A 115343-nucleotide genomic window follows, 5' to 3' on the forward strand; every position below is an offset into this window, starting at 1 on the left:
GTTGTTCAGGGTCAATTGCCGGCGCAATTGGCGATTGGTCCACCACTCTGGCAGCCAGCGGCGGATGGCCTCGGGCCAGAGCGGTTGGAGGCCATCGGCCAGATGCCCGAGCACCGCGCCACCGCCTGCGCCGCCACCGTCCATCACCGTGCCGTATACCGCGTAGTGGGTGTTCCACTGGCCGAATTCGTCGAGGGCGATCGGCTGTTTGTAGCCGCGCATCCACGTCCCGTACAAACGCCAGCCGCGTGGCTGTTCGCTGAGCTGGACGCGATAGACGCGGCCCAGCCGCAGGATGAAATCACCCTCGGCATGGCGGTAGACATTGCGGTAAACGCCCTCGGTCGCCGGGCTCAGGCCGGCCAGGGAAATGTCGTGTTCGTATTCGTAGCCCCTGAAACGGTCGAGCGAATGTCGGGACCATTGCCAGGACGTGCGCAGTGCGGCGGACCTGCCCAGTGTCGCCTGTTGCCGCTGCCGGGTTGCCAGGCGTGCGGCGGCGGGCGCGCTGACAGTGCCCGGCAGCACGTCCATAGCGGCGTCGATCAATGACAACAGAACCGCTTCCACTTCCGCCAGACCGTGGCCGAGTTCACCGCGCAAGAACGCCGCCACGGCGAGGTTGGCGCTGTGCCAGGCGTCGTACAGCGCCACCGCTGTGCCCACGAAGGGCAGCATGCCGATGGCCATTTTCAGATAGTTGAACAGGGCGCCGGACTTCAGTGCGCAATGTTCCAGATACAACGCATCGTTGGAGCGCGAACTGTCGCGATGAGCTTCCAGCAAGCGGCCCATGTGTACGTTCAGCAGATGACTGGCCAGCGAAGTGGTCGCCGGCCAGGCCATGCCGACGCCGATCAGGGCATCGAAGTTGCGCAGTTGTGCTTCATTGATCCGGCTGACATGGCTGGCGAAATCGCCGCTCAGGGCGCGCCCGGCGAGGTAGTTGACCATGTTGCGGTCAACGCAGCGCCGGAACAGATCCAGACGCGCCTGCTCGAGTGTTGCGTACTGCCGCAGGAAGATCGCGTCGCTGCTGTCGGGCAGGTACAGCAGGGTCAGGCCACTGACCTGCTCGACGATGAAGGTGACCCCGGCGAGTGTGCTCGGTCCCTGATGCGCGGTGTCGGTGCCGCCGACCGTCAGGTGCACCGGCAGCAACGCGATGCGCTTGCCGTCGACGGCATAGGCTTGAGCCGTTGTCGCGTCGATGGCGATTTTCAGCACGGCATGGCCGGTGCTGTCGATGTGCTGCTGCAGCAAGGCGAATTCTCCCTGCAGTTCGAGCATCAGGCGCCACGGTTCGCTCAGGCATTCGCGGCGCCAGGCCTGGGTGAACGCGGGTTCTGTCGGTGTGCCGAAAAACGCCTGGCGAATCAGGATTTCGTAGCGTCCGGCCAGATCCAGTTGCGTCACCAGCTGACGCAGATAGACCGGGTTGATGCCCGCCTCGACACGCTGCCGATCACCTTCGTCCTCGGCACTGACCTTGACTTGCATGAACGACAGTCGCCACCACATGTCCTGGTCGATGTTGTTCTGGGCCAGTTGTTCCAGGCTGAGATCACTGCGCCCGGCGCTGGCGGTGAGGACACTGCGTTGCGGAGTGCCGGGCGCGGCGCCCTCGATCAGGGTCTTTTGCCAGGAGGTGGAGTCGGGCAGATCAAGGCTCACACGCACGCTTTTCACCAGTGCAAAGTCGTGGCGCAAGCGCGCGTCGATGCGTTTATCGGCGAAGGTCTGACGCGGTGGCAGTTCTCGTTCGAGCAGCGCATGAGCGTGTCGCATTGCTGCGAGATAGCGATTGATCAGCGCCTTGAGCCGTGTACGCCTGTCGTCGTCGAGTGTGTTGAACCACGCGGGCAGGTTGCCGGCCAGCGCGGCACTCTGGTCTTGCTCCTGACGCTCGGCAAACGCCCGTGCGCGGGCTTGCGCCAGCGCGACGGTCAAGCGTGACAGATGCTGTTCACACAGCTGTTCCATCGCGGCTTTGCGCGTCTCGGCATGCGTGGGCAGCGGGTGATCGCGGATGATGGTCGCGGCCTGTTGTTCGCACTGATAGAGCTGCTGATCCAGGGACCAGGTCAGGGCATCGCCGGACAGTGGCGTCAGGTGCAGGGCCAGTTCGCGGTCGTACGGCGAGCGCTTGAACAGGTTTTGCTCCAGCGCCTGACGCGAGGTGAAACGTTGCAGTCCACCACACTGCCCGGGCCAGTAAAGCAGCAGACCGTCTGTTGAGTCCGGCGCCAGCGCCGAAGGCGCCGCGATGATCAGTACGCCGGGCAGGTCTTCGACCCGGGTGAGGCCCTGGTCTGTCGCCGACAACGACACGCGCGCGATCACCCCTTCGGATGCCGGCAGGTTGTGCCCCGGTGCGTCCAGCAGTGTGATGAGCTGCCGATGCTCCTGCGCCGTCAGTTGTTCCAGTGCCCGTTGCCATTCGACTTCGGCGCGCAGCCCCGCGATCCGGGCCTGCAGCAGGGCGGTGTAATGGACGTTCGCGTGGCGGCGCAGTTCGAGCATTGTCAGCGGATCCCGGCTGTCGAGCAGCGCCGACGCCGCATCGTGGCTGGCTTGCCGGGCCTGGCCAAAGGCATCGAAAGCACCGGCCAGTTGCTGACGCTGCGGAGCGTGCAGATCGGATTCGCCAAACAGACGATCAAGCGCCAGGTGTTCAACAGCCAGTGCCTGCCGCCGCAGGTCCAGAGGAATGTCGGCGACCAGCAAGCCGAACGGTGCAACCTCGTCGGCATTCTGCCCGGAGCTATCGGGCAGGGCTGGCGCCGCGGGGAAAAGCCTGCCCACCTCGATCCAGCTACCGACGTTGCTTGCCGGGCCGGCCATCAGCGGCTCAAGCCCGCGGGTGAACGGTTCGTGGCCGAATTCGATGAAGTCCAGCGAAGTGCCAAGCACCGGATGCGGGTACTGCTCAATCAGCCAGTGCTCAAGCCCGGCCTGATCTTCGAAGCGGAGCAGCGGTTGTGCCTGGGCAGGTATATAAAGCAGATACACCGCGTCCTCGAGACGGATCATCAGGGCACCGTGCAGGCGCACACGGTTGCCACCGACACGGTTGAGCACCGGTTGCGCGACCCGCAGATCCGCCGCGATTTTGTTCGATGGCGTCAGCAACTGCGCCAGCCGGGGGTGTTGTGAACGGCTGAGCCGGCCTTCGGCAATCGCCAGCTCACAGGCCGCTTCGAAATGCCGGCGGTACAGGCTCGCGGCATGATCGCGCCGTGACAGCGCAGTACCGCGCGCACGAGCGCTCCACCAGCCGCTGTCGGGCAACCCGTGACGCTGCGCCATGAGGTCGAGCCATTGCTGGTGACAGGCGTTCAAGCGCGTCGTCGCCAGAAGACAGAGGTTTTGGTCAGGGGTTGGCCGCAGTGGCGGATCAAGGCCGAAGTCGACCGTTACAGGGGAAAGGGCATCGAACATGCGCCGGGGCTCCAAAAGGCATGACCAGCGGGTGATTCCGCGGGTCATGCCCATTAGAGGCGAGCCGTCACAGGGCCTTGCGGTACATATTTATCGCTGGCGCGGGCATTCGTTTCAGAGGGTGTCCCGGTCAGGCGTTCAGCCACGCCCTCATGCGGTCAAGGTGAACAGGTTTGACCGACGTCCTGCTGCGTACCACCGACAGAAATGACAGGCGCGACGAACGTCGCGACTCGTGGCGCATGACCACTCGGCAAACTTCATCAAACTGTCACGCAACTGTGGCAGCGCGCTTGAACAAACTTCATCAGACTCGCGCTCTACTGGGGTTCTGCGTTTCGGTGTTTCTTCATGCGTTTATTTCTTTTGTTGGCCGCGCTGTTGTTCGGCCTGCCGTCGATGGCGGCTTCGCGTTGCGACGTCAATGTACCGACCCAACGGGTCGATCTGGCACAGGTGAGTCTGGCGTACCAGAGCATCGGCCGTGCCTCGGATCCGGCGCTGTTGCTGGTCATGGGCCTTGGCGGTCAGTTGATCCACTGGCCCGACGAAGTGGTGGTTGCGCTGTGTCAGCAGGGTTTTCAGGTGATCCGCTATGACAATCGCGACGTCGGTCTGTCGACCTGGCGTCAAGCGCCCGCCGAGGCCAACCTGACCTTTGAAGTGCTGCGCTACAAGCTCGGATTGCCGGTGTCGGCGCCTTATTCGCTGACCGATATGGCCGACGATGCACTGGGTTTGATGGACGCGTTGCACGTCGACCAGTTTCACGTACTGGGCGCGAGCATGGGCGGGATGATCGCCCAGCACCTGGCGGCGATGGCTCCGCAGCGGGTGGAGAGTCTGACGCTGATCATGACCAGTTCCGGCGCCGAAGGATTGCCGGCGCCGAGTGCGGCGCTGGTGCAACTGCTGGCGCGGCGCGGCGCACCGAATCGCGAAGTGGCGCTGGAGCAGCAGGCCGATCTGCTGGCGGCGCTCGGCAGCCCGTCAGTCACTGATGATCGGCAGGCGTTGCTGCATCAGGCTGCAGTGGCCTACGACCGGGCGTTCAACCCTGAAGGGGTGAAGCGCCAGATCATGGCGATCCTTGCCGAGCCGAGCCGGGTGACGTTGCTCAATCAACTGCGGGTGCCGACCCTGGTGGTGCACGGCACGGCCGATCCGTTGTTGCCGGTGATGCACGGCGTGCATCTGGCGGCGCACATTCGTGGCAGTCAGTTGAAGCTGATTCCGGGGTTGGCCCATCGTTTTCAAGAGGCGTTCAAGGCGCCGTTGCTGGCGGCGGTGTTGCCGTATCTGCAACAGCACCGTGAGGACACGTCGCACTGGGCACAGATCGAGCCGGTGGCAAGCGGCAACCTGCTGTAGGCGAGGTTTTGGCGGTGTTGATTCGGGCCTCTTCGCGAGCAAGCCCGCTCCCACAAGGGCAACCGTATTCCAAATGTGGGGCCGGGCTTGCTCAAAGGGGCCCGCTCCCACAAGGGCAACCGTATTCCAAATGTGGGGCCGGGCTTGCTCGAAGGGGCCCGCTCCCACAAGGGCAACCGTATTCCAAATGTGGGGCCGGGCTTGCTCGAAGGGGCCCGCTCCCACAAGGGCAACCGTATTCCGAATGTGGGAGCGGGCTTGCTCGCGAAGGGGCCATCACTGTCATCGCAAGAGCAGGCAGGTGTATCGTGCAAACTTTCCCGCACGATTTCCGCCTGCGAGGTGTGTGATGAGTTCCGCTTTGAAAATCGATTTTGTCAGCGACGTTTCCTGCCCGTGGTGCGTCGTCGGCCTCAATAGCCTGCTGCAAGCCCTGGAGGTTCTGCGCGATGAAGTGCAGGCCGAGATTCATTTCCAGCCGTTCGAACTGAACCCGAAGATGGGCCCGGACGGGCAGAACATCACCGAGCACATCGGCGAGAAATACGGCTCGACCCCGGAACAGTCACAGAAGAACCGCGAGGCGATTCGTGCCCGTGGCGCCGAGTTCGGATTTGCCTTTCGCACCGATGGCAACAGCCGCATCTACAACACCTTCGATGCTCATCGGCTGCTGCATTGGGCGGGTCTTGAAGGTTTGCAGTTGAAGTTGAAAGAGGCGCTGTTCAAGGCGTATTTCACGGATGGCGGTAATCCGTCCGATCACGCGCAACTGGCGCAGATTGCCGAAAGCGTGGGCCTGGATCGGCAGCGTGCGCAGGCGATTCTGGCCTCCGCCGAGTTTGCCGATGAGGTGCGTGCAGAAGAGCAGTTGTGGCTGCAACGCGGCGTGAGTTCGGTGCCGACCGTGGTGTTCAACGGTCAGTACGCGGTGACGGGCGGGCAACCGGTGGACACGTTTGTCGGGGCGATTCGGCAGATCATGAGTGAAACCAAAGGCGGCACGGTCAATTGAGCCAGAGCTCTTAACGCACGATCTTGTCGACGTGGATCCCGAGCTTCTTCAGGCGATACCAGAAGCTGCGTTCGGAGATGCCGATCAACTGCGCAGCGGCGGCCTGCACGCCGTTGCTCTGTTGCAGGGCCGCAAGAATGTAGGCCTTCTCGACTTCGGCGAGTGCTGCGTCCAGATCCGCCGGGACACCGTTGATTTCGCTTAGCGGGCCGCTGCTGTCCGAGGCTTGCGCGGCGAACAGGTAGGCCGGCAGATCCTGTTCCTCGATGATGTTGGCGGAGGCGACGATGGTCGCGCGCTCTACGCAGTTCTGCAGCTCGCGGATGTTGCCCGGCCATGAATAGCGGGTCATCGCCTGCAAGGCTTGCGCGCTGAAACCGCTGATGCGTTTGCCGGCCGCGGCGCCCAGGGTGTGGGCAAAATGCCGGGCCAGCGGGGCGATGTCCTCGACCCGATCGCGCAGCGCCGGCAGAGGGATCGGAAACACGTTGAGGCGGTAGTAGAGATCTTCGCGAAACTCCTTGTTGGCCACCGCTTGCAACAGGTCTTTGTTGGTGGCGGCGATCACCCGCACATCGACTTTGCGTTCCTTGGTATCGCCCACCGGCTCGATCACCCGCTCCTGCAGGGCGCGGAGGATCTTGGCCTGCAGTGCCAGCGGCATTTCACCGATTTCATCAAGAAACAATGTGCCTTTGTCGGCCTGCTGAAAGCGCCCGATGCGATCGGCCACGGCGCCGGTGAACGCGCCTTTGCGGTGGCCGAACATTTCGCTTTCCAGCAGCCCCTCGGGGATGGCCGCACAGTTCACCGCAACGAACGGTTTGTCGGCGCGGTTACCATGCTTGTGGATGGCCCGGGCGACCATCTCCTTGCCGGTACCGCTTTCGCCGCTGAGCAGCACCGTCGCGGCACTTTCACGCACCGAGTCCACCGCTTGCAGCACGTTGCGAAAACTCGGGCTGTCACCGATCAGGCTGTCGATCTGCCGATGTTCGTCGAGTTCGGCGCGCATGCGCTGATTGTCTTTGAGGATGTCGCGAAATTGCAGGGCCTTGCTGACGGTGATGTCCAGCTCGTCGATGTCGAACGGTTTGGCGATGTAATCAAATGCGCCATTGCGCATTGATTCCACCGCATTTTTCACCGTGCTGTAGGCGGTCATGACGATGACCGGCAACTGTGGATAGCGATTCTTCACCTCTGCCAGCAAATGCGGACCGTCCATGCCGGGCATGCGCCAGTCGCTGATCAGCAGATCGATGTCTTCGCTTTCCAGCACCTTGAGTGCGTGCAGGCCATTGCCGGCGGTGAACACGCTGATGCCGTTCTGCCCGAGGGCCGAGGCCAGCAGATCGCAGAGTTTCGGTTCGTCGTCCACCACCAGAATGTTATGCGTCATCGTCGCTCTCGTCGAAGTCCTCGCCATTGGCCGGAATGTACAGGCTGAAGGTCGCGCCGGCATCTTTTTCGCTGACACATTCTACGCGCCCGTTATGGTTTTCCATGACCGAAAACACTTTGGCCAGGCCCAGTCCGGTGCCCGAGGCCTTGGTGGTGACGAACGGGGTGAAGATGCGCTCCAGCATGTCGGCTTCGATCCCCTGACCGGTGTCCGCCACGCTGACGATGGTGTATTTGGCGTCGCTGGCGATGCTCAGGGTCAGTCGGCCGCCATCAGGCATCGCGTCGATGGCGTTGACGATCAGGTTCAGGCCGGCCTGTTTGAGTTGCTTGGCATCGGCGTAGATCGTCGCCCCCGGCGCCTGATCGTCGATGTGCAGATCAATGTTGTGGCTGGCCAGCTCCGGCTCGCAAAAACCGGCCAGTTCGTCGACCAGGGCGCGGGCTGACTGGGTGGCGCGGATCGGCGCGCTGGGTTTGGCGAAGTCGAGAAACTCGGTGATCAGATCGTTGATCCGGCTGACTTCCTTGACCACGTATTCCAGATGTCGCCTGTCGGTTTCCGGCAGGTCGGCACGGCGGTGCAGCAGTTGCGTGGCGGTTTTGATGATGCCCAGCGGATTGCGGATTTCATGGGCCAGACCCATGGCGACTTCGCCCAGCGCGTGCAGGCGATCACGGCGGCGCAGTTGCGACTCCAGATGCTGCAACTCTTCCAGACGTTCGCTCATGTGGTTGAACGTGCTGCTCAGTTCTGCCAGTTCGTCGCCGCCATTCACGCTCAGGCGCTGATGATAGTCGCCGGCAATCACCGCTTGTACGCCTCTGGCCAGACCGCGCAACGGCTTGGTCAGACGTTGCGAGACCAGCCAGCCAACCGCCAGCGACGCCGCCGAACTGAGCAGGAAAATCAGGATGAACAGGTTGCTCTGATTGACCAGGCCGACCAGGCTGGTGTGGCGCAGCAGACCACTGAAAATCACCCCTTGCAGCTGGCTGTTCTCGTTGAAGATCGGCCGGTAGATGCCGCTGTAGTTATTGGTGAACTGTTCGTACGGGCCTTTGGTTTTGCGCAGGATCTGCTCGATGTCTTCCGGCACTTGCAGGGGATGATCCTGGAAACGCTGGGTGGAGAAAATCTCCGAGAAATCATCGCCCTTGGCCAGGTAAAGGCGCAGATCAAGCGAATGCACGTCGGCAACACTGGTGAGGAAGCTGTCGTCCAGATAAGTGCCGATGATCAATTTGTATTCGATGCCGCTCTGTTCGGTCTCGAACGTCGAAATCACCGTGCCGGTGGCCACACCGCCCACTTGCAGGGTTTGCAGTACCGCTTTCGGGGCGGTGCTGATCTGGCTGACGATGTCGTCGGCGGCGGTGCTGTACACCACTTTGTGATCGCTGTTGCGTACCAGGGCCACGACGTCGATGCCCATGGAGTCGGCGACGTCGGCGGTCAGCTTGTTGTGCTTGGCCGATTGACGATCGGTGGGAGGGCGCGTGTAACGCAGAAACAGCTGAGCGGCGCGGGCGTTGTCGCGCAGGATTTCGCTGATTTCGTCCTCGACGATCTTCGACGATTCCTGCAGCCAGATGCGCACGTTGCTGTCGAAGATCTGCGACAGCGTGGTGGCCGCCAGTTCCGCAGCAATCATGGTCGGAATCACGCTGACCAGCCAGAAGGCCAACACCAGTTTGCGTTGCAGGCTCCAGCCGGAAAGGGCGAAAGGTCGGGGCGTGGCGCGTCGGTCATTGATCATTGGATTTCGCTTATTGCAGCTGCCAGGGCCGGATCGCTGCGATCCGGGCGGACGAATATTTTCACCAGACGCAACAGTTGGTCGAACAGTGGATTGCGATGGCGGAAGAACACGGTGTTACCGACAAACGAGCAGCCCAGACGCAGCTTACTGGCATAGCCGGCCTGCCCGCACACATAGATCGCCAGTTTGTGCTCAATACAGTAGTCGACATTTTCCAGCCAGCTACGGGTGTAAAGATTGTACTGCCGCGTGCGGGCCAGATCGTGGGCAAAAAACTTGTCGACCAACCGCTGCTCGTCGAGCAATACCAGATTGAACGCCACCAGTTCGTCGCCGACCCAATAGAGCACGCACGCCGATCGATTATCGAGGTGATTGAGGACTTCGCGAAAGTACGCCGCAGGCAGGCACTCGAAGGCCAGATCGCTGCGGGCGAGGGTGGCTTCGTAGAGTTCCATCATGCGCGGCAGCAAGTCGTGCACCGAGCGTCGCCATTCCGTACGCGGCCCCTGGTTGCGCAAGATTCGGCGCAGATCCTTGCGCGTGGATTTACCCAGGCTACCCAGATAAGCGTCCACCGAGGCGAAGTTGATCGGCAGTTCGGCACCGGGCAACCCGGGCATGCTTTGCAGGCCGGCCTGCTGACAGACTTCCAGCCACTGTGGATCGCGATGCGAGGCATCCTTCACCGCGAACAGGCCGATCCCGGCGTGTTCGGCATCCTGTCTTGCCAGCTCCAGCAACTGACGGAGCAGTGACGGGCGTTGCGTCGGCGCAATGTGCGAAGCCGTGCCGACATGGCACTGCTCCGCCACCGGCGAGCCGAGGGCGTACAGACGGATGTCGAACAGCCGTGGCAGATGTCGGCGCAGCCATTGACTGACGCGTTTGCCCGCGCCCTGCAGCGTGGTATCGAGTGAGTAGGCCGTGATGAACGCCACGGTGGCCGCGATCAGGCGGCCGTCCTCGTGCAGCGTCAGGTAGCGCCAGTGAAAGCCGTCAATGCCGGCGCGTTCAACGGCGCGGTAGTAATCCCAGTCCTCCAGCTCATCGACGAAGCAGTCATTCCAGGCGCAGCGGTCGATCGCTTCGATCGTTGAGAAGGCTTGAGCGGTGATCACGTCGTTTCCTTATGTCGGCGAGTCGTGGTGTTCGGCCTGTGTCGCAGGATGTCTGCCGGCAACTGCTCAAGCCAGTTGCCGGTACTCCAGCGGCGCAACGGGGCTGCTGATCTGCTGCATGAAACGTCGCTGTATGAAGTCGATGCTCAACTCCACGACACGGCGGTACTGCAGGTCGACCGTGATCATGTGATAGCAGTCGTCGAGCAACACTTTGGTCACCGGTCCGCCGAGCTTGCGTTCGACGTAATCGGCATTCCAGCGGCTGGTGATGTCGTCCTCGATAGAGTGCAGCACCAGCGCCGGCGTGGTGATCGACGGCATGCGTTTTTTCACCACAGCGTTGAGCCGGTGCAGTTCGCGCACCGTGACGCCTTCCATGGTCAGCAACCCGGCCTGACTGCTCTGACCTTCTTTCATCTGGCGTTCGACGATGGCCCGCAGGCGCTCGTTCTTGATGCCGTAAGGCGGCTTTTCTTCGAAACTGCACAGGTGCACGCCGAACGGGATTTTCATCAGCAACGGGGTGAGGAACGCCAGTTTGTTGATGCTCCAGCCGTCGTAGCGCAGGGTGGTCGAATACAGCAGCAAACCCTCGATCTGTCCCGGGTGTTCGGCGGCCAGGTACATCGACAACACCGCGCCCATGGACAAACCACCGACATACACCTTGTGGTGTTTGCGGCGTACACCGACGAAGGTGTTGCGTGCGCTTTCGTACCAGTCGCGCCAGCCGGTGGCTTGCAGGTCGGCATTGCCGCCGCAGTGCCCGGCCAGGGTCGGCACATAGACCGTGTGCCCGGCTTTCGCCAGGCCCACGGCCACCCGACGCAACTCCGTCGGGGTGCCGGTGAGGCCGTGGATCAACAGCACCGCGACCTCCCCGTCGCCGAGAACGAAACCGGCGTTGCCTTCGCCCATATCGATCTCTGCGTCGATCATCGTTTCATCGCCCGATGCAGCAGGCGGTCGAGCAGGGCCAGGCCCAGGTCGATTTCCGGATAGCTGATTTCCAGCGACGGTGCCAGGGTGATTACGTTCTTGTAGTAGCCGCCCACGTCGAGGATCAGACCGAGGCGACGACCGTCGATTTCGATGTCGCCCTTCATGCCTTCTTCGACCATGTAATCCAGAGTGGCCTTGTCCGGGGTGAAGCCGTCCTCGGTGCAGATCTCGCAACGCAGCGCCAGGCCCAGACCGTCGACATCGCCAATGATCGGGTAGCGTTTTTTCAGATCCTGCAGGCCTTCGAGGAAGTATTTGCCCTTGGCCATGACCATCGCGCCGTAATCGACTTCGCTGGTCATCTTGAACATTTCCAGACCCACGGCAGTGCCCAGCGGGTTGGAGGCGAAGGTGGAGTGGGTCGAGCCTGGCGGGAAGACTTTCGGGTTGATCAGCTCTTCGCGGGCCCAGATGCCGCCCAGCGGGTTGAGGCCGTTGGTCAGCGCCTTGCCGAAGACGATCACGTCGGGTTTGACGTCAAAGTGTTCGATCGACCACAGCTTGCCGGTGCGATAGAAACCCATCTGGATTTCGTCGACCACCATCAGGATGCCGTGCTGATCCAGCACGTGCTTGAGTTCGCTGTAGAAGTTCATCGGCGGGATCACGTAGCCGCCGGTGCCCTGGATCGGCTCGACGTAGAACGCGGCGTATTCGCTCTGCCCGACTTTCGGGTCCCAGACGCCGTTGTATTCGGTCTCGAACAACCGCGCGAATTGCTGCACGCAATGGCTGCCGTACTCTTCCTTGGTCATGCCTTTGGGGCCGCGGAAGTGATACGGGAACGGGATGAACTGCGCACGCTCACCGAAGTGACCGTAGCGGCGGCGATAGCGGTAGCTGGAGGTGATCGACGAAGCACCGAGGGTGCGCCCGTGGTAACCGCCCTCGAAGGCGAACATCAGGCTCTTGCCGTTGGTGGCGTTACGCACGACCTTCAGCGAGTCCTCGATCGACTGCGAACCGCCGACGTTGAAGTGCACCCGACCGTCGAGGCCGAACTTGTTCTTGGCATCGACCGCGATCATTTCCGAGAGCTCGATCTTGCCTTTGTGCAGGTATTGACTGGCGATCTGCGGCAGGGTGTCGATCTGTTGCTTGAGCGCATTATTCAGCCGCGGGTTGGCGTAACCGAAGTTGACCGCCGAGTACCACATTTGCAGGTCGAGGTAGGCCTGATCTTCGGTGTCCCAGACGTAGGAGCCTTCGCAGCGGCTGAAGATGCGCGGCGGTTCGATGTAGTGAACGGTGTCGCCGTAGGAGCAGTATTTGGCTTCTTTTTCCAGAAGGACTTTGTCTTCGGCTGTCGCAATGCGGATATCAGACATGGTGCAGGGTTTCCTGTGCTTCAGAAGTGGATTCGGTGCTGAAATTGACGGCGTTGGCGGCCGGGGCCAGAGGCAGGCGGGCCAGCAGTTGCGGCAGTTCGGCGAAGCTGTCGAAGCGCGCGTAGGCGATGCCGTTGCGCTCGCAGTGCTCGGCCAGGCGATCCTTGGCGAAGACGAAATCGGCGGTGGACGCCACGCACATGTCGGACTGGCCGTCACCGATCACCAGCACGCGTTTGCTGCTGGGGGTGGATTTGCATTTGCAGTTGCCGGAGGCCGCGCGGCAGGCGTCACTGGCGTAGGGAAAGTCGATGCGCCATTTGTCGTGATCGATCTGGCGCAGGCGGTTGGCGAGGATCGGCAGCAGCGTCACGTAGTTGCGCGCCAGAATCCGCGCGATGCCTTGTTCGATGCCGTCGCTGACCACTTCCAGCGAAGCGCCGAGGCCGATCACGTGGTCGACGAAGTCGGGGAAGTCCGGGTCGATGTCGATGCTGTCGAAGAATTCGAGCAGTTGCGCAGGCGTGGCCTTGATCAGCGCCAGCTGACGGCTGAGGCATTCACGGGAACCGATCTTGCCCTCCAGCCATTCGTTTTCGATGGCTTCCCAGCTCGGGTCGGCGAAGCGTTCAAGGATGCTGTCGATTACGTCGGTACGGGTGATCGTCCCGTCGAAATCACACACGATATGCCAGTCAATCATCTGCAGTACCTGTTGGGTCGAGGCAGTTGTCAGGGTGCGCGGTCTGCGCCTGGCAAGGGTGGGAGCAGGGACTGTGCCAAATCTGCAAAACCCCGTAATGGCGGGGCCTGTGCATGGTTTTCGTGAAGTGGAGCTACAATTTTTGTAGCTTGCTACAAACAACATGAGTGCTTGCGCCAAGGGCTCTATCCGGGGATTGATGCGCGCAAGTTCAGAAAAGGAATGGCCTCATGCAGAGGAATACACTGGCGTTAATGACCGCACTGGCCTGCTTTTCCGGGGCTGCGCTGGCGGATGGCATCACCGGCGAAGCCGGCCTGGGACTGAGTTACCAACCTCATGATCCCACCGGCAGCCGTTACGAAACCCGGCCGATACCGTATCTCGATCTGGACTGGGGCGATGTCAGCCTCGGCACCGACGACGGCCTGACCTGGAGCGCCTTGAAAAGCAACGGCTTCAGCGCCGGGCCGTACATCAATTACCTCTCCGGGCGCACCGCCAACGGCGAGTTGCGCGGCTTGCGTGATGTGCCCGACATGGCCGAGGCTGGCGGCTTCGTGCAATACGCCCCGGCCGATTTCTGGCGCGTGTTCGCCTTCGTCGGCCAGGCCGTCGGCGGTGGCAGCGGGCAGGGCGGCGTGTTTGGAAAGGTGGGCGGTGAAATCGGTTATCCACTGGGCGGCGGGGTGATCGGCAGCAGCAACCTGACCGCGCATTTTGCCGATGCGCAGGGCACGCAGACCTTCTTCGGTGTCAGCGACAGCGAGGCGCAGGCCTCGGGTATCCGCGCGTACAACGCCGGCGGCGGTTTGCAGAACGTGGCGCTGACCCAAAGCTTCGAGTTTCCCCTGGCGCAGCATTGGTCGCTGGTCACCAGCGCGAGCTGGATACACCTGACCCGCTCGGCGGCGGACAGCAGCATCGTCAAAGCGGTGGGTGATACCAATCAGGGCGAAGTGCAGGCGGCCATCGCCTACAAGTTCGACTGATTTCAGCCACGGGCGAATTGGTCTGCGGTTTGCAGACAGCCATGTCGAATCCATTCCTTCAGGATGTTCTTCATGGCTCGCCCTGCTTATCGTCTGCTGGCTCATTCGTTGTGGGATTTGATCCCCATCGCTCTGGGCCTGGCCCATTTCGCTTTCGTCCTGTGGCTGGTTGCGGCCTTCCACGACCTGTCCTGGTGGGCCTTTGTGCCGCTGGCGCTGGGCTATGCGATCAGCCTGTCGTGGAGCATCAACAGCATTTCCCACAACCAGATTCACAACGCCTACTTCACCCCGGCGTGGCTGAACCGGGCGTTCGATCTGCTGTTGTCAGTGACCATCGGTTTTTCGCAAACCCTCTATCGCGATATCCACAACCGCCATCACCGGGGCAATTCGGATCTGCCGGGGCCGGACGGCAAGACCATTGATCCGCTGTCGATCTATCTGCGCGGCAAGAACGGTCAGCCGGAGAATCCCTGGGCCTACACCTTCCTGAGTTTTTTCCGCGACGACCCCAAGCCGATCTACAACGAAATGCGCCGCAAACGCCCGAAGGATGCGCGTTGGGTTCAGGTCGAGATCTATGTGACGGTGGCGTTTTATCTGCTGCTGGCGGTGTATGACTGGCAGGCGGTGCTGGTGTTGTTGCCGTTCTGGTATCTGGGCCAGGCGCTGTCATCGCTCAACGGTTACTACGAGCATTTTGGCGGCAACCCGGACTTGCCGATTGCCTGGGGCGTGAGTGCCTACAGCCCGCTGTACAACCTGTTGTGGATGAACAACGGCTATCACGCCGAGCACCACTACCGGCCGAAAATGCACTGGACTCAGGTCAAGGCCTATCACCGGCAGATCGCCCGGCAACAGCAGGAGGCGGGGGTGAAGGATATTCCGCTGGCGCACGGTTTGGGCTTCCTGCTGAACCACCAAAAGCCTGACGCCTGACTGCTTTGTGCAGGAGCTGCGGCAGGCTGCGATCTTTTGATCTTGAAAAGCAAAGATCGTCCGATCACGGCCCGAGCCTGCGGCAGCTCCTACCGGGGAATTTCAGTGCTCTTCGCCCTCGGCGAGCAAGGCTATCCCGCCCATGATCACCGCCACACCGAGCCAGTGCAGCAGACTGATCTGCTCGCCCAGCCCCAGCCACGACCCCAGCAGCACGCCGACAAACACCAGCGAACTCAGGGGAAACGCCAGCGACAGACTGCTGCGTCGCAGAATCAGCATCCAGACAAAAAACGCGCCGATGTAGCAGCCAACCGCGACCCACACCCCGGGGGTCATGACGATGCCTTGCAGCCATTGCAGGCTGAAGTCCATCTGGCCCAACTGATCGCCACCGACCTTGCTCGCGATCTGCCCGCCACTTTCCAGAATGATCAACAGCGCCCAGAGCACGATGGTGCCCACGCGCCCGTGTAGCCAATGCATTGCGTCGTTCCTTTGCAGTTCCAGGTGCGCGTCAGACATGGCCGGCACACACGAGCATCACGCCCGCCGTAATCACCAGCGTGCCCAGCCAGCGCCGCCGACTGACGGTTTCACCGAGCACCAGTTTGCCCGCCAGCACCACGCCGCAATAGGCCAGCGCGGCTGCCGGAAACAACAGGCTCAGCGGCGCCCGCGACAGGGCGCCGAGCCAGACAAAAAACTCGATTGCATAAGCGCCGATCCCGGCCCACAGCAGCGGGGCGTTGAACACCTGGCCCCAGAACACCTGAAGCCGAAAACCACCCTCAAGCTCAGGTAATCGATCGAGGCCCAGTTTGAAACACAGCTGGCCGATCACATCCAGAACAATGGACAGGGCCACCAGCACGATCACGGTGAAAGTCATGGAAACAGTTCCTCGAACAGGTCGATCAAGGCTTGATTGGTGGTGGAGTTGCGCAGGATATCGGCCTCGCTCCAGCGCTCGGCTGGCGGCTGATCGGTCTTCGCCTCCCAGCGTTTGAATACGTTGCTGAAGGCCGGACGGGCGTATTCGCCGCAGATGTCGATGCCGATGATCCGCTTGCTCGCCGCCAGCGCGCGCAGGGCCTGAAGCATATGGCTCAGGCGCATGCCACCCTGATCCCAGTTGGTGGCGGCGTCTTCGCTGGCGAGCACGTCCTTGTCGATGGTGATCCACACCGTATCGGTCGGCAGGCTGGCGATCATTTTGTCGAGGAACAGGGTCCAGTCCACTTGCGACAGGTTGTGCCAGTGCAGCATGTTTTCCTGTTGCTCATGCCCGGCGCCGTCACCGATCCGCCCCCAGACTTTGGAGGGCGCGTGCTGCCACGGAAACAGCTGCAGAACCCCACGTTTGAGGGCCGCGAGGTTGCCGCCCTTCAGTTGTGGATTTTGCAGATCATCGCTGCACGGACCGAGGGTCACGATGCGGCGAATGTTCGGCAGTTTCAGCGCCTGATTGACCCAGGAACCGCAATGCCGACGCGGCGCAAACCGCACCCAGTCGGGGTGATTGTCGAAATGGATGAGGCTGACGGGGCTTGGCAGATCGGTAAGAAACGCCGGGGTCAGGTGGTGATAGTCACCGGAGCCGACGAAGAAGATTTCCGGCGCCGGGCCGGTGTGCCGCGGCCGCTGCTGCAGGCGTTCGGCGAAGCGTCGCCAGGTGCGTTCGCTGGACCAGAGCCGGAGTTTCGGGCCGAGGTCGAGCAGGTCCAGGCGTCTGGCGCGGCCACTGTCGAGCAGTCGCGCAATCGGCGCCTGAGCGGTCAGGCTGTGGTCGAGATCTAAAATATTCAAGGTCGCTATTTACCCTTGGCAGACCCTGCCAGACACCGGCCTCATCGAGCATGAGCACCAGCCGGGCAGGGCTTTTGCGGGTAAATGCAAGGGCCGGGCCAGCCATTGCCTCAGGCGTGCAGGCGCACCCACACCGAGACCAGCACGGTGGCGGCGATCAACCATGCGACCACGGCCACGGCGAGCGACGCCTCCAGGCGCATGCGGTCAACCATCACGTACAGGGTCGCCAGATAGATGAAGTACGGAATGATCGACCACATGCCGAACACGATGGTCGCCTTCAGGTCATCGATCGACCGGCTGTTGCCGACGATGTAGTGGGCGATCAGCGCGAAGGTCGGAAACAGCGGCACCAGTCCGGCGATGTAATAGTTTCGGGTCTTCGACAGCGCGGCGAGAATCACCACCACTGCCGCGCCAAGTGCCGCTTTGAGTATCAGATCCATCAGTGGCTCAACCCGTACTTTTTCACTTTATCGAACAGCGTGGTCTTGGCCATGCCCAGCTCGAGACTGGCCTGAGTCAGGTTGCCGCCGCTGCGTTGCAAGGCATCGTTGAGCAGGTTGCGCTCGAAGGCTTCGACTGCTTCGGCGAACGCCAGACCTTGACCGCCGCTGCTGGCGCCGGACTTCTTGAACGCCGGCAGGCCGAGGGCAAAGCGCTCGGCGACGTTGCGCAGTTCGCGCACGTTGCCCGGCCAGTCGTGGCTCATCAGGTTCGACAGGGTCTGGTTGTCCAGCTCCGGTAGGGCGCGGTCGAAACGCAGCGCCGACTGCTGGGTGAAGTGTTCGAACAGTTGCAGGATGTCTTCACGGCGTTCGCGCAGCGGCGGCAGTTCCAGGGTCACCACGTTGAGGCGGTAGTACAGGTCGCTGCGAAACTCGCCGGCCTTGCTCGCTTCGTCGAGGTCGGATTTGGTCGCGGCAATCACCCGGCAATCCACCGCCACGCTCTGGTTCGAACCGAGGCGTTCGAGGGTGCGTTCCTGCAACACGCGCAGCAATTTGATCTGCAACGGCAGGGGCATGCTTTCCACTTCATCGAGGAACAGCGTGCCGCCGTCGGCGTGTTCGATCTTGCCGATGCGCCGTTTGCCGGCACCGGTAAAGGCGTTGGCCTCGTGGCCGAAGATCTCGCTTTCGAAGAGGTTTTCCGGCAGGCCGCCGCAGTTCAGCGCGACGAACTGCTTGGCATGTCGACGACTGAAGTCGTGCAGGCAACGGGCGACCAGTTCCTTGCCGGTGCCGGTCTCGCCTTCGATCAATACGTTGGCCGAAGTGTCGGCGACGTTGGCGATCAGCTCGCGCAGGTTCTGCATGGCTGGCGAGCGCCCGATGATCCGGCCTTCGAGGGAGTCGCGTTCGGCCAGTTGCCGACGCAGCGAGGAGACTTCGCGGGCGAGGCTGCGTTGCTCCAGTGCGCGGCGGGCGACATCCACCAGACGTTCCGGCGAGAACGGTTTCTCCATGAAATCGTAGGCGCCTTTCTGCATCGCACCGACCGCCATGGAGATATCGCCATGACCGGTGATCAGCACCACCGGCAGACTGCGGTCGCGTGCCTTGAGGAGGGTCAGCAGTTCCAGGCCATCGATGCCGGGCAGGCGAATGTCGCTGATGACGATCCCGGCAAAGTTGTCGCCGACCCGCTCCAGCGCTTCTTCGGCACTGCCGACGCCAATGCAGGGAATGTCTTCCAGGGTCAGCGCCTGCTGGCAACCGAGCAGCACATGGGGGTCGTCTTCGACGATCAGCACACTAAGGTCGTGGTTCATATTGGCTCGGCAGGAGTAGGGCTTACCAACGGTAAACTGAGGACGAAGGTGGTGCCACCGCTGGCCGGGTGTTCGACACCCAGATGCCCGCCGGTGGCGGCAGCGAGGCTGGCGGAAAGGGTCAGGCCGAGGCCCAGCCCCTGTTCGCCGGGTTTGGTGGTGAAGAACGGCTCGAACAGATGCTTGCGCGCTTCGGCGTCGACCCCGTGGCCGTTGTCGCGCACCCGCAGGCGATATTTGCCGTTGAACTCTTCGCCTTCCAGCCATAGCTGCGGCGCGGGTTGCGCCTGCATGGCGTCGAGGGCGTTGCCGATCAGGTTGACCAGAATCTGTTCGAGGCGGGTCTGGTCGATCTGCACCTGCACGTCGCTGAACTGCCGGTGCAGTTGCAGCGCCATGCTCTCGACCCGCGCGCCGAGCAGTTGCAGGGCGGCGTCCACGGCTTTGCCGAGACTGGCCTGGCCTTCGTTGTCGCCGCGCCGGGCGAACGAGCGCAGGCTGGCGGTGATCCGGCCCATGCGGTCGATCAGGTCGTTGATGGTCTCGAGGTTGGTGCTGGCGACGTCGAGCTGGCCGCGTTCCAGAAAGCGAATGGTGTTGCCGGAGAGGGTGCGCATCGCCGCCAGCGGCTGGTTCAGTTCGTGGGCGATGCTGGTCGACATCTGGCCGATGGCCGCGAGTTTGCCGGCCTGCACCAGTTCGTCCTGGGCGCGGCGCAGGGTTTCCTCGGCCTGGCGCCGTTCGCGGATCTGGCTCTTCAGCCGTTCGTTGCTGGCGCGCAGATCGCCGGTGCGTTCGGTAATCCGACGCTCCAGTTGATTGTTGGCTTCCTGCAAGGCTTCGCGGGCGGCGAGGCGCGTGGCGATGACCTTGCGCCGCTCGTTCCAGGCGATTAGCAGGAACGCCACCAGGGCGAAGGCCACGGCCACCAGAATGCCTTGGTTGATCGCTTCACGGCGCAAGTCCTGCAACGGCGTGAGCAGGGTGAAATTCCAAGGTGTGTCGCTCAGCGGCCGGGTCTGCGCCAGATAGCTGATGCTGTCGTCATCGGCGCTCAGTTCGCTGTTGGCCGGGAAGGTCAGTTTCTCTACACCTTCGGCCAGGGTTTCGCGGGCCAGCGGTTGCAATTCGTTGAGCGGGAACCAGTAGTACTGCAGGCTGCGCGCGAGTTTTTCTTTGGTTTCATCACTCAGCGGTACTACGGACTTGAGGCGTCGCGCCGGATCACTGGAAAGAATGATGATGCCGTTCTCATCGCTGACGAAGGCTTCCAGGCGGGCGCGCTGCCAGCGTTCTTCCAGCGCTTCGAGGCGCACCTTGACCACGGCGACGCCGATGATCTTGCCGTGTTCCTCCAGGCCATGGGCGAGGTAGTAACCGGGCTCGCCGCTGGTGCTGCCGATCCCGTAGAAACGTCCGGGCTCGCCGCGCACGGCTTTCTGGAAATAGGCGCGGAAGGACAGGTCTTCACCGAGGTAACTGTCGACGTCGCGCCAGTTGCTGGTGGCCATCACGCGGCCGGTGGTGTCCATGACGTAGATGGCCCGACTACGGCTGCGCCGGTTCAGGCCTTCAAGGTAAGCATTGACTGTCTGCCGGTGTTCCGGGGTCGGGTCGGCCAGCAGTTGCGGGACACTGGTTTCCAGTTCCAGCAGGCTGGGCAGGTAGGTGTATTTGCTGATCTCGCTTTCGACGGTGCGCGCGTGCAGTTCGAGCTGACGCTGACCGTTTTCGCTGAGGCTGCGGATGCCGAAATGTTCACTGGTCCAGAAGCCGATGTAACCCAGTCCGATCATCAGGATGATGATCAGCGGCGGCAGGAACAGATGGCGAATCAGACGGGGCTTCACGGCAAGTGATGGCGGCGCTGCGCGATAGAGATTGGGGTCGCATTTCATCACAGTTGCCTTGGGTCAACCAGCATGGCTAACAGCATCCTGGTTTGTTCGAGCGCGGAACCTGTGGCGAGGGGATTTATCCCCGATCGGCTGCGAAGCAGTCGTCAAACCGGCAGATGCGGTTTGATTTTGAAATGCTGGGGTCGCTTCGCGGCCCATCGGGGATAAATCCCCTCGCCACAAAGCTCCCTCGCCACAGAGTTCGGTGTATTGCTTTTAGTGCTGCAGGATCTTCTCGAGGAAATGCTGCGCGCGTTCGGAGCGGGCGCTGATGTCGCCGAAGAACTCCTCTTTCGGGCAGTCTTCGATGATCTTGCCGGCGTCCATGAAGATCACGCGGTCAGCCACTTTGCGCGCGAAGCCCATCTCGTGGGTCACGCACATCATGGTCATGCCTTCCTGGGCCAGTTGCACCATCACGTCGAGCACTTCGTTGACCATTTCCGGGTCGAGCGCCGAGGTCGGTTCGTCGAACAGCATGACGATCGGGTCCATCGCCAGCGCGCGGGCAATCGCCACACGCTGCTGCTGACCGCCGGACAGTTGCCCCGGGTGCTTGTGGGCGTGCGCCGACAGACCGACGCGATCAAGCAGTTGCAGACCTTTCTTGGTCGCCTCTTCCTTGCTGCGGCCCAGCACCTTGATCTGCGCGATGGTCAGGTTCTCGGTGATGGTCAGGTGCGGGAACAGCTCGAAGTGCTGGAACACCATACCGACGCGCGAACGCAGTTTCGGCAGGTTGGTCTTGGAGTCGGCAATCGAGGTGCCGTCGACAACGATGTCGCCTTTCTGGAACGGCTCCAGCGCGTTGACGCACTTGATCAGGGTCGACTTGCCCGAGCCCGACGGGCCGCAGACCACGATCACTTCGCCTTTCTTGACCTCGGTGCTGCAATCAGTCAGCACCTGGAAGTCGCCATACCACTTGTTGATGTTCTTGATGGAGATCATACGGCAAACCTTTTTTGCAGACGCTTGACCAGCAGCGAGGCGGAAAAGCTGATGATGAAGTAGACGACACCGGCAAAGATCAGGAACTCGTTGGAACGACCGATGATGTCGCCGCTGGAGCGGGCGGAGTTGAGGAAGTCCACCAGGCCCACGGTGTAGACCAGCGAGGTGTCCTGGAACAGGATGATCGACTGTTGCAGCAGCAACGGGGTCATCTTGCGAAACGCCTGGGGCAGGATGATCAGACGCATGGTCTGGCCATAGGTCATGCCCATCGCCTGGGCCGCGGCCATCTGGCCTTTGGGGATCGACTGCACGCCGGCCCGGACGATCTCACAGAAGTACGCGGCTTCGAACATCATGAAGGCCACGACGCAGGAGGTGAACGCGCCGATCGGGGTGTCTTCGCCGGTGATCCAGCGCAGCACGAACGGCACCGCCAGGTAGAACCAGGTGATCACCAGCAGCAGCGGGATCGAGCGGAAGTAGTTCACGTAGGCGCCGGCGACGCGCGACAGCAGTTTGCTGGACGACAGGCGCATCAGCGCGAGGATGGTCCCCAGCACGATGCCGCCGACCACGCCCATGACCATCAACTGCAAGGTCATGACCATGCCGTTCCACAGGCCCGGGATCGCGGGGATGATGCCGCTGAAATCGAAGTCCATTATTTACCCCCCACGGAGATCAGGCCGGGCACCGCGACTTTCTTCTCGACCAGGCGCATCAGCAACATCAGGCTCATGTTCAGGGTGAAGTAGATCAGCGTGGCCAGGGTGAAGGCTTCAAACAGGTTGGCCGAGAATTCGGCGGTCTGCTTGGTTTGCGCCAGCAGTTCCATCAGGCCGATCAAGGACGCCACGGAGGAGTTCTTGAAGACGTTGAGGAATTCCGAGGTCAGCGGCGGAATGATGATGCGGTAGGCCTGGGGCAGCAGCACGTTCCAGTAGATCTGCGGCAGCTTGAAACCCATGGCGCGGGCGGCGGATTCCTGGCCGCGTGGCAGCGCCTGGATGCCGGTGCGTACTTGCTCGCAGACCCGGGCGGCGGTGAACAGGCCCAGGCACACGACGACGCTCAGGTAGGCCGAGGTGGTCGGGTTCAGATCCTGTTTGTACCAGTCCTGCAGGTTTTGCGGCAGCAGGTCGGGTACCAGGAAGTACCAGATGAACAGCTGAACCAGCAGCGGCACGTTGCGAAACAGTTCGACGTAGCAGGTCGCGATGCCCGATACGAGGCGGCTCGGTACGGTGCGCATGACCCCAAGAACGGAGCCCAGCAGCAAGGCGATAATCCATGCCACGACGGCGATGGCGATGGTCCAGCCCAGTCCGGAGATGAACCAGTCGAGATAAGTCTCGCTGCCAACGCCGGTGGACTTGAAGAACACGCCCCAGTCCCAGTTGTAATTCATTAGGGTCTCCCCTCGAAATCGATCGATGTACAAGCACCCGCTTGGGGAAGATCCTTTCCCGTCCGACGTTGAACGCCGGGCACACGCGATCGGCTCGAAAACCGCCAGGTCGAGTGTTCCACTGTAAAGCCAGCAGGTAGTAGCAGACGTCTGAGGGAGGTTGCTCCCTCAGACGACAGGTTAGTCAGGAATCAGATTTTTACGTCAGGCGCAGGCTTGTCGCTTGGGTTGGCGATCAGCTCTTTCACCTTGTCGCTCATCGGGAAGTTCAGGTTCAGGCCTTTCGGTGGGATCGGGCTCTCGAACCACTTGCTGTAGATCTTGTTGATCTCGCCGGACTTGTACAGGGCGACGATGGCGTCATCGACAGCCTTTTTGAAGGCCGGGTCGTCCTTGCGAACCATGCACGCGTAGGCTTCGAAGGATTGCGGAGTACCGGTGATGACCCAGTCGTCCGGCTTCTTGGCCTTGGCTTCTTCACCGGCCAGCAGGGCATCGTCCATCATGAAGGCAACGGCGCGGCCGCTTTCCAGCATGTTGAAGGATTCGCCGTGGTCTTTGGCGGAGATGATGTTCATGCCCATCTGCTTGTCGGCGTTCATCGCTTTGATGATGCGCTCGGACGTGGTGCCGGCGGTGGTCACGACGTTTTTGCCTTTCAGGTCGGCAAAGTCAGCGTAGGACGGCTTGCCATCCTTGTCTTTCTTGACCAGCAGACGGGTGCCGATTTCGAAGATGTTGACGGTGAAGTCGACTTGCTGGGCGCGTTCGGCGTTGTTGGTGGTGGAGCCGCACTCGATATCCGCGGTGCCGTTCTGGATCAGCGGGATACGGGTTTGCGAGGTCACCAGGTTGTACTTGACCTGCAGGTCTGGCTTGTTCAAGTCTTTTTTCAGGGCTTCAACGATGGCCACTTGAATGTCGTGGGAGTAGCCCACGGGTTTGCCGGAAGCATCCGCGATGTAGGAAAACGGGATGGAGCTGTCGCGGTGAGCGAGCGTGATGGTGCCGGAATCGTTGATTTTCTTCAGGGTGCCGGTGAGTTCGGCGGCGAAAACTGGTGTGCTGATCAGAGCGGCAGCAATGGCTGCACCCAGGATATGGGGAACGATGCGCATCAAATTTTCCTCGAATTGTTTTTTTTATGGAGCCAGTTCGTCGGCCCTTTTGTGCTTCGAATGCCTGACGGCTCCTGAAGTGTTGGCACGGCAGGCATTCGTCGAGAGAGTGTAGAGCATGAGTCGTGCCAGAGCAGTCTATGGCAGCTAATTGATTGATTTTTAAGGTGATTAAAGTTTTGTGTCGGTGTTTTTCGATGAAACTGATCCGGTTATCCGAATCGACCGGGAGGTCGCGTTCGGAAATCCGAACGATCTTTTAATCGCTGCCCTCATATTGATGATCGTTCGAGCCCACATTCCCTTGTGGCGAGGGGATTTATCCCCGATAGGTCGCGAAGCGGCCTTCTTTCAGCGCAAAGGCGAGGACCGCTTCGCAGTCCATCGGGGATAAATCCCCTCGCCACAGGGTTAGTGGCAGGCAAAGTAAGTCACGCAGCAAAAAGCCCCTGAATCTCTCAATTCAGGGGCTTTCGTTTAAGCGATGTTCAAATCACGCCGCTTCAATCTTGCGGTTCTGCTCGACCTTGCCCAGGTACGCCGCCAGTTTCTCTTGCTCGGCCGGGGTGGTGAACAGGCCCAGCTTGCTGCGGCGCCACAGGATGTCGTGCGCGGTGGTGGCCCATTCTTCGCTGCACAGGTAATCGACCTCGCGGGTGTAGAGACCGCCGCCGAGGTGTTCGCCCATGTCATTCAGCGACTCGACGCCTTCGAGCATGCGCCAGGTGCGGCTGCCGTAGGTGGTGGCCCAGCGGCGGGCGATCTCGGTCGGGACGAAGTCGAACTTGTCGCGGATCTGCGCGCTCAAGGCCTGCGGGGTGGTCATGTCTTCGCCACCGGGCAGGGTCGCGGTCGCAGTCCAGCTCGGACGCATCTGGGTGAAGTACGGCATCAACTGAGCCATCGCCGACTCGGCGAGTTTGCGGTAGGTGGTCAGCTTGCCGCCAAACACCGACAACAGCGGTGCTTCTTCGCCGCCGCCAGACAGCGCCAGGGTGTAATCGCGGGTCACGGCGGACGGGTTGTCGGATTCGTCGTTGCACAGCGGACGCACGCCCGAGTAGCTGTGCTGAATGTCGTCGCGGCTGATCTGCTTCTTGAAGTGAGCGTTGACCACTTTCAGCAGGTAATCGGTTTCGCCGTCGGTGATTGCCACTTTCGCCGGATCGCCGGTGTATTCGCGGTCGGTGGTGCCGATCAGGGTGAAGTGGTTCAGGTACGGAATGGTGAAGACGATGCGCTGATCTTCGTTTTGCAGGATGTGCGCGTGATCGCCTTCGTACAGTTTCGGCACGATGATGTGGCTGCCCTGAATCAGGCGGATGCCGTACGGCGATTCCATTTTCAGGTCGTCACGAATGAACTTGGCGACCCACGGGCCGGCGGCGTTCACCAAGGCTTTGGCAGTGATCGAAAACAGGCTGCCGTCGGCGCGTTCCAGATTCAGATGCCACAGGCCCTTGGCGCGGCGGGCGCTGACGCAACGGGTCTGGGTGTGTACGTGGGCACCTTTTTCCCGGGCGGCCATAGCGTTCAGAACGACGAGGCGGGCGTCATCGACCCAGCAATCGGAATATTCGAAGCCCTTGGTGATTTCGCTTTTCAGCGCGCTGTCGGCACCGAACTTCAGGCTCTTCGAACCCGGGAGCTTTTCGCGCTTGCCGAGATTGTCATAGAGGAACAGGCCGGCACGAATCATCCAGGCCGGACGCAGGTGCGGACGGTGCGGCAGCACAAAGCGCATCGGTTTGACGATGTGCGGCGCCTTGGCCAGCAGCACTTCGCGCTCGGCCAGCGCTTCACGCACCAGACGGAATTCGTAATGTTCGAGGTAGCGCAGGCCACCGTGGATCAGCTTGCTGCTGGCCGACGAGGTGTGGCTGGCCAGGTCATCCTTTTCGCAAAGGAACACCGAGAGACCGCGACCGGCGGCATCCGCTGCGATCCCCACGCCATTGATCCCGCCGCCAATAACGGCAACGTCGTAGATCTCGGCGATAGGGGGCGTACGCAAGGTAGAGGTGGACATCGGCTGGCCTCGGGCTCTTTTGATTTTCTGTCTTGGAAATCGAACATAAATGTTCATTTGCGAAAATGGTAGCCCATAAAGACGCGCACAGCCAGTCACGTTCGATTGAAAAAACTCATCGAAGGGCGGCTAAAAGAAAATTTTCGAACATTAGATGTGCGCAAGAGCGCTGGAGATGTGTTGTTTGTAACTGCCCCTTCGCGAGCAAGCCCGCTCCCACAGTGGGGTGAGGGGCCTCACAAATCTTGTGGCTGACTCAAATCCCTGTGGGAGCGGGCTTGCTCGCGAAGAGGCCCTTACGAACACTGAAGGGCAAAAGGTTTAAACGACTTCCAGACGAATCTTGTGCTGGCTCAGCAGTTGCGCCAGTGCCGGCACCGGCTGCTGATCGGTCACCAGGCAGTCGATCAGGCTGATCGGACCCAATCGAATCATCGCATTGCGCCCGAACTTGCTTGAGTCGGCCGCCAGAATCACCTGCCGCGCATTGGCGATGATCGCCTGCGATACGCGCACTTCCTGATAGTCGAAGTCGAGCAGGCTGCCGTCTTCGTCGATACCGCTGATGCCCACCAGCGCGAAATCAACCTTGAACTGGTTGATGAAATCCACACTCGCCTGACCCACCACACCGCCGTCACGGCGCACGTTGCCGCCGGTCAGCAGCACATCGAAATCATCCTTGGCACTGAGCATCGAGGCGACGTGCAGGTTGTTGGTGATGATCTTCAGATGGTTGTGATTGAGCAGGGCGCGGGCAATCGATTCGGTGGTGGTGCCGATGTTGATGAACAGCGAGGCGTGATCGGGGATCTGCGCGGCGATGGCTTCGCCGATGCGTTGTTTTTCATCGCGCATCTGGTCGGCGCGCATCGCATAGGCGGTGTTTTCGACGCTTGAATCATAGGCCGCGCCGCCATGGTAGCGACGCAACAGATTGGCTTCCGCGAGCTGATTGATATCGCGGCGGATGGTTTGCGGGGTAACAACGAACAGCGTAGCCATTTCCTCGATGCTCACATAGCCGCGTTCGCGGACCAGCTCGAGGATTTGCTGCTGACGGGGAGGCAGATTCATGGGGCTTCCTTTGGGCTGCCGTGCAAAATTTGCCCATGATGCCGCAGGAATCTCCTCCCGACCAGTTAGTTGCCTATCAGTCTCTGAAGGTTGGCTTATTCAGCGTCTTCACGCGCCCAGTCTCGGGTGCGGCTGACGGCTTTTTTCCAGCCTTTGTACAGTTTCTCTTTCTCGACTTCGTCCAGGCTTGGTTCGAACTCACGCTCGATGACAGCCTTGCCGCGCAGTTCGTCCAGGCTGCCCCAGAAACCGCACGCCAGACCGGCCAGATAGGCTGCGCCCAGCGCGGTGGTTTCGCGCATTTGCGGGCGCTCGACCTGGGTGCCGAGGATGTCGGCCTGGAACTGCATGAGGAAGTTGTTCGCGACCGCACCGCCGTCCACACGCAGGGCCTTGAGGCGTTCGCCGGAGTCCTGTTGCATGGCGTCGAGCACGTCGCGGGTCTGGTAGGCGATCGATTCCAGCGCGGCGCGGATGATGTGATCCACGCGCACGCCGCGCGTCAGGCCGAACAGTGCGCCACGGGCATACGGGTCCCAGTACGGAGCGCCCAGACCGGTGAAGGCCGGTACCAGGTACACGCCGTTGCTGTCCTTCACTTTATTGGCGAAGTATTCGGTGTCGTGAGCGTCGTTGACGATCTTCAGTTCATCGCGCAGCCACTGCACGGTCGAGCCACCGTTGAACACCGCGCCTTCCAGGGCGTAAGCCACTTCGCCGCGCGGGCCGCAAGCGATGGTGGTGAGCATGCCATGCTGCGATTTCACCGCTTTGTCGCCGGTGTTCATCAGCAGGAAGCAGCCGGTGCCGTAGGTGTTTTTTGCCTGGCCCGGCTCGACGCACATCTGGCCGAACAGTGCGGCTTGCTGGTCACCGGCGATACCGCCGATGGCGATGCCGCTTTTGGTGCGACCGTAGATTTCCGAAGAAGCCTTCACTTCCGGAAGCATCTCGCGCGGGATGTCGAGGATTTCCAGCATCTTCGAATCCCACTCCAGCGAATGGATGTTGAAGAGCATGGTGCGCGAGGCGTTGGTGTAGTCGGTGACGTGCACCTTGCCGCCGGTGAATTTCCAGATCAGCCAGCTATCGATGGTGCCGAACAGCAATTCGCCGTTGCGCGCACGCTCGCGGCTGCCTTCGACGTTGTCGAGGATCCACTTCAGCTTGGTGCCGGAGAAGTACGGGTCGGTGACCAGGCCGGTGTTGTCGCGAATGTATTCTTCGTGGCCATCGCGCTTGAGCTGCTGGCAGATCTCGGTGCTGCGGCGGCACTGCCAGACGATCGCGTTGTACACCGGACGGCCAGTGGTCTTGTCCCAGACTACGGTGGTTTCACGCTGGTTGGTGATACCGATGGCGGCCACCTGATCGTGATGCAGACCGGCCTGGGCCAGCGCTTCAACCATCACCGCGCTCTGGGTGGCGAAGATTTCCATCGGGTCGTGTTCAACCCAGCCGGCTTGCGGGTAATGCTGGGCGAATTCGCGTTGGGCGGTGCAGACCACGTTCGCGTCGCGGTCGAAAATGATCGCGCGGGAGCTGGTCGTACCCTGATCAAGGGCAATGATGTAGTTCTTATTCTGAATGTCGGTCATGTCGATTGCCTTGGACGAAATAAGGGAGAGTGGGCCGGGGCGCGGGCTCTAAAAGGGCAGGAACCCGCGCCGACTGTTTCAAGAAGTTCTTGGTTTGCCGTCAATGGCCGGTTCTGCATCCTTTGTAGCAGGTGTGGCGCCGGTCAGGTGACGGGCGATGAGCCCGCGATACCCGGCAGCGCCGAGGCAGGCACCGACAATCGGTGCAAAAATCGGAATCAGGAAGTACGGAATATCGCGGCCGCCAGTGAAGGAAATTTCACCCCAGCCGGCAAAGAAAGTCATCAGTTTCGGACCGAAGTCACGGGCCGGGTTCATCGCGAAACCAGTCAGTGGGCCCATCGAACTGCCGATCACAGCGATCAGCAAACCGATCAGCAGCGGTGCCATCGGGCCTTTCGGCAGACCGTTATTGTCATCGGTCAGGGCCATGATCACGCCCATCAGGATCGCGGTGATGATCATCTCGACCAGGAATGCCTGGGCAGTCGACAGCACAGGATTGGGGAAGGTGGAGAACACCGACGCCAACTCAAGGCTGGCAGCCGAACCACGAACCATTTGGTGAGTTTGTTCGTAATCGAAGAACAGGTTGCTGTACAGCGTGTAAACCAGCAGCGCGCCGCAGAACGCCCCGGCAATCTGCGACAGGATGTAGAACGGCAGTTTGCGCTTTTCGAAGTCAGCAAAAATGCTCAGGGCGATACTCACGGCGGGGTTCAGGTGCGCGCCGGAAACTCCGGCGGTCAAGTAGATCGCCATGCTCACACCGACGCCCCAGATGATGCTGATTTCCCACAGGCCGAAGCTGGCGCCCGCGACTTTGAGCGCAGCGACACAGCCGGTGCCGAAAAAGATCAGGAGTGCAGTCCCCAGAAATTCGGCCAGGCATTGGCCGGAAAGCGATGGTTGCTGAATAGCAGTTGTCATTGAAAACCTCGATTTTTGTTGTTGTCTGGCGCATTTGCCGTCAGGGCAAGGCGCGATTTTCGCCGAGGCAGGATCCCCATCCTGTTCCCGGTTTACTGCTGGGTGCTGCGGTGATGATAATTCTTACATTATTCAGATTCGAAAAAATATAGACAAGAAACAAACCTGTCAAAGGTCGAAAGTGAACCATTGGTCACAATTAAACTATCAGCCTGCTGAATGATCCTGCGGATGACCGCGGCGATCGCCCGGCGATTCGCCTGCAACGCCCGAAAAACGGGGCTTGCGCTAGAGCCTTTTGCGAGGTGATGGCCTAGAATCCGGCGCAGGATTTTCTGTTGATGCCGAGCCTGGAGCTGCCATGACCCCTGCGTTGGACTTGTTGAAAAAAGTTCGTGCCGAACATCGCGTGCACAGTTACGAACATGATCCCAAGGCTGCGTCCTATGGGCTGGAGGCCGCAGAGAAGCTGGCGCTCGAGCCGGCTCAGGTGTTCAAGACGCTGCTGGCCGCCAGTGAAAAAGGTGAATTGTTGGTGGCGGTGGTGCCGGTCGTCGGAAGCCTTGACCTCAAGGGCCTGGCGCATGCTGCAGGGGTGAAAAAAGTCGAAATGGCCGACCCGGCTGCCGCGCAGCGTTCCACCGGTTACCTGTTGGGCGGCATCAGTCCGCTGGGGCAGAAAAAACGCCTGCGCACCTTCATTGATCACTCGGCCCAGGGTTTTGCGACTATTTATGTCAGTGCGGGCCGACGCGGCCTCGAAGTCGAACTGGCGCCGGCGGTGCTGGCTGAGCACACCCAGGCCAAATTTGCCGATATCGGCCGTGCGTAACGCTCATCGCTGTATGCAGAAAATTGGCCGGTTCTGTCACTGGCGCTGATCCGGCCCGCGTTGCATGCTCTGCCCACGGACTTAGGGAGAAGGTTATGCAGCTTGAGTTTTATCAAGTCGACGCGTTCAGCGATCGGCCGTTCAGTGGCAATCCGGCGATGGTTTATCGGCTCGATGCATGGCTTGCGGATGAGCTGATGCAGAAGATCGCCGCCGAGCACAATCTGGCGGAAACCGCGTTTGTGGTGCGCGAAGGCGCGGCGTGGCATATCCGCTGGTTCACCCCGACCACCGAGGTGCCATTGTGCGGGCATGCGACGCTGGCCAGCGCCTATGTGTTGTTCGAGATCTACAAGGAAACCGCCGAGCGGCTGGACTTTATCTGCAAGTCCGGGCCGTTGAGTGTCAGTCGTGAGGGCGATCGCCTGTGGCTGGACTTCCCTTCAATTGTGCCGTCAGAGATTGGCGTGACGCTGGATGTCGAGCGTGCGCTGGGCGTCGAGGCGGTGGATGTGCTCGGTTCCAACGAGTTGTTCGTGGTGCTCGAGTCGGAGCAGGCGGTGCTCGACTGCAAGCCGGACATGGTCGCGCTGGCGAAACTGCCGTGGCTCGGCGCAATCGTGACGGCGCGCGGCAATCAGCACGATTTCGTCTCGCGTTATTTCGCTCCGGCGATTGGTATCAACGAAGATCCGGTCACTGGTTCGACGCATTGCAGCTTGATTCCGTACTGGTCGAAACGTCTGGGCAAATCCAGTCTGACCGCGTGCCAGCGCTCGGCGCGGGGCGGGGAGTTGTTCTGTCGGCTGGAAGGTGAGCGGGTGAAGATTGGCGGGAATGCGACGCTGGTGGCCAGCGGTACGCTGATTTTGGGCTGACCCTAAACCAATTGTGGGAGCGGGCTTGCTCGCGAATGCGCTGTGTCAGACGACCTCTTCGTTTACTGACACAGCGCATTCGCGAGCAAGCCCGCTCCCACAGTTCTGATCCGGGGCGGATCAGAGTGCAGCGCTGTAGCGGCGGACGCCGTTTTCCACAGCCGGGATTTGTGCCGCGGTACTGCCGCTGGCCTGGAACAGGACGAGGTGTTCGGCGGCGACCCGAATCCCCACATCCGCACCGACCTGATGGTCGGCATGACTCGGGAAGATCGATTCCAGTTGCGCACCGGTCGGCAGTTGCAGGCGATACAGGGTTGAGGCGCCAAGGAACGTCTTGCCGACGATCCGCGCTTTCAACCCGCTGTCCGGCGCATAAACAATGTCATCCGGACGCAGCAACACATCCACCGCACCGCCCACCGGCCAGGTGTAGGCCCGGTTGCCGCGCAGTTCGCCGAGTTCGGTCTGCACCGACTCCGGGCTGCCGAGCTGGCCGCGAATGAAATAACCCTGACCGATGAAGCTGGCGACAAACGGCGTCGCTGGCTCGTGGTAGAGGTTGTAGGGCGTGTCCCACTGCTCCAGACGACCTTCCTTGAACACGCCAACGTGATCGCTGACGGCGAAGGCTTCTTCCTGGTCGTGGGTCACCAGAATCGCACTGGTGCCACGGGCCTTGAGGATGTCGCGCACTTCGTGGCTGAGCTTGCGCCGCAGTTCGCCATCGAGGTTGGAGAATGGCTCGTCGAGCAGCAGCAATTGCGGCTCCGGCGCCAGTGCCCTGGCGAGGGCGACACGCTGTTGCTGGCCTCCCGATAACTCGTGGGGGAAGCGCTTGCCGAGGTTCTTCAGGTTGACCAGTTCCAGCAGCTCTCCGGTGACGCGCTCCTTGTTCGGGTGCTTGCGGATACCGAAGGCGATGTTGTCCGCGACGCTCAGGTGCGGGAACAGCGCGTAATCCTGAAACACCATGCCGATCCGGCGTTTCTCTGGTGCCAGAGTGAAACCGGCGCTGGAGATGGTTTCACCTCCCAGGGTGATTTCACCTTCGTGCACCGGTTCAAAACCGGCAATCGCGCGCAGGGTGGTGGTCTTGCCGCAGCCGGACGAGCCGAGCAGGCAACCGATGTCACCGGCGTTGAGGTGCAGATTGAGGTTCTGCACCACGCGTTGATCTTGATAGCCGCAAGCGAGGTTGCGCAGGTTCAGCAGTAATTCATGGCTCATGCGTGGTGATATGCCGGTTCGACGAGGAACTCGAGCAGGGCCTTCTGTGCGTGGAGACGGTTTTCTGCTTGATCCCAGGCGACGGAACGCGGGTCATCAAGCAGGTCGAGGCTGATTTCTTCACCGCGGTGCGCCGGCAGGCAGTGCATGAACAGCACATCTTCGGCCGCCAGATCGAGCAGGGCGCGGGTCACCTGGAACGGTGCGAACAGCTTCAGGCGCTTGGCAGTTTCCTCTTCCTGACCCATCGAAGTCCAGACGTCGGTGCTCACCAGATGCGCACCGCGCACGGCATCCTGCGGATCGCGGACGATGGTCACACGATCGCCGGCGCGGGCGACGAACTCAGGATTTGGCTCGTAGCCTTCCGGGCAGGCGATACGCAACTGGAAGTCGAACTGGATCGCCGCTTCTATATAGCTGTTGCACATGTTGTTGCCGTCGCCGATCCAGGCCACGGTCTTGCCCTGGATCGAGCCACGGTGCTCAAGGAAGGTCTGCATGTCGGCCAGCAACTGGCACGGGTGCAGGTCATCGGACAGGCCGTTGATCACCGGCACGCGCGAGTTGGCAGCGAATTCGGTCAGGGTGCTGTGGGCAAAGGTACGGATCATCACCGCATCGAGCATGCTCGACATGACGATGGCGCAGTCGCCGATCGGCTCGCCACGGCCCAACTGGGTGTCGCGCGGCGACAGGAAGATTGCCTGGCCACCGAGCTGGATCATGCCGGCCTCGAAGGAGATACGGGTACGGGTCGAGGACTTCTCGAAGATCATCCCCAGGACGCGGTTTTTCAGAGGCTCGAACAGTACGCCGCGGTTACGCAGGTCCTTGAGCTCAACGCCTCGACGGATCACGCTGACCAGCTCTTCGGGCGTGCAATCCATCAGGGAGAGAAAGTGCCTTGCGCTCATCATTGACTACCTTTTTGCTACAAACCGCAGATGCTCAAAGCCTTGTTTAACGGAACAACGGGCGAGACCTGCGGCGTAAGCCGCACGGGGCGACGAAATAGGGGAAGGCGCGATATTGACACTAAATGTCGCGTTACGCCAATAGGCTACGGTTTTTGCGGAATTTGCAGCGGCGACAGAGTGTTGCAGTCGCGCAGTAGAAGCCGGGTTGAGGCGTGTAACGGACTCATTTGTACACTGGCGCCGCGGGGCTTGGCAATCCGCTGTGGCGGGGATGGGGCAGGTCGGGTCGGTTTGCGACTGCCCGGCCACAGCTTCGCTTGGTCGGATGGCCGGTTGAAACATTTGCTAATGCAAAGTGCTGGGTTATAACTACCTTTCGAGCGACGCAGGAAGCCTCCGCATGGAATCGAAAGAACAATTGTTAATGGAATTGCTGGGCCACACGGCTCGCTCACTGACCCATCTCACCGCCTCGGTGACGTCAATGTCCTTCGAACTGCTGCGCAGCGAAGATGATGTGGTCAAGGCTGCCAGTCGCCAGATGATCGATCGCATGGCGACTATCAGCGCAGGGCTCGACGAGCATTGGCGACTGATCGGCGAACTCACCGGCGTGCACGTCGCCCACGAGCAGATCGAAACCATTCAGGAAATCCAGTTGCAGGCGCCGCCACAGTTGCCGTCCAACTGAGCCTGACGAGCTATCGGCTCGCCTGATAGCCGTCGATTCACAAGACGAACGTCGCTGGCGTCGCTCCCGCACACGGGCCATAGTTTTGTTCCCGCAGGCACGCCCGTTGCCTGCCCAGAACAAGACAGAGACTGGGGCCATGACCAAGACTCTCCATCACCGTGCCTGCCACCTGTGCGAAGCCATTTGCGGCCTGACCATCGAGACCACCGAAACCGATGGCAACGTCGCGATCACCTCGATCAAGGGCGATGCCCTCGACACCTTCAGCCGTGGGCACATCTGTCCCAAGGCTGTGGCCCTGCAAGACATCCAGAACGATCCGGATCGCCTGCGTCAGCCGGTGCGCCGGGTCGGCAGCGAATGGCTGCCGATCGAGTGGGACGAGGCCTTTGCGCTGGTGGCCGAGCGTCTGGCGGCGATTCAGGAGCGTCACGGCCAGAACGCGGTGGCGGTCTATCAAGGCAATCCGAGCGTGCACAACTACGGGCTGATGACCCACAGCAACTACTTTCTCGGCCTGTTGAAAACGCGCAATCGCTTCTCCGCGACCTCGGTCGACCAGTTGCCGCATCACCTGAGCAGTTACCTGATGTACGGCCACGGCTTGCTGCTGCCGATCCCGGACATCGATCACACCGATTTCATGCTGATCCTCGGCGGCAACCCGCTGGCATCCAACGGCAGCATCATGACCGTGCCGGATGTCGAGAAACGCCTGAAGGCGATTCAGGCGCGCGGTGGCAAAGTGGTGGTGGTCGATCCCCGGCGCAGCGAAACGGCGGCCATCGCCGATCAGCACTTGTTCGTGCGTCCCGGTGGCGACGCGGCGTTGCTGTTCGGCGTGCTCAATACCTTGTTCGAAGAAGGCCTGACCCGCGACAGTCACTTGCCCGTCGATGGCCTCGATGAAGTGCGTGCAGCCATCGCAACGTTCACTGCCGAAGCCATGAGCCCGCTGTGTGCGGTGCCGGCCGAGCAGATCCGCCAACTGGCGCGGGATTTCGCCGCTGCGCCGAGCGCGGTGTGCTACGGGCGCATGGGCGTTTCGACTCAGGCGTTCGGCACCTTGTGCCACTGGTTGGTGCAGTTGATCAATCTCGTCACCGGCAACCTCGACCGGGTGGGCGGTGCATTGTGCACCGAGCCGGCGGTGGATCTGGTGGCATCGACCTCGGGCGGGCATTTCAACAAATGGCAGAGCCGGGTGTCCGGGCGGCCTGAGTACGGCGGCGAGCTGCCGGTGTCGGCGCTGGCCGAAGAGATGCTCACCGAAGGCGAAGGGCAGATTCGTGCGCTGATCACCGTAGCCGGCAATCCGGTGCTGTCGACGCCGAACGGCCGGCAACTGGAGCAGGCGCTCGATGGTCTGGAGTTCATGCTCAGCATCGACCTGTACATCAACGAAACCACGCGTTATGCCGACCTGATCCTGCCGTCGACCTCGGCGCTGGAGAACGATCACTACGACACCACGTTCAACCTGTTCGCGGTGCGCAACGTCACTCGCTTCAATCGGGCGATTCTCGCCAAGCCTGAGGGCGCATTGCACGACTGGGAGATCTTTGTTGGCCTGGCCAAGGCGTTTGCCGAGAAGACCGGCAAGGAGCTGAAACCGACGATGCCGCCGGCGAAGATGATCGATATGGGGCTGCGCATGGGGCTGTATGGCGATGCTTCGGCGCACAAACTGTCGCTGGCGACGCTGTTCGATCATCCGCACGGCGTCGATCTGGGCGCGCTCAAACCCAATCTGGCGGCACGCCTGAAAACCCCGAATCAACGGGTACAGGCTGCGCCACCGGAGATCCTCGCCGATCTCGCACGCTTTGCCGCCTTGCAGGCGCCGGCGGCGGATGAGCTGCTGATGATCGGCCGGCGCCATGTGCGCAGCAACAATTCATGGATGCACAATTACCATCGTCTGGTGAAGGGTAAGCCGCGTCATCAACTGCTGATGCACCCTGATGATCTGGCCAGTCGCGGGCTCGACGACGGGCAGTTGGTGCGCGTCAGTTCGCGGGTCGGGCAGATCGAAGTGGAAGTGCTCGGCAGCCTGGACATGATGAAAGGCGTGGTCAGCCTGCCGCATGGCTGGGGTCACGCGCGTCCGGGGGTGCAGATGGCGATTGCCAGCGGTCAGCCGGGGTCGAGCGCCAACGACCTGACCGATGAATGCCAGCTCGACGAGCTGTCGGGCAACGCGGCGCTCAACGGCGTGCCGGTGACGGTGGTGGCGGCTTGAGCATGTCTGTCGGGGAGACCGAGCAGGGCGCTCGGGATTCCGTTACAATGCGCCACCGTGCCGACCCATGAGTCGGAAAGTTCAGCCGAGGTGCTCCATGGATATCATCGAAACGATTAAAGAGCAGATTGCCAACAACACCATTCTGCTTTACATGAAAGGCTCGCCGAATGCCCCGCAGTGTGGCTTCTCCGCGAAAGCTGCGCAGGCCGTGATGGGCTGTGGCGAGAAGTTCGCCTACGTCGACATCCTGCAGAACCCGGAAATCCGCGCCAACCTGCCAAAGTACGCCAACTGGCCGACTTTCCCGCAACTGTGGGTTGGCGGTGAACTGGTTGGCGGCAGCGACATCATGGCTGAAATGTTCGCCAACGGTGAGCTGCAGACTCTGGTCAAGGAAGCATCGGCCAAGGCTGCTGCGGCCAAGTCCGAAGCCTGATCCGGCTTTGTGGGAGCGGGCTTGCTCGCGAATGCGGTGTATCAGAAAAATAGTAACTGACTGATACACCGCATTCGCGAGCAAGCCCGCTCCCACAGGGATCTGCATCTGATCCGGGATTTGCCAATAAAAAGCCCCGCACCTCGGAAGAGGGCGGGGCTTTTTAGTGTCGCGAATTCAGCGGGCGCTAACTTACTCTTCGCCCATCTGCGATTGCAGATAGTTCTCAAGACCGACTTTATCGATCAGGCCCAGTTGGGTTTCCAGCCAGTCGATGTGTTCTTCTTCGGACTCGAGAATGTCTTCGAGCAGTTCACGGCTGCCGAAGTCGCCAACCGATTCGCAATGGGCGATGGCGGCTTTCAGATCGGCGTGGCCGGTCTTCTCGATGCGCAGATCGCACTCAAGCATTTCCTGGGTGTGCTCGCCAATGTGCAGCTTGCCCAGATCCTGCACGTTCGGCAGACCTTCAAGGAACAGGATGCGCTTGATCAGCTTGTCCGCGTGTTTCATCTCATCGATGGATTCGTGGTACTCGTGCTTGCCCAGCTTGTTCAGGCCCCAATCTTCATACATGCGCGCATGCAGGAAGTACTGATTGATCGCGACCAGCTCATTGGCAAGGATCTTGTTGAGATGCTGGATGACTGTAATGTCGCCTTTCATGATGGGAGTCCTGCCCTGTAATAGCTGTATATAAGGCGGAGTTTGAGCTTGGTACTTATAAGTGTCAAACCTAAGTTATTGAATAATAAATGAAATTAAATCTGAATAAGAATGTTTGTGTTCCGCGTCTAGCGCCTAACCAGTTGATTTACGGGCATAAAAAAACCGGACATAAGTCCGGTTCTTCGAAATTGGGGTAATTACGCCGCTGTAAATTCTACCGGATACGGGATCGCGGCCTGGGCGGTTTGCAGTTTGGTCAGGGTTTCGCGGACCACTTCCTTGGCCAGGCAGGCACATTTGCCGCATTGGCTGGCGACGCCGGTGGCCTGGCGGACTTCTTTATAGCTGCAGCAACCTTCATAGATCGCTTCGCGGATCTGTCCGTCGGTGACGCCAGTGCAGAGACAAACATACATAAGTGAGAACCGTCGCTGGTTGTGACTCAATTGCGATGGATCTTAATGTTAACGAGAATGATTGTCAAAGTGCTTTCTGAACGCTTTATGAACGAATCAGCGATGACTGACGAACGGTGCTTAATGGCGATTTGCCTGGCCCCGAAAATGCGGCCCGGTTATCCGCTTTGGGCAAAAAACCGTTAAGGACAGGCGAAAAACGCAGTGTATGATGGTCGGCCCTTGCGAAGAGGGTTCGTGTCACAGGGCTGTCGCCTGAGGGTGGCAGGCTGGCCCGGACCCTGAACTTCAAGTTATTCACCAGGAGATATCCATGAGCGTACTCGTAGGCAAACAAGCCCCTGATTTCACCGTCCCGGCCGTACTCGGCAATGGCGAGATCGTTGACAGCTTCACCCTGTCCTCGGCCATCAAAGGCAAATACGGCCTGGTGTTCTTCTACCCACTGGACTTCACCTTCGTCTGCCCGTCCGAGCTGATCGCTCTGGACAACCGCATGGCTGACTTCAAGGCACGTAACGTAGAAGTGATCGCTGTGTCGATCGACTCGCACTTCACCCACAACGCCTGGCGCAACACCCCGGTCAACAATGGCGGCATCGGCCAGGTGAAATACACCATGGCTGCCGACATGAAGCACGACATCGCCAAGGCCTACGACGTTGAGTCCGAAGGCGGCGTGGCTTTCCGTGGCGCGTTCCTGATCGACGACAAGGGCGTTGTCCGCTCGCAGATCATCAACGACCTGCCGCTGGGCCGTAACATGGAAGAGCTGATCCGTCTGGTCGACGCTCTGCAATTCCACGAAGAGCACGGCGAAGTCTGCCCTGCCAACTGGAAAAAAGGCGACAAAGGCATGAACGCTTCGCCAGAAGGCGTTGCGGCTTACCTGACCGAGAACGCTGCTGCCCTGTAAGGCACAACGTCGAGGTACAAAAAAACCGGCCCACGTGGCCGGTTTTTTCATGTGCGGGATTTGTCCGACGAGGATCAGTCGTCGAAGTCTTCCCAGCCGCCCATCTGTTTCCAGCGGTTGACGATGCCGCAGAACAGCTCGGCGGTCTTCTCGGTGTCGTAACGCGCCGAATGCGCTTCACGGCCGTCGAAGTCGATGTCGGCTGCCTGACAGGCCTTGGCCAGTACGGTTTGACCGTAAGCCAGACCGGCCAGCGTCGCGGTATCGAAGCTGGAGAACGGGTGAAACGGGTTGCGCTTCATGTCCAGACGCGCAACCGCAGCATTCAGGAAGCCAAGGTCGAAGCTGCTGTTATGGCCGACCAGAATCGCGCGCTTGCAGCCATTGGCCTTCAGCGCCTTGCGCACGCCACGGAAGATGTCGGTCAGCGCGGTTTCTTCGCTGACCGCCATGCGCAGCGGGTGATCGAGCTTGATCCCGGTGAACTCCAGCGCCGCCGCTTCGATGTTGGCGCCTTCGAACGGCTCGACGCGGAAGAAGTAGGTGTGATCCGGGTAGACGAAACCCTTTTCATCCATGGCGATGGTGGTCGCGGCAATCTCCAGCAGAGCGTCGGTGGCCGAATTGAAGCCACCGGTCTCTACGTCGACGACAACCGGCAGGTAACCGCGAAAACGTGCTGCCATTGGGTGACGGGAACCGCCGCCGCCACCTTGACCGTCCAGTTCGTCGTCGAAATGGTCTTCACTCACGCGTGTTCCTCCAGCAGGCGCCAGCGCAGCTTTTCACCGGCGCGCAGCGGGATAACGGTCAGCTCGCCAAATGGCAGGCTGGTCGGGGCGGTCCATTCTTCGCGAACCAGGGTGATGCGATCGGTGTTGGCCGGCAGACCGTAGAAGCGTGGGCCGTTGAGGCTGGCGAACGCTTCAAGCTTGTCCAGCGCGTTGCGCTGTTCGAAGGCTTCGGCATACAGCTCGATGGCGGCGTACGCGGTGTAGCAGCCGGCGCAGCCGCAGGCGGCTTCTTTGGCGTGCTGGGCGTGCGGCGCCGAGTCGGTACCGAGGAAGAACTTCGCGCTGCCGCTGGTGGCGGCATCGAGCAGGGCTTCCTGATGGGTATTACGCTTGAGGATCGGCAGGCAATAGAAGTGCGGCCGAATCCCGCCCACCAACATGTGGTTGCGGTTGTACAGCAGGTGATGCGCGGTGATGGTCGCGCCGACGTTGGCCGAAGCCTCGTTGACGAACTGCACGGCGTCGCCGGTGGTGATGTGTTCGAACACCACTTTGAGCGTCGGGAAACGCTCGACGACACGGCGCATGTGCTCATCGATGAAAATCTTTTCGCGGTCGAAGACGTCGACATCGCCACGGGTGACTTCGCCGTGGATCAGCAGCGGCATGCCGACTTCGGCCATGGCTTCCAGCACCGGGAAGATCTTGTCGATGCTGGTCACCCCGGAATCGGAGTTGGTAGTGGCGCCGGCCGGGTACAATTTGGCGGCGTGCACGAAACCGCTGGCCTTGGCCTGACGAATTTCTTCGGGCTGGGTGCGGTCGGTGAGGTACAGCACCATCAGCGGTTCGAAACGACTGCCGGCCGGGCGGGCAGCGAGAATCCGCTGGCGATAGCCATCGGCTTCAGCGGCGTTGCGCACCGGTGGTACCAGGTTGGGCATGATGATGGCGCGGCCAAAGGTGCGCGCTACATCGGCAACGGTATTGGTCAACACGGCACCATCGCGAAGATGAATGTGCCAGTCGTCGGGACGCAGCAGGGTCAGGCGGTCGGACATGAGGGGATTCCAGGCGGGTCAAACTGAGGGGAATGCTACCGGAAAAGACTCTTGCAGGCACTCGCTATCAAGTTTTGCCGGAACCTTCCGATATCCCGTAGGTATGCCGTAAACATAGTGTGAATCGGTCTTTGTGTTACAGAAGCCAATGGAGCCTCCCGTGCGCCAGCGATATTTAGCCTTGCTCAGTGTGTTTGCCAGCCTCCCCGCGATGGCGCTCACCTACCAGACTCGTCTGGAGAACATTGAGTGGACGGTCGAGGGCGACAAGTTCGAGTGCCGCCTGACCCAGCCGATCACCGATTTCGGCTCGGGCCAGTTCGTGCGCAAGGCCGGCGAACAGGCGATATTCCGCCTCAATGCCTATAACGCCATGCTCGGCGGCGGTTCAGCGACGTTGCTTGCGGCGGCCGCGCCATGGCAACCGGGGCGCAACGACATCTACCTGGGCAGCGTCAGGATCGGCACCGGTAACGTGCTGTTCAACAGTTCGCAATCCCAGGCCGGCGGGCTGATCAGCGGTTTGCTGGACGGTCGCAGCCCGGTGGTGCGACGTGCGTCCGGCGATGGCCGGGTTTCGGAAGTGCGCCTGCTGCCCGTCAAGTTCAGCAAGGCCTTCAACGATTACCAGACGTGTGTGGCGAAATTGCTGCCGCAGAATTTCGACCAGATCAAACAATCGCAGATCGGTTTCCCGGGGGAAGGTACCGACCTGGACGCCGCCGCTCGGGCCAAGCTGCAAGTGATGCTCGAGTACATGAAGGCCGATCCGTCGGTCAATCACATCGAACTCGACGGCCACTCGGACAACAGCGGCAACCGTCTTACCAACCGAGAGCTGTCGCGCCGTCGCGCGCTGGCGGTGGTCGATTTCTTCAAGGCCAACGGCATCGCCGAATCGCAGATCACCGTGCGTTTCCATGGCGAGCAATATCCTTTAGTACCGAACACCAATGCCACTAACCGGGCGAAGAATCGCCGGGTCAGCGTGAAGCTGGCACGGGTGGCACCGACCACCGCGCCAGCGCCACAAGCCAGCGCGCCTGCCAACGCCGCGGCGACTTCCTGACCCGCCGGTCATCGTCGCGCTCTCGACAGATTCTGTCGCTTTGTCGTCTTAAGCTGTCGCGCCTCTGTAAATTATCGTATTTGAGCGGTAGACTCCTCGGCTTTCCGTAGAACCCCGTGGAGTGATGGCATGGCGGACGTAAACAAGGTCGTTCTGGCGTATTCCGGCGGCCTGGACACTTCGGTGATCCTCAAGTGGCTGCAGGATACTTATAACTGTGAAGTGGTGACCTTCACTGCTGACCTGGGTCAGGGCGAAGAGGTCGAGCCGGCTCGCGCCAAGGCTCAGGCCATGGGCGTCAAAGAAATCTACATCGACGACCTGCGCGAAGAATTCGTGCGTGACTTCGTGTTCCCGATGTTCCGCGCCAACACCGTTTACGAAGGCGAGTACCTGCTGGGTACCTCCATCGCACGTCCGCTGATCGCCAAACGTCTGATCGAAATCGCCAACGAAACCGGCGCCGACGCCATTTCCCATGGCGCTACCGGCAAGGGCAACGACCAGGTGCGTTTCGAACTGGGTGCCTACGCGCTCAAGCCAGGCGTGAAAGTCATTGCTCCATGGCGTGAGTGGGACCTGCTGTCCCGCGAGAAGCTGATGGACTACGCCGAGAAGCACGCGATTCCGATCGAGCGTCACGGCAAGAAGAAATCTCCGTACTCGATGGACGCCAACCTGCTGCACATCTCCTATGAAGGCGGCGTGCTGGAAGACACCTGGACCGAGCACGAAGAGGACATGTGGCGCTGGACCGTCTCCCCGGAGAACGCTCCTGACACCCCGCAATACCTGGAACTGACCTACCGCAACGGCGACATCGTTGCCCTGGACGGCGTCGAAATGACTCCGGCCACCGTACTGGCAACGCTGAACAAGATCGGTGGTCAACACGGTATCGGTCGTCTGGACATCGTTGAAAACCGTTACGTGGGCATGAAATCCCGTGGCTGCTACGAAACCCCGGGCGGCACCATCATGCTGCGCGCTCACCGCGCCATCGAATCGATCACCCTGGACCGCGAAGTCGCTCACCTCAAAGACGAGCTGATGCCGAAATACGCCAGCCTGATCTACACCGGCTACTGGTGGAGCCCGGAGCGTCTGATGCTGCAACAGATGATCGACGCTTCCCAGGTCAACGTGAACGGCGTGGTTCGCCTGAAGCTGTACAAAGGCAACGTGATCGTGACCGGTCGCAAGTCCGACGATTCGCTGTTCGACGCCAATATCGCGACCTTCGAAGAAGACGGCGGCGCTTACAACCAGGCCGACGCGGCGGGCTTCATCAAGCTCAACGCGCTGCGCATGCGCATTGCTGCCAACAAGGGCCGCAAGCTGTTCTAAGCGTCGCGGGCCTGTAAAGAAGTGGCGGCTTGTCCCAGTGACAAAGCCGCCATTTTTTTTGTGGTTGTCTGACGTTAACCCGCAACATGTGTTGTTACGGTCAATTCCAGCATTTTCTTGAATGTCCACTTCAGGCATCTACTCTGTGTCTCATTCCCCCCTCAGCACCGTAGTACTTTGCGTGCTCACGTTATAAGCAACGAAAAGTTTGGCGCCTCCGTTTTTTTTCGCTTGTTTGACAAGGCTGAGGGTAATTTGCTTGAGCAGAGCGTCAGACGCTGAGTCGGTCAAAAATACCACTGCCTTGGCCGATTGCTTGCCAAGCTGAGGAAAATGTTCGGCCAGTGCATTGAACGCCTGTGTGCTGTTCAGCGGACGTACATCGATGGCGCGCAACGTGCCCATGGATTTGGGCAGTTGGATGGTGTGCTCAATCCACGCTCGCTCCGGGCAGGATTCGTCAGCGCCGCACGGGTGGAGTGGCCGCTGGTCAATGCCGCGTTCAGGTAGCGTCCACTCCTGACCGCCTGGTGCTCTGCGTGCCGGGGACGAACAGGGGATATTCTCCGTCTGCTTCAACTCATCAAAGACTTTTAGAAAACTGTCGTCCTTGTCGAAGTCCGAGGGCGCATACAATGAACGGTAGTTGAAGTTCAGCGTTAAAAAAAACAGCAACAGCAAGTAAAACGGGAAGCTGATCAGGAACCAGATATAGACTTCTCTTTCATCGTTATATAGAAAAGGCAGGGAGATGGCCGCCGACGATTCGGAAATAAATGCAAATATTGCAATTACCGTCATGGGGTTGGTGATTTTTTTTCTGATTTTTATCATGGTGTTTGCTCATTAAGTGTGTTTTTTCAATGTGTTTATTGAATGATTTCATGTGGGTGAAGTTTTGCGTCTGATGCTCTTTTTTATATTAAATAAAATTCGTTGGGTAGAAGTATCTTGTTTCAGACGTTGATTGTTTAAAGTGTGTAGTGGCGTTCTTGCTGTTGTTTTTGCAATTGATCTTCAGCCTGATGCTGTCCGGCCTCAGCAGTGCGCTGTCATGCAACAACAGCAATTTTTGCAGTCTCTTCTTGCGCGAGAGGCTCTGGATCAGTGAGCCGGCTTGGGTTGCAGTGCGTAGTATTTTTCACGTCCAAGGCGTGGTCAGAGAAACGGCCGGGGCTTGCCAATATCACCAGTGGCGGTTTTTTGTAGGAATAGTCTTTTTTTGATGTAGGGAATGTCTTTGGCTGTGAGTGTGACGGAACTCTCTTGTGCCATGTCGGAAGTGACTAGGCTATTGTGCGGGTTCTAAAAATTCGAACAGCGAAACTGGACTTGCCCATGAATAAAGTGCTGATCGTGGATGATCACCCCGTCATTCGTCTTGCTGTGCGTATGCTGATGGAACGTCATGGCTACGAAGTTATTGCCGAAACAGATAATGGTGTGGATGCATTGCAACTTGCGCGTGAACAAATGCCGGATATCGTTATTCTGGATATTGGAATACCGAAGCTCGATGGTCTGGAAGTTATTGCCCGTCTGAACTCGACACCGATGCCATTGAAAGTTCTGGTGTTGACCTCTCAGGCACCCGGGCATTTTTCGATGCGCTGCATGCAGTCGGGGGCGGCGGGGTATGTCTGTAAACAACAGGATCTGACAGAGTTGCTCAGTGCGATCAAGGCCGTACTGTCCGGATACAGCTATTTTCCAAACCAGGCCCTGCATACCGTGCGGACCAGCCTCGGTAATGCCAGTGAGGCCGATATGGTAGACCGCCTTTCCGGGCGGGAAATGATGGTGTTGCAGCAATTGGCGCGGGGCAAGACCAACAAGGAAATCGCCGACGGCATGTTTCTCAGCAACAAGACGGTCAGTACTTACAAGACCCGTTTGTTATTGAAGCTCAATGCTCGGTCGCTGGTGGACCTGATTGAGCTGGCGCAACGCAACGGGCTGGTCTGATGGTCCTGCCTGCCGACGGATCATGGGCCGCTCGGTGTCGGATTCCCGGAAAGTAAAAAGCCTCCGGTTCGGGAGGCTTTCAAGTATCAGAGATCAAAATCGTAATCGGCCAATTGCTTTTGCAGTCGGCGCTCCTCAAGCAGGTTATCGATGGTGCGACGTTTGCTCAGATTGGTCTTGGCGACCTCGACGACAGGTTCGGCGTCGTCGGTTTCCACAACTGTGAAATCGTCATCTACGTCCAGTTGTTCTTTGGTGTCAGTCATAAGGTGAACTCCAGGCTAAGACTGCCTTTGGCGCTCCTTATATCGATATTCCTGCTGCGGGTAAAAAAGATTTTTTCAATCGACGAATCAATTATTCCAATAGTCAGTCAATCGTCCGAGGTTTTGTGTTTGTACTCGCACAAATCTTCGATCCGGCAGCTGCCACAGCGTGGCTTGCGCGCCAGACACACATAGCGACCATGCAGAATCAGCCAGTGGTGAGAGTCGAGCAGGTAATCTTTCGGCACAAACTTCATCAACTTCTTTTCCACCTCGACCACATTTTTGCCCGGGGCAATGCCGGTGCGGTTGCTCACGCGAAAAATGTGCGTGTCGACCGCCATGGTCAACTGACGAAAAGCGGTATTGAGCACTACGTTGGCCGTTTTGCGGCCAACGCCGGGCAGCGCTTCCAGTTCTTCGCGCGTCTGCGGGACTTCGCCATTGTGCAGTTCGACCAGCATGCGGCAGGTCTCGATCACGTTTTTCGCTTTGCTGTTATAGAGGCCGATGGTCTTGATGTACTCGGACAGCCCTTCGACGCCCAGCGCGTGGATCGCCGCAGGGGTATTGGCCACCGGAAACAGTTTGGCCGTGGCCTTGTTGACGCCAACGTCGGTAGATTGCGCCGAGAGGATTACCGCGATCAACAACTCGAACGGCGAGGAATAGGCCAGCTCGGTCTTCGGCTCGGGGTTGTCTTCATGAAGTCTGCGGAAGATTTCCAGACGTTTTGCGGCATTCATGGATGATGTGTTTCCTTGGAGAGAGCGTTCGAGCGGGTCCAGGCCTGGCGGGCAGCGATCAGTAGTCCGAGCAGGATGAAGGCGCCGGGAACCAGGGTGAGCAGGTGCAGCCCGTCGCTGAACAGAACCAGTCCTTGCCAGTGCTCGGATAGAACACGACCGATGTGCCCCTGACCGAACAGTTCACGCAGTACGGCCAGCGCCAGTAGCAGCGCGCTCGACAGGCCAAAAAACGTCAGGCGCTGGGCTAGCGCCTGACGAAAGAATCCATTGTATTCCAGCACCACGCATTGCAAGGCGATCAACCCGCCGTAGATCCCGAGTGACTGTTGCCACTGCAACGCCCAGCGCTGCGCGAGGATATTGGCACAACTGGTCAGAGTGGCGGCCAGCAGCAGACTGGCCAGCAACAGGCTGTTGCCAGATAACCGCAAGCGCAGTGGGGCGATGCACACGCTGTAAATCCCCACAACGGCACTCGACATCAACAACATGCCCAGTGCGCCAGCCAGTGTTGCGCTGGTGCCAAGCAGCAGCATCAGCGTCAAAGTGTTCGTCAGATTCGTCGGCCGGTTCATGATCCGGTCCCCAGCAAGATTGCCCGGTGCTCGTCAAAGTAGCGCAGAGCGTCATGGATGGCATTGAGAGTGGCGCGGGATGTGATGGTGGCGCCCGCCAGTTGATCGAACTGTCCCTGATCCTTTTTCAGTGCCCAGCCAGCGTCGTCAGGTGCGTTGCGCGACTTGCCGGTAAACGTCGCCAGCCACTGGTTCGGCCAGTCGCCGATGAGTCCGCCGAGCGCCGGTGTTTCGTTTTGCCGCAAGGTTTTTACTCCCAGCAGTCTGCCGTTGGCATCGATGGCGATCAGCAGTTCGATAACCCCGGCGTAGCCCTCGGTCTGGGTGCGCAACAATACTGCTACTGGCTGCCCGGCTTTGCTTGCGCGGTAACCTGCCAGCAGCGTGCTGTGGCTCAACGTTGTATCAGTCAGCGCCAGTGGCTGCTCCAGCGGCTGATTGTCGTAGGCATCGGCCGCGAGTACATCCAGCAGCTTGCGGCTGTCGAGCAGGCGTTGCTCGCTGGCAATCTGCGGCGCACTGACACGCTGCACGACATAGGTCAAACCGAGACCGGCGCCAGCCAGCAGCACAAGGGTCACGACCGTAGCCGCGCGGTTCATGATTGCACCTGCGTCTGGCGGGCAGCGGCAAAACGCTCCAGGGCCGGTACACCGAGATTCATCAGCAACACGGCAAACGCGACACCGTCCGGGTAGCCGCCCCAGGTGCGGATCAGGTAGGTCAGCAAGCCGACACCCACGCCGAACAGCAGCCGGGCCAGCGGACTTTTGGCGCCGGACACCGGTTCGGTAATGATGAAAAACGCACCGAGCATGGTTGCGCCGCTCAGCAGATGAAACAGCGGTGAGCCGTGGGAATCGGAACCCGAGCCGTTCCAGCAGAGCAGGCTGACGACAAACAGGCTGGCCAGCATGCCGACCGGCGCTTGCCAGGCAATCACCCGGCGCTGCAACAGCCACAGCCCGCCAGCGAGAAACGCCAGATTGATCCACTCCGCACCGCGTCCACCGAAGCGGCCGAACGCCGGGTTGGCCGCGAACAGCTCATCCAGGGTCAGGCTTTTGTTGATGCGCAGACTGTCCAGCGCGGTGGCCTGCACCCAGGCGTCCGGCGCCTGGCCCAGATTCAAGACTTGCGCAAAAGCGGCCTGCAGATTCATGCCATGCGCCGGCCAGTGGGTCATCGGTTGCGGGAACAGCAGCATTGCCAGGGCGAAACCGAGCATGGCCGGGTTGAACGGATTCTTGCCGATGCCACCGTATAAATGTTTGCCGAACAGCAGGCCCGAAGCTATCGCCGTAACGGTCAGCCACCACGGGCAATAAGGTGGCAGGGCGGCGGCCAGCAATGTTGCGCTGACCAGTGCGCTGCCATCGCTGAGCGTCGGTTGCAAAGGTTGTCGGCGCAGGCGGGTGACACCGGCCTCGACCAGCAGTGCGCTGCTCGCCGCCAGGATCAGATTGATCAACACCCCCCAGCCGTAAAACCAGAACAGTGCCAGCAGCCCCGGCAGCGTGGCCAGCAGCACCCGCTTCATCGCCTGTTGCAGGCGATCATCCGGTGCCTCACGGGGCGACATGATCTTGCACCTGACGCTCGGCGTCCTGCAGGCGGGCGCGGGCCTTGTCGAGGGCTTCGCTCGGCGTGTCGGCGCGGCGTTCGAGTTTGTTCAGGTCGGCGCGGGCGTAGGCCAGTTCGGTTTTCAACTGGCGAAGCTGGCTGTCGATCGGGCGCTTTTCTACGCGCACCAGATCAGGCGCAGGCTGTTCACTTGCCGCTTCGGCAGCGTGAAGGGCCTGCTCGGCGTCATGCAGTGCCTGTTCCAGCGTGGCGATCTGCTCCGCTGGCGCTTCGGCGGTCTGCGCCTTTTTCAGTTCGGCGCGACGCATGGCCAACTGGATTTTCGCCCGCTTCAGATCCGCGTCCTTCGCCGGAGACGGGGCCGCTGGGGCTGGAGCAGCGGTGGCGCTGCTTTCGAGTTTCGCCAGCGCCTGTTCGGCGGCTTCGAACTGCTGTTGCAACACGATCAGTTGCGATTGCTGTTCGAAGGTCGGTGGATGGCCGAAGGCTTTCAGCGATTTGTGCAATTGCGCGCGGCTCATGGCGACGTCGATCTTGGCTTTTTTCAGCGCCGCGTCGGCGGTCGCGGCTTTCTGCGTGCGTACCCGTTCCAGAGCGGCTTGCACAGGATCGAGGGTGGCCACCGCCGGTTGCGCTGCGCGCCGTGCCCGGGCTTCGCGCTCAGCCTGTTTCTGCTGTTCTTCGCGCTCCAGGCGGGCGTTGCGGCGTTCAAAACGCTGGCGTGCATGATCGCGTTTGGCCGTGCGCGCGCGCTGTTCTTCAAGGCTGGATGCCAGGCCACCGACCACCGGCAAGGTGCCGAGCGGCAGCGGATGCATCTCGATGCAATCCACCGGGCACGGCGCCACGCACAGGTCGCAACCGGTGCATTCGTCGATCAGCACGGTGTGCATCAGTTTCGCCGCGCCGACGATGGCGTCGATCGGGCAGGCCTGAATGCACTTGGTGCAGCCGATGCACTCGGCTTCGCGGATGTACGCCACTTGCGGCGGTGCCGTGCCACGGCTGATGTCCAGTTCCAGCACCGGCACCTTCAACAGTTCAGCCAGGGCGGCAATGGTTTCGTCGCCCCCCGGCGGGCACTTGTTGATCGGTTCGCCATCGACGATGCCTTGCGCATAGGGTTTGCACCCGGGGTGGCCGCATTTGCCGCACTGGGTCTGCGGCAGGAGGGCATCGATGAGTTGAATCAGACTCATGTTTTGATCAGTCCACTGAATCCGAGAAAAATCACTGCAATCAGTCCGGCGCCGATCAGATCGATCGGCAAGCCGCGAAAGGGCAGAGGAATGTCGTTGTCCGCGGTGCGTTCGCGCAAGTCGCTGAACAGGCTCAGCACCAGCCAGAAACCCAGCCCGGCACCCAGGCTCAGCGCCGTTGCCTGCAGCAGGCCGCGATCATTTTGCGCATTGATCAAGGCCAGCCCCAGCACGCCGGCATTGCCCAGCAACAGCGGCCATAGCCCATCGAACGGCCAGTCAGGCAGCCCGCGAGCCAGCAGCTTCAGCAGCGGCGCGATCAGCAGCACACTGAGCGGCAAGAACACAAACAGCTGCAGTGCCTGCAATTGCAGCGGCACCAGCAGCCAGTGCCAGATCAGGTAACCGATGATGCCAACGCTCAGCATCAGGCACGCCGTCGCCAACCCCAGTGCATGCACCTGGCGCCGACTGCCGGCCAGCAGCGGATCGACGCCCAGCGGCCAGTGCAACACGAAGTTGTTGAGCAGGGCGGCACTGATCAGCGTAAGCGCAAGTTCGGTCATGGTTCTGCCGGCAGAAACGGGCGGGTGTCATTCAAGGTTAGGCATTATCCGGCACCCGCGAAGGGTGGGCCAGATATGAAAAATCCCACAGGCCTGCAGAACATGCCTGTGGGATCGTTTTACCGCTGGGTCTTACTTGATGCGTTGACCCGGCTTGGCACCGCTGTCCGGGCTCAGCAGGTAGATTTCTTCACCGCCAGGGCCGGCTGCCATCACCATGCCTTCGGAGATGCCGAACTTCATTTTCCGTGGCTTGAGGTTGGCGATCATCATGGTCAGGCGACCGTCGAGTTTCGACGGATCCGGGTAAGCGCTCTTGATCCCGGAGAACACGTTGCGCTGCTCGTCACCGATATCCAGGGTCAGGCGCAACAGTTTGTCGGCACCTTCCACGTGTTCGGCCTTGACGATCAGGGCGACGCGCAGGTCGACGGCGGCGAAGGTGTCGAAGTCGATTTCCGGCGACAGCGGATCCTTGGCCAGTTCGCCATTGCCCGCAGGCGCGGCGGCGCCGGTATCGGTCTGGCTGGCGGTCAGGTCTTCTTTCGAGGCGTCGGTCATGGCTTGCACTTTTACCGGGTCGATGCGGGTCATCAACGGTTTGAATTCGTTCAACTGGTGGTTGGCCAGTAGCGTGGTGTGGTCGTTCCAGGTCAGCGGGGCGACGTTGAGGAAGGCCTCGGCGTCGGCGGCCAGCAACGGCAGCACTGGCTTGAGGAAGATCACCAACTGGCGGAACAGGTTGATGCCGGTGGCGCAGATCGCCTGGACTTCATCCTGCTTGCCTTCCTGCTTGTTCAACGACCAAGGCGCCTTGTCGGCGATCCAGGCGTTGGCACGGTCGGCCAGGGCCATGGTTTCACGCATGGCGCGGGCGAAATCGCGGGCTTCATAGGCGTCGGCAATGCTTGGCGCCGCGGCGAGGAACGCTTCGGTCAGCTCTGGCGCAGCGTTGTTGTCGACCAGCAGGCCGCCGTTGCCCTTCTGGATGAAACCGGCGCAACGGCTGGCGATGTTGACCACTTTGCCGACCAGGTCGGAGTTGACCTTCTGCACGAAGTCTTCGAGGTTCAGGTCGAGGTCATCGACGCCACGGCCCAGCTTGGCCGCGTAGTAGTAGCGCAGGTATTCCGGCGACAGGTGATCCAGGTAGGTACGGGCCTTGATGAAGGTGCCGCGGGACTTGGACATTTTCTGGCCGTTGACGGTCAGGTAGCCGTGCACGTTGATCCCGGTCGGCTTGCGGAAACCGGCGCCTTCGAGCATGGCGGGCCAGAACAGCGCGTGGAAGTTGACGATGTCCTTGCCGATGAAGTGGTAGAGCTCGGCGGTGGAGTCCTTGCCCCAGAACGCGTCGAAGTCCAGCTCCGGCGTGCGGTTGCAGAGGTTCTTGAAACTGGCCATGTAGCCGATCGGCGCATCCAGCCACACGTAGAAATACTTGCCCGGCTCGTCCGGGATCTCGAAACCGAAGTACGGCGCATCGCGGGAGATGTCCCACTGTTGCAAGCCGGCGTCCAGCCACTCGGCGATCTTGTTGGCCACGGCGTCCTGCAGGGTGCCGCTGCGAGTCCAGGTCTGCAGCATCTGCTGGAAGTCCGGGAGCTTGAAGAAGAAGTGCTGGGAATCCTTGAGTACCGGCGTGGCACCGGAGATCGCCGACTTCGGATCCTTCAGATCGGTCGGGGCGTAGGTCGCACCGCATTTTTCGCAGTTGTCGCCGTACTGGTCTTCAGTGCCGCATTTCGGGCAGGTGCCCTTGATGAAGCGGTCGGCCAGGAACATTTTCTTTTCCGGGTCGAAATACTGGGTGATCGAGCGCTGGGCAATATGCCCGGCGTCACGCAGCTTCAGGTAGATCTGGCTCGACAGCTCACGGTTTTCTTCGGCGTGAGTGGAGTGGAAGTTGTCGAAGTCGACCAGGAACTCGGCAAAGTCGGCGCTGTGTTCAGCCTGCACGTTGGCGATCAGTTGTTCCGGGGTGATGCCTTCCTTTTCCGCGCGCAGCATGATCGCCGAACCGTGGGCGTCGTCGGCGCAGACATAGATGCATTGATTGCCGCGATGCTTCTGGAAGCGCACCCACATATCGGTCTGGATGTATTCCAGCATATGGCCAAGGTGAATCGAACCGTTGGCGTAGGGCAGGGCGCTGGTGACGAGGATCTTGCGTGGTTCGGACATGTGGGGCTTCGCTACTTGATGAAACGGAGGTCGGCCACTATAAAGCGCTGGCGCATATTTTTCACCCTGTGCCGCTGGGTACTTTGAGAGCATTTGTGGCGAGGGGATTCATCCCCGATGGGTGGCGAAGCCGCCCCCAAACCAGATGTCAGGGCCTATCAGACACACCGCGGGTGATGTTTTTGCGACTGCTGCGCAGCCGATCGGGGATAAATCCCCTCGCCACAGGGGTTAACGGGTTCAAGTAATCAGTTCGCCACAAATCTGCGTCCAGCGTACGATACCCGCCATCTTTTCCCAGTCTTGTTATCGGAGTTGCCCATGAGTGCCGTCACTCGCGCAGCGGTGGAAGCCGTCCTCAGCCAATACACCGACCCTTACCTGAATCAGGACCCGGTCAGCGCCGGTTGCGTGAAGCACATCGAGATCGATGGCGACCGCGTCAAGGTTCAGCTGGAAATCGGCTACGCCGCCGGTCTGTTCAAGAGCGGCTGGGCGCAGTTGTTGCAACTGGCCATCGAAAACCTCGATGGGGTGACGATCGCCAAGGTCGAGGTCAACAGCGTGATCGCCGCGCACAAGGCTCAGGCGCAGATCCCGGGCCTGGCCAACGTCAAGAACGTGGTCGCTGTGGCTTCGGGCAAGGGGGGTGTGGGCAAGTCGACCACCGCGGCCAACCTCGCGCTGGCGCTGGCCCGCGAAGGCGCCAAAGTGGGGATTCTCGACGCTGACATCTATGGCCCGAGCCAAGGGATCATGTTCGGCATCCCCGAGCGCACCCGCCCCGAGGTCAAGGATCAGAAGTGGTTTGTGCCGCTCAAGGCCCACGGTGTCGAAGTCATGTCGATGGCGTTCCTGACCGACGACAACACGCCGATGGTCTGGCGCGGGCCGATGGTCTCCGGCGCACTGCTGCAACTGGTTACGCAAACCGCGTGGGGCGACCTGGATTATCTGGTCATCGACATGCCGCCAGGCACCGGTGACATCCAGCTGACCCTGGCGCAGAAAGTCCCGGTGGCCGGCGCCGTGATCGTCACCACCCCGCAGGATCTGGCGTTGCTCGACGCGCGCAAAGGCGTGGAAATGTTCCGCAAGGTCAACATTCCGGTGCTGGGCGTGGTGGAAAACATGGCGGTGCACATCTGCTCGAACTGCGGACATGCCGAGCATCTGTTCGGTGAGGGCGGTGGCGAGAAGCTGGCGACCCAATATGGCGTCGAACTGCTGGCCTCGCTGCCGCTGTCGATGCTGATCCGCGAACAGGCCGATGGCGGCAAGCCAACGGTGATCGCCGAGCCGGACAGCCAGATTGCCATGGTCTACCAGGAACTGGCTCGCCACGTCGGCGCGCGCATTGTGTTGCAGGAAGCGGCGACGCCGGCGATGCCTAATATCAGCATCAGCGACGATTGAGGTCTTACTCAGGACAGCGCTGTGGGAGCGAGCCTGCTCCCACACTGGTTTTTGTATTGCCAGTCAGATCCGCAACCCGCCATCCATCTCCAGAATCCGCCCGGTGTAGTAGTCGTTCTCGAAGATGTACGCCGCCGAATGGGCGATCTCTTCCGGCTTGCCCATGCGCTTGAGCGGAATACCCGAGGTCATTTTCTCCAGCGCTTCCGGCTTCATGCCCAGGGTCATCTCGGTTTCGATGAAGCCCGGCGCAATGCCCGCCACACGAATGCCGTAACGCGCCAGTTCCTTGGCCCAGGTCACGGTGGCGGCGGCCACGCCAGCCTTGGCGGCTGAATAGTTGGTCTGGCCGACGTTACCGGCACGGGAGATCGACGAGATGTTGATGATCGCGCCGCTGTTCTTCAGCTCGACCATTTTCGCCGCCACTTCACGGGTACAGAGGAACACGCCGGTCAGGTTGACGTCGATCACAGCCTGCCACTGGGCCAGGCTCATCTTGGTCATTTCGCCGTCCTTGACCTTGAGCAGCAGGCCGTCACGCAGGATCCCGGCGTTGTTGATCAGGCCATGGATCGCGCCGAAATCTTCGGCGACCTGGGCGACCATGTGCTCAACCTGTTCTTCATTGGCCACGTTGCACAGATAGCTGCGCGCCTCGACGCCCTTGGACTTGCAGGCTGCCACCGCGTCGTCGAGTTTTTCCTGATTGAGGTCTACCAGTGCCAGCTTCGCGCCCTTGCCGGCGAAATACTCGGCCATGGAACGGCCCAAACCCTGGCAACCGCCGGTGATAATGATTACTTTGTCGTTGAGTTGCATTCGCATGCCCCGATAGCCGGTCTGAGTGGTTTTTGTTATTGGCGACGCTCGATCCGTACCGGTTATGGCCAGATTGCACATGAGCATTGCCCGATGGCGTGACCGGGACTTATCCCCAGGCGCCTGTCCGTTTTTTCGACGGATTCTATATAAGGAGTCATAAATTGAGCGTTGAAGCGGCCAAGAATGCCCGAGAATTGCTTCTCAAGGAATACCGTGGCGTATTGTCGACCCACTCCAAATCGATGCCCGGTTTCCCGTTTGGCTCGGTGGTGCCGTATTGCCTGGATGAGCAGGGCCGCCCGCTGATCCTGATCAGCCGCATTGCCCAGCACACCCACAACCTGCAGAAGGACCCGAAATGTTCGCTGCTGGTGGGTGAGCGCGATGCCGACGACGTGCAGGCCGTTGGTCGCCTGACCTATCTGGCCGAGGCGCAGAAGCTCGAAGACCCGGCTGCCATCGAAGCCGCCGCCGAGCGTTACTACCGTTATTTCCCCGATTCGCAGAACTACCACAAGGCCCACGACTTTGATTTCTGGGTGCTCAATCCGGTGCGTCACCGCTACATCGGCGGTTTCGGCGCGATTCACTGGGTCGATCAACTGACCCTGGCCAACCCGTTCGCCGGCAAGGCTGAAATCAGCATGGTCGAGCACATGAACAGCGATCACGCCAAAGCCATCGCCCACTATGTTGAACTCAGCGGACTGCCGAAAACCGAACCGGCGCAACTGGCCGGGATCGACAGCGAAGGCATGCACCTGCGCATCGGTCAGGCGCTGTACTGGCTGCCGTTTCAAGCGCCTTGTCATACGCCGATACAAGTGCGCGAAGCCTTGGTTTCTCTGGCTCACGCCGAGGTCTGGCCAAAAAATGCGGTGGCCGACGCTTGAATTCACGAAAGGGCGACGTCATCTAAGGCTTACTGCAAGGCATTTCTTGCGTTGAGGAATCTTTGATGCGCCCTTTTTTGTTGCTCTTTCTGCTGTTTCCGGTGCTGGAGCTGTTCGTATTCGTCAAAGTGGCAGGGGCTATCGGGTTTTTCCCGGCCCTGCTGCTGATCATTCTCGGCTCGATGTTCGGTGTGTTCGTACTGCGCGTCGCCGGTCTGGCAACTGCGCTGCGTGCCCGTGAAAGCCTGAATCGTGGTGAGTTGCCCGCGCAAACCATGCTTGAAGGCCTGATGCTGGCACTGGCCGGTGGCCTGTTGATCCTGCCGGGCTTCGTCAGCGACGTGATCGGTCTGGTGATGCTGCTGCCGTTCACCCGTCGCCTGCTGGCGAACAAGATGCGCCAGCGCGCCGAAGAACAGGCCATGCGTCAGCGTGCCTTCGCCGACGACCTGCAACCCCGTGGCGGTCCTGCACCGCGCCAGCCTCTGGGCCGCGAGGGTGATGTGATCGAAGGCGAGTTCGAACATCGCGACAGCAAGTAACCCCTGCATCGACACGGCACCTTCGGGTGCCGTTTCTTTATGCGCGGCATTCAAGGGGCAAATCGATGAAAAATTTTTGCCCCCCACCCTTGTAATAAGCATATGCGCCCTTATGTATCGGTCACCGAAAGGTTTCCGGCATTTGAGTCGGACAGACTTCCGCGGTTCGCTCGACGAATCGCAACCGGCGCAGGCCGGATTTGTTAAACCCGCCGGGACTACACCGGCCGATGAAAACCACAATTAGGAGAGATCGACAATGAAGCTTCGTCCTCTGCATGACCGCGTCGTCATCCGTCGCAGCGAAGAAGAAAAGAAAACCGCTGGCGGTATCGTCCTGCCAGGTTCGGCTGCTGAAAAAGCCAACCACGGTGTGATCGTCGCTGCAGGCCCAGGCAAGACTCTGGAAAACGGTGAAGTGCGTGCGCTGGCCGTTAAAGTCGGCGACAAGGTTGTGTTCGGTCCTTACTCCGGCAGCAACACTGTGAAAGTCGACGGCGAAGACCTGCTGGTAATGGCTGAGAACGAGATTCTCGCTGTACTGGAAGGCTGATTTCCCCGCTCATTTTCCCGTTACTACAAAGTATTTAAGGAATATCGATCATGGCTGCTAAAGAAGTTAAGTTCGGCGATGCCGCCCGCTCCAAGATGCTCAAAGGCGTCAACGTTCTGGCTGACGCGGTAAAAGCGACCCTGGGCCCGAAAGGCCGTAACGTGATCCTCGAGAAGAGCTTCGGCGCTCCGACCATCACCAAGGACGGCGTTTCCGTCGCCAAAGAAATCGAACTCGAAGATCGCTTCGAAAACATGGGCGCGCAGCTGGTCAAAGACGTTGCCTCCCGTGCCAACGATGACGCTGGTGACGGTACTACCACCGCTACCGTTCTGGCTCAGTCGATCGTCAACGAAGGCCTGAAAGCCGTCGCTGCCGGCATGAACCCGATGGATCTGAAGCGCGGTATCGACAAAGCGACTATCGCCATCGTCAAAGAGCTGAAAGCCCTGTCCAAGCCATGCGCTGACACCAAGGCTATCGCTCAGGTAGGCACCATCTCCGCCAACTCCGACAACTCCATCGGCGACATCATTGCCGAAGCCATGGAAAAAGTTGGTAAAGAAGGCGTGATCACCGTTGAAGAAGGCTCGGGCCTGGAAAACGAACTGTCGGTTGTAGAAGGCATGCAGTTCGACCGTGGCTACCTGTCTCCGTACTTCGTCAACAAGCCAGACACCATGGTTGCCGAGCTCGACGGCCCGCTGATCCTGCTGGTCGACAAGAAGATCTCGAACATCCGCGAAATGCTGCCAGTGCTGGAAGCCGTTGCCAAAGCCGGCCGTCCACTGCTGATCGTTGCCGAAGACGTTGAAGGCGAAGCCCTGGCGACTCTGGTAGTGAACAACATGCGTGGCATCGTCAAGGTTGCAGCCGTCAAGGCTCCAGGCTTCGGCGACCGTCGCAAGGCCATGCTGCAGGACATCGCCGTTCTGACCGGCGGTACCGTGATCTCCGAAGAGATCGGCCTGAGCCTGGAAAGCACCACCCTGGAGCACCTGGGTAACGCCAAGCGCGTGACCCTGTCCAAGGAAAACACCATCATCGTTGACGGTGCTGGCGTACAAGGCGACATCGAAGCCCGTATCACTCAGATCCGCGCCCAGGTTGCTGAAACTTCCTCGGACTACGACCGTGAAAAACTGCAAGAGCGTCTGGCCAAGCTGTCCGGCGGCGTTGCAGTGATCAAGGTTGGCGCGGGTTCCGAAGTTGAAATGAAAGAGAAGAAGGCCCGCGTTGAAGACGCCCTGCACGCGACCCGTGCAGCCGTTGAAGAAGGCGTGGTACCTGGCGGTGGCGTTGCGCTGATCCGTGCTCTGGAAGCCCTGACCGAACTGACCGGCGACAACGCTGACCAGAACGTCGGTATCGCTGTACTGCGTCGCGCTGTTGAAGCGCCGCTGCGCCAGATCGCTGCCAACTCCGGTGACGAGCCAAGCGTAGTCGTCAACGAAGTGAAGAACGGCAAAGGTAACTTCGGTTACAACGCTGCGACTGGCGAATACGGCGACATGATCGAAATGGGCATCCTGGACCCAACCAAGGTAACCCGTTCCGCTCTGCAAGCAGCCTCTTCGATTGGCGGTCTGATCCTGACCACCGAAGCTGCTGTCGCTAACGCTCCAGAGAAAGCGGCTCCTGCTGGCGGCGGTATGCCAGACATGGGCGGCATGGGTGGCATGGGCGGCATGATGTAAGCCAGCCTTACCCCTGTAACGAAAAACCCCGCCTGCGATGAGCAGGCGGGGTTTTTTATTGCCCGGATTCCAGGCTTCACACCATCCTCTGTGGGAGCGAGCCTGCTCGCGAAAGCCATCCAGCGTTCACTACAGCTGTGACGCATACACAGCATTCGCGAGCAGGCTCGCTCCCACATTGGGATCTGTGTTCCTGCGATAACCGGTCGTGCAAAAAAAAAACGCCCCGGTGCATCAGCCCCGGGGCGTTTCTATTGACGGTTACTGTTCGCTGACCTGGACAGTGCTGTCCTTCGCAGGCTTCCAACTCAACAACTGCTGTTTGAAGCCATAACTGGCCGCCTGGTAATAGGCAATTGCCCGGCTGACCAGCGGATCGTCGCTGGTAACTCGCGATTCACGGCTCTCGGTCAGCGCATCATCATGCCGGCGCAGGCCCTGGCGCGGACTGAGGATCGCCAGATCCTTGCCATCGAACAGACCCAGATGCTGATAGTTGCCGACCACCACACGCGGTGGCAGCGGGTTGTCCTGCAGCAGGTTGCGGCCAAAGAACGTCGAGGTGTAATCAAGGTTCAGCAAGCCCAGCAGCGTCGGAGCGAGGTCGATCTGGCTGGCCAGTTGCGCGCTCTCGCGAGCTTCGATCATTTTCGGCGCATAGATGAACAGCGGGATCTGATAGTTGCTGATCGGCAGGTCTTCTTTACCGGCGCTGCCCGCGGTGTGGTCGGCGACGAAAATAAAGATGGTGTTGTCGAACCACGGCTTCTGCCGCGCCTGCTCGAGGAATTGGCCGATGGCGTAGTCGGTGTACTTCACCGCGCCATCGCGGCCGTTACCGGACTTGATGTCGATCCGGTTGTCCGGGTAGGTGTAAGGACGATGGTTGGACGTGGTCATCAGTTGCAGCAAAAACGGCTGTTGCTTGGCGTAGTCGGCATCCGCCAGTTTCAGCGTCTGGCGATACAGATCTTCGTCGGCCATGCCCCAGGCGTTCTTGAAGTGGATCTCGGCTTCATCGACGCTGCTCTGGTCGACGACGCGATAGCCGTTGCCGCTGAAGAACGCGTTCATGTTGTCGAAGTAGCCGCGTCCGCCATAGACGAACACGCTGTCGTAACCCACCGCGCTCAGTTGCTGGCCAAGGCTGGCGAAACCGCTTTCGCGGCCGATGCGCTTGACGATCGAGCGGCCCGGCGTCGGCGGGATGGCCAGGGTGATCGCTTCCAGACCACGGTCGGTGCGGGTACCGGTGGCGTAGAAGTTATTGAAGTACAGGCTCTGCTTGCGCAAGGCGTCGAGGTTGGGCGTCAGGTTGCGACCGTCGCCATTGCTGCCCAGGTACTTGGCGCTCAGGCTTTCGATGGTCACCAGCACAATGTTCGGCTTGCGCGGGGTGCCCGGGTTGTCGATCACCCGGCGGATGTCCTGCGGGTCCTTGCCGATGAAACGCGCGTCGCTTTCACTCAGCTCGGCGCGGATCTGGCTGGCGACTTTTTCCGCCGGCAGGCTCTTGTAGAACTGGGTGTAGTCCAGTTCATTGTTACGGAACGCGGCGAAGAATTGATACGGACCGTTGCTGGCCAGTTCGTTCTGGTAGGCGTTGCCGCCCTGGGCACGCGGGGCGTCCTGGCTGAGCAGTTGCAGGCTCAGGCCCGCGACGATCAACAGGCCCAATGCGCTGAGCAGACGCCCGCGCAGCGCTGGCAACGGGGCATTCATGGCGGCATTGAACGGCTTGCGCAGGGCAAAACTGATCACCACGGCCAGCACCGCGAGGAGGCTCAGCAGTTTGCCGATCGGGTACGACTCGAGGACGTTGTTCAACACTTCGTCGGAATACACCAGGTAATCGACGGCGATGAAGTTGAAACGCACGCCGAACTCGTCCCAGAACAGCCATTCGGCCACCGCCACGAACAGCATGGCGAACAGGCTGATGGTCAGCAGGGCGCGCAGGAACCCGCGATGCCCACGACGACGCCACAGGCCAGGCGGGCAGAGCAGCAGGTACAAGCCCATCGGCAGCGCGGCGTAGGCGAGAAACCCCAGGTCATAAAGCGCGCCTATGCCGAATGCGGAAAGGGCAAAACCGCCAGCCTCATCCAGGTGAGTCAGCAGCAGTACCGCTCGAGTCAGGAGAAAAATGACCAGCCAGGCGCCGGTGATCAACAGCAGAAAGCGCATGGGCGCCGTCTTGAAAGGGTCCATTGTCTAGTTTTCCTTATATCAATGGCGCGGGAGTTTCACGGCGCTACTGTAATCAGGTTGTGAACCGATAGTGAAAACTTTGTTAAGTAATTAATTTGGCTTGAAAAACCGATATCCATAAGGACCAGCCCTAGCCCTGAGCTGGCGTTGGCCTTAAGCTGCCGGGCCGAGACGGCCGTTACTGTGTGCGGAGGAGCTGCCCATGCGAATTTTATTGGTTGAAGACAACCGCGATATCCTGGCCAACCTGGCCGATTACCTGGGGCTCAAAGGCTATACCGTCGATTGCGCCCAGGACGGCTTGTCGGGCCTGCACCTGGCGGCCACCGAGCATTACGATCTGATCGTGCTCGACATCATGTTGCCCGGGATCGACGGCTATACCCTGTGCAAGCGTCTGCGTGAAGATGCCCGACGCGACACGCCGGTGATCATGCTCACCGCCCGCGATCAACTGGACGACCGCCTGCAGGGCTTCAAGTCCGGGGCCGACGATTATCTGGTCAAACCGTTTGCGCTGTCGGAACTGGCGGCACGCATCGAAGCGGTGATGCGTCGCACCCAGGGCGGCGGACGCCGTGCGCTGCAGGTCGGGGACCTGAGCTACGACCTCGATACGCTGGAAGTCACCCGCGATGGCAAGTTGCTCAAGCTCAACCCGGTCGGCCTGAAACTGCTGGCGGTATTGATGCAGAAGAGTCCGCACGTCCTGCGTCGGGAAATTCTTGAGGAAGCGCTGTGGGGCGATGACTGCCCGGACAGCGACAGCCTGCGCAGCCATGTCCACCAATTGCGTCAGGTGATCGACAAGCCATTCGCCAAACCGTTGCTGCAAACCGTGCACGGCGTGGGTTACCGCTTGGCCGAGGGGCGTGATGGAGTTTAAGCAAAGCCTTTCCCAGCGGATCATCATCGCCTTTGCGCTGATGAGTGCGCTGGTGGCCGGGGCGTTCGCCATGGGCATTGTGGCGACGGTGCACCTGGTGGAGGAGAAACTGATTTCGGCAGGACTGGGCGGCGACCTGCAACGTCTGCTGCTGATGGACAACGTCTCGGACTGGAGCCATCGCCCCGAGCCCGATCAGTTGTTCTATTTCAGCGGCGGACCGGGTGATTTCGAACTGCCCAAGGATCTGCGCCACCTCGATGCGGGCTTCCACGAAGTGTTCCGCGAGCAGCTGTCGTATCACGCGATGGTCGAGATCGTCGACGGTCGTCGCTATGTCCTGCTGCAGGATCAAAGCGATTTCGAAGAGCGTGAACGCGTGCTGTTCGCTGTGGTGCTGGTGGGCTTTGTGCTCAGTCTGGCGCTGGCGGTGTTTCTCGGCTGGGTGTTGGCGCGCAAGGTCATGGCGCCGGTCGTGCGCCTGGCACGGCAAGTGCGCCACCGCGATCAACTGCTCGGTCTGGCGCCGCCGCTGGCACCGGACTATGCGGCTGACGAAGTCGGCGAGCTGGCCGTGGCGTTCGATGCCACGCTCGGGCGTCTGCGTCAGGCGCTGACGCGCGAGCGGCTGTTTACCAGCGACGTCAGTCACGAACTGCGCACCCCGTTGATGGTGCTGGCCAGTTCCTGCGAACTGCTGCTGGAAAACCCGGGGCTGGATCAGCGCGGCCGCGCCCAGGTCGAGCGCATCGCCCGCGCCAGCGAAGAAATGCGCGAGCTGGTGCAGACCTTCCTGATGCTCGCCCGTGCCCAGCGCGAAGACGCCGGTTCCGCGCCGCAGCAGAATCTCAGCCAGGTGGCCGACGGCTTGTTGGGGATCTGGCGTGAACCGATCGAGTCGAAAGGGCTGCAGCTGATATTTGAACCGGGCAATCCGCCGGACACCCGCTTCAACGCGACTTTGCTCAGCGCCGTCATGGGTAACTTGCTGCGCAATGCCTGTCACTACACCGAGCACGGATTCATCCGCCTGACGCTCAACGACAACGGCTTCGTCGTCGAAGACTCGGGCGTCGGCATTCCCGAGGAAAAACGTGAAGCCATGTTCCAGCCATTCGTGCGCGGCAATGAGAAGCGTGGCGAAGGCCTGGGCCTGGGCTTGTCGCTGGTGCAGCGGATCTGTGAAAACCAGGGCTGGGAGGTGACGCTGAGCACCATGCAGCCCAATGGCTGTCGTTTCGAAGTCACGCTGGGACAGCGTTGACGGTCGCTGATGGCCCCGCGCTATTGCTTTCCCCGTGTAAAACCCTGTAATAGATTGCCGGTTTACCTGACGTAATTTTCACAAAGGGACGACCTGACGCTGACATGCCACTACCTAAGGTAGGGGCATCAGTCATTCAGGAGTCCCGATGATGAGCAGTCCGATCAAGCTCGATTTTTCCGAAAAGTATGATGACCAGCATGCTCAAAAATATTTGCGCAAGCACCAGGACGGTTTAGGTCGTCGGTTGTCACATTGGCGGGACGAGCAACTGGCCCGCAAGGCGTTGACGCTGGCGGGCGAGCCGGGGCTGGTTCTGGATCTGCCGTGCGGTGCAGGGCGTTTCTGGCCGTTGCTGGCGGAAAAACCCAATCGAGTGATCATTGGCGCGGACAATTCCGAGTCTATGATCAAGACTGCAATGCAGGCGCAACCGGCTGATGTGGTCAAACGGGTACAACCTTTGCACACGTCAGCGTTCGACATTGCCTTGCCTGATAACGCCGTCGACAGCATTTTCTGCATGCGTTTGTTGCATCACATCGGTGAAGCCGAACATCGGCGGACGATTTTGCGCGAATTCGAGCGCGTCACCCGTGACAGCGTGATCATTTCGTTGTGGGTGGACGGCAATTTCAAGTCCTGGAAACGCAAACGCGCCGAACAGCGGCGTGGGCAGGAAGGTTACCAGAATCGATTTGTGTTACCGGCTGTGACAGTGGAAAAGGAATTCGAAGCCGCAGGTTTTCGCATTCAGGAACAACTGGACTTTATTCCGCTCTATGCCATGTGGCGGGTTTACGTATTACGCAAGAGGTAACAGGATGGCGGTGCAAATAGCAGCAGAAACGGAAGTCGCTCCCCAGGATCGCTTCGACTACTACTGGAACCAGCGCGGTGAATGGGTGGAAGAACCCAACGTGCGCCGTGGCGGGGAAAGTGGTGTGCAACGAGTCGTGGGCCGTGACGGCCAGTTACTGTATGCCAAGCGCCAGACCGGACATATCTATCGCAGTTGGCTGCATCCTTTCGGCCGCCCGACAGTCTTGCGAGAGCTGGATGCCCTGACCGGCGTCAGCCGCCTCGGTGTACGCGTCCCGCAAATCGTCTTCTGCGGCGCGCAGCCCGATCCGCAACACAAGTGGCGTGCGCTGCTGGTGACCAAGTCGCTGGACGGCTTCGACGAATTGGAAAAGTGGGAAGCCGCCGGCGGCCGAGCCCAATATGGCGAAGCCGTTTACGAGCGCGTCCTTAAAGACCTGGCAGAAAACCTTGCGCGCATGCACAAGGGGCGTTGGCAGCACAGCTGCATCTACATCAAACACGTTTTTGTACGAGTGACCGGTGAGCGCGATTCGGCTCAGGTTGAAGTGGCACTGATCGACCTGGAGAAGTGCCGTCAGCGTCTGACCGCTTATCGCGCCGCCTCCCACGATATGAAGCAATTGCGTCGCCATTCGTCGTTCAGCGATACGGACTGGAAAAAACTCGTCTACTTTTATGAGACGGCGTTTGGCAGCGCTATCAAAGGTTTATAGCGATGAAACTCGAAATTGCACGAGGTTTGTTTCTGGTTGGGGCCTTGGCAGTTGCGTCATTGGCGGTGGCTGCCTGGGAGCAGCCCCGCATGCAGGTGATAAGTGCCACTACGAGTGATGCTCACTGCGCAGTACCACGGGTGGCGAAAGCCTCCGTGGCGACAAAACCTGACCATGATCTGTTGTTGTTCATGTTCGGACTTTCGCAAGGGATGAGGCCACAGAGTTGAACCGATTGAAGCCAAAATGAAAGGCCTCGCAGATGCGAGGCCTTTTTTATGGTTCTTCACGGATTACCGGGAAAGACGCTCTTGATCTTCATGAAAAAGAATTCGCTATCCCGGTAACCGTACGCCATCCGCTTGATGACCTTTATTCGATTGTTTATTCCTTCCAACTGACCGGTGTGCATCGGCCAGCGAACCCGGCTCACGATGCCCCGCCAGTAACCCTTTAGCCGTGTGGCGAACTGGATCAGAGCTGGAATTTCGCTTTCATGCGCATGGCGCAGCCATTGCTTCCAGGCCGCTCGCCAACCCCAGGCAGTACTCGGAGTCCAGAGTGTTTTGAGTTCAGCCTTCATCAAATAGACCGTCATCAACGCTTGGTTGGCCGCCAGCAGATCCTCCAGGCGGACCTGTTGTTCCGGCGTTTTCAAGTTCTGCGGATTGCGCAGCAACAGCCATCGCGCCTGCTTGATAACCTTGCGGGCCGGCTTGTCGTGACGCAACCGGTTAGCCTCGTCGACGCGAACCCGATCAATCACCTCTCGGCCATATTTGGCCACCACATGGAAGAGGTCGTAGACCACTCGCGCGTTGGGACAGTGCTGACGAACCTCCAGGTCAAAAGCGGTGTTCATGTCCATCGCCACCGCTTCGATGCGAGCGCAACCCTCTGGCCCCAATTCTTCGAAGAAAGGCCTGACCGCTGCTCGGCTGCGGCCTTCACCGATCCACAGCACGCGGCGTGTATCCGCATCCAGCACCACGCTGGCGTAACGATGACCTTTGAACAGGGCGAATTCGTCCATCACCAGACGTCGCGGTTGCGCCTTTGGCAAAACGCTCAACGCCGCTTGCAAGGCTCGACGCTCCAGCAACCGAACGGTGTCCCAATGCAACCCGAACAGTTGAGCCACATGCAGTGTGGGGAGGCGTTCGCAGGCCTGAATGACCGCCTCGGCCAAACGCCGCGTCATGCGGGCATAGCGGTCCAGCCAACTGACGGCCTCCATACGTTTACCACAGTCACGACAGACAACACGCCTGAGCAACACGCTGAGGCGCACCGCACGGCCGAGAATCGGTAAATCGCGGACGGTTCGCTCGCAATACTCATGCGTGGTTGAACAGGTTTTTTGGCAGCCGCTACAGGAAGGGAATCGGGTGGCGTGGGGAATCAGGTCGATCTGAAGCGCGTCGCCATCAGGCTTGATCGTGACAACAGAAAAGCCCTCCCAAAAAGGAAGGAAAGTATTAATATCGCGCATAAGAACGCCGGTTTGTTAGATGTGTTTGCTCGCACGAACATCATCAATCAAATCGGCGTTCTTGTTTCTGTGTTTCCCGGGATTCCGTGAAGAACCTTTTTTATTGCCTTGTCGCGTCCTGAATAAGGTTTACACCTTCTGACCAATCTTCAGGAGGATTCAATGGATACCGGAAAAAGGCGGAGCCAGCGCGATTACACGCTAGCTTTTAAATTGTCAGTCGTAGATCAAGTCGAAAAAGGCGAGTTGAGTTATAAAGAGGCTCAACGGCGCTTTGGCATTCAAGGCCGGTCCACGGTACTGGTTTGGTTACGCAAGCATGGCCGACAGGACTGGAGCCAAGGCGCCTCAATCCGAGCGCCGCGGAGCAGGCCGATGACCGACCCCAACCTACCGCTGACACCCGAACAGCGGATCAAAGAGCTTGAAGAACAGTTGGCGCTGAGCAATCAGAAGGCCCAGTTCTTTGAAGCTGTCGTGAACGTCTTGAAAAATGATTACGGTGTGTCCATCGTAAAAAAGCGACCCGGCAAGTCCTCTCGCAAGGGCAAATCCAAGACCTGAGCATTACCAGGGCTTGCCTGTTTATGGGCATTTCGCGCCAAGCGTATTACAAGCGCAACCGAGCCTTTGACGCGAGAGTTTGCCAAGACCAGCAGGTAGTGGAATTCGTTCTGGAAAAGCGTCGGCGCCAGCCGAGGCTTGGGACGCGCAAACTGCACCACCTGATGCTAATTGAAGCTGCAGCGACGCTACGTGTCGGTCGAGACCGCCTGTTTTCTATCTTGCGAGAGGCGCGAGAGCTGGTTCCTCGCAAACGTGCTTATCATAAAACCACGCATAGCCATCATCGCTTCCGCCGTCACCCCAACCTACTCAAAGCTGGCCCGGAACAAGTTGTAGCCAGCAGACCTGAGCAGGTTTGGGTCGCAGACATTACCTATCTCCCAACGCGGGAAAGTGTCGCTTACGTTAGCCTGATAACAGACGCGTACTCACGCAAAATCGTGGGTCATCATGTGCACAGCAGCCTGCATACGGAGTCGGTGGTCAGGGCGCTGCAGAAGGCTGTTAGTCAGCGAAAATCCGATCAACCGCTCATTCATCATTCAGATCGCGGAGCCCAGTATTGCTCCGACTTATACCAACGGATGCATACCCGGCATGGAATCAGGTGCTCAATGACTGACGGTTATGATTGCTATCAGAACGCTATGGCGGAGAGGGTAAATGGGATTTTGAAGACTGAGTTTTTGCTGCATCGCCCCAAAGACCTGGCGGATGCAGTGAAAATGGTGGATGAATCGGTGCAAATCTACAACCGGGAGCGGCCGCACTTAGCCCTGAAATACAAAACGCCCGATGCGGTGCATCGGGCGTTTGAGACTGAAACAGGTGTAAACCTATTTCAGGACTAGACACCTGGCCAACATGGATCCTCTGTAGGAGTGAGCCTGCTCGCGATGGCGGTGCGTCATTCACATCATTTTTAGCTGACAGACCACCATCGCGAGCAGGCTCACTCCTACAGGGGTTATGCAGTTTCTTGCGGATCGGGTTTCGCCAGCAAGGTGTAGATGCACGGCAGTACAAACAGGGTAAACAGGGTGCCGATCGACATCCCTGTGGCAATCACCATCCCGATATCGAACCGGCTCACTGCGCCCGCACCGGTCGCCAGAATCAATGGCACCATGCCGAACACCATCGCCGCGGTGGTCATCAATACCGGGCGCAAACGAATCGCCGCGGCTTCCTCGACCGCTTCGCGCGCAGTCAGGCCTTTGTCCTTGCGCAACTGGTTGGCGAACTCAACGATCAGGATTCCGTGCTTGCTGATCAGCCCGATCAGCGTCACCAGCCCGACCTGGGTGTAGATGTTCATGCTCGACCAGCCAAGGAACAGCGGAATCAGCGCACCGCAGATCGACAGCGGCACCGTCACCAGAATCACCAATGGATCACGGAAGCTCTCGAACTGCGCCGCCAGCACCAGGAAAATGATCGCCAGCGCCAGGGCGAAAGTTACCCACAGGGCGCTGCCTTCCTGCACGTACTGGCGTGAAGCGCCGCCATAGTCGGAGGAAAAACCGGCCGGTGCTTCTTCCCGTGCGATCTGCAGCACGGTGTCAATGGCCTCGCCCATGCTGACCAGCGGGAATCCGGAGATTTTCGCGGCGTTGAGTTGCTGGAACTGGTTGAGCTGGCGCGGTCGCGCCCGGTCGCTGACCTTGATCAGGGTCGACAGCGGCAGCAACTCGCCCTGGGTATTTTTCACGTAGTAATTGTTCAGCCAGCCGGGGTTTTCACGGTACGGTCGCTCGACCTGGGCAATCACCTTGTAACTGCGGCCTTCGATGGTGAAACGGTTGATTTCCGCCTCGCCCAGCAGCGTCGCCAGGGTGCCGCCCAGATCCTGCATCGACACGCCCATCTGCGCGGCTTTGGCACGGTCGATATCGACCACCACTTCCGGTTTGTCGAACGCCAGATCGAGGTCGACGAAGGCGAATTTGCCCGACTCCATCGCGCGTTTCTTGATCCGGTCAGCCACTTGCAGTAGTACCTCGTAGTCATTGGCGGTATTGACCACGAATACGAACGGCAAGCCTTCACCGGTGCCGGGCAGGGACGGCAGGTTGAAGCCGAAAATCTGCAGGCCGGGGATACTCGCCAGTTTGCCTTGCACCTCGGGCAGGATCTGCATCTGGGTGCGGCTGCGCTCGTTCCAGGGCTTGAGCAGGAAGCCGCCGATGCCCGCTTGTACGCCGTTGTAGCCGTTGATCTGGAACGAGGAGTAGTACTCCGGAAACTCCTTGAAGATCTTGATGAACTCGTCGGTGTAAGTGCTCAGGTAATCGAGGTTGGTCGGCTGCGGGGCGTTGGCCATCATGAAAATGATGCCCTGATCCTCATCCGGCGCCAGTTCCGACTTGGTGAACTTGAGAAACACCGGGATCAGGCACAGCACGATCACGGCGAATACCAACACCACCGGCCGCGTATTCAGTGTGCCGTGGAGCATGCTTTGGTAGCGGCGCTTGAGTCTGTCGAAGATGCGGTCGAGACGGTGGGCCAGGCCACTGGGGTTTTCTTCGTGGCGCAACAGCAGGGCGCACATCATCGGCGACAGGGTCAGGGCCACGACCCCGGAAATCACCACGGCGCCGGCCAGGGTCAGGGCGAACTCCTTGAACAGCGCCCCGGTCAGTCCGGTGAGGAAGCCGATCGGTGCATACACCGCCGCCAGGGTGATGGTCATCGACACCACCGGCATGGCGATTTCCCGTGCGCCTTCCAGTGCAGCCTCCAGCGGCGTCTTGCCTTCCTCGATATGCCGGTGGATGTTCTCCACCACGACAATCGCGTCATCCACCACCAGACCGATCGCCAGCACCATCGCCAGCAGGGTCAGGAGGTTGATCGAGTAACCCATCATCTGCATGAAGAACATCACGCCGATCATCGACAGCGGGATGGTCACCACCGGGATCACCACCGAGCGCAACGCGCCGAGGAACAGGAACACCACCACGATCACGATCAGCACCGCTTCGAACAGGGTTTTCACCACTTCGTCGATCGAGGCCTGAATGAACTGGGTGGCGTCGTAGGCAATCTCGCTCTTGAGGTTGGGCGGCAACTGCGCTTCCAGCTCCGGCATCAGCTTGCGTACTTCCTTGATCACGTCCAGCGGGTTGGCCCCGGGCGTGGCCTTGATGCCGATGTACACCGAGGGCGTGCCGCCGAACGAACTGATCGAATCGTAGTTTTCCGCGCCCATCTCAACCCGCGCCACATCGCTGAGCAGCACGCGACTGTCGCCGTTGACCTTGAGCGGAATTGCCGCGAAGGCCTCGGCGGATTTCAGTTCGGTGTTGGCGTTGATGCTGGTGACCACGTACTCGCCCTTCACCTCGCCGGCGGCGGAGAGGAAGTTGTACTGGCGCACCGCGTTGGTCACGTCGCTGGCGCTGAGGCCGAAACCGGCGAGCTTCACCGGGTCGAGCCACAGGCGCATGGCGAAGACCTGATTGCCGAGAATCTCCGCTTCGGCCATGCCCGGCAGGGTCGCCAGTTTGGGCTGGATCACCCGCGACAGGTAGTCGGTGATCTGCGGGTTACTCAGTTCCTTGCTGAAGAAGCTGATGTACATCAGCGCCGAGGCGTCGGCCGATTCCTTGCTCAGCACCGGGTCTTCGGCGTCCTGTGGCAGCTTGTTCTTTACCTCGTTGGCCTTGGCCAGCAGTTCGGTGAACAAACGGTCGGTGTTGGAACCGATGCGCGCGTAGATCGAGATCACCGAGAAGTTCTGGCGACTGACCGAAGTCATGTAGTCGATGCCCTCGGCGCTGGCGAGGCTCTGCTGCATCGGCTGGGTGATGTAACCCTGAATGGTCTCGGCGTTGGCCCCGGGGTAGGCGGTGGTCACCGTGATCAGGGCGTTTTCCATTTGCGGGTATTGGCGCAGCGGCAGCTTGCTCCAGGCCTGGAAACCCAGCAGCACAATCAGCAGGCTGACCACGGTGGCGAGCACCGGGCGGCGGATGAACGGATCGGTAAAAGCCATGGGGATTCCTTGATCAGTCGACGCGAGGCGGACTGTTCTGCTCGCCGAGGGTCTTGTCGTCGCTGATGGCAATGTGTGCGCCGTTGTCCAGTTTGATCTGGCCGGCGGTCACCACTTGTTCGCCGCTCTGCACGCCCTTGTTGATCATCACCAGGCCATCGCGGCGTTCACCGGTCTCGATGAAACGGCGCTCGGCGATCAGCACCGGCTGGCCCTTGTCGTCTTTGACCACGCTGCCGTCCTCGGCTTTCTGTTGCCCGACCACGTACAGCGAGTTGCCGTAGAGGGTGTAGGTGATCGCGCTTTCCGGCACGACGATGTGTTTCTGCGGGTCGGGCAGCAACACGTTGAGGCTGGCGAACATGCCCGGCAGCAACTTGCCGTCGGGGTTGGCCAGGGTCGCGCGCACCAGAATATTGCGCGTGGTGCTCTCGACGATCGGGTTGATCGCGCTGATGGCGCCGGGGAAGTTCTGCCCGGGATAGGCCGCGACGCCGATCTGCACCGGTTGACCGATGGCCAGTTTCGGCACCGATTGCTCCGGTACATAGAAGTCGGCGTAGAGGCTGCTCAGATCCTGCAAGGTGGCGATTTTGGTGCCACTGGCGAGGTAGTCGCCGACATCGACCTGACGGATGCCGATGGTGCCGCTGAATGGCGCGAGGATGCGTTTTTTCGCCAGCGAGGCGTTGAGCTGATTGACCGTGGCCTTGTTCTTTTGCAACACGGCGGAGAGCCGGTCGTATTCGCCCTTGGAGATCGCGCGGCTGTCGACCAGTTGGCTGCCGCGACCGAAATCCAGTTGCGCCAGACCGAGGTCGGCCTTGGCGGTTTCCAGCAGGGCGGATTCGACCGCGCTGTCGAGTTGCAGCAGCGGCTGCCCGGCCTTGACCTTCTGCCCAGATTCGAACTTGATCTCGGTGACCGTGCCGGCGACTTCCAGGCTCAGCTCGACGCCTTGCAGCGCCTTGAGCGTGCCGACGGTCGGCAGACGCATCTGCCACGGCTGTTCGGTGGCGCGGCCCACGGCAACGCTGATCGGCGGTTTCGGTTTGGCAAAGCCCTGGATCATGGTGTAGATCGAAAAGGCTTTGTACCCGCCCAATACCAGGACGACCAGCAAGACAACACCCAACATGATCAGCATGCGGCGACGCAGCATATTTCCAGTTCCTTGGATAAATCAGGTGAGACAGGCGGGAACATTACTCCGAGTGAGGTGGGTATTCCAACTGGCAGTTATTACAGGGGAGGACGGAGTGAAGAAGTCTGAACACTGAACCTGTGGTGAGGGGATTCATCCCCGATGGGTGGCGAAGCCGCCCCAAAACCTGAAACCGCGGTCTGTCAATTGAACCGTGTGCGATGGTTTTGCGACTGCTGCGCAGCCGATCGGGGATAAATCCCCTCGCCACAGGTTATGAGTCGTACTCAGAACAGGTGGATTATGCGATCAAGTGCAGATGGTTATCCCAGAGCCCCGCCGGCAACTCCAGCGGCTTGGCCTGCAGTTGATCCTGGCGGCAATCGTAGTAACGGCAACGGCCCTGACCCGAGGTCACGACGAAACCGTCCTTCACCGCACCGACGCCGGCACAATCGGGCAGCGGCGCGTCGAGACGCACTTCGCCGCTGTCCAGGTCCCAGATGAAGAAGCGGTTGCCACGCGGTGCCGTCAACGCTACCAGACGCAGGTCGCTATGCACCGCGACGCTGGCGGTGTAGTGCCCCATCGACTGCAACTGATGCTCCGGCACCGGGAACGCCACGAAGGGCTGGCCCGGACGCTTGATCGCCAACAGCTCGGAACGCTCATGCGAGGCGCCCATGAATTGCTGGCAGGCGACAATGGTGCCGTCGCTGGCGATGCCCAGGTGACGCACGCTGTTCATCTGCTGCGCAAGGGTTTCCTTGCTCAGCAGGGTGCCGTCGCGCTGCATCAGTACCAGGCTCGGTTCCATGGCATTGAGGTTCATGTCGACGCGGCTTTCGGCCTCGGTCCGAATCCCGCCGTTGGCCACCACCAGGGTTTCGCCATCGGGCATCCACGACACCTGATGCGGGCCGAGGCCATGGGTGGAAATCTCGCCGCTGTGCACCAGCCGCTCGCCTTCGAACTTGTACACCCCGAGCAGGCCACGTCCCGGATCAGTGGTGTCGTTCTCGGTGGCGTACAGGTATTCGCCGTCCTTGTGCACCACGGCGTGACCGTAGAAATGCCGGTTCGGCTGCGAGGTCACGGTTTGCAGCAACGTCCCGTCGCGCAGATCGATCAGGTAGCTCTCGGTGCCCGGGCGGCGGGCGACGAACAGCGCGATCGGCAGCGTCGGGTGGTTGATGATGTCGTGGCAGCGCTGGCCGACCTCGGTGGCGAACACCCGAGTACCGTCCAGCCGATAACCGACGGCGTAATGCTTGCCGTCGGTGTCATCGCGCGCCGAGAGCAACAGCGGGCTCTGATCCTTGCGCTTGAACAGCGTCCAGCCGCCCAGTGTCACTGCTCCCAGCAGCAAACTACCTAAAGTCAGAGCCTGGCGTCGCAGCATGGCACTTGCCCTCATCAGTCACCGTCGTTGGCGTTGAAGCCCAGTTGGATGCCCAGCGCCTTGGCCAGTTCGCCTTCGTGCAGGCGATGGACGACGTTGAGGCTGTCGTAGAGATCGTTGAGTTGTTGACGACCGGCGTCGTCCTGCAGCATTTCGGTCAGCGAGCGCTGGGTGCTGTCAAACAGTTTCAGCGACGCGGCGTAGGCGGCGTCGATCTTGTCCGCCAACGGCTTCTGCTCGGCCGGCAACAGACCGCGCAGGCCTTTGTTGTCGACGCCTTCCCAGACGGTTTTGGCCGCGGCCAGACTGGCCTCCAGCGCGGTCAGCGACGACTGGCTGCGCCACGCATCAGCCTGGAACGGCTGCGGCACGCCCTTGCTCTGACGGCCCATCGGCGTACCGAGTTTTTTCTTCAGGGTGTCGAGTGCGGTGACCTGCACACGCAGCAGATCGGCGATCGCTTCGTGAGAGTCGGCGTAGCGCTGGTTAGGGAATTTGCTCATCTGCGCGAGCATGCCGTCGGTGTTGTTCCAGCTCTGCAGAATCTCTTCGGCCAGTTGCTTCTGACGCTCGCCGATGGCGATCAGCAGCGGGCAGTATTTGGCCTTCTGATCAGCGTTGGCGACGTCTGGCTTTTCGTCGAACAGGATGTATTCGTAAGCCGACAGACCCTGCACCACGACGCTGGATTTGGCCAGGGCGGCGGCGTCGATTTGCGGCTGGGCGATCACCAGTTGCTCGACCTGACGGCCGACGAGGTTTTTCTTGTCCGGCCAGAACTGCACCTGCCACGAACGGTTTCCCTCGGCCAATGGGCCGATCAGCAGCGGTTGCAGTTCGGCCCAGGCTTTCTGCGCGTGCAGGAAGTCAGCGCGGGCGGTTTCCAGGGTTTCCTTGCCCTGGCAGTAGGCGAGGGCGCTGACCGCCAGTTGCTTGTCGGCTTCGACCCAACGGGTGTAGGTCGGCAGGATCACCGATTTGGCGATGGCCGCCGACGTGACCGCTTGCGGGTCCTGCGGCGAGCAGGCGCCGAGGGCGAGTGCGGCAAGGCTGGTGAACAACAACTTGGGACGGAACATGTCGGGCTCCCGATTCTTTTAAAAGTTTAAAGTGAGTTCAAGAACGCCAGCAGCGCGGCACGCTGCTCGGCGTTGAAAGACAAAACCTGTTGCTGCGCCTTCTGCGCTTCGCCGCCATGCCAGAGCACGGCTTCGAGCAGATTGCGGGCGCGGCCGTCATGCAAGAACTGGGTGTGGCCACTGACCGCCTGCGTCAGGCCGATGCCCCACAACGGCGGGGTGCGCCAGTCGCGGCCGGAGGCCTGGAATTCAGTGCGGTTGTCGGCCAGACCGTCGCCCATGTCGTGCAGCAGCAGATCGCTGTACGGGCGAATCACTTGATTGGCCAGTTCAGGTTCGGCCGCGTTGGCGGCGGTGGTGTATTGAGGGGTGTGGCAGGACTGGCAACCGGCCTGGAAAAACAGATTCTTGCCGGCCAGCACTTGTTCGTCGCTGACGCCACGACGTGCCGGCACTGCGAGGTTGCGCGTGTAGAACAGCACCAGACGGAGGATGTTGTCACTGACTTCCGGCTCGCCGTCCGGACCATTGCCGTTGGGTGCCTGTTTGCACGCGGTTTGCGCGTCGGTGCAGTCATCGAAGGGCCTCAGGCTGGTCGTGAGGCCCATGTCTCCGGAGAACGCGTGGACATTCTGCTGATTGAGATTCGGTTGCCCGGCTTTCCAGCCGAAGCGACCCATGACAGTTTTTTGCTGCGCGTCATCCCAGACCCGATTCGCCCGACCATTAATGCCGTTGTTCTCTTTGGCTTGCGCGGCGGCGTTGGCGAGGATCGCTTCTTCAGGGATCGCCTCGAGCAGGCCGAGGCCGATCATCGGCGGCGCGACCCGGGCCGAGAAACGCGTGTCCGGGTGCATTGGGCCGTAGCCCAACTGACTGAATTGCAGAACCGGTTTGCGCAGCTCCACTTCGGTGCCGTCCTTGAAACGGATCGGCACCGGGGTGTACTCGACACGCACCTTGCCTTCGGGCGTGACCCCGGGCACGGCCATGTCCTGGAACTGGCCGCCGTAGACCGGCTCCGGCACTACGCCGACTTGCTCGATGACTTTGGCATAGGCCGGCGAATCGGGAATCGACAGACGCACCAGCATCGATACCGCGTTCGCCGCATCGGGGGCTGGCGGGTGTCCACGACCATCCTTGATGTGGCAGTTCTGGCAGGCGTTGGTGTTGAACAACGGACCGAGGCCATCGCGGGCGGTGGTGGTCGACGGGGCGATTACCCACGGGCTGCGGAAGAAGCTGTTGCCGACACTGAAGTCGACCCGGCGCGACGGCGGCAGGTTGGCCGAGGGCAGGGAGAAAGCGTTCTGATCGGTCTTGCGCACGGTCGCCGCCCCACCCGAACGCGCTTCACCGGGCTCAGCCTTGGTAAAACGCGGGGCGTCATCGCAGGCACTCAGGCCCAGTGCCAGAAACAGTGCGGACAAGCGAAGAGGCAGCGAGGGCATCAGACATCCTGCGGACGGGCGAAAACAAAGGCGCAAAGTCTAACAGGGCGAGTGAGTTTGAATAAGAGGAATTATCGTTTGCTTGATTTGCGGCAGTGATTTGGAAAAACGCAGTCCCCCTTGTGGGAGCGGGCTTGCTCGCGAAAGCGGTGGGTCAGACACAGATGAATTGACTGATACACCGCTTTCGCGAGCAAGCCCGCTCCCACAGGGTTTTGTGCATGGCAGGCATGAAAAAGGCGACCCGGAGGTCGCCTTCTTGTGCAGCTAGCGTTGATCAGAACTCGTGATCAGCGTTGTCCGGGTTCAGGTCGCTGATGCCCAGCTTGCCGGCAGCGGCTTCGATCGAACCGGTCTGCTTGACCAGCGCAGCGATGGCATCACGCACGATCTGGTTGCCAGCGGTATTGCCCGCAGCGATCAACTGATCGTAGTGCTCACCCTTGTTGGCGTGATCGACCATGACCTGGATCTTGGCTTCGGTAGCGGCCAGATCGGCTTTCAGCGCGTTGTCGGCAGCCGGGTCGGCCTTGGCCACCAGCGACGACAGGCTGGCACCGGTCATCTTGGTGCCGTCGGTGCGGGTGTATTCGCCCAGGTACACGTTACGAATGCCTTTGGCATCGTAGAAGTGCGAGTTGTGGGTGTTGTCGCTGAAGCAATCCTGTTCGTCTTCCGGGGAGTTGGCTTCCAGAGACACCTTCATGCGCTCGCCCGCCAGTTCACCCAGCGACAGGCTGCCCATGCCGAACAGCATTTTGCGCAGGCCGGTTTCGGCAGGCTCGGCTTCCAGGGTGGCGCGGTAGTTGTCAGCCACGTTCGGCTTCCAGTTACCGACCATTTCTTCCAGGTCGCTGACCAGCAGTTGGGTCACCGCTTTGAGGTACGCACGACGACGATCGTTGTGACCGCCGGTGGCGCCCGCGCCTTCCAGGTAGTCGGAAGCAGGACGGTTGCCGGCGCCCGGGCCGGTGCCGTTCAAGTCCTGGCCCCAGAGCAGGAATTCGATGGCGTGGTAGCCGGTGGCGACGTTGGCTTCGGAACCGCCCAGCTCGTTCAGGCTGGCGAGTTTTTCCGGGGTGATGTCTTTGACATCGACCTTGTCTTCGCCGACCTGGACTTCAGTGTTGGCGATGATATTGGCGTTGGCACCCGGGTTACCCAGTGCGTGCTCGTAGGATTTGTCGACGTAGTCGATCAGGCCTTCGTCCAGAGGCCAGGCGTTCACCTGACCTTCCCAGTCGTCGATGATGGTGTTGCCGAAGCGGAATACTTCGCTCTGCAGGTACGGAACGCGTGCGGCGATCCATGCTTCACGGGCGGCTTTCAGCGTCTCGGCATTCGGCTTGGCGAGGAAGGCGTCTACGGCGGTTTGCAGGGTTTTCGCGGTGGATTCGGCATCGCTGTAGACGGCGAAGACCATGTCGGCGTAGTGCGCGACCACAGCCTTGGCGGCGGCTTCGTCGACTTTCCCGGCTGCGGCAGGAGCAGCGGCAGCGGTGCTGGCGGCTGGAGTCGGCGTGGCCGCAGCGGCAGCCTTGTCTTTGCCTTCGCCGCAACCGGCGAGGGAAATAGCGATGGCCAGCAGACTGGCGGTAGCCAGAGGCATACGAATCATGGCGAACATCCTGCTTCGGTAATTGAATGGACAGGGCGCGGGGGTGCGCAAAGCTGCGACATAATGCAAATCTTTCGCATTATGTGTAAAGGGCTGTGGCTGGAAATATTTCTTGTTTACGCCGGTGTGATGGCGCAGATCAAAAGATCGCAGCCTCGTTTCACTCGACAGCTCCTACAGGGGAATGCGCTCCCTGTAGGAGCTGCCGCAGGCTGCGATCTTTTGACTTTATAAAATAGCCGCGTTGCTGCGTTGGGCTTGCTTGAGGTAGGCAGTCAGTTCCCGGGCAGGCAGCGGCTTGCTGTAGTGGTAACCCTGACCTTCGTGACAGCCTTCAGAGATGATGTAGGACTCCTGCTCGGCGGTTTCCACGCCTTCGGCGATCACCTGCATGCCCAGGCTCTTGCCCAGTTGAATGATCGCGCGAACGATGGTCGCATCATCGTCGTCATCCAGCAGATCCTGAACGAAGCTCTTGTCGATCTTGATCTTGTCCAACGGCAGGCTTTTCAGATAACTCAGTGATGAGTAGCCGGTGCCGAAGTCGTCGATGGCGATCAGCGCCCCGGAACGACGCAGGCTCAGCAGATGCTGGGCGGCAGTGCTGATGTCTTCCATCAAGCCGGTTTCGGTGACTTCCAGCTCCAGGCTGCGCGGCGGCAAACGGTAGATCTGCAGCAGGTTGTTGACCACTCGCGGCAACTCGGCGTGGTGCAGTTGCACGGTGGACAGGTTGACCGCCATGCGCAGATCGACGAAGCCCTGATCGTGCCATTCGCGCAATTGCTTGCAGGCCTGATCCAGCACCCATTCGCCGATGGCGATGATCGTGCCGTTCTGCTCGGCCAGCGGGATGAACAGGTCCGGCGGCACCAGACCGTGCTCCGGGTGCTGCCAGCGAATCAGCGCTTCAACCCCGACCACGCGGTGATCGCGGTAGCTGATCTGCGGTTGATAGACGAGGTAGAACTGATCGCGAATCAGCGCGTCACGCAGGTCTTTTTCCAGTTCGCGACGGCGACGCATCTCGCTGTCGACACTGGCGATGTAGAACTGATAACGGTTGCGCGAACGGGTCTTGGCCAGCGTCATGGTCTGCTCGGCCTTCTGCAACAGCTTCTCGGTGCTGTCGCCGTCCTCGGGGAACAGGGTGATGCCGATGGTCGCGCGCAGGCGGATTTCCTGATGGTCGAGGGCAAACGCCGCTTCCAGATCATCGAGGATGCTTTGCGCCAGCTCTGCCGCTTCGTAAGGTTGTTCGATATCGGCCTGCACCAGCGCAAACTGGTCGCCGCCCAGACGGGCGAGGGCACCCAGGCGACCGCTATGGCCGCGCAGGCGGTCGGCCAGCGCCAGCAGCAACTGGTCGCCGGTCTGGTAGCTGAACTGCTCGTTGATCCCTTTGAAATCGTCCAGCCCCACGCACAATACCGCGACCCGGCGTTGCAGCTTGCCGGCGTCGACCAGAATCTTGTCCAGTTGCTGCTGCAATTGCTGGCGGTTCGGCAGGCCGGTGAGGAAGTCGTACTGGGCCATGCGCAGCAGGCTGTTTTCCGCTTCGTGGCGCAGGTGTGTGTTGCGTTCGATGGATTCAAGCAACTGGTTGGCGGTGTTGATCCAGATGCCGAGTTCGTTCTTCTCGTTGCCCTTGATCTGCGGAATCTTGTGCTCGCTGGGGCGATCGGGATTGATTTCGGTCAGGTGCTCGATGATCCGCGACAGCGGCTTGGTCAGCAGCCAGTGATAGACCAGATACAGCACCAGGCCCATGGCCAGGGCGCGCAACACGCCGGAAATGAAAATGATCACCGAACTGACGATGAAACTCTCGCCATAGGTGGCGGTGTCGAGGGTGATGCTCAGGTCGCCGTAATACTCGCTGTACGGGCCGCGGCCAACCAGTTGGGTGGTGAAGGTGCGTTCCTGACCGAGGATCAGATCGGTCAGCCAGCGGCTGTTGGAGTGCTGCAACTCGCGGGATTTTTGCGCCAGCATCGCTTCGTTGGGATGGCCGATGGAGGCCTGGCGCACGGCGTCGTCCTGGAACAGGCCTTCGATCACCTGCATGCCCATTTCCCGGTCCAGGCTGTACACGGCCTGAGTCGAGGGATCACGGAACATGTCGAGGATGCGCTGCGCATCGCCGGCCACCGCCTGGCGGGTTTTATAGGCATCGAAAACGATCTGGGCGCAGCTCAAGACTACGCCGACGATCAATGCCGAAAGGAGCACGACCCGGAGCAACTTCACCGACAAGCTGTTCTTGAGTTCCAGCTTCAAAGGGTTATTCCTTGTTCCGTGCGGGTAGCGTCAAGTTGCCATGAGTATTGGCAATCCCGTGTTGGCAGTCAAAGGGACAATCAAGCCCCGGAACATTTGCCCGTGGCCTTGGCCGAAATGCTGCTGTCTGGAGTCTCAGCTCTATTTGTACTGTGTCGGTAGTTTCGGCCCTCAACTTGAGCGGTACGGAACAAATTTTCACTGATTTGATGGTAGCCCGCTACGGCGCGGCGGCAAGAGGTCGAAGGCTGCTTTCGTTGTGGGAAAACGGCCTGAGTGGGATTCGATGCGGTGCGGCTTTTTTCGGGCATAAAAAAACCCGGCCATAGCCGGGTTTTTTATCTGGCGCGCAGCTTAAGCGGTGAAGGTTTTGCCTTCGAACTGCTCAGCAACGAACTTCCAGTTGACCAGGTTCCAGAACGCTTCAACGTACTTCGGACGCAGGTTGCGGTAGTCGATGTAGTAAGCGTGTTCCCAGACGTCGCAGGTCAGCAGCGGGGTGTCGCCGCTGGTCAGCGGGTTGCCGGCGCCGATGGTGCTGGCCAGAGCCAGGGAACCGTCAGCCTTCTTCACCAGCCAGCCCCAGCCGGAACCGAAGGTGCCGATCGAGGTTTTGCTGAACTCTTCCTTGAACTTGTCGAACGAACCGAAAGCCGCGTTGATGGCTTCAGCCAGTGCGCCGGTTGGTTGACCGCCGGCGTTTGGCGCCAGGCAGTTCCAGTAGAAAGTGTGGTTCCAGACCTGAGCGGCGTTGTTGAAGATGCCGCCCGAGGAAGTCTTGACGATCTCTTCCAGGGTCTTGCCTTCGAACTCGGTGCCTGGCACCAGGTTGTTCAGGTTCACGACATAGGTGTTGTGGTGCTTGTCGTAGTGAAATTCCAGGGTTTCCTTGGAAATGTGCGGCTGCAGGGCATCGTGTGCGTAAGGCAGCGGCGGCAATTCGAAAGCCATGATGATTCTCCTAATCAGGTCTGTTGCGGTGAGCGCAAGGCCGATCACGGGCGGCCAGAAATGCACCGACGAGTTTTTACTCTTTGCGGCGCAGGGTTCGGATCATAGCACCGGGGTCAAGGCTTAACCACGCAACAACTGTGTGGGATAGAGGTTCCAGAGCTGTTTGGAATAAATCACTGCGCCAATATCAATTGCCCTGCGACTGTAAACATCATCAACGCCACCACCAGATCTAGAATCCGCCAGGTACTCGGCCTTGCCAGCCATGGCGCAAGCCATGCGGCACCGAGGGCAAGAGTGAAAAACCACAGCAGCGATGCACTCGCCGCGCCCACGACATAAGCCCCCGGCACCGACTGCTGCGCACCGAGCGAGCCGATCAGCAACACCGTGTCCAGATAAACGTGCGGATTGAGCAACGTCACTGCCAGCGCGCTGAGCATCACCGCGCGCAACGAGCGTACGGTGTGGTTTTCGCCCTGATCCAGACTCTGTTTCGAGAACGCCCGGCGCAGCGCCTGGCTGCCGTACCAGATCAGAAAGACGGCGCCGCCCCAGCGCGCCACTGCGAGCAATGTCGGGTTCTGCGCCAACACCGTGGCCAGGCCGAAAACCCCGGCCGCCACCAGCAGCGCATCGCACGCCACGCACAGCGCCGCCACCGGCAGGTGATGTTCGCGCCGCAGGCTCTGGGCCAATACAAAAGCATTCTGCGTGCCGATCGCCATGATCAACCCGAACGCCACCAGCAGGCCGTTCACATAGCTTTGCCACATAACGATTACTCCGCGTTGGCTGCGAGATCGCGCAGCACTTGCATGGCGCGTTCGGCGTCGGTCTGTCCGACAAACAAGTGGTCGTGGTAGTAACCGGCGATCACGTTGCAACTGATCCCGGCCTTGCCCAGTGCGCTGGCGAACGCAGCGGTGAGGCCGACCGCTTCCAGTGCCGAATGCACGTTGAGGGTGATCCACGCTGCGACATAATCGAAACTGAACCCGGCGTGTTCCGCCTGAGAGCGTTCGAGGATCACAGTCAGGCCTTCCTGTTCACGAAAGCTGCCGACAATCTCCAGACCGTTGGGCAACTGAGCGTCACGCAGGGTGCAGAACACGTATTCACCGGCGTTGAGCTGCGGGCTCATGCTGCGCAGCAACGTCGTGAGTGAGGTTTCGCCAGCCATTGCAGTGTTCCTTGATAAAGAGTGCTTGCTGGCTATTCTCCGGTCGAAAGCTGTATAAGAAAAACCAATAGTGCTGATCGCTCATTAGGAAAACTGATGTTCGACTATAAATTGCTTTCCGCGCTGGCCGCTGTGGTCGAGCAGGCCGGATTCGAACGCGCCGCACAGGTGCTGGGCTTGTCGCAATCGGCGATTTCCCAGCGGATCAAACTGCTGGAAGCGCGGGTCGGCCAACCGGTGCTGGTGCGCGGCACGCCGCCGTCGCCGACCGAGATTGGCCGGCGGCTGCTCAACCATGTGCAGCAGGTGCGCCTGCTTGAGCGTGACTTGCAGACCCTGGTGCCGGCGCTCGACGAAGAGGGCGTGCCGGAGCGTTTGCGCATCGCCCTCAACGCCGACAGCCTCGCCACCTGGTGGGCCGAAGCCGTGGGCGATTTCTGCGCCGAGCAGCATTTATTGCTGGATCTGGTGGTGGAAGATCAGACCGTCGGCCTCAAGCGCATGCGTGCCGGGGAGGTTGCGGCGTGTGTCTGTGCCAGCGAACGCCCGGTGGCCGGTGCGCGCAGTGTGTTGCTCGGGGCGATGCGCTATCGGGCGCTGGCCAGTCCGGCGTTCATCGAACGGCATTTTCCCGATGGAGTGCGTGCCGAACAGTTGCCGCGTACCCCGGCGCTGGTGTTCGGGCCGGACGATTTCCTCCAGCATCGCTACCTCGCATCGCTCGGTGTCGACGGTGGTTTCGAGCACCACTTGTGCCCGTCCTCCGAAGGTTTTGTGCGTCTGACCGAAGCCGGGTTCGGTTGGGGACTGGTGCCGGAACTGCAAGTGCGCGAGCAGTTGCAACGCGGGACTTTGCGCGAACTGTTGCCAGATAAACCGATCGATGTGCCGTTGTACTGGCATCATTGGCGCAATGGCGGTCAGTTGCTGGGCTTGCTGACCGAACAATTGCTACGTTCTTCACCACGATGGCTGGTGCCCTTGGGCTGACGGTCAGCGTCAAGACAGACGTATCAGGTAAACGAAAGACATCGGAGCGTTACATGAAAATTCTGGTCACCGGCGCAAGCGGCTTCATTGGCGGACGCTTTGCGCGTTTCGCCCTGGAGCAGGGCCTGGACGTGCGGGTCAACGGTCGCCGGGCCGAGAGCGTCGAGCATCTGGTGCGCCGTGGCGCCGAGTTCGTCCCGGGCGATCTCACCGATGCGGATCTGGTGCGCGACCTCTGCGCCGACGTCGAAGCCGTGGTGCACTGTGCCGGTGCCGTCGGCTTGTGGGGGCGTTATCAGGACTTTCATCAAGGCAACGTGCAGGTTACCGAAAACGTCGTCGAAGCCTGCCTAAAGCAGCGCGTGCGGCGGCTGGTGCATCTGTCGTCGCCGTCGATCTACTTCGATGGCCGCGATCACCTCGGCCTGACCGAAGAGCAAGTGCCAAAGCGCTTCAAACATCACTACGCAGCGACCAAATACCTGGCCGAGCAAAAGGTCTTCGGCGCCCAGGAATTCGGCCTCGAAACCATCGCCCTGCGCCCGCGTTTCGTCACCGGTGCCGGCGACATGAGCATCTTCCCGCGCCTGCTGAACATGCAGCGCAAGGGGCGTCTGGCGATCATCGGCGACGGCCTGAACAAGGTCGACTTCACCAGCGTGCAGAACCTCAACGAAGCGCTGCTCAGCAGCCTGCTGGCGGCCGGTTCCGCGTTGGGTAAGGCCTACAACATCAGCAATGGCGCGCCGGTGCCGTTGTGGGATGTGGTCAATTATGTGATGCGCAAAATGGAAGTGCCGCAGGTCACCAAATACCGCTCGTACGGTCTGGCCTACAGCGTTGCGGCGCTCAACGAAGGCGTGTGCAAACTCTGGCCGGGGCGCCCGGAGCCGACCCTGTCGCGGCTGGGCATGCAGGTCATGAAGAAAAATTTCACCCTCGACATCAGTCGCGCCCGGCATTATCTGGACTACGATCCGAAAGTCAGCCTGTGGTCGGCCCTCGACGAGTTCTGTGGCTGGTGGAAAGCCCAGGACATCCGTTGATACAAGTCGCCCGGCCGGCAATGAACCGCACTGCCGCGTGAGGGTCAATCCCTGCGGCTGCGGTGGTTATACTTCGCAGCATTCAGCCATCACCGCGTTCCACAAAGGTTGCCTCAATGTCCATGCGTAACGATGCCAACGACGATTTCGACGATGTACCGAGCCTGCGGGCCGACACCTTTGACGACGATGACATTCCGCCGACCGCCCGCACTTCCGTGCATTCGCGCACGCCGCCGGTGGTCAAGGTCAAGGCCGCGAGCACCGGGCCGTTGTGGGCGCTGGTTGGCGCGCTGTTCTTTGCTTTCATCGGTCTGGCCTGGTGGAGCTTCCAGCAGATTTCGCTGATGGAGCAGCAACTGGTGGCCACCCAGGAAAGCTTTGCGCGCATCAGCGAGGAAGCGGCGGGGCGCCTGCAGGATATTTCCGGCAAGGTCGTCGCCAGCCAGAGCAACGTCAACAGTGACAGCGAAGCCTTGAAGCAACAGATCAAACAGCTGGAAACCCAGTTGCTGGATCAAAGTAAACAGCAGCAAGGCGTGGTCGGTCAGACCAGCGATCTGGACAAGCGTCTGGCGCAGATGACCGCGCAGACCACCGAACAACAGAACGCCAATACCCAGTTGCAGGCTCAGGTCAAAGCCCTGAGTGCGGAACTGGCAACCCTGAAAAGCGCCCCGGTCGATACCGGCAAGTTCGATGCGCAGCTCAAGAGCCTGAGTGCCGATATTGCCGCGCTGAAGAAGCAAGGCAACCCGAGCGCGGCGATCGAGCGTCTGGAGCAGGAAATCATCGTCCTCAAGAGTGAACAGGACAACCGCCCGGCCGCTGCGCAGGGTGGCGGCAATACCGCCGAGTTCGATGCATTCCGCGGCCAGATGACCCGCAACATCAACACCCTGCAGGCGCAGATCCAGAACTTGCAGCAGCAGATCAATGCCCGGCCATAGGGCCTGATGAACTGTAGCCAGGGACCTTTGTGGTGAGGGGATTCATCCCCGATGGGGCTGCGCAGCAGCTCCCTGGTATCAGCTCGGTGTGTCAGGAAATATGTGTTCTCTCCATCAGGGCTGCTGCGCAGCCCATCGGGGATAAATCTCCTCGCTACAGGATGCGGCGCCCCATCCGACCCCAAGCCGTCTACGCTCTTGAAACACCAACAAGAACGAGGGATGCGTTATGGGGTTTTTGCATAAAGTGGCGTGGCTCGGTGTAATGCTTTTTGTGGGGGTAGCGCAGGTCAACGCTGCCACCGCGCAAAAGGACGACAGCAAGGCCGCCATTGCGCTGCTGGAAAAGGCCCTGGCCTATTACCACGACAATGGCGACAAGGCCTTCGCCGCGTTCAGCCGTCAGGGCGAGTTTGTCGACAAGGATCGCTACGTGTTCGTGGTCGATACCAAAGGCGTGATGCTCGCCAGTGGCGGCCCATCCTCAGCGTTGATCGGCCGTGACGTCAGCGAGGTGCTTGCGCCGGATTTGCAGAAAGCCTTCAAGGACGCCTTGCTGGTGCCGGAAGGCAACGGCATTCAACAGGCCGAATACCGCTGGCAGAACTGGGCGGACGGCAAGGTCGAGCGCAAACATGTGTATTACCAGCGCATCGGTCAGCGCATTCTGGCGGTCGGTTATTACCTGCCGCGTGCTTCAGCCGAGCAGGCCAAGGCACTCCTCGACAAGGCTGCAACCGATCTGGGGAAAAACGAGAAGGGCACCCTGACGGCCATCAACTCGCTCAAGGGCGGTTATCTGCAGGATGACTTGTATGTGTTCGTCGTCGATTTGAACACCCAGCGCTACGTGGCCCACGGCACCAACCTGCGCCTGATCAATACCGATTTCAGCAAGATCAACGACCCGGAAGGCAAACCGGTGGGCGAGCCGATTCTGGCGCTGATCGCCAAGCAGGATGACGGCGAATACGAATACCGCTGGAAAAACCCGGTGACCGGCAAGGTCGAGGACAAGCATGCCTACCTGAAAAAGGTCGGGCATTTTCTGGTGGCGGTGGGTTACTACAGCCCTTGAAAATACCTTTGCCCCCCTGTGGGAGCGAGCCTGCTCGCGAAGGCATAGTGTCAGCTGACATCACAGTTGAATGACACACTGCTTTCGCGAGCAGGCTCGCTCCCACAGGTTTTCATGGCACCTGTTCCTATTTGGCGCCGTGCTCCCGCCCGCGCAGCAACTTGTTCGGCATCGCGATCGCCGCCGCCAGACCCAGCAGCGACACCGCCGTACTCACCCACAGCAAATGCCGGAACGTCACCGAAAGCTCGGCGCGCAGGGCGTTCTGTGCCTCACCCGGGGCGGCGTTCAAACCGTCGAGCAGCACATTGCCTGAATGCCCCTCGCTGATCAGCGCGTTGCTCGCCAGATGGGCAAAACTCGAGTCCTGCAAAAAGGCCAGCAACAGCGCCGACATCAACGCCACGCCCACCGCGCCGCCCAGCGAGCGGAACAGGTTGGTGGTGCTGGTGGCGACGCCGATGTCGCGCTGATCCACCGAGTTCTGCGTGCCCACCAGTGAGGTCGGGAACTGCATGCCGCCGGCAATCCCGCTGAGCAGCATGAACAGGCTGCTGACCAGCGTCGCGTCCGGTGGGCTGAACGCCATGCCGAGAATCGAGATCGGCATCAGCAGCGCGCCAGTCAGAATCTGTGGTTTGTAACGGCCGGTGACCGAGGTGCGGCGTCCGGCGAAATAAGCGCCAATCGGCAGCCCCATCGCCAGCGGCAGCAAGTGCAACGCCGCGGCATCGGCCCCGGCGCCGGTGACGCTCTGGAAGCGCAGCGGCATCAGCACGATCAGCGAGATCGCCTGGAAACTGGTGAAGAAAATCGTGCACCAGCACAGCAACGCATTGCGGTTGGTGAACAGGTGCATCGGCAGCAGCGGCTCACGCGCCCGGCGTTCATGCCAGACGAACACCGCCAGTACCAGCACTGCACAGGCAAACAAGCCGAGCACTTCGCTGCTGCGCCACGAATGGCCCTGACCGACCTGAGTGATGCCCAGCAGCAGGGCGGTCAAACCGATGATCATCAGCAGTGTGCCGAGGTAGTCGATGATCGGCTTGCGCTGTGGAATCGGCAGCCCGCGCAGGTTGCGATTGGCAACCCACCAGGCGCCAAGCCCCAGCGGCAAGTTGATCAGGAACACCCAGCGCCACGACAGGTATTCGGTCATGTAGCCGCCGAGCACCGGCCCGGCGACGCTGGCGACCGCGTACATGCTGCTGAAGTAACCCTGATAACGGCCGCGTTCACGGGGCGGGACGATGTCGCCGATGATCGCCTGACTGACCGAAATCATCCCGCCGGCGCCGATGCCCTGGAGAATCCGCGCCAGCACCAGTTGTTCCATGCTTTGCGCCATACCGCAGAACAGCGAGGCGAGGGTGAACAGGCCCATGCCGAACAGCATCAGTTTGCGCCGCCCGTACAGGTCGCCGAGCTTGCCGTAGATCGGCACGGCCACAGTCATCGCCACCATGTACCCGGAAATCACCCAGGCCAGCAGGCTGACATCCTTGAATTGTGCGGAGATGGCGGGCATCGAGACGGCGACGATGGTCTGGTCCAGCGCGCCGAGAAAGATCGCCAGCATCAGCGCGACCAGCACGCTGCGAATGGCCGGTTTGGGTGTTTCAGGCTGGTGAAGATTGGTCACGGGCGAAACCTGCGGGCAGTGAGAGTCCCGCGGATCGTCAGGCGAGCGGGAATGCTCGCCAGTGTAAGTCGGTAGGAAGCTATTCGATAGCCTCATAAGGAAGTCCGACGTAATTTTCTGCAATGGTTTTCCGACCCGCTTCTGAACTGACAAAGTAGTCCAGTTCCGAGGCGCTGATGCGCTGACTGAAATCATCATGTTCGTCGAAGCGGTGCAGCATCGAAGTCATCCACCAGGAGAAACGTTCGGCTTTCCATACCCGGCGCAGGCAGATTTCCGAGTATTTCTCCAACAAGTCCGTGCGTCCTTCGCGGTAAACCTTCAGCAGGATATTGAACAAAGTGCTGACGTCACTGGCCGCCAGATTCAGGCCCTTGGCGCCAGTGGGCGGGACGATATGCGCGGCATCGCCAAGCAGAAACATCCGCCCGTACTGCATCGGCTCGACGACAAAACTGCGCAGCGGCGCGATGCTTTTTTCAATCGACGGGCCGGTCACCAGTTTCTCGGCAAGCGCCGTGGGCAAGCGGGTTTTGAGTTCATCCCAAAAGCGCTGATCGGACCAGGCGGCGACATTTTCCTCGGCCGGCACTTGCAGGTAGTAACGGGTGCGAGTGGCCGAGCGCATGCTGCACAGGGCGAAGCCGCGTTCGTGACGGGCGTACACCAGCTCATCGTGCACCGGCGGCGTGTCCGCGAGAATCCCCAGCCAGCCGAACGGATAGACCCGCTCGAAAATCTTCAGGCAGTCTTCGGGAATCGACTGCCGGGCCACGCCGTGAAAACCATCGCAACCGGCAATGTAATCGCAGTCGACGCGCCATGTTTCCCCGTCCTTTTCGAAAGTGACAAAGGCCTCGTCGCTTTTCATGCCGTGAGGAACGACATCGCTCACTTCATAAAACGACAGCGCCCCGGCCTCCCGACGAGCGGCCATCAGGTCGCGAGTGACTTCGGTCTGGCCGTAAACCATGACGGTTTTGCCGCCGGTCAAACCCTGCAGATCGATGTGTGCCAGACGTCCATCCAATGCCAGATCGAAGCCGGTGTGTACCAACCCTTCGGCATCCATGCGCGCACCCACGCCGGCCTGACGCAACAGCTCTACCATGCCCTGTTCAAGCACCCCGGCGCGAATTCGCCCGAGCACGTAATCGGGTGTCTGGCGTTCGACAATCAGGGTGTCGATGCCGGCGTTGTGCAGCAACTGACCGAGGAGCAATCCGGACGGACCGGCGCCGATGATGGCGACTTGGGTTTTCAGCGTTTTCATTGTTTTTATGACTCGCAAGCTTCACGCGACGGGAGCCGGTGAATGATTTTTATGGATCGAGTGCTTGCATTTTTCCCTTGCGGGTCTGTCAATTGAAGGTGAAAACTGAGCCGATACCTGTACATTCTGCCAATCGGTGCGATTATCGCCCGCAACCTCGAGGCCTGGATTGAAGTGATGAACAAGCCTGACCTGCCTTCGATTCCGGTGTTCAAGCTCTACGGTGAAAGCCTGGACTGGCCGACCCCTGACTTGCTGCACTGTGAAACCATTTCCAAACGCAGCCGCGAACATCAATGGGAAATCAAACCCCACCGCCACGCCGATTTGTGCCAGTTGCTCTTCGTCTTCAAAGGTCAGGCAGAGCTTGAAATCGAAGGTCAACGCACGCAGCTCAACGAACCCGCCATTCAAGTCCTGCCACCGTTGTCGGTGCATGGCTTCCGCTTTTCCGAGGACGTCGAAGGATTCGTCGTCACCCTCGCCAATCCGTTGATCAATCACTTGCAGGCGCAACTGGGCAATTCGGTGCACGCACTGGCCCAGGCCGAGCACTATCCGGCGGGCAAGGATGCGGAGTACCTGAACAGCCTGTTTTCAGCGTTGCAGGCCGAGTACAACGGCCATCAGCCAGCGCGGGAAATGCTCATGCATTCGCTGGTGAGCGTGATCATGGTCTGGGTCAGCCGACAGGCGATCGTGCGCCATAACGCCAGCCAGCGACCGCAACGCCAGCGCGAATACCTCAACGGGTTCATTCAATTGGTGGAGGAGACTTACCGCCAGCATGTGAAGGTCGAAGACCTCGCCCATCGCCTGGGGATTTCGGTGTCGCACCTCAACGGCACCTGCCGGGAACTGGCAGGGCAGCCGGCGCTGCAGATCATGCACGAACGCCAGTTGCTGGAAGCCAAACGTTTGCTGACCTACACCAGCATGACCATTTACGAGATGTCGGAGTTGTTGGGGTTTTCCGATCCGACCAACTTCACGCGCCTGTTCCGGCGCCGGGTGGGGATATCGCCAAAGGCCTTCCGCGACCGGCTGAAGGCCGAGCAGTGATCTTGTAGACGCTGCGGTCTCCTGTGGGAGGGGGCTTGCTCCCGAAAGCGGTCTATCAGTTTGCATCAATGCTGAATGACACACCGCATTCGGGAGCAAGCCCCCTCCCACAGGATCGCACTGCAACTCAGGTCAATCAGCGCAACGCATTAAGCGTCGCGTTATGCGGAATGCAGCGCTCGAAATTGCAACTCGCGAACTCGCGGGGCAGTTGTCGCAGTTGCTCGACCCGCCAGGCCGCGGTGCCGTACAGCGCCAGCGTGGCGGCGCAGGTGATGAAAATCGCGAAGTACCTTCTTGTTCTGATGTTCATGGCGTTGACCTCTGAACGCATACCCTGCGGTATTACTTTCAGCATAGGTCAGCGGTACAGAGTTGCCAGCCACGGCTCCCGCGTAGGTGACATACCTTCAGCACACGGATGACACCTGTGGGAGCGGGCTTGCTCGCGAAGGCGGTGTGTCAGTCTGGATTGCCCTCGACTGACACGACGCATTCGCGAGCAAGCCCGCTCCCACAGGAATACCGGATTTACAGGCCAATATCCCATTTTGGATTTTCCGGGAATCGTTCGACGAGAAAATCCAGCATGCTGCGCAGCGCCGCCGGCATGTGTTTGCGTGACGCATACACCGCGTAGATGTTCATCTGCCGTGGCTCGGCATCGGGCAGCAAACGCACCAGTTCACCGGCATGCACGTGAACCCCGGCCTGATAGGTCGGCAGCATCGCCACCCCCGCGCCGGCCAGCGTCGCGCGCAACAGGGTGCTGGCCTCATTGGCGCTGATGTTGCCCTGTACCGGCACCGACACCGGTTCGCCGTCCTCCTCGAAATGCCACAGGCTTTTGCCGAAATACGAGTGCGTGAGGCAATTGTGTCGGCTCAGGTCCTCGACCCGCTGCGGCGGCGGATTGTCGCGCAAATAAGCCGGTGCGGCGCAGACCACCGAGCGGCACACGGTCAGGCGTCGGGCGATCAGGTTCGGGTCCAGGTCATTGCTGGTGCGGATCGCCAGGTCGATGCGCTCATCCACCAGATTCACCGTGCGGTCGAGCATCTGCAGATCGATGCTGACCCCGGGGTAACGCTTGACGTACGCCGCCATCGCATCGGCCAGTTGCGCCTGGCCGAACGAGGTGCTGACGCTGATACGCAGCAATCCTCGCGGTGCATCGTGCGGTTCACTGACTGCTGCCTGCATATCCGTCGAAAGTTCGAGCATCTGCCGACAGCGCGGCAGGATTTCACTGCCGGCGGCGGTCAGGCTCAACTTGCGCGTGGTGCGGTGCATCAGGCGCGCGCCGACCCAGTCTTCCAGCTCCGCCAGATAGCGCGATACCACCGGCCGTGACAGGTCCAGATGATCGGCGGCCGCCGACTGGCTGCCCAGATCCACCACCGTGACAAACACCCGCATTGCTTGAAGACGATCCATGATTTGCCCGCTTTCAGAAACAAACTATGTCCAAGCATCGCATTTTTTGTACCGAGTCAGGCAACTAAGCTCTGTCCCATCGCCAACCACGGCATTCGGACCACGGAGCAACAGATGATCGGCTTCACTTCCCTCAAGCGCGTTTTGCTGGCCACCGCCACCCTCGGTTTCGCGGCCCACGCCGCTGCCGCCAACCTGACCCTGGATGTCTACAACCCGGGCACCAACGCGATTTTCCCGGTGACTTCGGTGCTGGTCAGCGGCGAGAAAGACGCGATCCTGGTCGACGCGCAATTCGGCAAGGCCCAGGCCGAGCAGGTGGTGGAAAAGATCCGCGCCAGCGGCAAGCACTTGACCACCATCTACATCAGCCACGGTGACCCGGATTACTACTTCGGCCTCGACACCCTGACTCAGGCTTTCCCCGACGCCACCGTGCTGGCCTCGCAGCCGACCGTCGATCACATCAAGCAGACCGTCGACGGCAAACTCGCCTTCTGGGGCCCGAAAATGGGCGCCGACGTACCGGCCAAAACCATCGTGCCGGGCGTGCTCAAGGGCGATAGCCTGATGCTCGAAGGACAGAAATTGCAGGTGGTGGGACTTGAAGGCAAACAACCGGATCGCAGTTTCGTGTGGATTCCGTCGCTCAAGGCTGTGGTCGGTGGCGTCGTGGTCGCCGAGAACATTCATGTGTGGATGGCTGATACCCAGACCGCGCAATCCCACTCCGACTGGCTGCAAACCCTGCACTCGATCGAAACCCTCAAGCCGAAAACCGTGGTGCCGGGTCACTATCTGGGCGAGAGCAGCCGCTCGCTGGCCAGCGTGAAATTCACCGCCGACTACATTAAGGCTTTCGACGAAGAAACCGCCAAGGCCAAAGATTCCGCCGCACTGATCAAGGCCATGCAAAAACGCTACCCGAAACTCGGCGAAGAAAGCTCGCTGGAGCTGAGCGCCAAAGTCGCCAAGGGCGAAATGAAGTGGTAACCCGATTGATCTGAAACGGAGGTCGAGAGGACTTTTGTGGCGAGGGAGCTTGCTCCCGCCCGCCTGCGCAGCAGGCGTAAAACCTGAAAGTGCGTTGAATCTGAAAGAGGCGGGGAGTGCTTCGCCCTCCAGCGGGAGCAAGCTCCCTCGCCACAGGGAATACCGCTTCAAGATTAGATTTATGCCGTCGTTGAAACTCTCAAGCCAACTGGAGAATGTCATGAGCAAGATCGCAATCATTGGTGCCACCGGCCGTGCCGGTAGCCAACTGCTGGAAGAAGCCCTGCGTCGCGGCCATAGCGTCACCGCCATCGCCCGCGATACCTCGAAGATCGGTAACCGTGCCGGTGTGGTCAGCAAGAATGTCGATGTGCTGGATTCGGCGGCGCTGCAAGCCGCCGTCGCCGGTCATGACGTGGTGATCAGCGCCGCGCATTTCGCCACCGTACCGGCCAGTGCCGTGGTCGGCCCGGTGAAGCAGGCGGGCGTGAAGCGTCTGCTGGTGGTCGGGGGGGCCGGTTCGCTGTTGCTGCCGGACGACACCCGAGTGATCGACAGCGAGGGTTTCCCCGCCGAATACAAAACCGAGGCCAGTGCGGGGGCGGCGTTTCTCGATGCGTTGCGTCAGGAGCAGGATCTGGACTGGACCTTCCTCTCGCCATCGGCAGAGTTTGTCGAAGGTGAGCGCACCGGCACCTTCCGCGTCGGCAAGGATCACTTGCTGGTGAGTGCCGAAGGTCGTAGCTGGATCACCTTCGCCGATTACGCGATCGCGCTGATCGACGAAGTGGAAACGCCGAAGCATTCGCGTCAGCGGTTTACGGTCGGCTACTAAGCAACGACGCGGAACAAATGTGGGAGCGGGCTTGCTCGCGAAGGCGGAGTGTCAGCGACATTTGAAGTGACTGACACTCCGCGTTCGCGAGCAAGCCCGCTCCTACAGGGTTATGTGGTGTTTCAGCGGGTATGCGCCTGTTCCACCAGCCAGATCATCAGCTCCTCCAACTGCGGCAATGCTTCCCCACCCTGCGGCATCACCACGTAGTACCCCAGCCCCGTCTTCACCTTCAGATCAAACGGCATCACCAGCCGCCCGGCGTGCAGGTCATCGCCGATCAGCGACCAGTCGCCAATCGCCACACCCGTCCCGTGGGAGGCCATCGACATCGCCTGATCCAGCGTCTCGAAATGCTGCCCCGTGTCGACGTTGCTCAATTGCAACCCGGCGGCTGTCAGCCACACGGTCCAGTCCTGGATATCGTGGGTGGGATGCAGCAGCAGATGCTGTTGCAGATCGGCCGGTTCGCTGAGTGCCGGCGGGCCTTTCAATAAGGCTGGCGAACACACCGGCGTCAGTTGCTCATCGAACAGGTGCAGGGCAGTCGACGAATTGTCCGGCGGGGTGCCGTAGATCACCGCGGCATCGAATGGCTCACGCTGAAAGTCCACGCCGTGGGCCAGTGTGGTGGTCAGTTTGACCGGCACATCCGGGCGTTCCTTTTGCCACTGCAGCAGGCGCGGCACCAGCCAGCGCATCACGCAGCTCGGCGCCTTGAGTTGCAGGGTTTGCCGCTTGAGACCGATCTGCTCGGTCGCTTCGCTGATCAGGCCAAAGATCTTCTCCACCCGTGGCAGCCACTCACGTCCTTCAGCGGTCAGCTCAAGGCCTCGGGCCAGACGAATGAACAATTCATAACCGAGATGATCCTCGAGCCCGGCGATCTGCCGGCTCACTGCGCCCTGGGTGATGTGCAACTGCTCGGCCGCCCGGGTGAAGTTGCAGCACTGCGCAGTGATCAGAAACGTGTGCAGGGCGGGCAGGGGAGGCAGTCGTTTCATGGGGATCCGAGGTATGACGTGAGGACATGGCTAGTATGACTTTTAATCGATTGTTGCCGCTACTCGCCGCCCGTTCAATGAGCCCAATCAAGGGCTCTTTGTAGGAGTGAGCCTGCTCGCGATTGCGCTGTGTCATTGCCATTGATGCTGGCTGACACATCGCTTTCGCGAGCAAGCCCGCTCCCACCAAGGGCCCAGTGTTTCAACCGAATAAAAGGGCAATCGGCATGGCGACGTGTGGCGAAGTACTGGTCAAGTTACTCGAAGATTATGGGGTCGAGCAGGTGTTCGGCATTCCCGGGGTGCACACCGTTGAGCTGTATCGCGGGCTGGCCCGTTCGCGCATCAACCACGTCACTCCACGGCATGAACAGGGTGCCGGTTTCATGGCTGACGGCTATGCACGCACCAGCGGCAAACCGGGTGTGTGCTTCATCATCACCGGCCCGGGCATGACCAACATCACCACCGCGATGGGCCAGGCGTACGCCGACTCGATCCCGATGCTGGTGATCTCCAGCGTGCAGACCCGCAGCCAGTTGGGCGGCGGTCGTGGCAAGCTTCACGAGTTGCCGAACCAGAGCGCGCTGGTCGGCGGTGTCGCTGCGTTCTCTCACACCCTGATGTCCGCTGCGGAATTGCCGGGCGTGCTGGCGCGTGCCTTCGCCCTGTTCCAGGCCGGGCGTCCACGTCCGGTGCACATCGAGATTCCGCTGGACGTGCTGGTCGAAGAGGCCGATGAATTGCTCGGCAGTGTTCCGGTGATCATCGATCGTGCCGGTGCGGCACCGAGTGCCGTCAGCCGCATGACTGAGCTGCTGGCCAACGCCAAGCGCCCGCTGATTCTCGCTGGCGGCGGAGCCATCGACGCCGCACCCGAGCTGACCCGACTGGCCGAGCGCCTCGATGCCCCCGTAGCACTGACCATCAACGCCAAAGGCATGTTGCCGTCGAACCACCCGCTGCTGATCGGCTCGACGCAAACGCTGGTCGCGACCCGTGCACTGGTGGCCGATGCCGACGTGGTGCTGGCGATCGGCACCGAGCTGGCGGAGACCGATTACGACGTCACCTTCGCCGGTGGTTTCGAGATCCCCGGCAAGTTGCTGCGCATCGACATCGACGCCGATCAAACCGTGCGCAACTATCCGCCGCACGTGGCGTTGGTCGCCGATTCGCGCAACGCCGCGCAAGCGCTGCTCAGTGCGCTGGCACAGCAAAAACTCGCCGAACGCAGCAGCGATTGGGGCCAGGTTCGCGTCGCACAATTGCGCACTGAACTGGCCGCGAGCTGGGATGCGCCGACCCTGGCCCAGACCCTCTTTCTCGACACTGTGCTTGATGAACTGCCGGATGCGGTGTTCGTCGGCGATTCCACGCAACCGGTGTACACCGGCAACCTCACGTTCAACCCGGATCACCCGCGTCGCTGGTTCAATTCGTCCACCGGTTACGGCACCCTCGGTTACGCCTTGCCGGCGGCGATCGGCGCATGGCTCGGCGGCCGCATCAAGGGCGGCGCGCGCCCGCCAGTGGTGTGCCTGATCGGCGATGGCGGTTTGCAGTTCACCCTGCCGGAACTGGCCAGTGCGGTTGAAGCGCGCACGCCGGTGATCGTCCTGTTGTGGAATAACCAGGGCTACGAAGAGATCAAGAAGTACATGGTCAACCGTGCCATCGAGCCGGTTGGCGTCGATATCTACACCCCGGATTTCATCAGCGTCGCAAAGGCCCTGGGCTGCGCCGCCGAAGCGATCAGCTCGGTTGAACAGCTGCGTGGTGCGCTGCGTGCCGCCACTGATCGTCAGGGCCCGACCCTGATTGAAATCGACCAGACTCAATGGATGCAGGCGGTGGCCAAATGATCAATTTCCCAACCACACTCGATGGCCTGTACATCAACGGCCAATGGTCTGCCGGTCGCGAACATCTGCGGGTGATTAACCCGGCCACCGAAGCGCTGCTGACCACGGTCAATGGCGGCGATGAAAGCGCGGTTGATCTGGCCGTCAGCGCAGCCACTGAAGCGTTCAAGCGCTGGTCGAAAACCAGCGGTGCCGAACGTGGTGCGATCCTGCGCAACATCGCCAATGGCGTGCGCAACGGTCGCGATCACCTGATGCAGCTGCAGTCGAGCAACAACGGAAAACCGCAGTTCGAAGCGTCCATTGACGTCGATGATGTGATCGCCACGTTCGAGTATTACGCCGAACTCGCCGAAGGTCTCGATGCGCACCAGGACAGCAATGTGCCGCTGCCCAGCGACGACTTCAGTGCGCGTCTGCGGCGTGAGCCGTGTGGTGTGGTCGGGCTGATCGTGCCGTGGAATTTCCCGATGGTCACCACCGCGTGGAAACTCGCGCCGGCGCTGGCCGCCGGTTGCTGCGTGGTGTTGAAACCGTCGGAAGTCACGCCGCTGCCGGAGCTGGAACTGGCGGCGATCATCGCCGAATCCGGTCTGCCCCAAGGCGTGTTCAACCTGGTGTGCGGCACCGGTCTGGCGGTCGGTGCGCCGCTGTCGGCGGATCCGCGCATCGCCAAGATCTCCTTCACCGGCAGCAACGCGGTCGGCGTGCAAGTGATGCAACGCGCCGCCGAAACGGTGAAGGGCGTGAGCCTGGAACTGGGTGGCAAATCTTCGCTGCTGGTGCTGGCCGATGCCGATCTGGAACTGGCGGTGGAGCTGGCCTGTGGCGGCGGATTCTTCAACGCCGGGCAGATGTGCTCGGCCACCAGTCGGGTGTTGGTCGCCGATGAACTGGCCGACGAATTCCTTATCCGTTTGCAGACCCGCGCGGAAAAAATCCGCGTGGCCGATCCGTTCGATCCTGAAGTGGAGATGGGCGCGCTGGTCAATCAGGCGCAGTACCAGCGCGTGCTCGGCCACATCGACCGCGGCTTGAGCGCCGGGGCGAAATTGATCTGCGGCGGCAATCGTCCGGCGGATCTGCCACGCGGGTATTTCCTGCAGCCGACGGTGTTCACCGAGGTGCCCCTCGACAGTGCGTTGTGGTGTGAAGAGATCTTTGGCCCGGTGCTCTGCGTGCGCAGTTTCAGCAGCGAAGCCGAGGCGATTGCCTTGGCCAACGACAGCCAGTTCGGGCTGGTCGCCAGTGTGGTGACTCGCGATGCGGCTGCGGCAGATCGGGTAGCGAATGCGTTGCAGGCCGGGCTGGTGTGGATCAACTCGCCGCAGGTGATCTTCCCGCAGACCGCCTGGGGTGGCTACAAGCAGAGCAGCATCGGCCGTGAATTGGGGCCGTGGGGCCTGGCCGCTTTTCAGGAAATCAAGCACGTGATCCGGGCGGTCTGAACGGCGTGTCGGGTCTTGGCGATCTGATCCGGATTTTTTGCTGAGCATTCCGGCCTCTTCGCGAGCAAGCTCGCTCCCACATTGGATGTGTGATCAACACTAGTCCACTGTGGGAGCGGGCTTGCTCGCGAAAGCGTCAGCCGCAGCAGAGCAGATTCCGGATCAGACCGACTGCCGCAACCGCGCCAGATCCCGCAACGGCGGCGCGCCAAACAAGCGGCTGTACTCGCGGCTGAACTGCGACGGACTTTCATACCCGACTCGATAGCCCGCGGCCGACGCTTCCAGCCCTTCAGCCAGCATCAGGCGTCGCGCCTCTTGCAGGCGCAGCTGCTTCTGGTACTGCAACGGACTCATCGCCGTCATTGCCTTGAAACGGTGATGCAGGGTCGAGACGCTGAGGTTCACTTCCTTCGCCAGATCATCGATGCGCAGCGGCTGCTCGAAGTTGCCGTTGAGCCATTTGATCGCCTGGCTGATGCGGTGGCTCTGGCTGTTGGCAATCGCGATTTCATACAAGCGATGACCCTGCGGACTGCGCAGCAGGCGATAGAGAATCTCCCGGCGAATCAGTGGCGCGAGCATGGCGATGTCTTTCGGCGCATCCAGCAGTCGCGCCAGACGCAATACCGCGTCGAGCATCGCGCTGTCGATCTGCTCGACATACAGACCGCGTCCCGTGGGCCGGGTCGGCACACCCATCGGGCCGGCGTCGGCGATCAGTGCGGTGATTTCCGCCGGGTCGATGTCCAGGCGCACAGCGAGGATCGGCTCCTCCGGCGAGACATTCACCACCCGTCCGCTGAGCGGCATCGAGACCGAGACCACCAGGTAATTCAGCGGATCGTAATTGAAGTACTCATCCGCCAGCCGCACCTCTTTCCGACCCTGAGCCATGATGCACAGCGCCGGTTGCGCGAGTACCGGGGCGAAGTCGTGGGATTGGGTGTGGCGCGACATGAACAGCGAGCCGATGGCGGTCGCATAACTGCCATCGTCGGTGGTGTTGCGACGGATGATCGCCGCGAGTTCTGCGCGCTGTTTTTCCATGTCGGCATCGGGCGGGGCTTGGAAACGATCGAATGACGTCATGCACGGCATCCTCGGCAAGGGATCTGGAATGGGGCAGAGCATAAGTTTGTGCAAGCGCGAGCGGTAGACACATCCTGTCAAATGCTTGCCTGATTCTGCATGGGCTGGTTTTGCGCGTCGGCCATCAGCCCACGACCGCCACCTTACCCCTTGCGGCGAATACCCCTGTAGGAGCTGGCGAAGGCTGCGATCTTTTGATTTTAAAAGCGAAAGTCAAAAGATCGCAGCCTGCGGCAGCTCCTACACAAAACGCGTATGACAGCGGTGTGACAGGGTTTTAGCGGTGGTTGCCGGACTTTTGTGCAGTCTCGCAGGATTGTGCAACGCAGCGGCAGGAATCGACTAACGGCACCCTGCGACCGGCCCTTAACCTTGGATCCTGTCGCAGCCCGTCCCCCGGCTGCCACGCGACTCCCTGGGAGGGTTGAACATGTCCAAGCAGATTCCCGTCAGTCATATGGCCTTCGTTCGAGCGCGCGCCGGACGCTCCGCCGAACTCGGTGTGCGCCTCAGTGCCTTGATCGAACCCTCACGCAACGCCCCCGGTTGCCTGAGCTTTGCCCTGCAGCATTCGCAATGCGATCCGGAGCTGTGGCTGGTCTCCGGTTTCTGGAGCCATCAACAGGCGATGACCGCGTATTTCAATAGCCCGTCGATGCAGATCTTTGCCGAGTTGGTCCAGGACCTGGTGGTCAACAGCCTGGATTTCCACACCTTCAAAGAGGTGTCGGCGGCGCAGGCGCTCGGACAATGTCCGGCACCGATACACAAACTCGCCGGTTGAGGGTTTAATGTCCGGCTTATTCGTCTGAGCCAGGATGTGTGCCATGGCACGTAAAGAGTTTGAACACTTCGAAGCAGTCTCCGCAGTCGTCCCCGTCGAGTTGGGCGGCAACAAGGGTTATCACGCGGCAATCGCGGTCAAGGCCCTGGTCGATGGCGGTGCGCCACGCTTCCACAAACTGCTGGGTGATCAGGTGTTTCCCGGCGCCATCGCTGCCGATGACGCGGCGACCCAGGAGCTGGACCGCCTCAAGGGTGTCACCGATGACGCCGAGCTGATCTGGTAACTGCGCTTACTTGCCCGCACCCGGACGCCACATCTTGAACAGGGCTTCAGGCCCCAACTGGAAATAGTCCGCCGGCCCGCCGCCGCGCAGAATCGGTTCTGCCGCGGCGGTGTCGTAGATCCCGTCCTTCAACAGCCACTTGGCGATATGCACGGCGACCACTTCGCCGAGAATCAGCCAGCTCGGCACGGTTTCGCCATCGGCGCGCTGCAACTGAATGATCTGTGTGACCTTGCATTCGAAGGACACCGGGCTTTCGGCTACCCGTGGCACCGCAATCACCTTCGACGCCACCGGCGTCAGCCCGGCCAATTCAAACTCGTTGACCTGCGGCGCGACCATCGCGCAGCTCTGGTTCATCTGCTCGGCCAGCGGCCGGGTGGCGAGGTTCCAGGCGAATTCACCGGTCTGCTCGATGTTGTTCAAGCTGTCTTTGCGCCCGACGCTGGAAAAACCAATGATCGGCGGAATGTAATTGAACGCGTTGAAGAAGCTGTAAGGCGCCAGATTCAGCTGGCCGTGGGCATCCTGCGAAGAAATCCAGCCGATGGGGCGCGGGCCGACGATGGCGTTGAACGGATCGTGGGGCAGGCCGTGGCCATTGGCGGGTTCGTAGTAGTGGATGTCATCGGACATGGTGGGGATTCCTGGCATTCGTGAGCGTTCAATAGTGCAAGGGCACGCCGCCTATTTCCAGCCGGATGTGCATCCCTGTAGGAGTGAGCCTGCTCGCGATAGCGTTGTGTCAGCTGATACACATTTGACTGGCACACCGCTATCGCGAGCAGGCTCACTCCTACAGGGAATAGTTTTGATGTTTCAGAAATGACTAAGCCCGGCCGAAGCCGGGCTGTGGAAGAACTTCTCACACTTAGCTGATGGCTGCAGCGGTACCGGTCTTGTCGAAGCCGTCAGCTGCGACGGTTTTGCCGATGTTGGTTTTATCAAAACCATCTGCGGCGTAAGTGCCCGAGTGGCTGGTTTCGATGACGGCGGAACCGCCGGAAATAAAGTCGGAGGACTTGGTTTTGTCCGAGCCATCGGCAGCGAAGGTGTTGGCGGCCAGTACGGACAGGGTCAGGGCGAGGATCAGTTTGGTTTTCATGTTCTTTACTCCAGATTCGTTGGCGGATGTGTCTTGCATGGGTTTAATGCTACGCCAACTAAGTTGATTGAAAAGCGCAAATTAATGCTAAAAACAATCGATTAACTTGATATTAAGGGCGGCGCGTTGAAATCGCTTTCGTCGTCGGAGCGAGCGTCGCGCAGGTCATCGATCAGGTGATTGCAGAATGAGGGGGCAGCATTAATCAGCGATTAATCGGTGTTAACCGAAGGTGAGGGATTTTTCATACTTGCGATTGGCAAGCGGGTGCTGCCGAGTTGTCCTGATTGATCTGGAACCAGGGTGTGCCCCTCGCGAGCAAGCCCGCTCCCACAGAGGAGTGCATTCCAGTGTGGGAGCGGGCTTGCTCGCGAAGGGGCCCCTACAGCCACCGTTGCAGTGGCTGTGAAACCCCGATCAGTCAGTCACGATCCGCGAGTGTTTCTGCGTGTCCTTCATGGTGATGTACACCAGCAGCGACACCGCGATGCACGCGGTCACGTACCAGTAGTAACCGGTCTCCATGCCGATGCTCTTGAACCACAGCGCGATGTATTCGGCGGTGCCGCCGAAGATCGACACGGTCAGTGCGTACGGCAGGCCGACGCCCAGCGCGCGGATTTCGGTCGGGAACAGTTCGGCTTTCACCACGGCGTTGATCGAGGTGTAGCCGCTGACGATGATCAGTGCGGCCATGATCAGGAAGAACGCGCCCCACCAGGTCTGGATGGTGTGCAGGGTCATCAGGATCGGCACGGTGAAGATCGTCCCGAGCACGCCGAAGGCGATCAGGATCGGACGACGACCGATCTTGTCCGACAGGCCACCAATGATCGGTTGCAGGCACATGAACAGGAACAGCGTGGCGGCGGAAATGGTGGTCGAGTCGGAGATGCTCATGCCGACGGTGTTCACCAGGTATTTCTGCATGTAGGTGGTGTAGGTGTAGAACGCCAGCGTACCGCCCATGGTCAGGCCGACCACGGTCAGCAGTTCTTTCGGGTGACGCATCAAGGTGCGCATCGCGCTTTCCTTGGACTTCTCTTTCTTGGTGAACGACTCGGTTTCTTCCATGCCGCGACGCAGGTACAGCGCAACGATCGCGCACAGTGCGCCGATGGCGAACGGAATACGCCAGCCCCACGCATACAGCTGTTCGGTGGTCAGCATGTTCTGCAGCACGATCAGCACGCCCAGCGCGATGAGCTGGCCGGAGATCAGGGTCACGTACTGGAAGCTGGAGAAGAAACCGCGACGTTCCTTGGTCGCCATCTCCGACAGGTAGGTGGCCGAAGTGCCGTATTCGCCGCCGACCGACAGGCCTTGCAGCAGTCGGGCGAAGACCAGCAGGATCGGCGCGCCGATGCCGATGGTTTCGTAGTTCGGGCTGAGGGCGATCAGCAAGGAGCCGAAGCACATCAGGTAGACCGAAGCCATCAAGGCTTTCTTGCGACCGACCTTGTCGGCGTACAGGCCCATCAGCCAGCCACCGATCGGACGCATCAGGAAGCCCACGGCGAAGATCGCGGCGGTGTTCATCAGTTGCGCGGTGGTGGAACCGGCGGGGAAGAAGGTCTTGGCGAAGTACAGCGAGAAGGCGGCGTAGACGTACCAGTCGTACCACTCGACCATGTTGCCGACCGAGCCGCTGAAGATCGATTTGATCCGGCTGGCGGTGGTTCTTTGTTTGACGGGCGCGGCAGCCGACCCAAGGGGCAGGGCGTTGGAGTTATCCATTGAAGGATCCTTCGTTTAATTGTTTTTGTGGAGCGCGTAGAAACGCAGCCTGCCGGGGCTATAGCAGGAGCTGTGCCAACGGGGAGAGGGGCGGTTTAGAAGGGGGTAGCGGGATTTAATGAGCGGAAATCCGCTTATGCCTGGATTGTGGTGAGCGGAAAATTGCTCATTCAGGCTGATGGATCAATGTTGCCTGTGCGGGCCTCTTCGCGGGCAAGCCCGCTCCCACAGTGGTCGGTGGTGTTCACACATTCTGTGTTCAGCACAAAACCCTGTGGGAGCGGGCTTGCCCGCGAAGAGGCCCGATCAAACACTGCAAAATTCAGCTGCCCGGAACAAACATCTCCCGGCTCAACCCATGCCGCTGCAGCTTTTCATTGAAGGTCCGGCGCGGCAGCTGCAACTCTTCCAGCACTGCTTTCACATCACCCTTGTGCCGGGTCAGCGCCGCACGCAGGCATTGCGCTTCAAACGCTTCCTGCTGCGCGGCCAGTGACTGGCCGGGATCGATGCCTTGCACCGGTTCATCGAGGCCCAGTACCTGCCGCTCGGCAACGTTCGCCAGTTCGCGCACGTTGCCCGGCCAGTCGTGGCTGAGCAGGTGACTCAATTGCGCCCCGCTCAACGGCGGGAAAGTGCGGCCCAGACGTTGGGCAGCGCTGAAGGCGAACGATTCGAACAGCAGCGGAATGTCTTCGCGTCGATCACGCAGCGGCGGCAGACGCAGTTCGGCGACGTTCAGGCGATACGCCAGGTCTTCGCGAAAACGTCCGGCCCGGGCCTCGTCCAGCAGATCAGGCTTGGTCGCGGCGACGATCCGCAGATCGACGCGAATGCTCTGGTTCGAGCCCAGGCGTTCCAGCTTCTGCTCCTGCAACACCCGCAGCAGTTTCACTTGCTGAGCCAGCGGCATGCTTTCGATCTCATCGAGAAACAGCGTGCCGCCGTCGGCGTATTCCAGCTTGCCGATGCGCTTGCCGGAGGCGCCGGTGAACGCGCCACTTTCATGGCCGAACAGCTCGGCTTCGAACAACTGCTCGGGGATCGCCGCGCAGTTCAGCGCCACGAAGGGCTTGTCGGCGCGCGGGCCGAAATCATGCAGGCAACGCGCGATCAATTCCTTGCCGCTGCCGGTTTCGCCACGGATTAACACGTTGACCGGCAGCGCCGCCAGATCCAGCACTTGCCGGCGCAAGGTCTGCATGCCACGGGACACGCCGAGCAGCGTTGCATCGAGTCTGGCGCGGTGGTCGGCCTGCTCGTGCAGGGCACGGTTTTCCAGGACCAGCCGCCGCTTGTCGAGCGCCCGGCGCAGGCTGCCGAGCAGGGTTTCCGGGCTGAACGGTTTTTCCAGAAAGTCGTAGGCGCCGTCACGCATGGCTTCGACCGCCATCGGCACATCGCCGTGACCGGTCAGCAGAATCACCGGCAGATCGGCATCACGTTTCTGCACTTCCGCCAGCAACTGCAGCCCACTGAGCCCGGGCATGCGCACATCGCTGAGGATCACCCCGGGGAAGTGGCTGGGCAGTGCGGCGAGGCAATCCTCGGCGCGGCTGAACAGCTGCACCGCGAACCCCGACAGGCTCAGCCATTGCTCGACAGCGCTGCGAATGCTGCTCTCGTCATCGACCACCATCACTGAGTTGAGCATCAGATGTGTGCCTCCAGATCGATCGGCAGGGTCAAGGTGAATATGGCGCCGGACTCGCCATTTTCGGCACTCAGGCGGCCGCCGGATTCATGCACGATGGCAAAGGATACCGCCAGCCCCAGGCCCAGGCCGTCGCCCACCGGTTTGGTGGTGAAGAACGGGTCGAACACCTGGTTCAAGTGCTGTTCGGCAATCCCGCCGCCGTTGTCGATCACGCTCAGGCGCCACAGTTGCTCGTCGGCCTCCAGGCGGATTTCCAGGCGCTTGCACGGTTTGCCCTGCATCGCATCGAGGGCATTGCGCAGCAGGTTGATCAGCACCTGCTCGAGGCGGATCGCGTCACCCCGCAGCCAGGCCGGACGCGTCAGGTGCAGCACCAGACTGACCTGTTCGTCGCGCAGGCGGGCGTCGAGCAGTTGCAGCGATTGATCAACCACGGTCGCCAGATCCAGTCGTTCGCGCAGGCCGCTGGGGCTCTTGCGGGCGAAGGTTTTCAGATGGCCGGTGAGCGACGCCATGCGCGTGAGCATGTCGTCCACCGGTTTGAGCGCCTTGTACGCATCATCGACGCGGCCATGCTCAAGCAGCAAACGCAGCGTCGCCAGTTGCATGCGTTGCGCGGTCAGCGGTTGATTGATTTCGTGGGCCAGTGCGGCGGACATCTGCCCCAGTGCGGCAAGCTTGGCCGATTGCACCAGCCCATCTTGTGCGGTGCGCAGATCGCGGGTGCGTTCTTCGACCAGCTGTTCGAGTTCTTCGCGGTTGCGCTGACGGACTTTCGACAGGCGCCAGCGCTGGTTGAGGAACAGCAGCAGAAACACCAGCGCCAGCCACACCCCGGCAGCGGCCAGCCCGGCATTGCGCAAATCTTCGAAGGCCACTTGCGGGCGGCGCAGCAAGTGCAGGGTCCAGCCTTCGGTGGTCAGCGGCAGCGATTCCCACAGGTAGTCCGCCGTTCCGTCCGGGCCTTCGACCCGCCGCAGGTCGCTGTTGTCGTCGAAGTGACGCAGGGACAGATGCGTCAACGGCAGCAGTGATTGTTTATCGTACTGCCGGGTGCGCTTGATCTCAGCCATGTCGCGGCTGTCCAGCGGCCGCAGCGAGCGATAGCGCCAGCCGGGCTGGTTGGCGATGAAGATGATCCCGCGCGCATCGCTGACCAGCAGCGTGTCGCTGCCCTGGCTCCACTCGCGCTCCAGTTCCGGGAACTCCAGCTTGACCACCATCGCGCCGAGGAACTCATTGTTGTCGCCCAGCACCGCGCTGGACAGGAAGTACCCGGGGATGCCGCTGGTCACGCCCACCGCGTAAAATCGCCCGCTGCCCTGAGTGCGGGTCTGGCTGAAGTACGGGCGAAAACCGTAGTTGTGGCCGACGTAGCTGCTGGGCAGGCGCCAGTTGCTGGCGGCCACCGCGAGGCCGGTGTGATCGAGCAGTTCGAGGGTCGAGGACTGCGCCGCGCCGTTGATCTTCTCCAGTTTCAGATTCAGCGCGTCCTGTTGCTCGGCACTCACCGGCCCGCCGAGCGCCCCACGCAATTGCGGATCCAGCGCGAGCACGGCGGGCAGGGCGCGATAGCGGTCAATCAGGGTGTGCAGCGCATTGGCGTACAGCGTTAACTGCTGGCTGGCGCGGGCGGCGTCCTCTTCCAGCGCCTGACGTTCGGCGTGGCGGATGGCAAGGGTCGCGGCAATGGCCGCACCGGCAATGATCAGCAGGGTGTACAACGACAGACGCAGGATACGGGAAGTCGGCAGCATGCTGGGCTAATGGATAAGGGGACGGGCGGGCACGATAGCATGGGGCTGCGGATCCTTCTCGCTTCACACGTCAGTGGATCAGACCGTGCTGAATTGATGCGATTTTGAACGCAGCATCGTTCGCGTGTAATCCAGTTCGTTGATCACGGCCGCCGTGGCTTGCCACAGACTTTGCGGTGTGTCGCCTTCGTTCGTGCCAATCAGTCCGACAGTGTTTATGGCGCTGACGCCAGTGGCCTCAAAGGCGTTTTCGATGGCGAGCATGTTGGCGGATAAATAGTCGATCAGCTCGCTCACGTGGGCGATGCCCCTGGCAACCTTTTCAGCCGTGAGGTCATGGCTGGCACCGATGATTTCGTTGGCTATTTCAATGGCCCCCAACGCTGCACTCGCCGTGGCGCTGATTTCGGAGGCGGCTTCCGGCACCATTTTCTTGGCACCGGCGCCGATCAGGGTGGAAGCGATTTCCTTGGAACCCTTGAGCACGCCCTTCTGCGTATCGGGGATCATTTTTGCGTATTTTTGCTGCATGTAATCGATCGGGGCCATGGTTTTGTATTCGGCTTTCTCGACAATCTTCGCCTTGGAGATGCGGCTGGCCTTGAATTTGATCGAGGCGCCGACGCCCGTGCGCTCTGCGGCGTAATCCCATAGTCCACTGATGACTTTTTTCGCGCCAATGCCCATCGCGACCCCCACCACGTTACCCGTGCCCGGAGCGACGGCGCCCAGCGCCTGGCTGCCAATGCCGACCAGAATGCCGCCGCCGTAGGCGACAAGGTGTCCTGCCACATACACACCGGTACGGAGCGCGACGGAACCGGCAAATTGCCCGGTCGAGCGCTGATTGAGCACCTGTTGCTGGGCATCCCGAGCGCGGCGCGATGACAGGGCAAGAATGTTCTGGTGGCGAATGACCAGGCGTGACAGGTTCTCCTTGCCCCGGGTGCGCTGCCTTCTCTCGGCGCTCTGCGCTTTCCTCTGATCACGCTGATCGGGGGTTTCGATAGCCAGGAAGTCATCCAGCCCCTGGCCATCGGTGTCGATGTAACCGACCGGGTTGTTGGCGACAAAGGCATAGAGATTCAGCCCGTCGATATCTCCCGCCGGATCGGCGCTGATCCAGCGTTGCAACCAGGGTGCATAGTAGCGGGCGCCATAGTAGTAGAGGCCACTACCGTCCATTTCCCGGCCTGAATAGCGCAGGGTTTTATAGCTCGCTTCCAGCGCCGAACGGGCAGCCCACCAGGCTGTGCCGCCAAACGCGTAATAGTGCTCCAGGCTGATGACGCCCGCATGCCGATCCAGCTCCAGTGCGCAAGAACCGAGATGGTCATCAAGGCTGTAACGCATCTGATCGTCCTCGATGGCTGCCGGTCGACCGCTGAGCCAGTGCAGGCAACGCGCCCCCGGCAGGGCGATGACATGCAGCTGCTGACCATCGCTGCGGGTGTGGATTTCCAGGCCCGGCAGGTAACGTACCTCGCGGCGATGGGTGAGCGACGGCGTGTGGCTCAGCGCGCATTTGTAGACGCGCTCACCCTGGCTGTAGCGGTAGATTTCTTCGTCGTCGGGCAAGCCATTGGCGTGTTGCAGCAGGGTGACACGGGCCAGTTGATCGTAACTGTTCCACTCCAGAGGCAGGGCGCCGGGCTGCAGTTTCAACTGGTTGCCATGGTGGTCGAAGTGATCGCTGAACACCGGGTCGGGGTCAGCGGTTTTCCAGCGCAGCCCCCGATTGCTGTTCGGGTCGATTTTCATCTCTTGGCAGAAGTTGTGGCCCTCGCGCACGTGGACAAGCTCGACGAGGTTGTTGCCCGCATCGTAATGATAATGCTCGGTGTAGTTGAAGCGCCGTCCGGGGTCGATGGGCTCGATCAGTTGCGGCAAGCCTGGCGACTGTTGCGGGATCTGGCCTTCGAAGCCGCGACTTTCGATCAGCCGATACAACGAGTCGTAGACGAAGTGGCGATGGCCATCGACGCGCTGATTGGCGAAATACACCGTGCCCAGGGTGCGGTCTTCGATGCGTAAGATATTGCCGACCGGGTCGTAGGTGTAATGCAGATCCTGCAGCGGTTTTTCCTGGTCTTTGCCTGCCAGCAGGTGCAGCAGGCGACCGTCGACGGGATCGTAGACGCTGCGGCTGCGAACGCCATTGCCGGCCAGCTGTTCGAGTGGTTGACCGGAAGCGTTGTACGTGGCTGCGTCGAGCACCGTTCGCGCGGCGTTCGCTCCGGCAATCCATAGCGACGCCTGATGCAACTGTCCGGCGACGTCGTAGCGTGAGCATTGTCGATGACCGCCGGCATCGGTGAGCTGCAAGACGTTGCCGTGCGCGTCGAACGCCATTCGGGTGATGAACGCGCTGGGCTCGCCGGCCAGGGTGCAGGCTTCGCTGAGTGCCTGGCCGCCCAGACTGTAGCTGTCGATGAGCACCGTGGCGCCGGGGTCCGAGCGCTCGCTCAGTTCACCCCGCAAGTTATGTTCGGGGGCCGCGTTGTGGTCGGCATAGGTGTAGCGCTCGACATCGGCTTGCGCATTTTCGGCAACGGCAATCAACCGCAGCATCGGGTCGTAATCGTAACGCCACCGGTTGCCGCGTTGATCGTGGCGTTGTCGCAGCTCATTCGCCAGACCGGGCAGGCTGATGCGCCAGCCGGCATCCACGCTGTCGACTTTCAGCACCATACCGCTCAAGCCGTACACGGTGCTCTGACCGGCGGTGGTGGCTGTGTCGAACAGGCGTGGGTCCCACTGTTCGATCAGCCGTCCGGCCGCGTCATGCCGTTGCCGACTGATGAGGGTTTGCTGCGGCTGGCCGTCATCGGCTCGCAGATAATCGACCTGACGCACTGTCAGGCCACGTCCATCAGTGACTGTCAGCTGTGGGGTGCGCCAGTGAATGTTGCGGTTCATGATCAAGGGTCGCCCGCTGGTGTCAGGGTCATGGCCGACTCCCGGAACCGGCACGGTAGCGTTCACGGATGGCGGGGACTTTTTCCCGATACATGCTCAGGAACTCGCGGGCGATTGCGATACTTTCTCGGGCGCGGCCTGTCTGGCGTGTGAGGTCTGCCTGACGCACGGTTCTGGCTTTTGTCGTACCGACACGGTTAAGGGCCAGATCGAACAGGTAGTCACGCGTGTGGTGGCGCTCATCGTAAAATTCGCTGATACCCAGTTCGGCGAAGGCTGCGTTGTTCGCAGCCGACAGTTGCGAAACCAGCGTATCGAGCTCATCCAGGGTGTCGTGGATTTTCCCCAGTTTCATCGATGACAGACCTTCCTCCGCTTCCTGGGCCTGCTGGGCGATGCTGCCCATGGCCATGGCTTCGCCAACCCCGGGCACGTAGGCGCCGGCAACTTTGCTGATGCTGTCCACCGCCAGTTGCTGCAGACCTTCGCGGCTGCGTACGTCATATTTGTCACGGGGCGGAAGCAATGGCGCAGGCTGCCCGACAGCCTGAACGGCATCCCGGTTGAAGGTGGAAGTTTGCGGGACAATCGGGGTATTCAACGCCAGTTTGTCTACCAGCGTATCGAACGTCGCGACGCCTTTGTCGGCCACCTGGTTGCCCAGCGTCAGCCCGATCAGATCACCGGATAGCTGCGGCAGTGCTTCGGCGGCAAACGTGGCGGCATTGAACGAAGTGAACCAGCCAGTGGCGGCGCTGCCGATTTGATAGAGCGTGTTTTTTGCCAGCGTCCGGCGCCATTGCCCGGGGTGTTGCAGGTCGATGAGTTGACCCTGTAGCGTCTGCATCCCGCTGTCGATGGCGGACAGTTGCTTCGCGTTCCCGCTGATCAGGCGCTTGAGTTGCTGGGGCGAGCGGTTGTAGCCGCCGTCATCGAAATAGCCGATCGGGTTGTTGCCGACGAACGCGTACAGATTCAGGCCGTCGATGTCGCCCCCCGGATCAGCGCTGATCCAACGCTGCAGCCACGGCGCGTAATAGCGTGCGCCGTAGTAGTACAGGCCGCTGACATCCATTTCCTTGCCCGAATAACGCAAGGTCTTGTACTCGACCTCCACGGTCGAGCTTGCGCTCATCCACGCGGTGGCGCCAAACGGGTAATAACCTTCGTGACTGATCAGGCGTGCCTGCCGGTCCAGTTCCATCACGCATGAACCCAAGTGATCGTCGAGGGTGTAGCGCAACTGGTCGTCGGCAATGCCGGGCGGTTTGCCGCTCAGCCAATGCAGGCAACTGACGTGGCCCGAGCCCGTGGCGAGGTCGATCACGTGCAGCTCCTCGCCGTTGTCCTTGCTGCGGATTTCCAGCCCGGGCAGATAACACACCTCGTGAAAGTGCTGACTGGCACCGGCGTAGGTTTCATGGCGTTTGAAGACGCGCACGCCCTGGCTGTAGTGATAAAACTCGGCGTCATCAAGAGCGTTTTCGCGTTTGATCAGGGTCACTGCCGCCAGTTGATCACGGGCATTCCACTGCAGCGCCTGTCCCGGTTGCAGAGTCGTGAGGTTGCCATGGCGATCGAACAACCGGTCGAAATCCGGTTCGGGATCACCTTCGTTCCAGCGCACGCCACGGTTGCTGGCCGCGTCGATACGCAGTTGCCGGGTGTAGCAGGCCCCGTCGCGCACGTGGCACAGTTCCGTCAGGTTGCCGCCCTGATCGTAGCGGTAGGTCTGCAGGTAATTGCGCCGATCGTTGGGATCGCTCGGCTGTGGCCGGCCGGGAAGGTCGCTGGGGGCGGCGTCGTCGTAGCCACTGGCGCTGATCAGTCGATACAGCGAGTCGTAGCTGAATGCACGTTCGCCGTCGACCCGCTGATTGGCGAAATGACTGGGGCTGAAAACGTGATCGAGGATGCGTGTCGGGTTGCCGACCGGATCGTATTCATAGGTGAAGTCTTGCAGCGGTGATTCCGCACCTTTCTGCGCCCATTGCCGCAGCAGGCGGTCGGTGCCGGGTTCATAGCACCAATAGCTGTCGACGCCGTTGCCGGCCTGCTGCGCGATGATTTGTCCGGCGGCATTGAAGCGGGCGTCGAGCAACACCGCTTGCCAGTCGCTGTGCCCGGCCAGCAGCAGTTGCAGATGCCGCAGCTGGCCGGCAAGGTCGTAGCGCGATTGCTGGCGGTGGCCGCCGGCGTCGGTCTGTTCCAGCACCGCGCCCAGCGGACTGAAACGGCGCTGCGTGACAAACACCCGGAGGTCGGCAAAGCGGCGGCTTTCGCGCAGCGCCTCACCGGCCAGACTGTAGCTGTCCAGGCTCAGGCTGCCGGATGCATCGAGTTGCTCCAGCAACCGACCGCGCTGGTTGTGATCGGCCGAGGCGCTGGCGTCGGCATAGGTGAAGGTCTCGCTGTGCGATTCGGCGCTGTTGCTGATCTCGACGTTGCGCAATTGCTCGTCGTAGCGGTAGCGCCAGTGCACGCCGCGCGCATCCCAGCGTTGCAAGGCTTGTCCGGCCAGCCCGGGCAGGCTCAGGCGCCAGCCGCCATCGACGCTGCTGATCTTCAATGGCTGGCCGCTGAGGTCGTACAGGCTGGCGACACCGGGTTCACTCAGGCGCGGGTCGAACCGCGCCACCAAGCGGCCGGCGGCGTCGTACTGCTGGCGTGTGACCTGGGCTTCGGCGCGCTCATCGGCATGGGCGCGCAGGTAGGCAATCTGGCGTACGGGCAAGCTGCGACCGTCGATCGCGATCAGCGACGGTGTGCGTCGATGCAGATTGGCGCTCATCACTGCAACGTCTGTGCTGATGTCGGCGGTTGCAGCTGGGCAGACTCGTCAGTGTCGTTGAAGTCCTCTTTGGCCAGGTACCACGGATGATGATGCTCGCGGGAAACATAGCCCTTGGCGTTGATCAGCTTGATCGCACGGCCGAGCGGGTCATAGAACAGCTGGTCGAAGTAGCCGTGCTGGCGCAGGGATTGATCGTTGACATAGCCATGGCTGTCGGCAAAAAACGGCCGGAACTGCCGCACCGCCAACCCTTTGTTGTACTCGACCCGTGCGCTGACCCGCCAGCGCGAATCGGTGTGTTCCTCGCGCAGCTGTCCGCGATCGACGATCAGCGACCCATCTTCGGCCACTGCATAGGCGATTCCGGGCTCTACCCGTTGCAGGGTTTGCAGCGGCCGGCCAAAGCCGTCCACGTAGCTGATGATGATCTGCACCAATGCCGGAACCGGATCATCGGGGTAGCGGTCGGCGTTGAAGACCGCGCTGTGCACCGGTTGGCGTGCAACCCTGGTCATGAGTTTGCGCAGCGCCAGTTCTGCCGGCGTCGGCGCCTTCAGTTGCGCCAGCCGGCGACGCGCGCTGGCGCGAATGTGCAGGCTCGGCAACACATCGCCGCTGGCCTGCCACTGCGCCAGCAGATCCGGCGTGGCGTTGACCACGGACGGCAGCCGTCCCATCCAGCTGAACAAATCCTTGCGCAAGGTACTCGCGGCTTGTTGTACCGCCGCCGCCGGGTCGGCGATGGCTGAATCTGGCGTCAGGTCCAGGGGGCGAACGTATTCGCTGAGCGGGCGGAAGCCGGCGGCGACCGCGTTTTCGGTGCCGTGGAAACTGCTGGCCAACGGTTGGCCGGAAGGCTCGTAGAGCGCTTCCTGAATATTCTCGTTGGCGTCGATGATGCGCACTGGCGCCAGGGCGTGGTAGTCGTATTCGCAGCGGGTGACGCAGCCATCGGGCAGTTCGACGCTTTTGATCAGCAGGTGGTATTCGTCGTACTGCGCCTTGGTCCAGCCGTGGCTCAGGGTTTCGCGGTATTCAAAGACCCGGAAGAAATCGTCGGCGCTGGCGTACTTCGCGTAGTTGTAGCTCGCGGACCAGAGGTCCTGTGAGGCCTTGGTTGCAGCCGGTTTTTCGAACAAACGCGGCATTTCGGTGTAACCGATGTTCTGCAACTCGACCCGGATATCGAACGGCGGCGGCAGACTGGCGTAAGCGTCGAGGGCCGTCTGGTCAAGCTGTGCCAGATCCATCGGCCCGGCCAGCGCTTCGAAGTCGGCTGCACCGTCGGGCAGCAGGCTGCCGCCCTCGGTCTTGAGATAGCGTTGCACGGTTTGCCCGGTCAGCACCCTGAGCGCGTTCCATTGCGGCGAGTCTTGATGCGCCTTGAGTAATTCCCATGACACCTCCTGCGGATTGAGGCCTGACGGGAGCTTGCCCTTGGGCAGCACCAGCGCATTGCTGCGCTGCTGAAAGGGCAGGCCCAGACGCCACTCTTGCAACTTCTCGTGCAGATTAATCGCGCGCTCGCGCGTTTCGTTGAGATAAAAAAACTGCTGCGCCGGGTCATGCGCGTCCCGCCACCACTGTTGTTCATCGGGGTCGTCGAAGGGCGGGGCATCGGCGGCGGTGCGACGTCGCGCGTAGCTGATGGTCAGGCTGTGCGTGGCGTGGCCGAACTGGCTGCTATTGAGCAACACTTCATGACGGCACAACGGGTCATCAATGTAACCGTCGTACTGATAGCTGATGGTTTCCAGCGGCAGGGGCAGCAGCACGCTGGCCGTTTCGTGTCGGCCTTCGGGCTGCACGTCACGCACCAGATAACGGCGCTCCTCAGCCGCGAGCAGCCGTGTGCTGGCCGGGTCGTCGCTGTCGGCCCAGGTTTCGCTGCGGGCCACGGCGCCGGCCAGCGCCCGAGCGATTCTATAGCGTGTCGCTTCGTCCGCCGGTGTCACCGGTTCATCGCATTCATCGTTGGGGTGATAGCGGCTGAAGACCGTTGGCTGCAACGCGTGCGCCTCGGCATCGGCATCGAAGTAGCCGTGTCTTGGCCGGTCCATGGCTTGCCCGGTGAGGAACCAGGTCAAGACCCGCACCGGTGCCGTGAAGCCGACGTCGTCATCGCCGCTGGCGCTTTCGCTGTCAGTCTGTTGCAGATGGCCGAAACCACTGAATTCGCGCTCGATGCTGTCGTAGAACCCTTCGCGATAGAGGCACGCCTGCGTCAGGCAATTGCCGGTGATTTCATCCAGCTGCCGTTGCCGGCTGACCACTTGCACCGCGAACGGCAAATGGCAGACCGGTGTCTCGGCGGGATGTTCGATCAGCCACTGCTGTTTTTCGTCCAGCCATTCCTGAGCGGAGCTGCGATACACCACCTGCGTGGCGCAGCCCATATTGTTGTTGGTGGCCGTCAACAGGTAGGGCTTGGCTGCGATGAAATCGTAACGCCAGTGCTGCGGGGTCATGTGTGGCACGGTCAGGATCAGGCTGGCACAACCCAGGCCTTGCAGGTCGGCAAAACTGACATGGCACAGGCGATCGTAGCTCACGCCCTCCGGCCACGGTACGAAGACGGGTGTCTGTTCCAGACCATTGCCGCCGCGATTGAGGTAGATCTCGAAGCCGGAGGTTTTCAGGTAAAACAGGGCCGGTGCACCGGAGCCGTCGATGTCGGCGATCCTGATTTGCTCGACGTTGAACTCGGCATACTGGAAGGGCAGTGCACTGATCACCCGACCTGTGCCGAATTTGCCATGTCCCAGATTGGGCCAGCATTTGATTTCGTTGTGGCGGATCCGGCACAGCTCGCTCATGTCGCTGCCGAGCATGTTGCCCAGAAACACCAGCTCGGTGGGTGAGTTGCTGAACAGCGGCAAACTGTCCTCATGGTCTTCACGAGGCACTTCTTCGGCGCTGGAAAAACCGTTTTCCCGGCGGTTGGCATACAGGCGCACGGCGCGTGGGCCGATCATCGCCAATGAGTTGAGGCCATCGCCCACCAGGTCGCCCAGTTGCGAAAGGGTGTTGAAAAACTCCAGTGGCATCCCGGTAAACGGCAGGAACGGCGCCCAACTGCGGTCGGCGTTCAACGTGCGATAACCGCTGATGCCCGGTTGGGCGACGATCCAGTCCAGCCGCCCGTCGCCGGTCAGATCGAGCAATATCTGCCGGGCGGCGCTGTTGCGATTCGCCACCGGGATCTGCTCCAGCGCCGACCAGGCGCCATAGGTAATGGCGTCCGGCCCTGATGGGGCGCGCAACGGTTCGCGGTAATACCAGCACTGATCGTAGCGGCAGAGGAACCCCGGCACGCCTTCACCGTACAGATCCACGCACTGGTAAAACTGTCCATCCTCAATGCCCGGCATGTTTTCTTCGGCGAACAGCCGTGCGGCGGTTTTGTTGATCTCGAAGGGCGAGTAATCGAACTCCACCGGCGGGGTCGTTTCCACTGCGCCGCTGGCATCGAAGGCCTGATAGTGAGCGGCGGTGATCCGGTTGTAAGTCCAGGGGCCGGCGTCCGGCGGATACTCCAGCAACAGCCGCCGCACCAGCAGCGGATAGTCTCCGGCGGGCCGCGAGAAGCGGTGGAACATCAGGATTTGCCGGCACAGACGCCGCGTGCCCAGCTCGAAACCCTGGCTGTAGCTGGAAAAGGGATCCTGGCGTTTCCCCCACAGTTGCAGGCTGTCGCCACCGTACACGGGGGCCTGCGTCAGATCGCGGGTTCGCTCGCCGTAGTCAAACAGCAGATGAAAGTGCCAATCCAGTTCGGCCGGATCTTCCACGGTCCAGCTGTACAAGTGCTGGCTGGCGCTGACGTTGCCGTAGAACACCGCGCGCAGGTAGCGCTGGGCGCGGTAGTCGTGGATCGGGTCGGGGTCCTGATCATCGGTCAGGTAGTCGAAGCAGATGTGCTCGCCGCGCGGGTTCATGCTTTCGCACAGCAGCCAATGGCTGACCCGCAGCGCATCGTCCGGATCGGCCCGGCGCGAGGCGCTGGTCTTGCCGTATACCTGCAATGAGCCGTCAGCCCCGTGGATCAGCCAGAAGGGTGGCTCGGCTGCCGTTTTCGTTGCCCGTTGCCAGCGCTCGCGGAGGGCAAAGTCACCCTCGACCCTCGGCCAGTAACGGACCACGTTGTGATAGCCGACTTCAATCCCGTTATAGGATTTTTCCAGGCGCGACTTCGGTGTGCCATCGTCGTTGAGTTCAGGCAACCACTCTTCACCGTCGTCACCGATGATTTCATCGAGATCGGTATACCGCGGTACGCCTTTTTGGGTGCGACGGCTGATCTGACCAATACCCAGGCTCCAGCCGACGCCGAACGGCCCGTTGCCGGCCTGGCTGTTGTA

98 protein-coding genes (2 of these 98 cut by a window edge) are annotated in these 115343 nt (G+C 60.7%); 35 read left to right on the forward strand and 63 right to left on the reverse strand.

Annotated elements, in window-relative coordinates:
- Nucleotides 1-3441 carry the 5' portion of a dermonecrotic toxin domain-containing protein gene (locus tag JFU48_RS13250; RefSeq protein ID WP_201136689.1) on the reverse strand. The gene continues 1725 nt to the left of window position 1, outside the view, so 3441 of the gene's 5166 nt are visible here — the first part of the coding sequence; it begins with the start codon at nt 3439-3441; its stop codon lies beyond the left edge, outside the window.
- Between the two features lie 351 nt (nt 3442-3792).
- Between JFU48_RS13250 and JFU48_RS13255 the strand changes: the two genes are divergently transcribed.
- Together JFU48_RS13255 and JFU48_RS13260 are read left to right on the forward strand one after the other, a co-directional pair.
- Complete coding sequence (locus JFU48_RS13255) at nt 3793-4812, forward strand: alpha/beta fold hydrolase (RefSeq protein WP_201136690.1); 1020 nt, start codon at nt 3793-3795, stop codon at nt 4810-4812.
- Nucleotides 4813-5161: 349 nt separating this feature from the next.
- The gene (locus JFU48_RS13260) at nt 5162-5827 is read left to right on the forward strand and encodes a DsbA family oxidoreductase (protein WP_201136691.1); all 666 of its coding nucleotides are present in this window, start codon (nt 5162-5164) and stop codon (nt 5825-5827) included.
- A 10-nt stretch (nt 5828-5837) separates the two neighbouring features.
- On the opposite strand, the gene JFU48_RS13265 is transcribed toward JFU48_RS13260, so the two are convergent.
- The 6 genes from JFU48_RS13265 to JFU48_RS13290 all read right to left on the reverse strand — a co-directional run bounded on the left by JFU48_RS13265 (nt 5838) and on the right by JFU48_RS13290 (nt 13151).
- Nucleotides 5838-7229, reverse strand: a complete 1392-nt coding sequence (locus JFU48_RS13265) for a sigma-54-dependent transcriptional regulator (protein ID WP_103486462.1) — start codon at nt 7227-7229, stop codon at nt 5838-5840.
- Nucleotides 7219-8991, reverse strand: a complete 1773-nt coding sequence (locus JFU48_RS13270; protein ID WP_201136692.1) for a sensor histidine kinase — start codon at nt 8989-8991, stop codon at nt 7219-7221. The genes JFU48_RS13265 and JFU48_RS13270 overlap by 11 nt, the downstream gene beginning before the upstream one ends.
- A complete protein-coding gene (locus tag JFU48_RS13275; RefSeq protein WP_201136693.1) occupies nt 8988-10115 on the reverse strand; it encodes a GNAT family N-acetyltransferase in 1128 nt (375 codons plus the stop codon). Before JFU48_RS13275 ends, JFU48_RS13270 begins: the two co-directional genes overlap by 4 nt.
- Before the next feature lie 66 nt (nt 10116-10181).
- On the reverse strand, nt 10182-11057 hold the full coding sequence (locus JFU48_RS13280; RefSeq protein ID WP_003227781.1) for an alpha/beta hydrolase: 876 nt from the start codon (nt 11055-11057) through the stop codon (nt 10182-10184).
- On the reverse strand, nt 11054-12448 hold the full coding sequence (locus JFU48_RS13285; RefSeq protein ID WP_003227779.1) for an aspartate aminotransferase family protein: 1395 nt from the start codon (nt 12446-12448) through the stop codon (nt 11054-11056). Before JFU48_RS13285 ends, JFU48_RS13280 begins: the two co-directional genes overlap by 4 nt.
- Nucleotides 12441-13151 carry an HAD-IB family phosphatase gene (locus JFU48_RS13290; RefSeq protein ID WP_003227777.1) on the reverse strand — a complete coding sequence of 237 codons (711 nt, stop codon included), beginning with the start codon at nt 13149-13151 and terminating at the stop codon, nt 12441-12443. The genes JFU48_RS13285 and JFU48_RS13290 overlap by 8 nt, the downstream gene beginning before the upstream one ends.
- 230 nt (nt 13152-13381) lie before the next feature.
- Here JFU48_RS13290 and JFU48_RS13295 point away from each other — a divergent pair, with 230 nt between their 5' ends.
- A complete protein-coding gene (locus JFU48_RS13295; RefSeq protein ID WP_103486464.1) occupies nt 13382-14143 on the forward strand; it encodes a MipA/OmpV family protein in 762 nt (253 codons plus the stop codon).
- Nucleotides 14144-14215: 72 nt separating this feature from the next.
- Nucleotides 14216-15088 carry a fatty acid desaturase family protein gene (locus JFU48_RS13300; RefSeq protein ID WP_135296473.1) on the forward strand — a complete coding sequence of 291 codons (873 nt, stop codon included), beginning with the start codon at nt 14216-14218 and terminating at the stop codon, nt 15086-15088.
- A 102-nt stretch (nt 15089-15190) separates the two neighbouring features.
- On the opposite strand, the gene JFU48_RS13305 is transcribed toward JFU48_RS13300, so the two are convergent.
- From JFU48_RS13305 to JFU48_RS13370, 14 genes are all read right to left on the reverse strand, one after another.
- Nucleotides 15191-15574 carry an EamA family transporter gene (locus JFU48_RS13305; protein ID WP_103486466.1) on the reverse strand — a complete coding sequence of 128 codons (384 nt, stop codon included), beginning with the start codon at nt 15572-15574 and terminating at the stop codon, nt 15191-15193.
- A 31-nt stretch (nt 15575-15605) separates the two neighbouring features.
- Nucleotides 15606-15980, reverse strand: a complete 375-nt coding sequence (locus JFU48_RS13310; protein ID WP_003227768.1) for a hypothetical protein — start codon at nt 15978-15980, stop codon at nt 15606-15608.
- Nucleotides 15977-16897, reverse strand: coding sequence for an arginase (locus JFU48_RS13315; RefSeq protein ID WP_201136694.1), 921 nt, complete (start codon nt 16895-16897; stop codon nt 15977-15979). Before JFU48_RS13315 ends, JFU48_RS13310 begins: the two co-directional genes overlap by 4 nt.
- A gap of 110 nt (nt 16898-17007) precedes the next feature.
- On the reverse strand, nt 17008-17337 hold the full coding sequence (locus tag JFU48_RS13320; RefSeq protein ID WP_177434768.1) for a GlpM family protein: 330 nt from the start codon (nt 17335-17337) through the stop codon (nt 17008-17010).
- 8 nt (nt 17338-17345) lie between these two features.
- On the reverse strand, nt 17346-18674 hold the full coding sequence (locus JFU48_RS13325) for a sigma-54-dependent transcriptional regulator (protein ID WP_201136695.1): 1329 nt from the start codon (nt 18672-18674) through the stop codon (nt 17346-17348).
- Nucleotides 18671-20572 (reverse strand): sensor histidine kinase, encoded by a 1902-nt coding sequence (locus tag JFU48_RS13330; RefSeq protein ID WP_201136696.1) that lies wholly within the window; start codon nt 20570-20572, stop codon nt 18671-18673. Before JFU48_RS13330 ends, JFU48_RS13325 begins: the two co-directional genes overlap by 4 nt.
- A 216-nt stretch (nt 20573-20788) precedes the next feature.
- The gene (locus JFU48_RS13335) at nt 20789-21523 is read right to left on the reverse strand and encodes an amino acid ABC transporter ATP-binding protein (RefSeq protein WP_003227758.1); all 735 of its coding nucleotides are present in this window, start codon (nt 21521-21523) and stop codon (nt 20789-20791) included.
- Complete coding sequence (locus JFU48_RS13340; protein ID WP_003227756.1) at nt 21520-22191, reverse strand: amino acid ABC transporter permease; 672 nt, start codon at nt 22189-22191, stop codon at nt 21520-21522. Before JFU48_RS13340 ends, JFU48_RS13335 begins: the two co-directional genes overlap by 4 nt.
- Nucleotides 22191-22937, reverse strand: coding sequence for an amino acid ABC transporter permease (locus JFU48_RS13345; protein ID WP_003227754.1), 747 nt, complete (start codon nt 22935-22937; stop codon nt 22191-22193). The genes JFU48_RS13340 and JFU48_RS13345 overlap by 1 nt, the downstream gene beginning before the upstream one ends.
- 191 nt (nt 22938-23128) lie before the next feature.
- Nucleotides 23129-24055 carry a glutamate/aspartate ABC transporter substrate-binding protein gene (locus JFU48_RS13350; protein ID WP_201136697.1) on the reverse strand — a complete coding sequence of 309 codons (927 nt, stop codon included), beginning with the start codon at nt 24053-24055 and terminating at the stop codon, nt 23129-23131.
- Between the two features lie 493 nt (nt 24056-24548).
- Entirely contained in the window at nt 24549-26084 is a 1536-nt protein-coding gene (gene glpD, locus JFU48_RS13355) for a glycerol-3-phosphate dehydrogenase (protein WP_103485800.1), read from the reverse strand.
- A 321-nt stretch (nt 26085-26405) separates the two neighbouring features.
- Nucleotides 26406-27161, reverse strand: coding sequence for a DeoR/GlpR family transcriptional regulator (locus JFU48_RS13360; RefSeq protein WP_007916700.1), 756 nt, complete (start codon nt 27159-27161; stop codon nt 26406-26408).
- A 95-nt stretch (nt 27162-27256) separates the two neighbouring features.
- Nucleotides 27257-28759, reverse strand: a complete 1503-nt coding sequence (glpK, locus tag JFU48_RS13365) for a glycerol kinase GlpK (protein ID WP_003227744.1) — start codon at nt 28757-28759, stop codon at nt 27257-27259.
- 78 nt (nt 28760-28837) lie between these two features.
- The gene (locus JFU48_RS13370; protein ID WP_003227742.1) at nt 28838-29689 is read right to left on the reverse strand and encodes an MIP/aquaporin family protein; all 852 of its coding nucleotides are present in this window, start codon (nt 29687-29689) and stop codon (nt 28838-28840) included.
- Nucleotides 29690-30050: 361 nt separating this feature from the next.
- On the opposite strand from JFU48_RS13370, the gene ybaK reads away from it, so the two are divergent.
- Both ybaK and JFU48_RS13380 read left to right on the forward strand, forming a co-directional pair.
- Nucleotides 30051-30521: a Cys-tRNA(Pro) deacylase gene (gene ybaK / locus JFU48_RS13375; protein ID WP_201136698.1), complete on the forward strand. Its 471-nt coding sequence runs from the start codon at nt 30051-30053 to the stop codon at nt 30519-30521.
- Between the two features lie 95 nt (nt 30522-30616).
- Nucleotides 30617-31399 (forward strand): PhzF family phenazine biosynthesis protein, encoded by a 783-nt coding sequence (locus JFU48_RS13380; protein ID WP_003227739.1) that lies wholly within the window; start codon nt 30617-30619, stop codon nt 31397-31399.
- Nucleotides 31400-31519: 120 nt separating this feature from the next.
- On the opposite strand, the gene JFU48_RS13385 is transcribed toward JFU48_RS13380, so the two are convergent.
- Both JFU48_RS13385 and argF read right to left on the reverse strand, forming a co-directional pair.
- Entirely contained in the window at nt 31520-32629 is a 1110-nt protein-coding gene (locus JFU48_RS13385) for an ABC transporter ATP-binding protein (protein WP_201136699.1), read from the reverse strand.
- Nucleotides 32626-33546 carry an ornithine carbamoyltransferase gene (gene argF, locus JFU48_RS13390; protein WP_045122614.1) on the reverse strand — a complete coding sequence of 307 codons (921 nt, stop codon included), beginning with the start codon at nt 33544-33546 and terminating at the stop codon, nt 32626-32628. Before argF ends, JFU48_RS13385 begins: the two co-directional genes overlap by 4 nt.
- A 403-nt stretch (nt 33547-33949) precedes the next feature.
- Between argF and JFU48_RS13395 the strand changes: the two genes are divergently transcribed.
- The 3 genes from JFU48_RS13395 to grxD all read left to right on the forward strand — a co-directional run bounded on the left by JFU48_RS13395 (nt 33950) and on the right by grxD (nt 36924).
- On the forward strand, nt 33950-34240 hold the full coding sequence (locus JFU48_RS13395) for a hypothetical protein (protein WP_003227733.1): 291 nt from the start codon (nt 33950-33952) through the stop codon (nt 34238-34240).
- 139 nt (nt 34241-34379) lie between these two features.
- The gene (locus tag JFU48_RS13400) at nt 34380-36485 is read left to right on the forward strand and encodes a molybdopterin oxidoreductase family protein (RefSeq protein WP_201136700.1); all 2106 of its coding nucleotides are present in this window, start codon (nt 34380-34382) and stop codon (nt 36483-36485) included.
- A 97-nt stretch (nt 36486-36582) separates the two neighbouring features.
- Nucleotides 36583-36924 carry a Grx4 family monothiol glutaredoxin gene (grxD, locus tag JFU48_RS13405; protein ID WP_003227729.1) on the forward strand — a complete coding sequence of 114 codons (342 nt, stop codon included), beginning with the start codon at nt 36583-36585 and terminating at the stop codon, nt 36922-36924.
- A 192-nt stretch (nt 36925-37116) separates the two neighbouring features.
- On the opposite strand, the gene bfr is transcribed toward grxD, so the two are convergent.
- Nucleotides 37117-37590 (reverse strand): bacterioferritin, encoded by a 474-nt coding sequence (gene bfr, locus JFU48_RS13410; RefSeq protein WP_003227727.1) that lies wholly within the window; start codon nt 37588-37590, stop codon nt 37117-37119.
- Between the two features lie 200 nt (nt 37591-37790).
- Nucleotides 37791-38009 carry a bacterioferritin-associated ferredoxin gene (locus tag JFU48_RS13415; protein ID WP_003227725.1) on the reverse strand — a complete coding sequence of 73 codons (219 nt, stop codon included), beginning with the start codon at nt 38007-38009 and terminating at the stop codon, nt 37791-37793.
- Between the two features lie 313 nt (nt 38010-38322).
- On the opposite strand from JFU48_RS13415, the gene JFU48_RS13420 reads away from it, so the two are divergent.
- A complete protein-coding gene (locus tag JFU48_RS13420; protein WP_003227723.1) occupies nt 38323-38925 on the forward strand; it encodes a peroxiredoxin in 603 nt (200 codons plus the stop codon).
- 74 nt (nt 38926-38999) lie between these two features.
- Here JFU48_RS13420 and rnt read toward each other — a convergent pair whose 3' ends face one another.
- Nucleotides 39000-39677, reverse strand: coding sequence for a ribonuclease T (rnt, locus tag JFU48_RS13425; RefSeq protein ID WP_003227721.1), 678 nt, complete (start codon nt 39675-39677; stop codon nt 39000-39002).
- Complete coding sequence (pyrC, locus tag JFU48_RS13430) at nt 39674-40720, reverse strand: dihydroorotase (RefSeq protein WP_003227719.1); 1047 nt, start codon at nt 40718-40720, stop codon at nt 39674-39676. The genes rnt and pyrC overlap by 4 nt, the downstream gene beginning before the upstream one ends.
- 160 nt (nt 40721-40880) lie before the next feature.
- Between pyrC and JFU48_RS13435 the strand changes: the two genes are divergently transcribed.
- Nucleotides 40881-41789 carry a flagellar protein MotY gene (locus tag JFU48_RS13435; RefSeq protein WP_003227717.1) on the forward strand — a complete coding sequence of 303 codons (909 nt, stop codon included), beginning with the start codon at nt 40881-40883 and terminating at the stop codon, nt 41787-41789.
- A gap of 129 nt (nt 41790-41918) precedes the next feature.
- On the forward strand, nt 41919-43136 hold the full coding sequence (locus JFU48_RS13440; protein WP_201136701.1) for an argininosuccinate synthase: 1218 nt from the start codon (nt 41919-41921) through the stop codon (nt 43134-43136).
- Nucleotides 43137-43286: 150 nt separating this feature from the next.
- On the opposite strand, the gene JFU48_RS13445 is transcribed toward JFU48_RS13440, so the two are convergent.
- Entirely contained in the window at nt 43287-43970 is a 684-nt protein-coding gene (locus JFU48_RS13445) for a hypothetical protein (protein WP_201136702.1), read from the reverse strand.
- 504 nt (nt 43971-44474) lie between these two features.
- Here JFU48_RS13445 and JFU48_RS13450 point away from each other — a divergent pair.
- Nucleotides 44475-45101, forward strand: a complete 627-nt coding sequence (locus JFU48_RS13450) for a response regulator transcription factor (RefSeq protein WP_003227711.1) — start codon at nt 44475-44477, stop codon at nt 45099-45101.
- Between the two features lie 86 nt (nt 45102-45187).
- Here JFU48_RS13450 and JFU48_RS13455 read toward each other — a convergent pair whose 3' ends face one another.
- The 8 genes from JFU48_RS13455 to metG all read right to left on the reverse strand — a co-directional run bounded on the left by JFU48_RS13455 (nt 45188) and on the right by metG (nt 52224).
- Nucleotides 45188-45367 carry a PA3496 family putative envelope integrity protein gene (locus tag JFU48_RS13455; protein WP_003227708.1) on the reverse strand — a complete coding sequence of 60 codons (180 nt, stop codon included), beginning with the start codon at nt 45365-45367 and terminating at the stop codon, nt 45188-45190.
- A gap of 107 nt (nt 45368-45474) precedes the next feature.
- Nucleotides 45475-46113 carry an endonuclease III gene (gene nth, locus JFU48_RS13460; protein ID WP_003227707.1) on the reverse strand — a complete coding sequence of 213 codons (639 nt, stop codon included), beginning with the start codon at nt 46111-46113 and terminating at the stop codon, nt 45475-45477.
- Entirely contained in the window at nt 46110-46691 is a 582-nt protein-coding gene (locus tag JFU48_RS13465) for an Rnf-Nqr domain containing protein (protein ID WP_003227705.1), read from the reverse strand. Before JFU48_RS13465 ends, nth begins: the two co-directional genes overlap by 4 nt.
- On the reverse strand, nt 46688-47293 hold the full coding sequence (locus JFU48_RS13470; protein WP_201136703.1) for an RnfABCDGE type electron transport complex subunit G: 606 nt from the start codon (nt 47291-47293) through the stop codon (nt 46688-46690). The genes JFU48_RS13465 and JFU48_RS13470 overlap by 4 nt, the downstream gene beginning before the upstream one ends.
- A complete protein-coding gene (locus tag JFU48_RS13475; protein WP_201136704.1) occupies nt 47290-48273 on the reverse strand; it encodes an RnfABCDGE type electron transport complex subunit D in 984 nt (327 codons plus the stop codon). Before JFU48_RS13475 ends, JFU48_RS13470 begins: the two co-directional genes overlap by 4 nt.
- The gene (rsxB, locus tag JFU48_RS13480; RefSeq protein WP_201136705.1) at nt 48260-49474 is read right to left on the reverse strand and encodes an electron transport complex subunit RsxB; all 1215 of its coding nucleotides are present in this window, start codon (nt 49472-49474) and stop codon (nt 48260-48262) included. The genes JFU48_RS13475 and rsxB overlap by 14 nt, the downstream gene beginning before the upstream one ends.
- Nucleotides 49471-50040: an electron transport complex protein RnfA gene (locus tag JFU48_RS13485; RefSeq protein ID WP_103521088.1), complete on the reverse strand. Its 570-nt coding sequence runs from the start codon at nt 50038-50040 to the stop codon at nt 49471-49473. The genes rsxB and JFU48_RS13485 overlap by 4 nt, the downstream gene beginning before the upstream one ends.
- Before the next feature lie 132 nt (nt 50041-50172).
- Nucleotides 50173-52224: a methionine--tRNA ligase gene (gene metG, locus JFU48_RS13490; RefSeq protein ID WP_003227696.1), complete on the reverse strand. Its 2052-nt coding sequence runs from the start codon at nt 52222-52224 to the stop codon at nt 50173-50175.
- Between the two features lie 321 nt (nt 52225-52545).
- On the opposite strand from metG, the gene apbC reads away from it, so the two are divergent.
- Nucleotides 52546-53640, forward strand: coding sequence for an iron-sulfur cluster carrier protein ApbC (gene apbC, locus JFU48_RS13495; RefSeq protein WP_003227693.1), 1095 nt, complete (start codon nt 52546-52548; stop codon nt 53638-53640).
- Between the two features lie 63 nt (nt 53641-53703).
- Here the strand turns inward: apbC and JFU48_RS13500 are convergent, their stop codons facing one another.
- A complete protein-coding gene (locus JFU48_RS13500) occupies nt 53704-54462 on the reverse strand; it encodes an SDR family oxidoreductase (protein ID WP_201136706.1) in 759 nt (252 codons plus the stop codon).
- A gap of 164 nt (nt 54463-54626) precedes the next feature.
- Here JFU48_RS13500 and JFU48_RS13505 point away from each other — a divergent pair, with 164 nt between their 5' ends.
- The 4 genes from JFU48_RS13505 (at nt 54627) to groL (ending at nt 58150) form a co-directional block, all read left to right on the forward strand.
- Nucleotides 54627-55358: a HugZ family pyridoxamine 5'-phosphate oxidase gene (locus tag JFU48_RS13505; protein ID WP_103519876.1), complete on the forward strand. Its 732-nt coding sequence runs from the start codon at nt 54627-54629 to the stop codon at nt 55356-55358.
- A 65-nt stretch (nt 55359-55423) separates the two neighbouring features.
- A complete protein-coding gene (locus JFU48_RS13510) occupies nt 55424-55900 on the forward strand; it encodes an FxsA family protein (protein WP_201136707.1) in 477 nt (158 codons plus the stop codon).
- A 259-nt stretch (nt 55901-56159) separates the two neighbouring features.
- On the forward strand, nt 56160-56453 hold the full coding sequence (locus JFU48_RS13515; RefSeq protein WP_003227685.1) for a co-chaperone GroES: 294 nt from the start codon (nt 56160-56162) through the stop codon (nt 56451-56453).
- Nucleotides 56454-56503: 50 nt separating this feature from the next.
- The gene (groL, locus tag JFU48_RS13520; protein WP_003227683.1) at nt 56504-58150 is read left to right on the forward strand and encodes a chaperonin GroEL; all 1647 of its coding nucleotides are present in this window, start codon (nt 56504-56506) and stop codon (nt 58148-58150) included.
- A 261-nt stretch (nt 58151-58411) separates the two neighbouring features.
- Here the strand turns inward: groL and JFU48_RS13525 are convergent, their stop codons facing one another.
- A complete protein-coding gene (locus tag JFU48_RS13525) occupies nt 58412-60361 on the reverse strand; it encodes an LTA synthase family protein (RefSeq protein WP_201136708.1) in 1950 nt (649 codons plus the stop codon).
- Between the two features lie 202 nt (nt 60362-60563).
- On the opposite strand from JFU48_RS13525, the gene colR reads away from it, so the two are divergent.
- The 5 genes from colR to JFU48_RS13550 all read left to right on the forward strand — a co-directional run bounded on the left by colR (nt 60564) and on the right by JFU48_RS13550 (nt 64279).
- Nucleotides 60564-61247 carry a two-component system response regulator ColR gene (gene colR, locus JFU48_RS13530; RefSeq protein WP_003227680.1) on the forward strand — a complete coding sequence of 228 codons (684 nt, stop codon included), beginning with the start codon at nt 60564-60566 and terminating at the stop codon, nt 61245-61247.
- On the forward strand, nt 61237-62511 hold the full coding sequence (locus JFU48_RS13535) for a sensor histidine kinase (protein WP_103484877.1): 1275 nt from the start codon (nt 61237-61239) through the stop codon (nt 62509-62511). Before colR ends, JFU48_RS13535 begins: the two co-directional genes overlap by 11 nt.
- Before the next feature lie 151 nt (nt 62512-62662).
- Nucleotides 62663-63331 (forward strand): class I SAM-dependent methyltransferase, encoded by a 669-nt coding sequence (locus JFU48_RS13540; RefSeq protein WP_045122613.1) that lies wholly within the window; start codon nt 62663-62665, stop codon nt 63329-63331.
- A gap of 4 nt (nt 63332-63335) precedes the next feature.
- The gene (locus tag JFU48_RS13545; RefSeq protein WP_103484876.1) at nt 63336-64049 is read left to right on the forward strand and encodes a lipopolysaccharide kinase InaA family protein; all 714 of its coding nucleotides are present in this window, start codon (nt 63336-63338) and stop codon (nt 64047-64049) included.
- A 2-nt stretch (nt 64050-64051) separates the two neighbouring features.
- On the forward strand, nt 64052-64279 hold the full coding sequence (locus JFU48_RS13550) for a hypothetical protein (protein WP_045122612.1): 228 nt from the start codon (nt 64052-64054) through the stop codon (nt 64277-64279).
- 56 nt (nt 64280-64335) lie between these two features.
- Here JFU48_RS13550 and JFU48_RS13555 read toward each other — a convergent pair whose 3' ends face one another.
- Nucleotides 64336-65541 (reverse strand): ISL3 family transposase, encoded by a 1206-nt coding sequence (locus tag JFU48_RS13555; protein ID WP_201135813.1) that lies wholly within the window; start codon nt 65539-65541, stop codon nt 64336-64338.
- A gap of 162 nt (nt 65542-65703) precedes the next feature.
- On the opposite strand from JFU48_RS13555, the gene JFU48_RS13560 reads away from it, so the two are divergent.
- Nucleotides 65704-66959, forward strand: a protein-coding gene (locus JFU48_RS13560; protein ID WP_201135842.1) for an IS3 family transposase whose coding sequence is annotated in 2 segments (ribosomal slippage) — nt 65704-66055 and nt 66055-66959 — 1257 coding nt in all. Because the reading frame shifts where the segments join, the coding sequence is not laid out codon by codon here.
- Between the two features lie 116 nt (nt 66960-67075).
- On the opposite strand, the gene JFU48_RS13565 is transcribed toward JFU48_RS13560, so the two are convergent.
- The 10 genes from JFU48_RS13565 to JFU48_RS13610 all read right to left on the reverse strand — a co-directional run bounded on the left by JFU48_RS13565 (nt 67076) and on the right by JFU48_RS13610 (nt 81225).
- Nucleotides 67076-70111, reverse strand: a complete 3036-nt coding sequence (locus JFU48_RS13565; RefSeq protein ID WP_201136709.1) for a multidrug efflux RND transporter permease subunit — start codon at nt 70109-70111, stop codon at nt 67076-67078.
- 13 nt (nt 70112-70124) lie between these two features.
- Nucleotides 70125-71273 (reverse strand): efflux RND transporter periplasmic adaptor subunit, encoded by a 1149-nt coding sequence (locus tag JFU48_RS13570; protein WP_103519879.1) that lies wholly within the window; start codon nt 71271-71273, stop codon nt 70125-70127.
- Nucleotides 71274-71556: 283 nt separating this feature from the next.
- Nucleotides 71557-72657: a DUF1513 domain-containing protein gene (locus JFU48_RS13575; protein WP_201136710.1), complete on the reverse strand. Its 1101-nt coding sequence runs from the start codon at nt 72655-72657 to the stop codon at nt 71557-71559.
- Between the two features lie 14 nt (nt 72658-72671).
- Complete coding sequence (locus JFU48_RS13580; protein WP_003227666.1) at nt 72672-73736, reverse strand: imelysin family protein; 1065 nt, start codon at nt 73734-73736, stop codon at nt 72672-72674.
- A 26-nt stretch (nt 73737-73762) separates the two neighbouring features.
- A complete protein-coding gene (locus tag JFU48_RS13585; protein ID WP_201136711.1) occupies nt 73763-75190 on the reverse strand; it encodes a di-heme oxidoreductase family protein in 1428 nt (475 codons plus the stop codon).
- A 277-nt stretch (nt 75191-75467) separates the two neighbouring features.
- Nucleotides 75468-76808, reverse strand: a complete 1341-nt coding sequence (locus tag JFU48_RS13590; RefSeq protein ID WP_003227663.1) for an imelysin family protein — start codon at nt 76806-76808, stop codon at nt 75468-75470.
- Nucleotides 76809-77036: 228 nt separating this feature from the next.
- The gene (locus tag JFU48_RS13595; protein ID WP_003227662.1) at nt 77037-79088 is read right to left on the reverse strand and encodes a putative bifunctional diguanylate cyclase/phosphodiesterase; all 2052 of its coding nucleotides are present in this window, start codon (nt 79086-79088) and stop codon (nt 77037-77039) included.
- Nucleotides 79089-79442: 354 nt separating this feature from the next.
- A complete protein-coding gene (locus tag JFU48_RS13600) occupies nt 79443-80039 on the reverse strand; it encodes a superoxide dismutase (protein WP_201136712.1) in 597 nt (198 codons plus the stop codon).
- A gap of 176 nt (nt 80040-80215) precedes the next feature.
- Nucleotides 80216-80818: a LysE/ArgO family amino acid transporter gene (locus JFU48_RS13605; RefSeq protein WP_103486325.1), complete on the reverse strand. Its 603-nt coding sequence runs from the start codon at nt 80816-80818 to the stop codon at nt 80216-80218.
- A 5-nt stretch (nt 80819-80823) separates the two neighbouring features.
- The gene (locus JFU48_RS13610; protein WP_201136713.1) at nt 80824-81225 is read right to left on the reverse strand and encodes an ACT domain-containing protein; all 402 of its coding nucleotides are present in this window, start codon (nt 81223-81225) and stop codon (nt 80824-80826) included.
- Nucleotides 81226-81321: 96 nt separating this feature from the next.
- Here JFU48_RS13610 and JFU48_RS13615 point away from each other — a divergent pair, with 96 nt between their 5' ends.
- The 4 genes from JFU48_RS13615 to JFU48_RS13630 all read left to right on the forward strand — a co-directional run bounded on the left by JFU48_RS13615 (nt 81322) and on the right by JFU48_RS13630 (nt 85289).
- A complete protein-coding gene (locus tag JFU48_RS13615) occupies nt 81322-82215 on the forward strand; it encodes a LysR family transcriptional regulator ArgP (RefSeq protein ID WP_003227656.1) in 894 nt (297 codons plus the stop codon).
- Nucleotides 82216-82268: 53 nt separating this feature from the next.
- The gene (locus JFU48_RS13620) at nt 82269-83261 is read left to right on the forward strand and encodes an NAD-dependent epimerase/dehydratase family protein (protein WP_103486323.1); all 993 of its coding nucleotides are present in this window, start codon (nt 82269-82271) and stop codon (nt 83259-83261) included.
- Between the two features lie 116 nt (nt 83262-83377).
- Nucleotides 83378-84211 carry a hypothetical protein gene (locus tag JFU48_RS13625; RefSeq protein ID WP_003227652.1) on the forward strand — a complete coding sequence of 278 codons (834 nt, stop codon included), beginning with the start codon at nt 83378-83380 and terminating at the stop codon, nt 84209-84211.
- Nucleotides 84212-84440: 229 nt separating this feature from the next.
- Nucleotides 84441-85289 carry a cache domain-containing protein gene (locus tag JFU48_RS13630; RefSeq protein WP_201136714.1) on the forward strand — a complete coding sequence of 283 codons (849 nt, stop codon included), beginning with the start codon at nt 84441-84443 and terminating at the stop codon, nt 85287-85289.
- Between the two features lie 127 nt (nt 85290-85416).
- On the opposite strand, the gene JFU48_RS13635 is transcribed toward JFU48_RS13630, so the two are convergent.
- A complete protein-coding gene (locus tag JFU48_RS13635) occupies nt 85417-86934 on the reverse strand; it encodes a DHA2 family efflux MFS transporter permease subunit (protein WP_201136715.1) in 1518 nt (505 codons plus the stop codon).
- 79 nt (nt 86935-87013) lie between these two features.
- On the reverse strand, nt 87014-88207 hold the full coding sequence (gene pobA / locus JFU48_RS13640; RefSeq protein WP_201136716.1) for a 4-hydroxybenzoate 3-monooxygenase: 1194 nt from the start codon (nt 88205-88207) through the stop codon (nt 87014-87016).
- Between the two features lie 177 nt (nt 88208-88384).
- On the opposite strand from pobA, the gene JFU48_RS13645 reads away from it, so the two are divergent.
- Complete coding sequence (locus tag JFU48_RS13645) at nt 88385-89269, forward strand: helix-turn-helix domain-containing protein (protein ID WP_103486318.1); 885 nt, start codon at nt 88385-88387, stop codon at nt 89267-89269.
- 136 nt (nt 89270-89405) lie between these two features.
- On the opposite strand, the gene JFU48_RS13650 is transcribed toward JFU48_RS13645, so the two are convergent.
- Nucleotides 89406-89582 (reverse strand): hypothetical protein, encoded by a 177-nt coding sequence (locus JFU48_RS13650; protein ID WP_003227641.1) that lies wholly within the window; start codon nt 89580-89582, stop codon nt 89406-89408.
- Nucleotides 89583-89800: 218 nt separating this feature from the next.
- The gene (locus JFU48_RS13655; RefSeq protein ID WP_207199012.1) at nt 89801-90706 is read right to left on the reverse strand and encodes a LysR family transcriptional regulator; all 906 of its coding nucleotides are present in this window, start codon (nt 90704-90706) and stop codon (nt 89801-89803) included.
- 114 nt (nt 90707-90820) lie between these two features.
- Between JFU48_RS13655 and JFU48_RS13660 the strand changes: the two genes are divergently transcribed.
- Both JFU48_RS13660 and JFU48_RS13665 read left to right on the forward strand, forming a co-directional pair.
- Nucleotides 90821-91699: an MBL fold metallo-hydrolase gene (locus JFU48_RS13660; protein ID WP_201136717.1), complete on the forward strand. Its 879-nt coding sequence runs from the start codon at nt 90821-90823 to the stop codon at nt 91697-91699.
- Between the two features lie 220 nt (nt 91700-91919).
- A complete protein-coding gene (locus JFU48_RS13665) occupies nt 91920-92534 on the forward strand; it encodes an NAD(P)-dependent oxidoreductase (RefSeq protein ID WP_201136718.1) in 615 nt (204 codons plus the stop codon).
- Nucleotides 92535-92656: 122 nt separating this feature from the next.
- Here JFU48_RS13665 and JFU48_RS13670 read toward each other — a convergent pair whose 3' ends face one another.
- Nucleotides 92657-93538, reverse strand: a complete 882-nt coding sequence (locus JFU48_RS13670) for a LysR substrate-binding domain-containing protein (protein ID WP_201136719.1) — start codon at nt 93536-93538, stop codon at nt 92657-92659.
- A 227-nt stretch (nt 93539-93765) separates the two neighbouring features.
- Here JFU48_RS13670 and JFU48_RS13675 point away from each other — a divergent pair, with 227 nt between their 5' ends.
- Nucleotides 93766-95403, forward strand: a complete 1638-nt coding sequence (locus tag JFU48_RS13675; RefSeq protein WP_201136720.1) for a 5-guanidino-2-oxopentanoate decarboxylase — start codon at nt 93766-93768, stop codon at nt 95401-95403.
- Nucleotides 95403-96851: an aldehyde dehydrogenase family protein gene (locus tag JFU48_RS13680; RefSeq protein ID WP_201137083.1), complete on the forward strand. Its 1449-nt coding sequence runs from the start codon at nt 95403-95405 to the stop codon at nt 96849-96851. The genes JFU48_RS13675 and JFU48_RS13680 overlap by 1 nt, the downstream gene beginning before the upstream one ends.
- A 162-nt stretch (nt 96852-97013) precedes the next feature.
- Here JFU48_RS13680 and JFU48_RS13685 read toward each other — a convergent pair whose 3' ends face one another.
- On the reverse strand, nt 97014-97943 hold the full coding sequence (locus JFU48_RS13685; protein ID WP_003227633.1) for an AraC family transcriptional regulator: 930 nt from the start codon (nt 97941-97943) through the stop codon (nt 97014-97016).
- A 430-nt stretch (nt 97944-98373) separates the two neighbouring features.
- Here JFU48_RS13685 and JFU48_RS13690 point away from each other — a divergent pair, with 430 nt between their 5' ends.
- Both JFU48_RS13690 and JFU48_RS13695 read left to right on the forward strand, forming a co-directional pair.
- Complete coding sequence (locus JFU48_RS13690; RefSeq protein ID WP_201136721.1) at nt 98374-98727, forward strand: antibiotic biosynthesis monooxygenase family protein; 354 nt, start codon at nt 98374-98376, stop codon at nt 98725-98727.
- A 43-nt stretch (nt 98728-98770) separates the two neighbouring features.
- Nucleotides 98771-99013 carry a hypothetical protein gene (locus JFU48_RS13695; RefSeq protein ID WP_103486312.1) on the forward strand — a complete coding sequence of 81 codons (243 nt, stop codon included), beginning with the start codon at nt 98771-98773 and terminating at the stop codon, nt 99011-99013.
- A 6-nt stretch (nt 99014-99019) separates the two neighbouring features.
- Here the strand turns inward: JFU48_RS13695 and JFU48_RS13700 are convergent, their stop codons facing one another.
- The 8 genes from JFU48_RS13700 to JFU48_RS13735 form a co-directional block, all read right to left on the reverse strand.
- The gene (locus tag JFU48_RS13700; protein WP_201136722.1) at nt 99020-99649 is read right to left on the reverse strand and encodes a flavin reductase family protein; all 630 of its coding nucleotides are present in this window, start codon (nt 99647-99649) and stop codon (nt 99020-99022) included.
- Between the two features lie 235 nt (nt 99650-99884).
- Nucleotides 99885-100118 (reverse strand): hypothetical protein, encoded by a 234-nt coding sequence (locus tag JFU48_RS13705; RefSeq protein ID WP_103519892.1) that lies wholly within the window; start codon nt 100116-100118, stop codon nt 99885-99887.
- Nucleotides 100119-100535: 417 nt separating this feature from the next.
- Entirely contained in the window at nt 100536-101855 is a 1320-nt protein-coding gene (locus JFU48_RS13710) for an MFS transporter (RefSeq protein WP_201136723.1), read from the reverse strand.
- 322 nt (nt 101856-102177) lie between these two features.
- Nucleotides 102178-103509: a sigma-54-dependent transcriptional regulator gene (locus JFU48_RS13715; RefSeq protein WP_201136724.1), complete on the reverse strand. Its 1332-nt coding sequence runs from the start codon at nt 103507-103509 to the stop codon at nt 102178-102180.
- Nucleotides 103509-105269, reverse strand: coding sequence for an ATP-binding protein (locus JFU48_RS13720; protein ID WP_201136725.1), 1761 nt, complete (start codon nt 105267-105269; stop codon nt 103509-103511). Before JFU48_RS13720 ends, JFU48_RS13715 begins: the two co-directional genes overlap by 1 nt.
- Nucleotides 105270-105347: 78 nt before the next feature.
- Complete coding sequence (locus JFU48_RS13725; RefSeq protein WP_201136726.1) at nt 105348-108188, reverse strand: RHS repeat-associated core domain-containing protein; 2841 nt, start codon at nt 108186-108188, stop codon at nt 105348-105350.
- Between the two features lie 28 nt (nt 108189-108216).
- Entirely contained in the window at nt 108217-110979 is a 2763-nt protein-coding gene (locus tag JFU48_RS13730; protein WP_201136727.1) for an RHS repeat-associated core domain-containing protein, read from the reverse strand.
- Nucleotides 110979-115343, reverse strand: the 3' portion of a protein-coding gene (locus JFU48_RS13735) for a SpvB/TcaC N-terminal domain-containing protein (RefSeq protein ID WP_201136728.1). Its footprint extends 168 nt past the window's final position; only the last 4365 of its 4533 coding nucleotides appear in the window; the start codon falls outside the window, past its right edge; the stop codon is at nt 110979-110981. Before JFU48_RS13735 ends, JFU48_RS13730 begins: the two co-directional genes overlap by 1 nt.

This window comes from Pseudomonas sp. TH49, assembly GCF_016650625.1.
Lineage (GTDB): Bacteria > Pseudomonadota > Gammaproteobacteria > Pseudomonadales > Pseudomonadaceae > Aquipseudomonas > Aquipseudomonas fluorescens_H.

What these genes read in the sequence shown, in the direction of transcription:
- JFU48_RS13625 (WP_003227652.1), top strand. Translation starts at nt 83,378, where the DNA reads ATGTCCATGCGTAACGATGCCAACGACGATTTCGACGATGTACCGAGC.
- apbC (WP_003227693.1), top strand. Translation starts at nt 52,546, where the DNA reads ATGAGTGCCGTCACTCGCGCAGCGGTGGAAGCCGTCCTCAGCCAATAC.
- JFU48_RS13550 (WP_045122612.1), top strand. Translation starts at nt 64,052, where the DNA reads ATGAAACTCGAAATTGCACGAGGTTTGTTTCTGGTTGGGGCCTTGGCA.
- JFU48_RS13690 (WP_201136721.1), top strand. Translation starts at nt 98,374, where the DNA reads ATGTCCAAGCAGATTCCCGTCAGTCATATGGCCTTCGTTCGAGCGCGC.
- JFU48_RS13675 (WP_201136720.1), top strand. Translation starts at nt 93,766, where the DNA reads ATGGCGACGTGTGGCGAAGTACTGGTCAAGTTACTCGAAGATTATGGG.
- JFU48_RS13325 (WP_201136695.1), bottom strand. Translation starts at nt 18,674, where the DNA reads ATGAACCACGACCTTAGTGTGCTGATCGTCGAAGACGACCCCCATGTG.
- JFU48_RS13265 (WP_103486462.1), bottom strand. Translation starts at nt 7,229, where the DNA reads ATGACGCATAACATTCTGGTGGTGGACGACGAACCGAAACTCTGCGAT.
- JFU48_RS13645 (WP_103486318.1), top strand. Translation starts at nt 88,385, where the DNA reads ATGAACAAGCCTGACCTGCCTTCGATTCCGGTGTTCAAGCTCTACGGT.
- JFU48_RS13510 (WP_201136707.1), top strand. Translation starts at nt 55,424, where the DNA reads ATGCGCCCTTTTTTGTTGCTCTTTCTGCTGTTTCCGGTGCTGGAGCTG.
- JFU48_RS13600 (WP_201136712.1), bottom strand. Translation starts at nt 80,039, where the DNA reads ATGGCTTTCGAATTGCCGCCGCTGCCTTACGCACACGATGCCCTGCAG.
- JFU48_RS13605 (WP_103486325.1), bottom strand. Translation starts at nt 80,818, where the DNA reads ATGTGGCAAAGCTATGTGAACGGCCTGCTGGTGGCGTTCGGGTTGATC.
- JFU48_RS13255 (WP_201136690.1), top strand. Translation starts at nt 3,793, where the DNA reads ATGCGTTTATTTCTTTTGTTGGCCGCGCTGTTGTTCGGCCTGCCGTCG.
- JFU48_RS13285 (WP_003227779.1), bottom strand. Translation starts at nt 12,448, where the DNA reads ATGTCTGATATCCGCATTGCGACAGCCGAAGACAAAGTCCTTCTGGAA.
- JFU48_RS13415 (WP_003227725.1), bottom strand. Translation starts at nt 38,009, where the DNA reads ATGTATGTTTGTCTCTGCACTGGCGTCACCGACGGACAGATCCGCGAA.
- metG (WP_003227696.1), bottom strand. Translation starts at nt 52,224, where the DNA reads ATGTCCGAACCACGCAAGATCCTCGTCACCAGCGCCCTGCCCTACGCC.
- JFU48_RS13650 (WP_003227641.1), bottom strand. Translation starts at nt 89,582, where the DNA reads ATGAACATCAGAACAAGAAGGTACTTCGCGATTTTCATCACCTGCGCC.
- JFU48_RS13475 (WP_201136704.1), bottom strand. Translation starts at nt 48,273, where the DNA reads ATGTCGCCCCGTGAGGCACCGGATGATCGCCTGCAACAGGCGATGAAG.
- JFU48_RS13500 (WP_201136706.1), bottom strand. Translation starts at nt 54,462, where the DNA reads ATGCAACTCAACGACAAAGTAATCATTATCACCGGCGGTTGCCAGGGT.
- rsxB (WP_201136705.1), bottom strand. Translation starts at nt 49,474, where the DNA reads ATGAGTCTGATTCAACTCATCGATGCCCTCCTGCCGCAGACCCAGTGC.
- JFU48_RS13305 (WP_103486466.1), bottom strand. Translation starts at nt 15,574, where the DNA reads ATGCATTGGCTACACGGGCGCGTGGGCACCATCGTGCTCTGGGCGCTG.
- JFU48_RS13615 (WP_003227656.1), top strand. Translation starts at nt 81,322, where the DNA reads ATGTTCGACTATAAATTGCTTTCCGCGCTGGCCGCTGTGGTCGAGCAG.
- JFU48_RS13720 (WP_201136725.1), bottom strand. Translation starts at nt 105,269, where the DNA reads ATGCTGCCGACTTCCCGTATCCTGCGTCTGTCGTTGTACACCCTGCTG.
- JFU48_RS13290 (WP_003227777.1), bottom strand. Translation starts at nt 13,151, where the DNA reads ATGATTGACTGGCATATCGTGTGTGATTTCGACGGGACGATCACCCGT.
- grxD (WP_003227729.1), top strand. Translation starts at nt 36,583, where the DNA reads ATGGATATCATCGAAACGATTAAAGAGCAGATTGCCAACAACACCATT.
- JFU48_RS13700 (WP_201136722.1), bottom strand. Translation starts at nt 99,649, where the DNA reads ATGTCCGATGACATCCACTACTACGAACCCGCCAATGGCCACGGCCTG.
- pobA (WP_201136716.1), bottom strand. Translation starts at nt 88,207, where the DNA reads ATGAAAACGCTGAAAACCCAAGTCGCCATCATCGGCGCCGGTCCGTCC.
- JFU48_RS13450 (WP_003227711.1), top strand. Translation starts at nt 44,475, where the DNA reads ATGAATAAAGTGCTGATCGTGGATGATCACCCCGTCATTCGTCTTGCT.
- JFU48_RS13525 (WP_201136708.1), bottom strand. Translation starts at nt 60,361, where the DNA reads ATGGACCCTTTCAAGACGGCGCCCATGCGCTTTCTGCTGTTGATCACC.
- argF (WP_045122614.1), bottom strand. Translation starts at nt 33,546, where the DNA reads ATGAGCGCAAGGCACTTTCTCTCCCTGATGGATTGCACGCCCGAAGAG.
- JFU48_RS13260 (WP_201136691.1), top strand. Translation starts at nt 5,162, where the DNA reads ATGAGTTCCGCTTTGAAAATCGATTTTGTCAGCGACGTTTCCTGCCCG.
- JFU48_RS13555 (WP_201135813.1), bottom strand. Translation starts at nt 65,541, where the DNA reads ATGCGCGATATTAATACTTTCCTTCCTTTTTGGGAGGGCTTTTCTGTT.
- JFU48_RS13705 (WP_103519892.1), bottom strand. Translation starts at nt 100,118, where the DNA reads ATGAAAACCAAACTGATCCTCGCCCTGACCCTGTCCGTACTGGCCGCC.
- JFU48_RS13575 (WP_201136710.1), bottom strand. Translation starts at nt 72,657, where the DNA reads ATGCTGCGACGCCAGGCTCTGACTTTAGGTAGTTTGCTGCTGGGAGCA.
- JFU48_RS13695 (WP_103486312.1), top strand. Translation starts at nt 98,771, where the DNA reads ATGGCACGTAAAGAGTTTGAACACTTCGAAGCAGTCTCCGCAGTCGTC.
- JFU48_RS13455 (WP_003227708.1), bottom strand. Translation starts at nt 45,367, where the DNA reads ATGACTGACACCAAAGAACAACTGGACGTAGATGACGATTTCACAGTT.
- JFU48_RS13370 (WP_003227742.1), bottom strand. Translation starts at nt 29,689, where the DNA reads ATGACAACTGCTATTCAGCAACCATCGCTTTCCGGCCAATGCCTGGCC.
- JFU48_RS13585 (WP_201136711.1), bottom strand. Translation starts at nt 75,190, where the DNA reads ATGCCCTCGCTGCCTCTTCGCTTGTCCGCACTGTTTCTGGCACTGGGC.
- JFU48_RS13565 (WP_201136709.1), bottom strand. Translation starts at nt 70,111, where the DNA reads ATGGCTTTTACCGATCCGTTCATCCGCCGCCCGGTGCTCGCCACCGTG.
- glpK (WP_003227744.1), bottom strand. Translation starts at nt 28,759, where the DNA reads ATGACCGACATTCAGAATAAGAACTACATCATTGCCCTTGATCAGGGT.
- JFU48_RS13580 (WP_003227666.1), bottom strand. Translation starts at nt 73,736, where the DNA reads ATGTTCCGTCCCAAGTTGTTGTTCACCAGCCTTGCCGCACTCGCCCTC.
- JFU48_RS13730 (WP_201136727.1), bottom strand. Translation starts at nt 110,979, where the DNA reads ATGAGCGCCAATCTGCATCGACGCACACCGTCGCTGATCGCGATCGAC.
- JFU48_RS13350 (WP_201136697.1), bottom strand. Translation starts at nt 24,055, where the DNA reads ATGCGCATCGTTCCCCATATCCTGGGTGCAGCCATTGCTGCCGCTCTG.
- JFU48_RS13715 (WP_201136724.1), bottom strand. Translation starts at nt 103,509, where the DNA reads ATGCTCAACTCAGTGATGGTGGTCGATGACGAGAGCAGCATTCGCAGC.
- JFU48_RS13710 (WP_201136723.1), bottom strand. Translation starts at nt 101,855, where the DNA reads ATGGATAACTCCAACGCCCTGCCCCTTGGGTCGGCTGCCGCGCCCGTC.
- JFU48_RS13340 (WP_003227756.1), bottom strand. Translation starts at nt 22,191, where the DNA reads ATGGACTTCGATTTCAGCGGCATCATCCCCGCGATCCCGGGCCTGTGG.
- JFU48_RS13630 (WP_201136714.1), top strand. Translation starts at nt 84,441, where the DNA reads ATGGGGTTTTTGCATAAAGTGGCGTGGCTCGGTGTAATGCTTTTTGTG.
- JFU48_RS13485 (WP_103521088.1), bottom strand. Translation starts at nt 50,040, where the DNA reads ATGACCGAACTTGCGCTTACGCTGATCAGTGCCGCCCTGCTCAACAAC.
- JFU48_RS13385 (WP_201136699.1), bottom strand. Translation starts at nt 32,629, where the DNA reads ATGAGCCATGAATTACTGCTGAACCTGCGCAACCTCGCTTGCGGCTAT.
- groL (WP_003227683.1), top strand. Translation starts at nt 56,504, where the DNA reads ATGGCTGCTAAAGAAGTTAAGTTCGGCGATGCCGCCCGCTCCAAGATG.
- JFU48_RS13655 (WP_207199012.1), bottom strand. Translation starts at nt 90,706, where the DNA reads ATGGATCGTCTTCAAGCAATGCGGGTGTTTGTCACGGTGGTGGATCTG.
- JFU48_RS13570 (WP_103519879.1), bottom strand. Translation starts at nt 71,273, where the DNA reads ATGCTGCGTCGCCGCATGCTGATCATGTTGGGTGTTGTCTTGCTGGTC.
- JFU48_RS13545 (WP_103484876.1), top strand. Translation starts at nt 63,336, where the DNA reads ATGGCGGTGCAAATAGCAGCAGAAACGGAAGTCGCTCCCCAGGATCGC.
- JFU48_RS13685 (WP_003227633.1), bottom strand. Translation starts at nt 97,943, where the DNA reads ATGACGTCATTCGATCGTTTCCAAGCCCCGCCCGATGCCGACATGGAA.
- JFU48_RS13515 (WP_003227685.1), top strand. Translation starts at nt 56,160, where the DNA reads ATGAAGCTTCGTCCTCTGCATGACCGCGTCGTCATCCGTCGCAGCGAA.
- JFU48_RS13270 (WP_201136692.1), bottom strand. Translation starts at nt 8,991, where the DNA reads ATGATCAATGACCGACGCGCCACGCCCCGACCTTTCGCCCTTTCCGGC.
- JFU48_RS13540 (WP_045122613.1), top strand. Translation starts at nt 62,663, where the DNA reads ATGAGCAGTCCGATCAAGCTCGATTTTTCCGAAAAGTATGATGACCAG.
- JFU48_RS13310 (WP_003227768.1), bottom strand. Translation starts at nt 15,980, where the DNA reads ATGACTTTCACCGTGATCGTGCTGGTGGCCCTGTCCATTGTTCTGGAT.
- glpD (WP_103485800.1), bottom strand. Translation starts at nt 26,084, where the DNA reads ATGTCCACCTCTACCTTGCGTACGCCCCCTATCGCCGAGATCTACGAC.
- colR (WP_003227680.1), top strand. Translation starts at nt 60,564, where the DNA reads ATGCGAATTTTATTGGTTGAAGACAACCGCGATATCCTGGCCAACCTG.
- JFU48_RS13395 (WP_003227733.1), top strand. Translation starts at nt 33,950, where the DNA reads ATGGAATCGAAAGAACAATTGTTAATGGAATTGCTGGGCCACACGGCT.
- JFU48_RS13660 (WP_201136717.1), top strand. Translation starts at nt 90,821, where the DNA reads ATGATCGGCTTCACTTCCCTCAAGCGCGTTTTGCTGGCCACCGCCACC.
- JFU48_RS13380 (WP_003227739.1), top strand. Translation starts at nt 30,617, where the DNA reads ATGCAGCTTGAGTTTTATCAAGTCGACGCGTTCAGCGATCGGCCGTTC.
- JFU48_RS13610 (WP_201136713.1), bottom strand. Translation starts at nt 81,225, where the DNA reads ATGGCTGGCGAAACCTCACTCACGACGTTGCTGCGCAGCATGAGCCCG.
- JFU48_RS13535 (WP_103484877.1), top strand. Translation starts at nt 61,237, where the DNA reads ATGGAGTTTAAGCAAAGCCTTTCCCAGCGGATCATCATCGCCTTTGCG.
- JFU48_RS13665 (WP_201136718.1), top strand. Translation starts at nt 91,920, where the DNA reads ATGAGCAAGATCGCAATCATTGGTGCCACCGGCCGTGCCGGTAGCCAA.
- JFU48_RS13465 (WP_003227705.1), bottom strand. Translation starts at nt 46,691, where the DNA reads ATGAACCGGCCGACGAATCTGACGAACACTTTGACGCTGATGCTGCTG.
- JFU48_RS13470 (WP_201136703.1), bottom strand. Translation starts at nt 47,293, where the DNA reads ATGAACCGCGCGGCTACGGTCGTGACCCTTGTGCTGCTGGCTGGCGCC.
- bfr (WP_003227727.1), bottom strand. Translation starts at nt 37,590, where the DNA reads ATGAAAGGCGACATTACAGTCATCCAGCATCTCAACAAGATCCTTGCC.
- nth (WP_003227707.1), bottom strand. Translation starts at nt 46,113, where the DNA reads ATGAATGCCGCAAAACGTCTGGAAATCTTCCGCAGACTTCATGAAGAC.
- JFU48_RS13670 (WP_201136719.1), bottom strand. Translation starts at nt 93,538, where the DNA reads ATGAAACGACTGCCTCCCCTGCCCGCCCTGCACACGTTTCTGATCACT.
- JFU48_RS13725 (WP_201136726.1), bottom strand. Translation starts at nt 108,188, where the DNA reads ATGAACCGCAACATTCACTGGCGCACCCCACAGCTGACAGTCACTGAT.
- JFU48_RS13620 (WP_103486323.1), top strand. Translation starts at nt 82,269, where the DNA reads ATGAAAATTCTGGTCACCGGCGCAAGCGGCTTCATTGGCGGACGCTTT.
- JFU48_RS13295 (WP_103486464.1), top strand. Translation starts at nt 13,382, where the DNA reads ATGCAGAGGAATACACTGGCGTTAATGACCGCACTGGCCTGCTTTTCC.
- JFU48_RS13420 (WP_003227723.1), top strand. Translation starts at nt 38,323, where the DNA reads ATGAGCGTACTCGTAGGCAAACAAGCCCCTGATTTCACCGTCCCGGCC.
- JFU48_RS13335 (WP_003227758.1), bottom strand. Translation starts at nt 21,523, where the DNA reads ATGATCTCCATCAAGAACATCAACAAGTGGTATGGCGACTTCCAGGTG.
- JFU48_RS13590 (WP_003227663.1), bottom strand. Translation starts at nt 76,808, where the DNA reads ATGATTCGTATGCCTCTGGCTACCGCCAGTCTGCTGGCCATCGCTATT.
- JFU48_RS13440 (WP_201136701.1), top strand. Translation starts at nt 41,919, where the DNA reads ATGGCGGACGTAAACAAGGTCGTTCTGGCGTATTCCGGCGGCCTGGAC.
- JFU48_RS13360 (WP_007916700.1), bottom strand. Translation starts at nt 27,161, where the DNA reads ATGAATCTGCCTCCCCGTCAGCAGCAAATCCTCGAGCTGGTCCGCGAA.
- JFU48_RS13300 (WP_135296473.1), top strand. Translation starts at nt 14,216, where the DNA reads ATGGCTCGCCCTGCTTATCGTCTGCTGGCTCATTCGTTGTGGGATTTG.
- JFU48_RS13445 (WP_201136702.1), bottom strand. Translation starts at nt 43,970, where the DNA reads ATGATAAAAATCAGAAAAAAAATCACCAACCCCATGACGGTAATTGCA.
- JFU48_RS13345 (WP_003227754.1), bottom strand. Translation starts at nt 22,937, where the DNA reads ATGAATTACAACTGGGACTGGGGCGTGTTCTTCAAGTCCACCGGCGTT.
- ybaK (WP_201136698.1), top strand. Translation starts at nt 30,051, where the DNA reads ATGACCCCTGCGTTGGACTTGTTGAAAAAAGTTCGTGCCGAACATCGC.
- JFU48_RS13400 (WP_201136700.1), top strand. Translation starts at nt 34,380, where the DNA reads ATGACCAAGACTCTCCATCACCGTGCCTGCCACCTGTGCGAAGCCATT.
- JFU48_RS13280 (WP_003227781.1), bottom strand. Translation starts at nt 11,057, where the DNA reads ATGATCGACGCAGAGATCGATATGGGCGAAGGCAACGCCGGTTTCGTT.
- JFU48_RS13330 (WP_201136696.1), bottom strand. Translation starts at nt 20,572, where the DNA reads ATGAAATGCGACCCCAATCTCTATCGCGCAGCGCCGCCATCACTTGCC.
- pyrC (WP_003227719.1), bottom strand. Translation starts at nt 40,720, where the DNA reads ATGTCCGACCGCCTGACCCTGCTGCGTCCCGACGACTGGCACATTCAT.